This is a genomic window from Azospirillum sp. Marseille-Q6669 (assembly GCF_965111635.1).
This window is the reverse complement of record NZ_CBCOOP010000005.1, coordinates 1-110,231: the sequence shown is the minus strand read 5'-3', so window position 1 is coordinate 110,231 and position 110,231 is coordinate 1. Positions and strand designations below refer to the sequence as shown.

The following is a 110,231-nucleotide window of genomic DNA, read 5'->3' as shown; positions in this document are numbered from 1 at the left end:
ATGGCCCAACCCTGCGGGTCGTCGGGGGTCTCGGCGAGCTGGGCCTTCAGCTTGTCCATCGCCGCCAGCACGTTCTTCGGCGGCCCGCCGCGCTCATGATCCAGATTGCGCGAGGCCAGCGGCTGGGCCGGCAACTCGGGACGGCCGAGCTTGCCGTAGACGGCCAGCGTGCCGAGCGGCAGCAGGACGGCCAGCAGGGCGGCCAGCGCCATCGCGCTGCGCGGGGCGCGGGCGGCGGGCACCTTGCTCTTCTTCGCGTCTTTCGCGGAGCCCTTGCCGTGGTCGGCGATGGCCAGCATGCGGCGGCCGATCTCGGCGCGGGCGGCAGCGGCCTGCGCCTCGCTGATCAGGCCGCGGCCCTGGTCGCGCTCCAGCTCGCCCAGCTGGTCGCGGTAGACCTCCAGGTCGTAGGCGGCCCGCTCCTCGGCGGCTCCCTCGGGCTTCCTCAGCAGCGGCGGCACGATCAGCAGCACCACGGCCGCCGTCAGGGCGGCGGCGACGATCCAGAACAGCATCAGGCTTTGTCCTTGCGGAGCAGGGCGTCCAGGCGCCGTCGCTCGTCCTCGGTCAGCGGGGCGGTGTCGCCGCCCGCGGTCATCGGGCCATCGGCGGCAGCCCCCTTCCGCCCGCGCAGGTACAGGGCCGTCACGACGCCGCCGATGGCCAGGATCACGAAGGGGCCGATCCACAGGAACAGCGTCGTCGCCTTGAAGGGCGGGCGCAGCAGCACATAGTCGCCGTAGCGGTCGGTGACGAAGCTCAGCACCTGCTGGTTGCTGTCGCCGGCGGTCAGCCGCTCACGGACCAGAACGCGCAGGTCGCGGGCGAGCGGCGCGTTGGAATCGTCGATCGACTGGTTCTGGCAGACGAGGCAGCGCAGATCCTTGCTGATCTCCCGGGCGCGGCCCTCCAGCGCCGGGTCCTTCAGCACCTCGTCGGGCTGGACGGCGGAGGCGGCGACCGGGGTCAACGCCAGCAGGACGGCCATCAAGGTCGTGGAAAGAAGGGCTCTCACGACGCGCTCCGCAGATGCTTGACCATGGGCAGGATCTGCTCCTCGACCACCTGCGGGGTCAGGGGGCCGACATGCTTGAAGCGGATGCGGCCCTGGCGGTCGAGCAGGAAGGTCTCCGGCACGCCGTAGACCCCCCAGTCGATGGACACGCGGCCGTCCAGGTCGACGCCGATGCTGGCGTAGGGGTCGCCGTTGCGGTTCAGCCAGGCGATGGCGTCCTCCGCCTTGTCCTTGTGGTTGATGCCGCGCACCGTCACGCCCTGCTCGCGGGCCAGCCGGGTGATGATCGGGTGCTCGGCCTTGCAGGGGATGCACCAGGAGGCGAAGACGTTCACCAGCGTGACGTCGCCCTTCAGCGTCGCGTTGGACAGCCCTTCCTTGTGGCCCGGCAGCGGCGGCAGGGCGAACTCCGGCGCCGGCTTGTCGATCAGGGCGGAGGGGATGTCGCGCGGGTCGCGGTCGAACCCGCGCAGGAAGGCCACGCCGACACCGACGAACAGCAGCAGCGGCAACAGATAGATCAGGCGGCGCATCGGAAGCGTGTCCTTACTCGGCGGGCTGAAGATTGCCCTTGGCGGCGCGGCGGCGCTCCGGGGCACCGACGCGGAAGCGGCGGTCGGACAGGCTGACCAGCCCGCCCAGCATCATCCCCAGCGAGCCGATCCAGATCCACGGCACCAGCGGGTGATGGTACAGCCGCACGGTCCAGGCCGTGCCGTTCTGCGTCGGGTCGCCCAGCGCCACGTAGACGTCGGACAGCCAGGTGGTGTGGATCGCCGCCTCGGTCGTCGTCATGCGGGTGACCGGGTAGCTGCGGCGCTGCGGCGTCAGGGTGGCGATGGTCTTGCCGTCGCGGGTGACGGTGAAGACGCCCTGCTCAGCGCTGTAGTTCGGCCCCTGCATCGTGCCGACGCGGTCGAAATGCACGGCGTAGGCGCCGACCGTGGCGTTGTCGCCCGGCTTCATCGCCTGGATGGTCTCGCTCTGCCAGGCCGAGGTGCCGGTCATGCCGGCGATGGCGATGCCCATGGAGGCGTGGGCGATGGTCATGCCCCAGGCGCTGCGCGGCAGGTTGACCGCGCGGTTCCAGCTGTCCTTCACCGGGATGCGGAACAGGCGGATGCGCTCCGCGAACTCGGCCAGCGAGCCGAAGAAGGCCCAGGCGGCGAGCGCGACCCCGACCAGCGCCAGCAGCGGCCCGCCGCCGTTGGTGACGTAGGCGGCGATGGCGACGCAGGTCACGGTCGCCACGCCGGCCGTCCACAGCCGGGTCAGGGCGCCCAGCAGGTCGGCGCGCTTCCAGGCCAGGAAGGGGCCGACCACCATGGCGATCACCATCGGGATGGCGACGGGGATGAAGGTGGCGTTGAAGAAGGGCGGGCCGACCGACACCTTGCCGAGGTCGAGCACGTCGAGGAACAGCGGGTAGAGCGTGCCGATGAAGACCGTCGCCGTCGCGGTGGACAGCAGCAGGTTGTTCAGCACCAGCGAGCCCTCGCGGCTGACCGGGGCGAACAGGCCGCCGGTCTTCAGGCTGGGCGCCCGCACGGAGTAGAGCAGCAGCGAGCCGCCGGTGGCGATGGCCAGCAGGACCAGGATGAAGACGCCGCGCGCCGGGTCCACCGCGAAGGCGTGGACCGAGGTCAGGATGCCCGACCGCACCAGGAAGGTGCCCATCAGCGACAGCGAGAAGGTGATGATCGCCAGCAGGATGGTCCAGGTCTTCAGCGCGTCGCGCTTCTCCACCACGATGGCGGAGTGCAGCAGCGCGGTGCCGGCCAGCCAAGGCATGAAGGAGGCGTTCTCGACCGGGTCCCAGTACCACCAGCCGCCCCAGCCCAGCTCGTAATAGGCCCACCAGGAGCCGAGCGCGATGCCGGCCGTCAGCGTCGACCATGCGGCCAGCGTCCAGGGCCGCACCCAGCGCGCCCAGGCCGGGTCGACGCGCCCTTCGATCAGCGCGGCGACCGCGAAGGAGAAGGCGATGGAGAAGCCGACATAGCCCGCGTAGAGGAAGGGCGGGTGGAAGGCGAGGCCGGGGTCCTGCAGCAGCGGGTTCAGGTCGTTGCCGTCGAGCGGCGCCGGAACCACGCGGATGAAGGGGTTGGAGGTGATCAGGATGAACAGCAGGAAGCCGACGCCGATCATGCCCTGGACGGAGATGACGCGGGCCTTCAGCGAGGGCGGCAGGTTGCGCCCGAAGATGCCGACGGCCGCGCCGAACGCGGTCAGCATGACGACCCACAGCATCATCGAGCCTTCGTGGTTCCCCCACACGCCCGACACCTTGTAGAGCATCGGCTTCATCGAGTGGCTGTTCTGGACCACGTTCGACACGCTGAAGTCCGACACCACATGCGCCCAGGTCAGGGCGCCGTAGGCGACCAGCACCAGCAGCAACTGCGCGATGGCGGCGGGGCGGGCGACGCCCATCCAGGCGGCGTTGCCGGTGGCGGCGCCGACCAGGGGGACGCCGGACTGCACCAGCGCCACGAACAGCGCCAGCACCAGCGCGTAATGGCCGAGTTCGGGAATCACGGGCCCGATGCTCCCTAAAAGAACGGAATGAGGAGGAGTGGAGAAGCCGCCAGCGTCACGAGCTGGGCTTCTGCTCCTTCGAGTTCGCCTTGAAGTGCTCCGCCTCCTTCAGCGCGGCGGCGACCTCCGGCGGCATGTAGTTCTCGTCGTGCTTGGCCAGCACCTCGCGCGCCTGGAAGACGCCGTTGATCATGCGGCCTTCCGTGATGACGCCCTGCCCCTCGCGGAACAGGTCGGGAAGCTGACCGCGGTAGCTGACGGCGACGGTGTGCACCGTGTCGGTGACGCGGAACTGCGTCGTCACCCCGTCGGGCATCTTGCTCACGCTGCCTTCTTCGACCAGACCGCCCAGGCGGAAGTTGCGGTCGCCGATGTCCTGGGTCTGCAACTGCGTGGGGCTGAAGAAGAAGACGATGTTGTCCTCGAACGCCGTCAGCGTCAGGGCGGTGGCCGCGCCAAGGCCCAGCAGGGCGAGGCCCAGCATGTAGAGGCGCCGTTTCTTGCGGGTCATCCTTCACCAACCTCCGCCGCGGGCGACGCCGCAGCTCCGTTGCGCGCCCGGCGCCGCCGCGGCGGGCGGCTGCCTTCCAGCGCCTTCAGGGTCGTCTCGGCACCGCGCAACGCCTTCAGCGTGGCGGCCAGAAGGCCGACCATCACCAGCGCCGCCAGCGCATAGGACGACCAGACATACGCGGCATAGCCGCCCATCGCGAAAAACTCTGTCATCCTTGCCTCCGGCCCAGTCTGCGCCCGCGCCTCAGCCCTGCGCCTCGGTCAGGCGCATGGTCTGGATCTTGCGCTGCACGATCTCCGCCCGCAGGCGCAGCAGGACCACGGTGATGAAGTAAGCGGTGAAGCCCAGCGCCATGACCAGCAGCGGGACCAGCATGGACCCGTCGATGGTCGGTCCGCCCATGCGGATGACGCTGGCCGGCTGGTGCAGGGTGTTCCACCAGTCCACCGAGAATTTGATGATCGGCACGTTCACGATGCCGACGAGAAGCAGCACGTTGCCCGCCCGCGTCCCGCGCTGCGGGTCGTCGAAGGCGTTCACCAGCGCCATGTAGCCGAGATAGAGGAAGAACAGGATCAGCACGCTGGTCAGCCGCGCGTCCCACACCCACCACGTTCCCCACATCGGCGCGCCCCACAGCGAGCCGGTGACGAGGCAGATGAAGGTGAAGCCGGCGCCGACCGGGGCGGCCGCCTTGGCGAACAGGTCGGCCAGCGGATGCTTCCACACCAGCCCGCAGGCGGCCGCGATGGCCATGTTGACGTAGACGAACAGGCTCATCCAGGCGGCGGGGACATGGATGTACATGATCCGCACGGTGTCGCCCTGCTGATAGTCGCGGGGCGACCCGATCAGCGCGATGTAGAGCCCGACGATCAGCAGGATCACGGTCGCCCCCGCCGTCCAGGGCAGGATCGCCGCCGACAGGCGCTGGAAGCGGGCAGGATTTGCAAATCGATGCATAGGACCTATGGGCCTCTGGTCGTGCTGCGGACGATATAAGCTCAGTGATGCCCCAGCGCGAGGGGTTTCGCCTTGATCTTGGTCAGGAAACATGGCCGCACACCGTGGTGTTTTCAGGACGGTGCGGCGGCCTGTCGCACTGACGGTACGACGGGTTGACGCGGCCTTTCCATGCTACGTTGGTGTGGGATGGGCAAAAAAGTCCGAGGGGCTGCCATGGGCATGATCACCGTGCGCGACATCGACGATTCGGTTCTGAAGGCTCTGACCGACCGCGCCAGTGCCGCCGGCCGGTCGCTGGAAGAGCAGGTGCGCGAAACGCTGGCCCAATCCGTCCGCCGGAGCCATGAGGATTTCTGGGAGCGCGCGGACCGGCTTCGGGCCGGTTTCGGGGGCGTGTCATTTCCGACAGCGGTGTGATTTCCGCTGAGATGCGGGAGGAGCGGTCGCAGCGGATCGGCAAGCCATGAAGCTCGGGCAGCGTTCTCGTCCTGAACGCTCTTGAGTGAGCCTACTCCACCGCCTGACGCAGGGCGGCGGCGCTGGCCCAGGGGGCGAGCGGCAGGGCGCCGGCCAGAAGGCCGCCCAGAAGCAGCAGATGCGGACGTGGGGTCAGGCCGTTCAGCGCGGCGTCGATGGCCCCAGCCCCGAAGATCAGCACGGGGATGTAGAGCGGCAGGATCAGCAGCGACAGCAGCACGCCGCCGCGCCGGGCGCCCAGCGTCAGCGCGGCGCCGATGCTGCCGATCAGGCTGAGGATCGGCGTGCCGACCAGCAGGGTCAGCACCAGCACCCCGAAGCCCTCCGCGTCCATGTTCAGCAGCAGCGCCAGCAGCGGGGCGGCGGCGATCAGGGGAAGGCCGGTCACCAGCCAGTGGGCCAGCGTCTTGGCCAGCACCACCGCCTCCATCGGCAGGGTGGACAGCGACAGCAGCTCCAGCGAGCCGTCCTCGTAGTCGTTCTGGAACAGCCGCTCCAGCGACAGCAGCGAGGCGAGCAGGGCGGCCACCCAGATCACCCCGGCGGCGATGCGGGCAAGGATGTTCGGCTCCGGCCCGACGCCGAAGGGGAACAGCACCACGCACAGCACGAAGAACATCACGGCGATGCTGGCGTCCGACCCCTGGCGCAGCGCCAGCCGCAGGTCCCGTCCGATCAGGCGCAGGAAGCGGGTCACGCCGCGTCCTCCTCTTCTAAAACGTCGTCCTCGCCCCCGTCGTCCCCGTCGTGGGGGACGGGGGTGAACTCGTCGAGGTGCAGCTCGCCAGCGCCGGGCATGGCGATGTCCACATGGGTGGAGACGGCGACCATGCCACCGGCGGCCCGATGCTCCGCGATGATCTCCTCGAACAAGGTGATCGCCGCGCGGTCGAGCGCCACGGTCGGCTCGTCGAGCAGCCACAGGGCGGCGGGGGCGGCGATGATGCGGGCGAGGTTCAGGCGCCGCTTCTGCCCCGCCGACAGGTAGCGCCCCGGCACGTTGGCGATGTGCGGCACGCCCAGCCGGTCCAGCGCCTTCAGCGCGTTGCCCCGCGGGTCGGCGGCGCCGCCCAGCGTGGCCCAGAAGGACAGGTTCTCCACCGCGCTCAGTACCGGCTTCACCGCGTCGAGATGGCCGACATAGTGGATGCGGCCGCGGTGGCCGTCGGGATCGTCGGAGACCGCCACATCGTCCCAGGAGAGCCGGCCGCGAATCGGCTTGAGCAGCCCGGCCATGACGCGCAGCAGGCTGGACTTGCCGCTGCCGTTGGGACCGAGCAGGAACAGCGCCTCCCCAGGCGCGATCCGGAAGTCCAACCCGGTGAAGACCAGCCGGTCACCACGGAGGCAGGTCAGCGCGGAACCGGCGAAAACGGGCATGGCGACGGGCAGGGCTCTTGCGGTGGACGGGGCGGGGGGAGCTATAGCACAGCCCGTCCGGGTGCCAAAAAGAAACGGCCCCAAAAAAGAAACGGCCATCGCAAGGGGGTTCTTGCGATGGCCGTCGATCCAGCCGGGGCCTGGCTGGGGACGCCGGAAAACCGGAGCCCTGATCGTCGCTTAGGGGCCGGGCCGCAGGGGTTCACGGGTCCGGCCAGCCACTTGATGCCGTAAGGCTCCGTCCGGTTTAGGACCAGAAAGTGGCGAAATTTTGATCCGATGAATGTCCCTTTCCATTCCGGGGCATTGCCCGGGCGAAGCGGAGCGGGCATTCATAGGCGCCTTCGCCCCCTCAATGCTCAACCGGACCGGGTGCCTGCCATGACCGTGCTGATCGACCTGTTCAACGGCCTTCCCGACATCGCCCGCATCATGCTGATGCTCAGCGTGGTGGCGGCGTCGGGGCTGGCGCTGGGGCAGATCAAGGTGCGCGGCGTGGGGCTGGGCATCGGCGGGGTGCTGTTCGCCGGCATCGCCGCGGGGCACGTCGCCAAGGCGCTGGGCCTGACCTTCGACCATCACGTCCTGCATTTCATGCGGGAGTTCGGGCTGATCCTGTTCGTCTACACGATCGGCGTGCAGGTCGGCCCCGGCTTCTTCGCCGCCCTGAAGAAGTCGGGCCTGACGCTGAACCTGCTGGCCGCCTCGCTGGTCGGGCTGGGGGTGCTGGTGGCGGTGGCGATCCACGAGATCGGCGGGGTGCCGCTGCCGGCGGTGCTCGGCATCTTCTCCGGCGCCGTCACCAACACGCCGTCGCTGGGTGCCGCACAAGAGATGCTGCGCGAGGTCGGGGCCTCGGCGGCGGAGATCAACACGCCCAGCCTCGGCTACGCCGTCGCCTATCCCTTCGGCATCGTCGGTATCCTGATCACCATGGGGATGATCCGCGTCGTCTTCCGCATCGACCCGGCGGCGGAGGCCGAGACCTTCGAACGCAAGCGCCGCGCCCAGGTGGAAACCTTGGAGACGCTGGACGTCGCCGTGCGCAACCGGTCGGCCATGGGGCTGCCGCTGCGCGACATGGAGCTGTTCGGCGACCAGGGTGTGATGATCTCCCGCCTGCTGCGCGAGGGGCGGCTGCAGGTGCCGCACCCGGACACCTGCCTGCGCGCCGGCGACGTCGTGCATCTGGTCGGGCCGCGGGTCAAGCTGGAGGCGACGAAGCGCCTGCTCGGCGAGGCGGCGGAGGTCACCCTGACCACCAAGGGCACCGACATGCGCTGGGACCGGCTGGTCGTCACCAACGAGCATGTGCTGGGCAAGGCCATCGGCCAGCTCGACCTCGCCGACGCCTACGACGTGGTGGTCAGCCGGGTCAACCGGGCGGGCGTGGAGCTGGTGCCGAGCCCCGCCCTGCACCTCCAGTTCGGCGACATCCTGACCGCCATCGGCAAGCCGTCGGACCTCCAGCGGGTGGCGGCGCTGATGGGCAACTCGGCGCGGCGGCTCCAGCAGGTGGAGTTCGTGCCGGTCTTCATCGGCATCCTGCTGGGCGTGCTGCTCGGCTCCATACCCTTCTACATTCCGGGGATGCCGGCGCCGCTGAAGCTGGGTCTGGCCGGCGGGCCGCTGGTGGCGGCGATCCTGCTGGCGCGCATCGGCCACATCGGGCCGCTGGTCTGGTTCATGCCGCCCGCCGCCAACATGGCGCTGCGCGAGATCGGCATCGTCCTGTTCCTGGCGGTGGTCGGGCTGATGTCCGGCGACCGCTTCGTCGAGACGCTGGTGCACGGCGACGGGCTGCTGTGGATCGGCTGCGGCGTGCTGGTGACGCTGATCCCGCTGCTCGTCGTCGGCTTTATCGCGCGGGCCTTCGCCCGGCAGAACTACCTGACGATCTGCGGGCTGCTGTCCGGCAGCATGACGGACCCGCCCGCGCTCGCATTTGCAAACGCAATGAGCGCATCGGAGGCTCCCGCCCTCGCCTATGCCACTGTTTACCCTATGGTTATGTTTCTGCGTATCCTTGCGCCGCAGTTGATCGTCCTGTTCCTCTGGTAAGGGGCCGGCCCGGAAAGGGCGCCTCCCACGGGATCGGCGGGCGGTCTGTCCTCGCATGAGGAGACGCGGCCATGCACGCGCTCATCGAACTCTTCCTGGCCATGCCGCCGATCGCGCGCGTGGTGTTCATGCTGGGCATCACCTCGGCCCTCGGGCTGGCGCTCGGCCACATACGGCTGCGCGGCGTGGGGCTGGGCATTGGCGGCGTGCTGTTCGCAGGCATCGCGGTCGGCCACTTCGCCAAGCAGGCCGGGGTGACGCTGAACGCCGAGATGATGGAGTTCATCCGCGACTTCGGCCTGATCCTGTTCGTCTACACCATCGGCATCCAGGTCGGCCCCGGCTTCTTCGCGGCGCTGAAGAAGTCCGGTCTGGCGCTGAACGGGCTGGCGCTGCTGATGGTCGGGTCGAGCATCCTGCTGACCGCGATCCTGGTGCTGTTCGATCTCGTGCCGCTGGGCTCCGGTCTCGGCGTCTTCGCGGGCGGGGTGACCAACGCCCCGGCGCTGGCCGCCTCGCAGCAGGTGCTGAAGGAGGTCGGGGCCGACGCCGCGGTGATGGCCCTGCCCGGCCTGGCCTTCGCCGTCACCTATCCCTTCGGCATCGCCGGCAACCTGCTGGCCATGGCGGTGGTGCGGATCGTCTTCCGCATCGACCCGCAGGAGGAGGCCAGAGCCTTCGAGGCCGCCCGGCGCGCCGAGGTCGCAGCGCTCGACACCATGGACATCGCCGTCACCAACCCGGCCCTGCGCGGGGTGCGGCTGGGCGACCTGACCCTGCTGCCGAGCCTGGGGGTCTGCGCGTCGCGCCTGCTGCGCGGCGGCCAGCTCCGCGTGCCCGGCGAGGACACCCGGCTGGAGGAAGGCGACGTGCTCCACGTGGTCGGCCCGCGCCCGAGGCTGGAGCAGGTCCGCCTGCTGATGGGGCGCGAGGCCGACGTCCGGCTGACCACCAAGGGCAGCGACCTGCGGTGGGAGCGCATCGTCGTCACCGCCAACCCGGTGCTGGGCAAGTCCATCGCCGCGCTGAACCTGAAGGGGGCGTGCGACGTGGTGGTCAGCCGGGTCAACCGCGCCGGGGTGGAGCTGGTGCCCAACGCCGCGCTGAAGCTGCAGTTCGGCGACATCCTGACGGTGATCGGCAAGCCCGACGACCTCAAGGCGGCCGCCTGCATCATCGGGAACTCCGAACGGCGGCTGCAGACGGTGGAGATGATCCCGGTCTTCGTCGGCATCACGCTGGGGGCGCTGCTGGGCGCCATCCCGCTGTTCCTGCCGGGCATGCCGGCGCCCTTGCGGCTGGGCATGGCCGGCGGGCCGCTGATTGCCGCCATCGTGCTGGCGCGCATCGGCCACATCGGGCCGCTGGTCTGGTTCATGCCGCCCGCCGCCAACCTCGCCCTGCGCGAGATCGGCATCGTCCTGTTCCTCGCCGTGCTGGGCATCGCGTCGGGCGACCGCTTCGTCGAGACGATGGCGAGCGGCGCCGGGCTGCCCTGGATGGCCTGGGGCGTCCTGGTCACGCTGGTGCCGCTGCTGCTGACCGGGCTGCTGGCGCGCGGGGTGATGAAGCTGAACTTCCTCAGCATCTGCGGCGTGCTGGCCGGGGCGCAGACCAACCCGCCGGGCCTCGCCTACGCCAACGCGGTGGTCGCGTCGGAGGCGCCGGCGCTGGCCTACGCCACCGTCTACCCGCTGGCCATGTGCCTGCGCATCCTGGCGCCGCAGCTTCTGGTGCTGATGCTGTGGTGAAAAACCCGCCGGCTTCCCCCGTCGCGCGGTTGCCCCGGGGCCCGCAAAATCCGCGTTGCGGGAGTTTGTCCGGCGGTCTAGCCTAGCGGCACCGTCCAGGGTTGGGCGGTCCAGACCGTTCCCCGCCCCGCTCCCCGCCGACAAGCCCCGCATGCACCGACACCCGCCCACGAATCCCAACGCCCCCGAAGCCGTCCTCGTCGAGAATGTCCACAAGCGCTTCGGTCCGCTGGAGGTGCTGAAGGGCGTCTCCCTGACCGCGCGCGAAGGCGACGTCATCACGCTGATCGGCTCCTCCGGCTCCGGCAAGAGCACGCTCCTGCGCTGCATCAACATGCTGGAGGTGCCGGACGAGGGGCGGATCGTCATCGGCGGCGAGGCCATCGGCCTGAAGAAGGCGCGCGGCGGCCAGACCGTCCCCGCCGATTCCCGGCAGGTGGACCGCATCCGCACCCGGCTGGGCATGGTGTTCCAGAGCTTCAACCTCTGGACCCACATGACCATCCTGGAGAACGTCATCGAGGCGCCGGTCCATGTGCTGGGCGTCCCGAAGGCGGAGGCGGTGGACCGCGCCCGCAAGCTGCTGGACAAGGTGGGCATCCTGGCCAAGGCCGAGTCCTACCCGGTGCAGCTCTCCGGCGGGCAGCAGCAGCGGGCCGCCATCGCCCGCGCGCTGGCCATGCAGCCCAAGGTGATGCTGTTCGACGAGCCGACCTCCGCGCTCGACCCCGAGCTGGTGGGCGAGGTGCTGCTGGTCATCCGCCAGCTCGCCGAGGAGGGCAACACCATGATTCTCGTGACGCACGAGATGGGTTTCGCCCGCGAGGTCGCGTCGGAGGTGGTGTTCCTGCACCAAGGACGGATCGAGGAGCGGGGGCCGCCCGACCGGGTTCTGGTCAATCCGGAATCGGACCGCGTGCGACAGTTCCTGTCGCGCCACCTGTCCGGCGGCGGCTGAATCGATCGCGCGAGGACGGCCCGCTCAATTCCCTTGACTGACGCTGTAAAACCGTAAACCTCAGAGCCTGCCCGAGCATAAGAGCCATCCATAAGGGCATCAGAACAGAGGAGGTTTTCCCGTGAAGAAGATCGTTGCGGCCCTGGCGCTCGGCGCCATCGTGGCGGTTGCCGGCACCGCCGCCGAAGCCAAGGACTGGAAGAAGATCCGCATCGCCACCGAGGGCGCCTACGCCCCGTGGAACGCGACGGACCCGTCGGGCAAGCTGGTCGGCTTCGAGCCGGACCTCGCCATGGAACTCTGCAAGAAGATGAAGGCCGAGTGCGAGATCGTCGCCCAGGATTGGGACGGCATGATCCCGGCCATCCAGCAGGGCAAGTACGACGCCATCATGGCGGCGATGTCGATCACCGACGAGCGTGAGAAGGTCATCGCCTTCGCTGGCCCCTACGGCACCGAACCGTCGATGTTCGGCACCATGAAGACTTCGCCGCTCGCCAAGGCGACCTTCCCCGGCGAGCGCTACGACCTGTCCAAGGACGACCCGAAGGCCGCCATCGCCGCCCTGGCCGACGCGCTGAAGGGCAAGACGGTCGGCGTGCAGACCTCGACCATCCAGGCGAACTTCATGGAGAAGCTTCTGCCGCAGGTGGCGGTCCGCACCTACGACAAGCTGGACAACGCCGGCATCGACATGGCCGCCGGCCGCGTCGACGCCATCTTCGGCGACCGTTCGGCGGTGGACGCCATCCTCAAGGCCGACGCCGGCAACGGCATGACCCTGTTCGGCCCGGCCTTCGCGCGCGGCGTGCTGGGCAAGGGCGTGGGCGTGGGCCTGCGCAAGGCCGACGGCGACCTGAAGGAGCTGTTCAACAAGGCCATCGCCGAGGCCAACCAGGACGGCACCATCACGAAGCTGAGCACCCAGCACTTCGGCTACGACATCTCGATCAAGTAACCGGTCGATCAAGCAACCGGCCATCATGTGAAGGGATGTCCCCTCTCCCCGTCGCGGGGGAGGGGAACCCGGTTCGGAGCCCTTTCGGAGCCCATTTCGGAGCGCATGTTCGAACTTCTCTCCTTCGGCCCGAACGGGTGGGGCGGCCAGCTTCTCGGCGGGGCCGCGATGACGGTCGCCGTGTCGGTGTCGGCCTTCGTCCTCGGCCTCGTCTTCGGCTCGCTCGGCGCTTCGGCGAAGCTCAGCCGCAATCTCGCCCTCACCGGCGTGGCGGAGGTCTACACCACCGTCGTCCGCGGCGTTCCCGAACTGCTGGTCATCTACCTGCTGTTCTTCGGCGGCAGCGGCGCGGTCATGGCCGTCGGCCGGGTGTTCGGCTACGAGGGCTACATCGAGCTGAACGCCTTCTCCATCGGCGTGCTGGCGGTCGGTCTGATCTCCGGCGCCTATTCGACGGAGGTGATCCGCGGCGCGGTCCAGGCGGTGCCCCACGGCCAGATCGAGGCGGCGCGCGCCTGCGGCATGTCGCGCTGGCTGATCCTGCGCCGCATCCTGGTGCCGCAGACCCTGCGCTACGCCCTGCCGGGGCTTGGCAACGTCTGGCAGCTCACCCTGAAGGACACGGCGCTGATCTCCGTGACGGCGCTGGCCGAGATCATGCGCGTGTCGCATGTGGCGGCGGGGTCAACCCGCCAGCCGTTCCTGTTCTACACCACCGCGGCGGTGCTCTACCTCCTGCTCACCACCGTCTCCACGGTGGCGTTCGAGCGGGCGGAGCGCTACGCCAATCGCGGCGTGCGGAGGGCCTGACCCATGAACTGGGAACTGATGTGGGACAGCGTGCCCACCCTCCTGCGCGGCGTTCCGGTGACCCTGCAACTGGTCGGGCTGGCGCTGCTGTTCGGCGCGGGCGTGGCCTTCGCGGTGGCGTTGCTGCGGTTGTACGGCAACCGCGTCACCGAGCGGCTGATGGCCGCCTACGTCTTCGTGTTCCGCGGCACGCCGCTGCTCGTGCAGATCTTCCTGATCTATTACGGCATGGGCCAGTTCGAGCTGGTGCGCAGCAGCTTCCTCTGGGTCTATCTGCGCGAGCCCTTCTGGTGCGCGATCCTGGCGCTGACGCTGAACACCGGCGCCTACACCAGCGAGATCCTGCGCGGCGCCATCCTGTCGGTGCCGCAGGGCCAGATCGAGGCGGCGCGGGCCTGCGGCATGTCGCGCACGCTGCTGTTCCGCCGGATCGTGATGCCGGTGGCGATCCGCCAGATGCTGCCGGCCTACGGCAACGAGGTGATACTGATGGTGAAGGCCAGCTCGCTCGCCAGCACCATCACGCTTCTGGAGATCACCGGCATCGCCCGCAAGATCATCGCGCAGAGCTTCGCGGTGTTCGAGGTGTTCATCGTGGCGGGCAGCATCTATCTGCTGCTGAACTTCCTCGCCTCGCGCCTGATCCGCTACGCGGAGTGGCGCATGACCCCCTACCTGCGGGCGCGGGGGTAGCCTTCATCCCCTCCCCTGCGTCAGCGGGGGAGGGTTAGGGTGGGGGCAACGGTTCCCCCACTCAACAGGCGTGCGAGGCATCATGCCCCGAACCGGCGCGACGACCGCCATCCTGGCCGCGGTTCTCTTCGGCATCAGCACGCCGCTGGCGAAGCTGCTGGTCCACGACCTGTCGCCCTGGATGCTGGCGGGCCTGCTCTATCTCGGCTCCGGCATCGGGCTGGGGCTGGTCCGGCTGGTCCGTGGTCTGACGGTCCCGCAGAAGCGGAGCGAACGCGGCATCCGCGGCGCCGAATGGCTCTGGCTGCTGGCCGCCATCGGTGCCGGAGGTATCGCCGGACCGGTGCTGCTGATGGCCGGCCTGACGGCGACGCCGGCATCGACCGCCTCGCTGCTGCTCAATCTGGAAGGGGTGTTCACCGCCCTGCTGGCGTGGTTCGTCTTCCGGGAGGGCGTCGACCGGCGCCTCGTCGCCGGGATGGTCGCCATCGTGGCGGGAGCGGTGGTGCTGTCCTGGGGCGGAACAGTGGACATCGCCGGTGGTTGGGGGCCGGCCGCGGTCGCCGCCGCCTGTCTGATGTGGGCGGTGGACAACAACCTGACCCGCAAGGTGTCGCTGGCCGACCCGGCGGACATCGCCACGATCAAGGGGCTGGTGGCCGGCACCGTCAATGTCGGGATCGCCCTGGCGCTCGGCGACGCCCTGCCCGCCACGCCGACCGCGGCGGCGATGCTGGTCGGGCTGCTCGGCTACGGCGTCAGCCTCGTGCTGTTCGTGGTCGCCCTGCGCCACATCGGCGCCGCCCGCACCGGGGCCTATTTCTCGACGGCCCCCTTCGTCGGCGGCATCGCCTCCCTGGCGATCTTCGGGGAGCCGCTGACGGTCGGGCTGGCCGCCGCGGCGGCGCTGATGGGGGTGGGCGTCTGGCTGCACCTGACCGAGGACCACGACCATGAGCATGACCACGAGGAGATGGAGCACGACCACCCGCATGTGCATGACGAGCACCACCGGCACCATCACGATGGCCCGGTGACCGAGCCGCACACCCACCGTCACCGTCACGGGCGCCTGCGGCACCGGCACGCCCACTTTCCGGATGCCCACCACGCGCACAGGCACTGAGGCTTGGGCCGGATCGGCGAACGTTTTAAAAAGAATGGGGAGATTTGGCCGACGCCGCGTGCGACAGGGCGGTGTCACACCGCGGGGAATTCCGCCGCTTCCGGGCGAATTCCAGTGTCGCATCACTGTCTTGGGGGGATTGGTGGAGCCGAGGAGGATCGAACTCCCGACCTACGCATTGCGAACGCGTCGCTCTCCCAGCTGAGCTACGGCCCCACACACCGTTACCGGCGTGCGGCGGATAATGGTGATGCGGAGGGGGCCTGTCAAGCCCTCTGAACGCGCCTGATTGCGGGCATCGGCGGTTCACGGAAGGGGATGGCGAAGGGGATGATGGCGGCCCGCCGCGCGGCACTGGACAGCACTCGCCGCTTGTGCTTAGGGTGCCCCGCAAAATCGGACAATAAAGGGACGGGCCGGGCATGATTGCGCTCTACCTGCTGATCGACACCGTTCTCAGCCTCTATGTGTGGCTGCTCATCGCTTCGGCGGTGCTGAGCTGGCTGGTGGCCTTCAACGTCGTCAACACCCGCAACCGCGCGGTCTATGTCATCGGCGACTTCCTCTACCGCGTCACCGAACCGGTCCTGCGCCCGATCCGCCGCGTCCTGCCGAACATGGGTGGCCTGGACCTGTCGCCGATCGCGCTGATCCTGCTGATCTTCTTCATCCGCAACCTGATGGCGGAATACTGGCCGCGCTTCTGATGGCGGTACCTTCGGAAGCTGCGCCGTTCGAGGCCGTGGCGGACGGCGTCCGGCTGGCGTTGCGGGTGACGCCCAAGGCGTCGCGCAACGCCATCGCCGGGCTGGCCGCCACAGCGTCCGGAGGAACGGCCCTGAAGGTGACCGTCACCGCCGTGCCGGAGAACGGCAAGGCGAACGAGGCGGTGGTGAAACTGCTGGCCAAGGCGTGGAAACTGCCCAAGACCAGCCTGACGGTGGTGGCCGGCGCCACCGACCGGAACAAGATTGTCCATGTGGCCGGCGATCCGGCCGACCTGATGCGCCGGCTGACGGCGCTGGTGGAAACCGCGACCGGCGACCCGGTGAGCAGCAACGGTGGGAAGAGCGATGGCTGAGGCGAAGATCATCGACGGCAAGGCGTTCGCCGCGGGGCTGCGCGCCCGCGTGGCGGAGGGTGTGGCCGCGCTCAAGGCCAGCCACGGCGTCACCCCCGGCCTCGCCGTCGTGCTGGTGGGCGAGGACCCGGCGAGCCAGGTCTATGTCCGGTCCAAGGAAAAGGCCCTGGCCGACCTCGGCATGAACAGCTTCGACCACCACATGCCGGCCGACCTCGGCGAGGCGGAGCTGCTGGCCCTGATCGATCGGCTAAACGCCGACCCGGCGGTGCACGGCATCCTGGTCCAGCTTCCCCTGCCGAGGCACATCGACACCCAAAAGGTTCTGGCCCGCATCGTCCCGGAAAAGGATGCGGACGGCTTCCACGTCGTCAACGCGGGCCTGTTGGCGACCGGCAGCCCCGGCGCCATCGTGCCCTGCACGCCGCTGGGCAGCCTGCTGCTGCTCCGCGACACGCTGGGCGCCGACCTGAAGGGCAAGCGGGCGCTGGTGCTGGGCCGCTCCAACATCGTCGGCAAGCCGATGGCGCAGCTTCTGCTCCAGCAGGACTGCACGGTCACCGTCGCCCATTCCCGCACCCAGGACCTGCCCGGCGAATGCCGGCGCGCCGACATCCTGGTCGCCGCGGTGGGCCGTCCGGAGATGGTGCGCGGCGACTGGATCAAGCCGGGCGCCGTGGTCATCGACGTCGGCATCAACCGCGTGCCGCACCCGACCGAGCCGGGCAAGACCAAGCTGGTCGGCGACGTCGCCTACGACGAGGCGGTCAAGGTCGCCGGCGCCATCACCCCGGTGCCGGGCGGCGTCGGGCCGATGACCATCGCCTGCCTGATGCTCAACACGCTGGCCGCCGCCTGCCGCGCCGCCGGCGCGCCGGTCCCGGCCGAGGCTCTTGCATGATCACGGTCCACGCCCGGGTGGGCGGCCGCGTGGTCGAGCAGCCGCTCGCCCTTGGCGAGCCGCTGCCGCCCAACACGGTGTGGATCGATCTTCTCCGCCCCGATGAGGCGGAGCGCGCGCATGTCGGCGCCGTCACCGGCTGCGACCTGCCGACGCGCGAGGAAATGAAGGAAATCGAAGCGTCGAGCCAGCTCTACACCGAGGGGGAGGCCGTCTACCTCACCTCCTCGGTGATCGCGCGGGCCGATTCGCCGATGCCGGAGCAGGGCGAGGTCACCTTCGTCCTGACCCCCCGGCATATGATCACGGTGCGCTTCACCGAGCCGCGCTCCGTCGCCACCTTCGCCGCGCGGACCAGCCGCCAGCCGGAGCTTCTGGCCAGCGCGGAGGACGCGCTTCTGGGCATCCTCGACGCGGTGATCGACCGGGTGGCCGACGTGCTGGAGCTGATCGGCGCCCGCATCGACGGGCTCTCCGCGCGCATCTTCACCGACTCGCTGAACAGCAAGGGGGTCGGAAGCTCCAAGAAGCCGGACGAGCTGCAGGATGTGCTGCGCGGCATCGGACGGGCCGGCGACCTGACGCACAAGGTGCGCGACAGCCTCGCCGGGCTGGACCGGCTGGTCGCCTTCCTCTCCTCCGTCGCCGCCGGGCGGCTGACCAAGGAGCAGAAAGCCGCGCTGAAGACCCTGACGCGCGACCTGCGGTCCCTGAACGAGCACGCCGGCTTCCTGGCGCATGAGGCGAACTTCCTGCTCGACGCCACGCTCGGCCTGATCAACATCGAGCAGAACGCGATCATCAAGATCTTCTCGGTCGTCTCCGTGGCGCTGATGCCGCCGACCCTGATCGCGTCGGCCTACGGCATGAACTTCCACCACATGCCCGAGCTGGACTGGGACTTCGGCTATCCCATGGCCATCGTGATGATGGTGCTGTCCGCCGTCGTGCCGCTCTGGTACTTCCGCCGCCGCGGGTGGCTTTAACAAGAAAAGGGAACCGCCGATGATCGTCCTGTCCGATGCCGCGCTCGACGCGCTCCTCGTCCAGGACGTTCCCTACGGCGATCTGACCACCGACTCGCTGGGCATCGCCGCCGCCCCGGCGCGCATCCGGTTCACGGCGCGCGGCGCCATGGTGCTGGCCGGGACGGAGGAAGCCGCCCGCCTGATCGGGAAGGCCGGCGGCACGGTGACCTCTTTCCGGCCCAGCGGCACGGCGGTGGAGGCCGGAGCGCCCTTCCTGGAGGGGCATGGCCCGGCGGGCGCCCTGCACCGCGGCTGGAAGGTGGCGCAGACGCTGGTCGAATACGCCTCCGGAATCGCCTCCCGGGCCCGCCGCATCGTCGAGGCCGCCCCCGGGGTGACGGTCGCCTGCACCCGCAAGAATTTTCCCGGTGCCAAGGACCTGTCGGTCAAGGCGGTGCTGGCCGGCGGGGCGGTGATGCATCGGCTGGGCCTGTCGGAAACGATCCTGGTCTTCGCCGAACACCGCGCCTTTCTGTCCGGCCCGCCCGAGGCGTGGATCGCCGATCTGCGCCGCCGGGCGCCGGAAAAGAAGATTGTGGTGGAGGTCGACACGGTGGCGGACGCCATCGCCTTCGCCCGGGCCGGGGCCGACGTGCTGCAACTGGAGAAACGCCCGCCCGAGGAGGCCCGCGCCGTGGTCGAGGCGACGCGCGGCCTGCCGCGCCCGCCGGTCGTCGCCGCGGCGGGCGGCGTGACGGAGGACAATGCGGCGGCCTACGCCGCCGCCGGTTGCCCGCTGCTGGTCACCACCGCCCCCTTCTTCGGGCGCCCGGCGGATGTGAAGGTGGTTCTGGAACCGGCCTGACGCGCTCCGTGCGCGCTTAGATCAGCGGTCGCGGTTCGGGGCGATCTGGTCCACGCGGTGGGCGAAATCGACGTCGGCTTGGGTCAGGCCGTCGGCGCTGCGGGTGCACAGGATGATCTCCACCCGGCCCATGTCGTTGAACCATTCCGGATGATGGTTCACCCGCTCCGCCAGCAGGGCGACCTGGCTCATGAAGCCCCAGGCGGCGGGGAAGTCGGGGAAATGGTAGGTTTTGCGGATCGCGTCGCGCTCCAGCACCTCCGCCCAGCCATGCAGTTCCTTCAGCGCGGTCTGCCGCTTGGCACCCACCAGCTTGTCCGACATTCCTTCCCCCGTTGTTGGTTGGCCTGTGCTCGGTTGGCCTGTGCAAGGCGTAACGGACACGGATCGATTGTGGATCAAATCGCTGTTCCGGTCCGTCTTCCGGTTTAGCGCCGCTTGGCCTGGGCGGCAAGCAACGCTACCTTCCCCCCTATGATGCGCAAACCGGCACACACCCACAGCGTTCCCCCCTCCACCCCCGACCTCGAGCGGATGGCCGAGGACGCGCTGGAGACGATTCCGCGGGAACTCCTGGCCCCGATCGCCAATCTGTCGATCCATGTCGAGGATTTCCCCGACGAGGAGACCGAGCGCGAGATGGAGCTGGAGAGCCCCTTCGACCTGCTCGGCCTCTATCGGGGCGTCGATATGACGCGGCAGAGCGTCGCGGACCTGCGCAGCGGGCCGGACATGATCTTCCTCTACCGCCGCCCGATCCTGGACTACTGGTGCGAGACGGGCGAGGACCTGTTCGCCATCGTCCGCCACGTCCTGATCCACGAGATCGGCCACCATTTCGGCCTGTCGGACGAGGACATGGAGCGCATCGAGGCCATGGAGGGGTGAGTCACCCGTCCAGAGCCTCGTCCACGCGGCGGCGCAGGGCGGGCACCAGTTCCGCGTCGAACCAGGGGTTCTTCTTCAGCCAAGCGGTGTTGCGCCAGCTCGGGTGGGGCAGGGGCAGGAACTCCGGCAGGTAATCCCGCCACGCCGCCACCGTGTCGGTCATCGTCCGCCGGCGGCGGTTTCCCAGATAGTGGGCCTGGGCGTAGCTGCCGACCAGCAGGGTCAGCCGAACCCCGGTCAGGGCGGCGCGCAGCGGCGGGTGCCAGAGCGGCGCGCATTCCGGGCGCGGCGGGTAGTCGCCGCCCTTCGGCGCCGTGCCGGGGTAGCAGAGCCCCATGGGGACGATGGCGATCCGGCTCTCGTCGTAGAAGGCCGCGCGGTCCATGGCCAGCCACTGGCGCAGCCGGTCGCCGGACGGATCGTTCCAGGGGATGCCGCTGGCGTGCACCCGCGCGCCCGGCGCCTGCCCGACGATCAGCAGGCGGGCGGACGGGCTGCCGCGCAGCACCGGGCGGCAGCCGTGCGGCAACACCCCCGCGCACAGCCGGCAGGCGCGGGCCTGTTCGAACAGTTTCTCAAGATCGCCGCTCAAAGGCTCAGCAGCTCGCTCACGAAGGCCGGGACCAGCTCGGTCGCCGGGCCGTTGACGGAGTCCGCGAACAGGCTGGCGCCCGCCGACGGCTCCAGGTTCAGCTCCAGCGTCAGGGCGCCGGCGTTGCACGCCTCGGCCACGAAGCCGGCGGCGGGATAGACGTTGCCGGAGGTGCCGATGGAGACGAACAGGTCGCAGGCGCCCAGCGCGCGGTAGATCCGCTCCATCTGGTAGGGCATCTCGCCGAACCACACCACGTCGGGGCGCATGCCGCCCTTGCGGGCGCAGGACGGGCAGACGTCCTCCACCGACAGGTCGCCGGCCCAGTGTTCCACCTTGCTGCGGCAATGGCGGCAGAAGACCGCGTTCAGCTCCCCATGCATGTGGATCAGCGTGTGCGACCCGGCGCGCTCGTGCAGGTCGTCGATGTTCTGGGTGACCAGCAGCAGGTCGCCTTTCCAGCGCCGCTCCAACTCGGCCAGAGCGGCATGGGCGGCGTTCGGCTGCACCGCGGGGTCGCGCAGGCCGCGCCGCCGGTCGTTGTAGAAGCGGTGGACCAGCACCGGGTCGCGGGCGAAGCCCTCCGGCGTGGCGACGTCCTCCAGATCGACCTTTGCCCAGATGCCGTCGGCGCAGCGGAAGGTGTCCAGGCCGGATTCCTTGGAAATGCCGGCCCCGGTCAGGAGGACGATGGAGTCGGTCGGCTTCAGATGATTGGCGATGGTCGTGATGGCGGCGGTCATATTGGCGGCGGTCATATTGGCGGCGGTCATATTGGCGAGGGTCATGGCGCCCTGGCGGGTTCGGGGAACGGCTGCTAGATCTCGGGCCGGGAAAGGCACAGGCGGAAAGCAGAGAGGAGGAGGCCGGGATGGTCAAGGTCCTGTTCGTGTGTACGGGCAACATCTGCCGGTCGCCCACCGCGGAAGGTGTGTTCCGCGACCGGGTTCGGCAAGCCGGTTTGGAAAGCCAGATCGGCATCGATTCGGCGGGCACCCACAGCTATCATGTGGGGGAGGCGCCCGACCCGCGCAGCCAGCGCGCCGCCAAGGCCCGCGGGGTGGACCTGTCGGACCTGCGCGCTCGCAAGGTGACCGGGGCGGACTTCGCCGACTTCGATTACGTCCTGGCGATGGACGGCGGGCATCTGGCGCAGTTGCGGCGCATGGCCCCGCCGGACAGCAGGGCGACGGTCGCCCTGTTCCTCGATTACGCTCTTGACGCACCGAAGCGCGAGGTGCCCGACCCCTATTACGGCGAGGGGCTGCACTTCACCGAGGTGCTGGACCTCTGCGAGGCCGGGGCCGTGGGGCTGTTGGAGGCGATCCGGCGGGACCGGCTGTAAACCGCGACCTTCACCGCCAGAGAGACTTCCGCGCTTCGGTGACGGCATCGTAGCGGGTGATGCCGATGTCCCGCAGTTCGTAGTCGGAGAGGGAGAGCAGGGCATCGCGCTGGCGGCGCTCCTCCCGGAAGCGGGCGATCCAGGCCAGCAGCGCGCGAAGGCGGCGGGCCGGTGGCGGCGCGGTGCGGGGGAGGACGTGCAGCGTCATGATGGCCTCCGGCGGGTGCGATGGAAGCACCAGCATCCGGCCGTCCCCGCCGCTCCGGCAAACGGGACCTTTTCATCGTCGGGTGAGCGAATTTCACCCGAAGCGGGTCACCCTCCCTGGGCGAACTCCGCCCGCATCCAGGCACGGAAGGCTGCGACCTCCGGGCGGCGCAGGCTGTCCTGGGCGGTGACCAGCCAATAGGCGCTTTTCGCGCGCAGGCGCGGCCCCATCACCTCGACCAGCTGGCCGGACGCCAGCTCCGGGTCGACGGTCGGACGCCGCCCGATGATGACGCCCAGCCCGCGCACCGCGGCGTCCACCGCCATGTGGATCGCGTCCAGCCGCAACCCGCGCTTCAGCCCGTCGTCCAGCGCCGACGGCGGCAGGCCCGCGGCCTCGGCCCAGGCGGTCCAGTCCTCCGACACGTCGGCGACGTGGAGCAGTGGGACGGAGGCGAGATCGGCAGGGCAGGCGATGCGCGCCGCCAGGGTGGGGGCGGCCACCGGGACGAGGTCCTCCTCCATCAGCTTCAGCGCGGCCAGACCGGGCCAGTCGCCGCGTCCCAGCCGGATGCCGGCGTCGATGCCGTCGCGGGGGAACTCGACCACCCGGTGGGCGGTGTCCAGCGCCACCGTGATCGCCGGGTGGCGCTCCTGGAAGGCGGGAAGGCGGGGGATCAGCCAGCGCAGGGCGAAGGTCGGGGCGGCGCTGACCGACAGCCGCCCGCTGGGCTTGCGGCCCGGCACGCTCTCCGTCGCCAGCGCCAGCGACTGCAGCGCGTCGCGCACGCGGGGCAGATAGGCGTGGCCGGCGGGGGTCAGCGACAGGCTGCGGTTGCCGCGCAGGAACAGTTCCACCCCAAGCCAGTCCTCCAGCGTCTGGATGCCGTGGCTGACCGCGCTGGGGGTCAGGTGCAGCTCTTCCGCCGCCGCCTTGAAGCTCTGGTGGCGGCCGGCGGCCTCGAACAGGCGCAGGGTGTTGAGGGGGGGCAGTCGGTAGGCCATCGTTTGCCAAATCTGCGACGGAGGTGGATTGGCCGCAAGGGGAAGCTGGTGCCGTGTACCACCCCTCTCCCGCCCCGGGAGAGGGAAGGGGCCCACGCGAAGCGTGGGAAGGGTGAGGGTGCGGCAAAGAACGAGCGCCTTGATCCTCGGAAGACCCTCACCCGGCCCTTCGGGCCACCCTCTCCCCGGAAAGGAGAGGGGATTGGTCTTGCAGTGCCCAAACAAAAAGCCCCGCCGGAGGGGCGGGGCCTTTCGATCGTCCGGGGACCGCTTGGCTCAGAGAGCCTCGTCGACCCACGTAAACAGCGCGGTCTTCGGCAGGGCGCCGATCTTGGTGGCGGCGACGTTGCCGTTCTTGAACAGCATCAGCGTCGGGATGCCGCGCACGCCGTACTTGGTCGGGGTGCCGGGGTTGTCGTCGATGTTCAGCTTGGCGACGGTGACCTTGCCGCCATACTCCTTGGCGAGGTCGTCGAGCGCGGGAGCAATCATCTTGCAGGGGCCGCACCACTCCGCCCAGAAATCGACCAGGACCGGACCGTCGGCCTTCAGCACGTCCTGCTCGAAGCTGTCGTCGGTGACCTTGATGGGATCGCTCATGTGACCTCTATGCCTGGGTTCAGGGGCACCGCCGCGCCGATTTTCCACCGGCGGCGGACCCATCCCTCATCGGTGGAATTTGCCAAAATGTATGACCGACCCCCCTCGCTGGTCAAGCCGGGGCGCGACTGCGGTCTCGTCAACCCAATCCGCCGTCCCGTGCAACGCGGCCGGGGGTGAAAAGTTCCCGAGGCGGACTATCGCGCGCGCCTCACTCCGGAAGCTCCATCAGCGCCGGGGTATCCGTCCACAGCAGGACGCAGCGCACCGCCTTGTCCGGGTAGATGGCGCGCAGCGCCGCGCGGTAGGCCTCCATCTGGCGGACATAGACGGGCGGCACGTCCTCCGCCCGGACGGGCGGCGGGCGGTTGGTCTTGTAGTCGACGATCCACACCGCGTCGTCCTCGATCACCAGCCGGTCGACCCGGCCCGACAGGGCGCGCCCGGTCACCAGACCGACCACCTCCACCTCGGCGCGGGAGTTGAGGCCGAACAGGCGGGCGAAGCGCGGGTCGGTCAGGACGCGCATCGTTTCGGATGCGATTTCATCCTGGCGTTCCGCCGTCAGCTCATGCCCGGGACGAGCAAGGTAGCGTCGGGCGGCGGCCTCCCGCGCGTCGGGCGGCAGGTCGGGCAGGGTCTGCATCAGCCGGTGGATCAGCAGGCCGCGCTTGAAGCGCGCCCCGTCGTCCTCGCCCAGCGGGGAGCGCATCGCCGGCTCGTCGCCGTCCGGGCGGGGGGGGTGGGGCGCGACGGCTCCGGCTCCTCCGGCGCGGCGGCGGTCAGCCAGGGCGGGGCGGCCTGCGTCGCCAGCACGCGGCCGGCCCCGGCGCCGTCCGGCTTGGGAACGGCGGTCTGCGGGTCGGCCAGCCGCCACCCCTCGCCGCTCCAGCCGTCCGGGCAGAGGGTGGAGAAGTCGAAGGGGTGCGGCACGCCGATCTCGCCCATCGCGGCCTCGACCAGCTTGTACCAGCAGGCGTCGGACGGCTCCTTCTTGCCCTGGTAGCCGCAGACGTACAGCCGGTCCTCCGCGCGGGTCAGCGCGACGTACAGCAGGCGCCTGTACTCCTGGTCGCGGCGGCGGTTGGCGCGGGTGCGCGCCTCGGCACACAGCGCATCCTCCTGCGAGCGGCGGGCGGCGAACAGCGGCACGGCGCAGCCCTCGTCGGGCCAGAGGATCGGCGGGCTCTGGGTCGGCGTGCCCAGCGTGTCGGGCAGGAAGACGATGGGCGCCTGGAGCCCCTTGGAGCCGTGCACCGTCATGATGCGTACGCGTCCGCCGCCCTGTTCCAGCTCGCGCTTGATCTCCGCCTCGCTGGCCGCCAGCCAGGCCAGGAAGTTCTGGAGGGAGGGCGGCTCGGTCTTCTCGAAAGCGAGGCTTACGGCCAGGAACTCGTCCAGCGGGTCCTGCGCGTCGGGGCCGAGCCGCTTCAGGAGGGCGCGGCGGCCCGACCCGTCCGGATCGGCGGGGCAGGGGGCGGCCAGCAGCCCGGCGAACAGCTCGTAGGGCGCCAGGAAGTCGGTGCGGGCGAGCTGGGCGCCCAGATAGCGGCGGGCCGGGCGGTAGGCCGGGTCGTCCTCCGCCTTCGCCACAAGCGCCCGCCACAGCGTGCCGCGCCGCCCGTGGGCGAGGTCGAAGAGCTGGTCCTCGCTCAGCCCGATCAGCGGTCCCTTGAGGACGGTGGCCAGCGTCAGGTCGTCTTCCGGCAGCAGCAGGAACTCGCACAGCGCCATCAGGTCCATGACCGCCAGCTGCTCGGTCAGCACCATGCGGTCGACGCCGGCCACCGGAACGGCGCGGTCCTTCAGGGCGCGCACCAGCTCCGTCACGAAGGCGGTGCGGCGGCGGACCAGCACCATGACGTCGCCGGGCTGGATCGGCCGGCCCCGCGACTCGAGCGACTCGCCGCGCTGGGTCCAGTCGCGGATGGTGTCGGCGATGACCGCGGCCAGCCGGGCCGACGGCGAATCGGCGGCCTCGCGCTCCACCGGGGGCGCCCAGGCGGGCGGGTCGGCGGCCTCCGCCGGCTTCACCGGGGGCCACAGCTCGACCAGACCGGCATGGCCGCGGCGGAAGGCGCGGTGGCGGATCACCGGGCTCGTTTCGGAAGCGACACCATCCTTGGCGCCGTCCAGCCGGAACACCGCGTCCACGGTCTGCAGCACGGTGGCGGTGGAGCGGAAGGAGATGTCCAGCGCCACCGCGTGCCAGTCGCGCTCGGCGGCCTTGGCGCGGGTCTGGAAATGGCGGCGCATCCGGGCGAATTCGGCGGGGTCGGCGCGCTGGAAGCTGAAGATCGACTGCTTCTCGTCGCCCACCGCGAAGACGGTGCGGGTCGTTTCGCCCCCGTCACGGGCGCTGAGCCCGGCGAAGAACTCCTCGGCGATGGAGCCGACGACCTGCCACTGCTCCGGGTTGGTGTCCTGCGCCTCGTCGATCAGGATGTGGTCGAGGCCGCCGTCGAGCTTGAACAGCACCCAGGGCACGGCGGGCACGCCATCCTTGCCGCGCAGCAGGGCGTTGGCCGACAGGATCAGGTCATCGTAGTCGAGCAGCGCCTTGGCCTTCTTCTTCGCCTCGTAGGCGCTCAGAAGCGACTCGGCCAGGGTCAGCAGGGCGGTGGTGGAGGCGGCGACTCCGGCCGAGCGAACCCGTTTCATCAGCGAAACGAGCCTCTCGGCCTCACGTTCCAGCGCCGCCAGAGCGGCGGGGAAGGATGTGGCCGGCTTCTTGGTGATCAGGGTCTTGCGCGCGCCGCCCTCCGCCGTCAGGAAATGGCGGGCGTAGATCTGGAAGGCGCGCATCCGGCTGTCCGCGGCGTCGAGCCAGCCCTGGATGCCGACTCCGCGCTCCTCGTCGGTCTTGCTGCCGGTGGACAGCGCGCGGCAGGCGTCGCGCAGCCCCGGAACGTCGAAGGCGTCGTCGGCGCAGGCCTCGCGCAGGATGGTGGCCTCGGTGATGCCGGGCGGCACGCCCAGCGCCTCGTGGACCGCGTCCACCACGCCGTCCAGCCCGTGGAAACTCTCGAGCAGGCGCTGGATTCGTCCGCGCTCGCTGGCCAGTTCGGCCAGGATGTCGGCGAACTCCTCGGCGTTCAGGTCGGCGGTCAGGCGGGCCATCGCCTTGCCGAGCGGGCTGTCCGGCGCGGCGCGCCCGGCGTGCAGCACCTCGTCCCGCGCCTCGGTCAGCAGGCCGGCGGCGGTGCGCTCGTCCATCACCTCGAAATGCGGGGCGAGCCCGGCCTCCAGCGGGAAGCGGCGCAGCAGCGACTGGCAGAAGGCGTGGATGGTCTGGATCTTCATGCCGCCCGGGCAATCCACCACCTGGGCGAACAGCCGCCGGGCGATGGTGCGGGTCTCCGCGCTCGGGCGCTCGCCGCAGAGGTCGGCGAGCCGGTCCTCCAGCCCTTCGTCGGGCAGGGTCGCCCAGATGCCCAGCGTGCGGTTGATGCGGATGGACATCTCCGCCGCCGCCGCCTTGGTGAAGGTCAGGCAGAGGATGCGCGCCGGCGCGGTGCCGGACAGCATCAGCCGCAGCACGCGGTCGGTCAGCACCTTCGTCTTGCCGGACCCGGCGGAGGCGCCCACCCACACCGACGACAGCGGATCGGAGGCGAGCCGCTGCGCGACGTTGGGGTCTAGCGGAAGCTCGCGGACGGGGAAGTCGAGGACGGTCATGGGCGGGTCGTCGTGTGAGGAGGTGCGGCCCCCACCCTCCCCATGCGGCGCATGGGTCCCCTCCCCCTCCCCGCTGGGCAGGGGAGGGCATTCGGGGCGTGCGGCGGCCGTTCCCTCCCCGCCCAGCGGGGAGGGTTAGGGTGGGGGTTATGACGTGGGCTCATCACCCTCACCCCCATCGCCGCCCGCCGACCATTCCTGCACTCGCGCGAGGTGGGCGTAGTCGGTGTAGCGCGGCGCCATGGCCGGGCGGGGGCAGGAGCGGTAGGGGGTGGCGGGGTCGTCGAAATGGCGGATCAGCTCCTCCAGCCCGGTGCGGGCCTCGGCGGCGAGCGTCGCCGGGTCGCCCTTCACCGCCTTCTCCTCGCCCGGCGGATCGCCGCCGGACAGGCGCCAGAAGGCCAACTCCGCGACCCGGTTCCGGGCCACCCCGGCGAAACCGCCGGCCTCGGCCATGGCGGCCTCCAGCGGCAGTTGCGGGGCGAAGCCCAGCTCGATCTCGCGGGTCGAGGGCGGGGTGCCGGTCTTGTAGTCGATCAGGACCAGCCCCTCGCCGCCCGAATCGATGCGGTCGGCCTTGGCGGTCAGCAGGAAGGGACCGGCGGGGCCGTGCAGCGCCAGTTCGCCCGACACCTCGGTGGCGAGCGGCTTCAGGGTGCGGCGGCGGTCGCGCTCCTGCCCGACGAACCACTCGGCGATGCGCTCGAAGCGCGGCCACCAGAAGGCCCAGACGTCGGGATGGCTGTGCAGCAGCGGGCCGAAGGACTCGCGCCCCATCGCCAGCAGCCGGTGCAGCGCGTCGTCGGGCAGGTGGCCAGGATAGGCCTTCACGAAGGCGTCCAGCGCCGCATGGATGAACTGGCCGCGGTCGGCGGCGCCGGGGTCGGCGGCGATGGGGTCGAGCTTGCGGAGATTCAGCACATGCTCGGCGTAGATGGCGTAGGGGTCGCGCATCCACTTCTCGATCTTGGTGACCGACAGCTTGCGCGGGCGGGCGGACACCGGCGGGCGCGGCTCCGGCGGGGCGACGGGGCGCACGGCGTCCGGCTCGTCCAGACCGCGCGCCCAGGCCAGCCAGGGCTCCCCGGCCAGCTCGATCCGCCCGTCCAGACCCAGCGCGCGCAGCACCGTCTCCAGCCGCAGCAGCCAGCGCGACGGGACGGTCGGCGTGCCGTCCACCCGCTCCGCGCGGGTCAGCACGACCTCCTCCGCGCCGCAGGCATGGGTGAAGTCGTGGGCGGACAGGCCGACCATGCGTTCCGGGCTGGGCAGGCCGAAATCCCGGCGCATCGGGCGCGACATCCAGGGATCGGCGCCGGGGTCGGGCGGCCAGGTCCCCTCGTTCAGCCCGCCGAGGACCAGCAGGTCGAAATGCTGAAGGCGCGCTTCCATGGGGCCGAGGATGTAGAGGCGCGGGTGCAGGCCGAAGCGCGGGCGCACCGGGCGCATCGCCATCAGCGCGTCGAGCAGCGCCGGATAGTCCTTGCCGGGAACGGCAGGGAAGCCGTCCGCCGCCTCCAGCAGCTCATGGACGAAGGTCGCGGCCTCCTCGCCGTCGTCCTGCCGCCACAGGAACTCCGACCCCGGCGCGTCGGTGCGCGAGGCCAGCGCCTCGGCGAAGGCGACGTGCGCGCGGACGAGGTCGCTGAGCGGGGCCTCGCTGAACAGCACCTCCATGAAGGGGGCGGCGAGCGTTTCCAGATTTTCCAGCCAGCTGAGCAGGGCGGCCTGCTGGTCCGGGTGGTCGAAGCGGGCGGCGGCCTTCAGGGCGGCGATCAGCCCGGCGAAGCCCTCCGCCGGGCGGGGGCCGCGCAGGACGGTGCGCTCCAGCGCGCGGGCGGAGCGGCGGAACTCCGCCGGGTCGTGTCCGCCGGCGGCCAGCGGGTGCTTGGCGAGCGCCAGCAGGGCCAGCGGGTGGGCGCGGCTGGCGGCCAGCTCGGCGGTCAGCCGCAGATAGGTGCCGACGGCGGTGTGGACGAGCGGCTGGCCCGCCGAGTCGTTAACCGCGATGCCCCAGCGGGTCAACGCCATGGCGACCCGGCGCGCGAGGTTGCGGTCGGGCGAGACCAGCGCCGCCGTCTTGCCCGGAGTCTCCAGCGCGTGACGGAGCAGGAGCGCGATGACCGACGCCTCCTCCTCCGCGGTCGGGGCGTCGATGCGGGTCAGCCCCTCCAGGGCCGCGGCGTCCAGCCCGTCCAGCTCCCGCCAGCTTTCCGTGGTGGCGGCGGGGCGCATGGCCTCGGCGAGCAGGCGGGCGCGGGCGGCCCGCGGCTCCTCCGCGTCGTTCCAGCGGCGCACGGCGGCGCGGCCGACCGACAGCCGGTCGAGCAGATGGGCGAGGCCGTGTTGCGGGTGCGCCTCGTCGGCGCGGATGGCGTCCCAACTCGCCTCGTCGGCCTCCAGGTCGAGGCCGGGCAGCACGACGGCGCCCTGCGGCAGGGCGGCGACCACCGCCAGCAGGTCGGCGGAGGCCGGGATGGAGCCGGTGGAGCCGGCGGCGATGACCAACCCCTGCGGCGGCTCCGCCCGCCAGAGCGCGGCTTGCGTCTGAAGCACGAGGTTGCGGCGCTGCGCCGGGTCGGTCAGCGCGCTGGCGCCGAGGATAGCCGGCCAGTGCTCCGTGACGATCTTCAGGAACTCCAGCGTCACCTGCCAGTGCTGAGCGTAATCCTCCGGCACCAGCGAGGCCAGCCGGTCGAAGGCGACATCCTCCGTCCATACCGCGTCGATCAGCCGTCCCAAATCGGCGCCCAGCCGCACCGCCTGCGCGGTGGTGGCCGACACGCCGGTCGCCTGGAGGATCAGCCGGGCCAGCATCATCTGGCGCTTCAGCCCGCTGATCGGGTCCGGCAGCTCCAGCGGCACGCCGGGCAGTTCCTCCGCCGAGGTCAGGCTGAGGGAGGCGGCGTCCAGCTCGCCCAGCGGGCTCATCCGCGGCAGCAGCATCGGCTGCCCGCCGGAGCGGCGCAGGAAGGCCTCGCGCAGCGAGCGGCAGGAGCGGCGCGTCGGCAGCAGGACGGTCACCCCGGCGAGCGCCAGCGGGTCGTTCCCCACGCGGTCCAAGATTCCCGCGGCGAGCTGGTCCACGAAGGACACGCCGGTGGGAATCGAATAGACCTTGGGCTCCGCCCTGCCGCTCATGCCTGCCCCGGAAGCTGTATCGTCAGACGCGCGAGGATACTAGATGTGGGGCAATGACACCACAAAGCGTCAAGGAATACAAAAATTCTCACAAAGGGTCGGTTGGGTGGCCGGTCAGGTGGTGACCACCGACACGTCGCTCATCGACAGCATCTCCTCGGTCTCGGCCAGTGCGTCGGGGGTGCCGATGTGGAACCACAACCCGTCGTGGGCGAGGCCGAAGAGGCGCCCGGCCTCCTGCGCGCGGTCCCAGATGCGGTTGGTGGAGAAGGCGCCGTCGGGCGTGTCCTGCCCGAACAGCCCCGGCTTCACGATCTGGACGCCGGCGTAGACGAAGGGGGCAATCTCCTGCTCGCCGCGCCGGGTCAGCCGGCCCAGCGGGTCCATGTGGTAATCGCCGCGCCCCTCGTAGCCCACCGCCTTGGTGGTCGCCATCAGCAGCAGGAGCGCGTCCATCTCCTCCGGGTTCCAGTGGCGGGCCAATCGCGCCAGCGTGGGGGAGGGGCCGTCGAGCCACAGGATGTCGGCGTTGACCACATAGACCGGGTCGGTTCCCAGCAACGGCAGCGCTTTCTTCACGCCGCCGCCGGTCTCCAGCAGCGTGGCCTCCGGCGATAGGGTGATGGCCGGGGCGGTGCGCCCCGCCAGATGGGCGGCGATCATCTCGCCCTTGTAATGGCTGTTGACCACGGCGGCGGTCACGCCGGCCTCCTCCAGCCGGTCGAGCGCGTGGTCGAGCATCGGCTTGCCCATTACCGGGATCAGGGGTTTCGGGCGCTCCAGGGTCAGCGGGCGCATCCGCAGGCCCAGCCCGGCGGCCATCACCATGGCTTTCGTGGGGGCGGTTGTCACAGGCGTGGTCTTGGTACGGGTCTTCTTCGAGACAGGCGACATAATCAATCCGGCTCCGGAACGACAAGCTCCGCGCGGGTTCCCGGCGGCAGATGACGGGTAAACCAGTCGGCGACCGGAGCCAGCTCGGGCTTGGCGAACTGGCCTTCCAGAAGCCGCCAGACGCGCGGCAGGTGAAGGAGATAGCCGCGTCGGCGCTGCAACGCCAGACGCACGAAGATGGCGAGGATGCGGGTGTGCCGGATCGCCCCCAGCACCGCGTAGGAGCGGCGGAAGGCCTCCCAGTCCCGATCCGGGAAGGCAGTGCGGTAGCGTTCCAGCAGCACGCCCTCCAGCCCGGCGGGCAGGTCGCGGCGGGCGTCCTCCAGCAGCGACACCAGATCGTAGGCGACGGGGCCGAGCCCGGCGCTCTGGTAATCGATCAGCCCCGCCGCCCGGAGGCCGGGCCGCGGCAGCCGCATCACGTTGTCCACATGGTAATCGCGCAGCAGCAGCGACTGCGGCCCGGCGCAGGCCCCCGGCACCACCGCGTTCCACGCCGCGTCGAAGTCGGACCGGGCCTCGTCCGACAGCGGTTTTCCCGTCGCCGCGGGCATGTAGACCTCGGCGAACAGCGCCACCTGCTGCGTGAACAGGCCCGCGTCGTAGAGCGGCAGGTTCAGGCAGGCCGCCTCCTCCACCGGGAAGCGGCGGTGCAACTCGATCAGAACGTCGGTCGCCAGCTCGTAGAGCGGGCGCGGCTCCTCCCCGGCGTTCAGCAGGCGGGTCAGGGTGCCGTCGCCGAAATCCTCCTGGATGGCGAGCCCCGCCTCCACCTCCGCCGCCAGGATGGCGGGGACCGAGAAGCCCAGCCGGTCCAGGGTGGCGCCGATGGCGATGAAGGGCGCCAGATCCTCCGCCGGGGCGGGGGTGTCGACCAGGATCAGCGTCCCGCCGTCCGGAGTCGTCAGGCGCTCGTAGCGGCGTGCCGAGGCGTCGCCGGCCAGCGGCTCGCGTTTGGCCCCCTCCAGCCCGTGGCGGGCGAGGAAGGCGGCGATCTGCGACGCGCGGTCGGTCACGGCCGCTCCAGTCCGGTGAGGTCGATTGTGGTGAGGCGCGATTCCCAGGCGCCGTGGCCGGTCAGGGTGGCGCGGCGCTCGGTCGGCCCGGCGAAGCTCATCACGATGTCGAGGCGGTCGGCGGGCAGCAGCGGCCCCAGCCGGTCCGGCCATTCCACCAGCAGGACGGCCTCGGCGCGGGCCTCGTCCCAGCCCAGTTCCGTCACCTCGTCGGGGCCGGACAGGCGGTAGAGGTCGAAATGCCAGACCGGGCCGATGTCGGTGTCGTAGGTCTGCACCAGCGTGAAGGTGGGGGACGGCACCTCCGCGTCCTCCTCCGTCACGGCGCGGATCAGGGCGCGGCACAGGGCGGACTTGCCGGCGCCCAGGTCGCCGCGCAGGGCCACGAGGTCGCCGGGCGCCAGCGCCGCGGCCAAACGGCGGGCCAGGGCTGCGGTCGCGTCCTCGCTCGGCAGCGCGACGGCGCGCGCGGTGGGGGGGGATTCGGTCTGGTTCATCGTGTCAAACAGGGTCGGATCAGCGGCGGGAGGCGGCCTTGCGCGGCACCGGGCCGGGGAGGGGGGGGTGCGGGGGCAGGCTCCGCCGCCTCGGCGCGGTCCTCCACCAGACGCGGCGGCTTCTTGAAGTTCATGGTGATCATCAGCGTCAGGGCGCCGTTGATCAGGTGGATCATCTTGTCGGACTCGACGGGCAGGGGGATCTTGCGCCCCATGCAGTAGGACACCAGCGCCGCCGCGACCTCGGACTCGTGCAGCGTCATGCTGCAGTCGTCGCCCTCGTCCCCGGTGACCTGGATCAGCGTCTCCACCCCGCCGCCGCCGGGCTGGCCGGGGCGGTAGGTGACCTTGCCGACCGTGCCGTTGGGCAGCGGTTCGCGCATCCGGCGGCGGCGGTCGAGCACGGCCTTCACGACCTCCTGGTCGGTGAACACGAGGCAGCGCAGCTCCTTCATCGCCAGTCCTTCATCGCGGCCGCTCCGGCACGGGGAAAACGCGCAAATCCTACCCCACCGCGACCGCGCGCCCAGAAGGAAATCGGCGGGACCGCACCCATTTTGCGCGCGCCGTCCGCTCTCCCCGTGCAGGGCGGGGTTGACCGGGGGCGCGAAACCGGACAATTGAAGGCGTCATCGTTCCCCCGTTTGCACAAGGCAGCGCGTCCCATGTCGCACACCGTCCATCGCACCGACGTCGTCATCGTCGGCGCCGGCCCCGTCGGTCTCTTCGCCGTGTTCGAATGCGGCATGCTGAAGATGCGATGCCATGTGGTGGACGCGCTGGACATGGTGGGCGGGCAGTGCACGGCGCTCTACCCGGAAAAGCCGATCTACGACATTCCGGCTCACCCGGCCATCGAGGCCGCCGACCTGATCGACCGGCTGGCGGAGCAGGCCGCCCCCTTCAGCCCGACCTATCATCTGGGTCAGCAGGTCGAGAAGCTGACCCGGACGGACGAAGGGCGCTGGCTGGTGGAGACCAGCATCGGCACCCGCATCGACACCCAGGCGGTGATCATCGCCGCCGGCTGCGGCGCCTTCGGCCCCAACCGCCCGCCGCTGGACGGGCTGGAGCAGTATGAGGGCACGTCGGTCTTCTACATGGTCCGCCGCAAGCAGGACTTCGCCGGCAAGCGCGTGGTGATCGCCGGCGGCGGCGACTCCGCCGTGGACTGGACGCTGTCGCTGGCCGACGTGGCGGAGAAGGTCTATGTCGTCCACCGCCGGCCCAAGTTCCGCGCCGCCCCGGAAAGCGTCGCCCGCATGGACGTCCTGGTCCGCGAGGGCAAGGTGGAGATGGTGGTGCCCTACCAGCTCTCCGGTCTGGTGGGCGGGAACGGCCAGCTCTCCGCCGTGCGCGTCGCCACGCTGGACGGCGAGGAGAAGGACCTGCCGGCCGACGCGCTGCTCGCCTTCTTCGGCCTGTCGATGAATCTGGGGCCGATCGCCGAGTGGGGCCTGAACCTGGAGCGCAGCCACATCGGCGTCAGCCTGCCCGGCTGCGCCACCAGCGCCCCCGGCGTCTACGCCATCGGCGACATCGCCACATATCCCGGCAAGCTGAAGCTGATCCTCTGCGGCTTCTCCGAGGCCGCGCAGGCGGCCCACGCCATCCACCCGCTGGTCCATCCGGGCGAGGCGCTGCACTTCGAATATTCGACCTCCAAGGGTGTTCCCGGCGCCGAGTAAGAACGGAAACGGGCCGCCGGGGGTACCGGCGGCCCGCTCCGTCAGCGGCTGACGGGAGGCAGGAGATCAGCCGCCGCGGGGGCCATTACCCGGACCCGGACCGCGGCCGGGGCCTTCGCCGTGCATCGGGCCGTGACCGTGGTGGCGCATGCCCGGACCACCCATGCCACCGCCCATCATGCCGTGCCCGGCGCGGTCGAGGAAGCGGTCGGCCTGCTTCTGCTGGTCCGGGGTGAGCTGGGCGTAGAGGTCGGTCAGCGCCGGGCGCACCTGCTGAAGCTGGGCGAGACGGGCCGACATCATGGCCTCCATGCGCTCAAGCCGGGCCGGGGCGGCGGCGGGCATCGGCTGGTCCTTGTACTTGGCGCAGAGGTCCTGGGTGGGCTTCTGGCTCGCGTTCGCGGCGTCGGCGAACTTGGTCCAGGCGGCGCGCTGCTGGTCGGTGATGTTCAGCTTCTTCTCGGCGTAGGCCAGCATGCCGGCCAGCCGGGCGTCCTGGTCCTCGCACATCCGGGAGAAATGCCGGCCGCCGTCCGGACCGGGGCCAGGGCCGGCGCCGGGACCCGGCTGCTGCTGGGCGAAGACCGGCACGGCGAGGCCGAGACCGAGAACCAGCGCGGCGGTGGTCATCATAGCGCGTTTCATGGGGATGCTCCTTGTTATCGACGGGGTCTTGCGTTCCCGATGACCCCGATGATGGGCCGGCAACGTATCCGGTTGATGTCCGGCCTTCCGTGAATTGGTAACGCTGTGTAACAGCCGGGCTCCCCGTAACGTGGCGTTACACATTTCTTCTTCACCCCGGCGCCCGCGCATCGGATCATGCGTTCCATGGACCGCACACCTCACCTGCTGGTGGTCGACGACGACCGCGAAATCCGCACCCTCCTGTCGCAGTTCCTGACGCGGCACGGTTTCCGCGTGACCGGAGCCAAGGACGGGGTGGAGATGATGCGCACGCTGGACAGCGCGCGCGTGGACCTGATCGTGCTCGACCTGATGATGCCGGGGGAGGACGGGCTGAGCCTGTGCCGCCGCCTGCGCGCCGCCCCCGAGACGGCGCAGACGCCGGTCATCATGCTGACCGCGATGGGCGAGGAGACGGACCGCATCGTCGGGCTGGAGATGGGGGCCGACGACTATCTGGCGAAGCCCTTCAGCCCGCGCGAGCTGCTGGCCCGCGTCAAGGCCGTGCTGCGCCGCGCCTCCGGCCCGCCGATGGCCGGCGGCGCCACGGGCAAGACGCTGGGCTTCGAGGGCTGGACGCTTGACCTCGCCAAGCGGGAGCTGCGCTCGCCCGACGGGGTGCTGGTGCAGCTCTCCGCCGGGGAATACGACCTGCTGGTCGCCTTCGTGGAGCATCCGCAGCGGGTGCTGACCCGCGACCAGCTGCTCGATCTGGCGCGCGGCCGCTCGGCGGTGCCCTTCGACCGCTCCATCGACGTGCAGGTCAGCCGCCTGCGCCGCAAGATCGAGCCCGACCCGGCCGACCCCACCATGATCAAGACGGTGCGCGGCGGCGGCTATCTGTTCACCCCGGCGGTGACGGGAGGCTGAGTTGGAGACTGCCCGCAAGAGCCGCCTGCTGGTGGCCCGGCGCTGGCTGCCGGACAGCATCGCCTCCCGGCTGGTGCTGACCGTGGTTTTGGCGCTGCTGCTGACCCAGGCGGTCAGTGCGCTGGTCTACCTCACCGACCGTCCTCCGGGACCGCCGGCCCACAGCCTGCGCGTCCTCGTCCAGCGCGTCACCGCCATCGTCCAGCTCGTGGAGAGCACCCCGCCGCCCGAGCGGCGGCGGCTGGTCAAGGCGATCGACGACCCCGTGCTGCGGGTGGACTGGAATCCCGAGACGCCGCGCTTCGCCAACCAGCGCGAGGGCTTTCCCTTCGACCGGCTGCGCCGCGCCATCCGCGGCGAACTGGACGATCCCGACCGCGCCGTGGTGGTCGAGGTCCGGCGGGAGCGCCCGATGCCCGGCCCCTTCCCGGTGGACGAGCACCGCTGGGGCGCCGACGTCCGGCTGTCGGTGGGGCTGAAGGACGGGTCCTGGCTGACCTTCGTCGGCGGCGACCCGCTGGAGGGGCCGTTCCGGCTGCTGCGCTTCGCGCTGTGGATGGCCGGCATCGTCGGGGCGGTGGCTCTGGTCTCGGTCTGGACGGCGCGCCGCATGACTGCCCCCATCGCGCGCTTCGCCGACGCGGCGGAGCGGCTGGGCGTGGACGGCGAGGCGCCGCCTCTGCCCGAAGCCGGTCCCCAGGAGCTGCGCGCCGCCACCCGCGCCTTCAACCGGATGCAGGCGCGTCTGGCCCGCTTCGTCGCCGACCGCACCCAGATGGTGGCGGCGATGAGCCACGATCTGCGCACGCCTCTGACCCGCCTGCGCCTGCGCGCCGAGCTAGTCGAGGACCCGGAGATGCAGCGCAAGATGCTCGCCGACCTCGACGAGATGGCGGCGATGATCAACGCCACGCTGGCCTTCGCCCGCGACGACGCCAAGCACGAGCCGCGCGGCCCGCTCGACCTCGCCGACCTGCTGCAGAGCCTGTGCGACGACCGCGTGGACGCCGGTCACGAGGCGGCCTACGAGGGGCCGGCGCACGCGACGGTGGACGGCCGCCCGGTGGCCCTGCGCCGCGCCTTCGCCAACCTGATGGACAACGCCATCGCCTACGGCGGCGGCTTCACCGTGCGCTTGCGGCCCGCGGACGGGGAATTGCGGGTGGAGATCGAGGACGGCGGTCCCGGCATCCCGGAGGCGGAGTTCGAGAAGGTCTTCGCCCCCTTCTACCGGCTGGAGCGCTCGCGCTCCCGCGACACTGGCGGGGTGGGGCTGGGGCTGGCCACCGCCCGCACGGTGGTGCGCGGCCACGGCGGCGACATCGCGCTGGCGAACCGCCTGGAGGGAGGACTGCGGGTAACGGTGACCCTGCCGCGGTGAGCTTTAGGGACTTCGCATAGGCATCAATTTCGGTAGTTTTGCCCCCACCCCGGCCCTCCCCGCTGCGCAGGGGGGGGAGATTGTTGCGAATGGGCGGCAGTTCCCTCCCCTGCAAAGCGGGGGAGGGTTAGGGTGGGGGCAACGGCTGGCATCCGTTAGACTCCAGAATGCACCGCAACATCGGCGGCGCAGCGGCGTTTAACGGTGCAGGATCAACGTCACCGGAGGTTGCCGCCGTGCCGCAGATCGACCGTACCCCCGCGCCCGTGGACCGTCGCCCCCATGTCGTGATCGTCGGGGCGGGGTTCGGCGGGCTGGCCTGCGCGGAGGCCCTGGGCGGGACGAACATCCGCGTCACCATCATCGACCGGAACAATTATCACCTGTTCGTGCCGCTGCTCTATCAGGTGGCGACCGCCGCCCTGTCGCCCGCCGACATCGCCGAGCCGATCCGCCGGATCGTCAGCCGGCACCCCAACATCGACGTGGTGATGGGTGAGGTGACCGGCGTCGACCGCGCGGCCAAGCGGGTGGAGCTGGCCGACGGCAGCTTCGTTCCCTACGACCGGCTGGTGCTGGCCACCGGCTCCTCCTACAGCTATTTCGGGCACGACGACTGGGCGGAGATTGCCCCCGGCCTGAAGACCATCGAGAACGCCCGGCGGATCCGCGCCCGGCTGCTGATGAATTTCGAGCAGGCCGAGATGTGCGAGGACCCGGCCCGTCAGAAGGCGCTGATGACCACCATCGTGGTCGGCGGTGGCCCCACCGGGGTGGAGATGGCCGGGGCGGTAGCCGAACTGGCCCGCTTCACGCTGGCCCGCGACTTCCGCCGCATCGACCCGCGCACCGCCCGCGTCCTGCTGGTCGAGGCCGGGCCGCGCATCCTGTCCACCTTCCCGGACGACCTCGGCCAGTACGCCCGCCGCAAGCTGGAGGAACTGGGTGTCGTCGTGTTGACCGGGCAGGCGGTGGAGAGCATCACGCCGGAGGGTGCCACGGTCGGCGGGCGCTTCATCCCGGCGGGCGCCATCGTGTGGGGTGCCGGGGTCAAGGCGTCGCCCGCCGGGTCCTGGCTGGGGGTGGAGACCGACCGCAGCGGGCGCATCCCGGTCGGTGCCGACATGGCGGTGCCGGGCGTGCCGGACGTCTACGCGCTGGGCGACACGGCGGCGCTGGCCGGCGACGACGGCAAGCCGCTGCCCGGTCTGGCCCAGGTCGCCAAGCAGCAGGGCGAGCATCTCGGCGGCGGGCTGGAGGCCAGCCTGCTGCGCGGCCAGCCTTTGGAACCCTTCCGCTTCCGCAACCGCGGCAACACCGCCATCGTCGGGCGCAGCGCCGCCGTCTTCGATTTCGGGACGCGCAAGCTGAAGGGCTGGTTCGCCTGGGTGCTGTGGGCGATCATCCATGTCTATCTGCTGGTGAATTTCCACAAGCGGATGCTGGTCACCATGCAGTGGCTGTGGCGCTGGGCCACCTACCAGCGCGGCGCGCGGCTGATCACCACCGACCGTCCGGTGGCGGTTGCGGAATCCGTCACGTCACCGCATGGGGAGAAGGCCGAACCCTTTCGGGGGGTGAGGCGTGGTCAGGGCTGACCGGGCACATCAGGAGGCAGGAGGAAGCGGCAGGACGCAGCGGAAGCGGGTGCCGTTGCCCGGCCACTCCTCGACCTCCAACCGCCCGCCGTGCAGTTCCATGACGTTGCGGACGAGCGAAAGGCCCAGCGCCGCCGCGCCGCGCGGGTCGTTGCGGTCGTAGCGCGAGGGCAGGGCGGCCTCGCCCGGCCCGGCGCCGCTGCCCACGGTCAGCACGAGGGCGCCGTCGGTCCGCTCCCCGGACAGCAGGATGCGGCGGTCCGTCGGCGGGTGGCGGATGGCGCCGACGACCAGGGTGAACAGCGCCTGCTTCAGCCGCCGCTCGTCGCCCTCCACCTCGCCCAGCGCCGACGGGGCGGTGAGGTCGAGGCGCAGCCCCTCGCGCCGCGCCCATTCGCGGGTCAGCTCGCCCACCGTCTCCAGCAGGTCGGGCACGTCCACGGTGCCGCGGTCCAGCGTGGTCACCCCGGCCCCCAGGCTGGTCATGTCGACCACGTCGTCGATCAGCTCCAGCAGCCGTTCGCCCGCGTTCAGGACGCCCTTCACATACTCGATCTGGCGCGGGTTCAGCTCCCCGAAATACTGGTTCGCCAGGACCTCGGCGAAGCCGATGATGCCGTTCAGCGGGTTGCGCAGATGGTGCGAGACGTTGGCGATGAACTCGCTCTTCAACTGGTCAGCGGCCTCCAGCGCGGCGTTGGAGGCGCGCAGCGCCTGCTCCAGCCGGGCGCTGTCGGTGACGTCCAGATAGCTGTTCAGCACCGCCCCGTCGGGCAGCGGCAGGGTGGAGAACTCCACCACCGACCCGTCCGCCCGCTCCAGACGGCCCGAGCGCACGGCGCGCTCCAGGGTCGCGCCGATCATCTCGTCCTTCAGGCTGTCCCAGTCGCCGCCGTTCTCCAGGAAGGGCCGCATCCGCTCGAACAGGCCGGAGATGTGCGGCTCGCCCAGCAGGTCCTCGTCGTCGAGGTCCCAGACGCGCGCGAAGGCCGGGTTGGACAGCTTCAGCCTCCCGTCGCCGCCGAACACCGCGATGCCCTCGGCCAGATTGTCCAAGGTCTCCTGCTGCACGGCGATCAGCGTGTTGTAGGAGGATTCCAGGGCCAGCGTGTTGGTCACGTCCTCCAGGATCTGCATCAGCCCGCCCAGCGGGTGGGGGGCGGCGAGGCTGCGCAGCGTCGTGCCGTCCGGCAGATGCATCAGCTCCTCGACCGGCTCCAGCAGGCGGGTGTAGCGGCTCAGCCGCTCGCGCTTGTAGCTCTGGTAGTCGGCGTATTCGGGCAGGCGGCGGCGGGTGCGCAGCTCCTCCAGGATCTCGCCGTGGGTGGGCTGGCTGCGCAGCCAGGACTCCTCCAGGTCCCACAGCCGGGCGTAGGCCTGGTTGAAGAAGGTCAGCCGCGTGTCGGCGCCGAAGATGGCGATGGCCGCACCCAGCCGCTCCAGCACCTCGCCATGGGCGGCGAGATGGCGGCTCAGTTCGCCGCGCATCTCCTCCACCGCCGTGACGTCCAGCGCGTAGCCGACGACCAGCGTGCCGCCGCCGTCGGGGGCGGGCAGGGGGGCCTCGGTGACCTCCAGCAGGCGACGCTCGGTGCCGATGACGGTGGAGACCCGCTCCGACTGGGCGACCCCGCTGCGAAGCGCGCGTTGCGCCAGGGAGCGCCCGGCGTCGCTCAGCTCCTTGCCGCTTTCCGGCACGGCGGCGGGGTCGGAATCCACGGCACGGGCGTAGGCACGGTTGCACCAGGACAGCGTCTGTCCGGCGCCGCGCAGCCACACCGGCAGCGGCAGGGCGTCCACCGCCGCGCGCAGCTCGGCCAGCGCCGATTCGGCGTCGCGCTGTTCGCGGGTGAGCGTCTCCCGCTCGGTGCAACGGTCGGTGATGTCCTCCAGCCAGACGACGTTCTGGTGTCCGGCGTCCCGGTGCCCGGCGCCTTCCGTTCCTTCGGACAGCCCGCCGGCCCGCCCCCCGCTCAGCAGCAGGCGCCGTCCGCCGCGGGTCGTCGCCTCGACTCGGAAGCCTTCGCCCGTGGCGCGCAGGCGGCGGACGGCCTCGGCGACCCGCGGGGCGTCGGTGTCGGTGAAGGCGCCCGCGATGTCCTGGCCGGGCACGACGCCGAGCAGCCCGGCGCAGCCCGGCGCCGCGCTGACGGCGCCATCGGCGCTCCAGGCGCACCAGGGGTGGGGGGAGGCGGCCAGCAAGGCCTCCAGGCGCGCCACGTCGGCCGCCAGCCGGTCGCTGCGGCGGCGCTCCCTGCCGGTCCAGAACAGTCCGCCGAACCCGGCGGCGCCGAGGACGCCGGCAAAGCCCAGCACGGCGGGCGAGCCGGAGGGCCCGGCCATCAGGCCGACTCCCACCGCCAGCCCCAGAGCGGCGAAGGCGTATGATCGGGTCAGGACACTCACGCGGGTGAGACTAGTCCACGCCTCCCGGCGGAGCAAGGCGGGCCGGCGGTGGTGCCACTTTCGGGGTGGTGCGGCCCTTTCTCCCGGCTAAACCGCTTCTCCGATCCGTAGGGCGCGGATCGCCGCTTCGACCGCCGGGTAGGCGGCGCGCACCGCCGCCAGGGCCTGCTCGGCTCCGTCCGGGTCGCCGCGATGAGCGGCGAGTTCCAGGGCGGACGCGGCGCGGCCCAGCCGGTTGGCCCCCGCCGTGCGCGCCGCCCCGGCCAGCGTGTGGGCGGTGCCGCGGACGGCCTCCAGGTCGCACCGTTGCAGGGCGACGGTGGCCTCGTCCAGCAGGGGGCGGGTGGTTTCGAGGAAGAAATCCAGCATGTCCAGCGACGCCGCGTCGAAACCGCCGAAGGTGGTGCGGACATGGTCGAGGTCCAGCGCCTGCTCCGCCGTCGCGGCGGGCTCCGCCGCGGGCGGCTCGTCGGGGGGCATGACGCTGCCTTCGCCCAGCGCCCGGTTCAGGGCGGCGGCGAGCTGCTTCAGGGTCACCGGCTTGGCGATGTAGTCGTCCATCCCCGCTGCGGTGCAGCGCTCCATCTCGCCGGCCAGGGCGTTGGCGGTCATGGCGATGATGGCGGTGCGCGGGCGGGGACCGGGAGCCGGTTCGGAAGCCGATTCGGCGCTGCGGATCTGGCGCGACAGCTCGTAGCCGTCCATGCGCGGCATGTGGCAATCGGTGATCAGCAGGCGGTAGGGCCGGGCCCTCCAGGCGGTCAGCGCCTCCAGCCCGTCGCCGCTCAGGTCGGCCTCGAAGCCGAGCTGGCGGAGCTGGCGCAGGATCACCTGCTGGTTCGTCGGGTGGTCCTCCGCCACCAGGATCGTCGGCGGGGGCGCCGCCGGGTTGATCGCCGGGTTGATGGCCGCCGGACCACCATCCGTCACGGCAAGCGGGGAATCGGCCTGGCGGTCCGGGGGAACGGCGCGCCCGGCCAGGGCGGCCAGACGGCGAAACAGGGCGTCGCGGCGGATCGGGCGGCCGAGATGGTCGTGGCGCGGCGGCTGTCCCGCGGACGGGGCGCCGTCCCCGCCGGCTTCCGGCGGGCAGTCGCCGGCCTGCTCCCGCCCGTCCACCAGATGCAGCGTGGGCGGCGGGCGGACTCCGGCGGCGGCGATACGGGCCAGCACCGCCGGCGCCGACAGCCGCGGGTTGGGCGCGCCGGGCGCGTCGTCCGGATGGTGTTCCAGCAGGCCGTCGGAGAGGACCAGCAGGTCGGCGTCGGCCATCGTCAGCAACTCCACCGCCTCGTCCGCCGTCGTGGCGTCGGCGACGGCGGCGCGCTTGTCCTCCAGCGCGCGGATCAGAACGGCGCGCTGCACCGGGTCCGGGTCCGCCACGATGATGGACAGGCCGGTCAGGTCGGTGTCGTCGCCGGGGACCGTGCGCGGGTCCCCCGGGGCCAGATCGACCGTGAACCAGAAGGTGGCGCCGCAGCCCGGCGCCGACTCCACACCGATGCGCCCGCCCATCATCTCCACCAGACGGGCGCAGATGGCCAGCCCCAGCCCGGTGCCGCCGAAGCGGCGGGTGGTCGAGCTGTCGGCCTGGCTGAAGGGCTGGAACAGTCGGGCCTGGCCGGCGCCGCTGATGCCGATGCCGGTGTCCTCCACCGAGAAGCGCAGGCGCAGCCGGTCCGACCCGGCGTCGGACGGCTCCAGCCGGGTGCGCAGGACGACCCGACCGGCGTCGGTGAACTTGATGGCGTTGCCCGTCAGGTTGAACAGGATCTGGCGCAGCCGCCCGGGGTCGCCGCGCACCGCCGCGGGCACCTTGCGGTCGAGGTCGCAGACGAGAAGCAGCGCCTTCTGGTGGGCTTGCGGGGCCAGCAGCTCCGCCACCCCCTCCACCAGCTCGCGCGGGTCGAGGTCCATCTCGTCGAGGTCGAGCTTGCCCGCCTCGATCTTGGACAGGTCCAGGATGTCGTCGATGATCCGCAGAAGCGCCGTCGCGCTGTCGCGCACGGTGGTGACGAGTTCGGTCTGCTCCGCGTCCAGCGGGGTCAGAGCGATCAGCTCCAGCATGCCCAGCACGCCGTTCATCGGGGTGCGGATCTCGTGGCTCATGGTCGCCAGGAATTCCGACTTGGAGCGGGCGGCGACCTCCGCCTGCTCCTTGGCGTGGCGCAGATCCTCCTCGGCGCGCTTGCGGCCGGTGATGTCGTAGCTCCAGGCGAGGATCGCCGGCTCCCCCTCGAACTCCGTGCGCTGCAGCGTCTGGACCGCCCAGACGCGGCTGCCGTCGGGCCGGTCCACCGCCACCTCGACGTCTCGGGCGACCAGCCCGGGGCCGTCCTGCGGCAGGGCGCGTCCCTGCAGGGTGGCGCCGGGAAGGGCCAGCGCGTGGCGGCGCCCGACGAAGGCGTCCGGCGGCAGCCCGGCCAGCTCCGCCGCGCGGGCGTTGGCGAAGGCCACCGAGCCGTCGGGCCGCCCGATCGACACGCCGACCGGGCTCTGCTCCAGGATCGCGCGCAGGCGGCGCTCGCTGTCCGACAGGGCGTGCTCGCGCGAGCGGATGGTGGCGACGAAGTAGTGCAGGGCGCGCGCCATGTCGGCGATCTCGTCCTGCCCGTGGGTGGGGATGGCGACGGACCGCCCGGCGGCGGACGCGGCCATGGCCGACTGCAGGCCGCGCAGCCGCCGCACCACGTTGCGGTGGATGTAGAGGAAGATGCCGAGCGCGCCGAGGATGGAGACCACGGCCATCGCCAGGATGGCGTTCTTGCCGTCGCGGATCACCCGCTCGAACTCGCCGGAGCGGGCGGCGATGTCCTGCTCAATGGTCAGGAAATGATCGGACACCGCGCCGACCAGCCGGTCGGAGACGTTCTGGTTGCGCGCGATGGAGCCCTTGATGGCGCGGGCCAGCCCGATTTCCGTCAGGCGGCTGTTGAACAGGTTGTGTTCCCCGAGCCCCAGCGTCTCCAGCTCCCGGTACAGCGGCTCCAGGTCGAAGGCGGCGCCGGGGGGCAGGGCGGCCACGACCTCCGCCGCGCGGTCCATCGCGGCGCGGTAGTCCTGCCGCAGCCGGTCCACCCGAGCCTCGTGGTCGGCGCGGGAGGCGGCGAGCATCAGCAGGACGGCGTGCTGCGCCTCCGCCGTCCACAGGTCGATCCGCCGTTCGACGCCCCGGGCCTCCTCCCACTCCTCCAGGGTCCGGGGGGCGGTGGCCTTGTCCCGCAGCGCTTCCTCGGCGTTGCGGATGCGTTCGGCCAGCTGCATCAGGCGGCCGACCAGCCCGCCCGTCTCCGCCGCGGCGGCGAGCTGGCGCTCCACCTGGGTGTTCAGGGTCATCAGGTTGGCGATCAGCTCGTTCTTGCGGCGCTGCAGCTCGGCCACGTCGGCTACGTCGGTGCCGCGGTCGCGCAGCCGGTTCATCAGGTCTTCCAGCAGGGCGATCTGGTCGCTCAGCCGGGCCATCACCGATTCGCGCACCGACTGGCTCTGCACCGCCACCAGGGCCGGGGCGTTGGCGGCCAGGGTGCCGCTCTGCTGGGCCAGCTGCGAGGCGTTGACAAGGCCCGGCACCTTGGCCGTGGCGATCTGCTCGAACCCCTCATGGAAGCGGCCGAAGAGGGAGACGGCCACCACGCCGGTGGCGGCGGTCAGGCCGGCGATCACGGTCAGACCCGCCAGGATGCGAAACGCCACGCCCAGCCGGGGAAGCCGCATGCCCGTCCCTCGATTCTTGTCGTCCGCTTGAGATAACACGGGCAATCGACCGGGCGCAATTCACACCCCCGCGTCGCAATCGCACGCTGCGCACTCGGGCACCGGGCAAGGGGGCACCGGGCAAGGGAGCGCCGGGCGGGCTTGACCCGCGCCGGTTGCCGGACCAAAGCTGATCCGTAGGCGGCAAAGAGGGATGGTCGATGGGCTTGGTCCGGTCTTTCGCGCGCGCCGCGATGGTCGTCGCGGTCCTGGCGGCGGCGGTGTCCGCGCCATCCGCCGGCCTGCGGGCCGAAACCATGGAGGACGTGCGGGAGCGCGGGCTGCTGCGCTGCGGCGTCTCGTCCAGCGGCGCCGGTCTGGCGGCGGTGGACGACAGCGGCAACTGGCGCGGCTTCTTCGTGGACATGTGCCGGGCGCTGGCCGCCGCCGTCGCCGGCAAGGCCGACCGGGTGGAATTCGTCGAGACCAACTCCGAGAACCGCTTCGCCATCCTGCGCAACGGCGAGGTGGACGTGGTGATGGAGGGGACGACCTGGACCCTGCAGCGCGACGCCACCTTCGGCATCGACTTCCCGGCGGTCTACCTGTTCGACGGCCAGGGATTCATCGCGCACCGCGCCCAAGGCGTGGCCCGACTGTCCGATCTGCCGCCCGGCGCTTCCGTCTGCGTGATCGAGCAGACCACCACCCTGCGCAACCTGGAGGACTGGATGGCCCGCACCGGCGTGCGCTTCCGCCTGAAGCCGGTGCGCTCGACCGAGGGGGCGCTTTCGGCCTTCTTCAACCATCACTGCGACCTCTACACCAGCGACCGCATCGGGCTGCACGCCCAGCGCCTGCTGAAGGCCCCCGAGCGCGACGACTACGTCATCCTGCCGGAGACGATCTCCAAGGAGCCGCTGGGTCCGATGGTCCGCCCGGACGAGCGGCGATGGTTCGACATCGTGCGCTGGGTGTTCCTGGCCACCGTCCTGGCCGAGGAGAAGGGGATCACCGCCGCCAACGCCCCGCGTCTGAAGGAGGAGGCCGAGGATCCGGAGGTGCGCCGCCTCCTCGGGGCCACCACCGGGGTCGGCTGGGGGCTGGGGCTGGACGACGACTGGGCCTTCCGCGTGGTCACGCAGGTCGGGAACTATGGCGAGATTTTCGACCGCCATCTGGGCGCCGCCTCGCCGCTGGGCATCGACCGCGGGATGAACGGGCTGTGGATGAACGGCGGCCTGCACTACGCCCCGCCGCTTGGGGGATGAGGGCGGTTGAGCGGTGAGCGGTGGGCGGGCAGCGGCGCTCCGCCATGCCGCTTGGCCGGCCATGCCGCATTGCCTCATTGCCTTCGCGCCGGCTTTTCCCATGTTGTGGGCATGTTCGGCGAAAGGTTCGGCGAACGCTTCAAATCCGGGCGATCCGCCGCTATGGTGGCGCCTTCCGGGCGCCGCGCGGCCCGCTTCAGGCAGTTTCCCAGGCCATGACCAGACCCAACACCTACCGTTCCGGTCCCGACGAGCGCGGGCATTTCGGCATCTATGGCGGACGCTTCGTCGCCGAGACGCTGATGCCCCTGATCCTTGAGGTTGAGAAAGCCTACCGCGAGGCCCGGGCCGATCCCGCCTTCGAGGGCGCGATCCGCGAGCAGCTCAAGCAGTATGTCGGCCGCCCGAACCCGCTCTACTACGCCGAACGCCTGACGGAGAAGCTCGGCGGCGCGAAGATCTACTTCAAGCGCGAGGAGCTGAACCACACCGGCGCGCACAAGATCAACAACTGCATCGGCCAGATCCTGCTCGCCCGCCGCATGGGCAAGAAGCGGATCATCGCCGAGACGGGCGCCGGCCAGCACGGTGTCGCGACCGCCACGGTCTGCGCGCTGTTCGACATGCCCTGCGTCATCTACATGGGCGAGACCGACATCGCCCGCCAGCAGCCCAACGTCTTCCGCATGAAGCTGCTGGGGGCCGAGGTGGTTCCGGTGACCTCCGGCGCGCGGACGCTGAAGGACGCGATGAACGAGGCGCTGCGCGACTGGGTCACCAACGTCGCCGACACCTACTACCTGATCGGCACCGCCGCCGGCCCGCACCCGTACCCCGCCATGGTCCGCGACTTCCAGTCGGTGATCGGCGACGAGGTGCGCGTGCAGATGCAGGAGTTGGAGGGCCGCCTTCCGGACAGCCTCGTCGCCTGCGTCGGTGGCGGCTCCAACGCCATCGGCCTGTTCCATCCCTTCCTTGACGACCCGTCGGTGCGGATGGTTGCGGTCGAGGCCGCCGGCCACGGCATCGACAAGGGACCGCTGGCCCACGCCGCTTCGATCACCGGCGGGCGCCCCGGCGTGCTGCACGGCAACCGCACCTACCTGCTGCAGGACGAGGACGGGCAGATCCTGGAAGGCCATTCCATCTCCGCCGGCCTGGATTATCCGGGCGTCGGGCCGGAGCACAGCTGGCTGCACGACATCGGGCGCGTTGAGTATGTCTCTGCCACCGACCAGGAGACGCTGGACGCCTTCCAGCTCTGCGCCCGCACCGAGGGCATCATCCCCGCGCTGGAATCGGCGCACGCGCTGGCGGAGATCGTGAAGCGCGCCCCGAAACTGCCCAAGGACCACCTGATGGTGCTCTGCCTGTCGGGCCGCGGCGACAAGGACATCTTCTCCGTCGCCCAGCATCTGGGAGTGAAGCTGTGAGCGCCCTCAACGACAAGGCCATCGACAATGGCCGCATCGCCCGGCGGTTCGCCGCGCTGAAGGCGGAGGGCCGCGCCGGCCTCGTCACCTTCATCACGGCGGGCGACCCGGACCTGGAGACCTGCCGTGCCGTCCTGCACGGCCTGCCCGCCGCGGGCGCCGACCTGATCGAGCTGGGGCTGCCCTTCTCCGACCCGATGGCCGACGGCCCGGCGATCCAGGCGGCCAGCCTGCGCGCGCTCCACGCCGGGACGACGGCGCGCAAGACGCTGGACCTCGTGCGCGGCTTCCGCGCGACGGACGCCGACACGCCGGTCATCCTGATGGGCTATTACAACCCGATCCACGCCTATGGGGTGGACCGCTTTCTGGCCGACGCCATCGAGGCCGGGGTGGACGGGCTGATCGTCGTCGACCTGCCGCCCGAAGAGGACGAGGAGCTGTGCATCCCGGCGTTGAAGGCCGGGGTGAACTTCATCCGTTTGGCGACGCCGACCACCGACGACAAGCGCCTGCCGACGGTTCTCCAGAACACCTCGGGCTTCGTCTATTACGTGTCGATCGCCGGCATCACCGGTGCGGCCAGCGCCGACAACGCCGCGGTGGGCGCCGCGGTGGAGCGTCTGAAGCGCCACACCGACCTGCCGGTGGCGGTCGGCTTCGGCATCAAGACGCCGGAGCAGGCGGCCGATGTCGCCCGCGTCGCCGACGCGGCGGTGGTCGGCTCGGCCATCGTCACGCGGCTGGCCGGCGGGCTGGCCGCGGACGGCAAGGCCCGTCCGGGTCTGGCCGAGGATGTGCTGGGCTTCGTCCGGGAACTGGCCGGCGGCGTGCGCGGCGCGCGCGGTTGAGTGCGCCGGCCTGCGAGCGCCGGCTGAGCGGGATATCAGGAAGAATTCAATGAACTGGCTTACCAACTACGTCCGCCCCAAGATCCGCGCCCTCTATGCCCGCAAGGAGGTTCCCGACAACCTCTGGCACAAGTGCCCGAGCTGCGAGGCGATGCTCTTCCACCGCGATCTGGAGGAGAACCTCAACGTCTGCCAGCATTGCGGCTTCCACATGCGGCTGGACCCGATCAAGCGGCTGGCCTCGATGTTCGACGAGGGCGATTACCAGTCGGTCGAGCTGCCGAAGTCGGTGGTCGATCCGCTGAAGTTCCGCGACCAGAAGCGCTACACCGACCGCCTGAAGGAAGCCCAGACCAAGACGGGCCGCCATGACGCCATCGTCGTCGGCTCCGGCCTGATCGGCGGGCAGCCGGCGGTCGTCGCGGCCTTCGACTTCGGCTTCATGGGCGGCTCGATGGGCATCGCGGTGGGCGAGGGCATCCTGGCCGCCGCCCGCACCGCCATCGCCCAGAAGGCGGCGCTGATCGTCGTCCCGGCCTCGGGCGGCGCCCGCATGCAGGAAGGCATCCTGTCGCTGATGCAGATGCCGCGCACCACCATCGCGGTGGAGATGGTCAAGGAAGCCGGCCTGCCCTACATCGTGGTGCTGACCGACCCGACGACCGGCGGCGTGACCGCCTCCTTCGCGATGATCGGCGACATCCACATCGCCGAAAAGGGCGCGCAGATCGGCTTCGCCGGCGCCCGCGTGATCGAGAGCACGATCCGCGAGACCCTGCCGGAGGGCTTCCAGCGCTCCGAATATCTCCAGGAGCACGGCATGGTGGACATGGTCGTCCATCGCCGCGACCTGCGCCCGACCCTGTCGCGCGTTCTGAATCTGCTGATGCAGCCGGTCCTGGCCGTGCCGTCGGAAGCGCTGCCGGCCGCGGCCGTCCAGGCGGAAGAGCCGCGCAGCCAGGCCGAGGCCGCCGACGAGACGCCGGCCCAAGCTGGCGCCGAAAGGGCCGGCGCCGAGAGGACCGGCTCCGAGCAGCCGGCCTGATCCCGCGATGTCGCTCGCCGATCCGGTTCTCGACCGGCTGAAGAGCCTGCATCCCAAGGTCATCGACCTGTCGCTGGACCGCGTGCACCGGCTGCTCGCCGCGCTGGACCATCCGGAGCGGCGCCTGCCGCCGGTGGTCCATGTGGCGGGCACCAACGGCAAGGGCTCCACGCTCGCCTTCCTGCGGGCGATGCTGGAGGCCGCGGGGCTGCGGGTGCATGTCTACACCTCGCCGCACCTTGTGCGCTTCCACGAACGCATCCGGCTGGCCGGTACGCTGATCGACGACGACCGGCTGGCCGCCCTGCTGGAGGAATGCGAGGCCGCCAACGGCGGCGGGCCGATCACCTTCTTCGAGGTGACGACGGTCGCCGCCCTGCTCGCCTTCGCGCGGGAGCCGGCGGACGTGGTCCTCCTGGAAACCGGGCTGGGCGGGCGGCTGGACGCCACCAACGTGGTGGACCGCCCGGCGGTCACCGCCATCACGCGCATCTCCTACGACCACCGCCAGTTCCTCGGCGACACGCTGGAAGCCATCGCGGGCGAGAAGGCCGGCATCTTCAAGCCGGGCGTCCCCGCCGTGATCTTCCCGCAGCCCGCGGAGGAGGCCGCCCGCACCCTGGCCATCCGGGCCGAGACGGTGGGTGCGCCGGTTTCCGGCTGGTCGGTCACCCCGACCGAGGGCGGTTTCCGCTTCGAGAGCGCCCGCCGCCGCATCGAGTTGCCGTTGCCGGGGCTGGCCGGAGCGCACCAGATCGTCAACGCCGGGGTGGCGCTGGCCTGCCTGGACCATTTGCCGGTGGCGGTGGACGACGCAGCGGTGCGCCGCGGCCTCGCCGCCGTGGAGTGGCCGGCCCGTCTGCAGCGGCTGACCCGCGGCCCGCTGGCCGACGCGCTTCCCGCAGGTTGGGAACTGTGGCTGGACGGCGGCCACAACGACTCGGCAGGTGAGGTTCTGGCGATCCAGGCCGCGCGCTGGGCGGAGGAGGAGCCGCAACGGCCGCTGCTGCTGGTCTACGGCATGCTGGCGAGCAAGGATCCGCAGGAATTCCTGGGTCCGCTGGCGCCCTTCGTCACCGCCGCCCGCACCGTCGCCATCCCCGGCGAGGAGGCGTCGCTGGCGGCGGAGGACACCGCCGCGGCCACCCGCGCCTGCGGCATCGCCGACAGCGCGGCGGCAGCGGACGTGAGCAGCGCCCTGGAGGATCTGACGGGGCGGGTCGAAGGGCCGGCCCGCGTGCTGATCTGCGGCTCGCTCTATCTGGCGGGCACGGTCCTGGCGGAAAACGGCTGATTCGAAGGGACGGGCAAGCGGGGGGCTCAGCGCCCCTGCTTGCCGTCCAGTTCCAGCATGTTGCGCAGCGCGGCGAGGGTCTTGCCGAGCGTGCCCGAATCGTCCTTGGCGGTTTTCTTGCCGGACTCGTTGCCTTCCGCCGGCCTGATGGCGTCGGGCTTGGGCTTTTGCGGCGCGTTCATGGGGACCGGCTCAACGAGGTCCAGAGGCTCGTCGGCATCGTCCGCCTCCGCTTCCGCCTCCGCCGCGCGGCGCGGCAGCGGCTTGAAGCCGGGCAAGGCGTCCGCATCGGGGCGGGTGGGCGCTTCGCTTTTCCAGGCCGGGTGGGGCGGGTCGTCCAGATCGCTTTCCGCCTCGACGAGCGCGCGCAGGGCGCGCAACGCCTCTTCCATCTCCTGTTCCTGGGCGGACTTGCGCAGCACGGGAGCGCCGTGGTCTTCCGGCTCGTCGTCCCTATCCGCTGTGTCCGCGCTCTTGCGGTTCCAAAAGGCATCGTCGGCGTCGGCTTTCTGGTCCTCCGCGTCGTCGTCCTCCGGACCGTCGTCATCACGATCAACATCGACATCGTCGGCCGGCTTGCTCGACCGGCCGAACAGCGGAGTCACCACGCCGCCGTCGCGGTCGTCCCCGCTCTCGTCCTCGTCGCGGTCGGCGGCGGCCTTCTGGACCATGCTGCGCAGGGCGGCGATGGTGCGGTCCAGCGGTTCGCTGCCGGTGGGCGCGGGGTCGCGCTCCCGGGGGCGCTCCCACGGCGGCGGGGCCTTGTCCGGATCACGGATGGCGAAGCCCAGGATGTCATCGTTGGACGGCTCCGCGTCGTCGTCGTCACCGTCCGGATCGGCCTCCCGGACATCGGTTCTGCCGGCGTCGTCCTCGATCGAAAAGGCTGGCGGTGGGGACGCAACCTCAACAGCCGGAGCACCGTCGCCGCGGCCATCCAGAATGCTGCGCAGCGCCGCGATGGTGCGGTCGAAGGAGCGGGAGGCCTCGCCGTCCGCATCGTCCTCGACCGCCGGGTGGTTCTGCCGGGCGGGCGGAGCCGGAGGCAGGCCCTCGACCCGATCCGCTTGGTCGTCTTCGCCCTCGCCCTCGCCGTCATCCTCGTCCGCATCTTGGTCCACGAGTGTCCAGCGGCGCGGGCTCCAGTCCTCGTCGTCGTCCCACTCCGTCCCGTCGGCGTCCCGCTCGGCGGTGTCCGCCGTGTCATCCACGTGGCCGGCGAGATCGGCGAGCGACACCGGTTCCCACAACGGGCGCCGGCCCGACTCGGGAGCGGCATCACCGTCCGCGGCCAACCGTTCCAGCTCCAGATCCGTTGCCAGAGTGTCGGGTTCGGGCTGAGCGGCGGGGAAGGGGATCGGCGCCCGCATGGCCGGGGCCGCGTCCTCCACGTCCGGCTCGTCCATCGCGTCGCCGCGGATCCGCACCGCGTCGAGCAGCCCTTGCAGGGCGGCCAGCGGCCCGGCGAAGGACGGGGCGTCCTCCTCCATGGTCATCGTCGTCGCCGGCGTTGCGAAGGGCGGAGGCGCCGGGCGGCTTTCGGTGTCGCGGGAATTGCAGCGCGAGCAGCGGTAGTGGGGGGCGATGGACAGGACCGGGTAGTTGGGTCCGAAGCGCCGGTTCATGTCCGCGCGCGGCAACACGCCCTCGTGGCCGCAGGCGCGGCAGCGGACGTGCACATCGACCTCGATGTCGCGCAGGTAAAGCATGCGTGCCATGGGCGCAGTATACGCAGCGGCGTGCCCAAGCCCAGCGGATTCGCCGCGCGCGCCGCGTGCCGCGCCGGTGCCGGCGGTGACCTTTTCGGTCGGCCGTGCCGACGAGTCATCCCGGCGGGCCGTCCCGAGACGGACGGTTGGCAAGTCGCGGCGGAGCCGCTATGTTCAGCGCCGTGGCCCCGTAGCTCATCTGGATAGAGCGACGGTTTCCTAAACCGTAGGCAGCTGGTTCGAGTCCAGCCGGGGTCACCACCTCCTTCCGCGACCGGTTCCGCAGTCTGCTGGCCCCGCAATCTGATGGAAGGCTTTCCCATGACCGCATCCCTGTTGCAGGACGCCGTTCTCGTCACCGGCGCGGGTCGCCGCGTCGGTCTGCATCTGGCCGAGCGGATGATGGCGCTGGGGCACCCCGTCGTCGCCCATTACCGCACGCCCACCGACGGTGTGGAGCGGCTGCGCGCCGCCGGGGCGATCTGTCTGCAAGGCGATCTGGCCGATCCGGACGGCGGGCCGCGGCTGGCCGAGGCGGTGCGGGGCGTGGCGGGAAGCCTGCGGGCGGTGATCCACAACGCCTCGGCCTTCGAGGTGACGGCGGCGGACACCGCGGACGCGCTGCGGCAGCTCGATGTCTTCCACGCCGTTCATGTCCGCGCGCCCTTCGCGCTGAACCGCGAACTGGCGCCGCTGCTGGACGCCGGTTCGGCGCGAAGGGCCGACATCGTCCACATCACCGACATCTATGCCGACAACCCCAACCCGGCCTTCGACGCCTATTGCGCCAGCAAGGCCGGGCTTCAGAACCTAGCGCTGTCCTTCGCCAAGCGGCTGGCGCCCAAGGTGAAGGTCAACGTCGTCCAGCCGGGGCCGATCCTGTTCAAGGAGTGGCACGGCCCCGAGGCGCGGGCGCGCGTGCTGTCAGAGACTCTGCTCGGCGAGGAGGGCGGGGTGGAGGCCATCGGCATGGCGGTGGAGGCCATTCTCCGGAACCACTATCAGACCGGCGCCGTCGTCGCGGTGGACGGTGGCCGGCGTCTCGCCTAACCGGGGGGAGCCGTCGCGGCAACCCGGCAGGGCGGCAGCGCACAGTTCGCCCTGCGCTGGCGGAACGGGGCGCCCGGCGAGCAGAGCGGCGATCTCCGCGAAGGGGGCGGCCAGATAGGCGTCCGGGCGCAGGGCCGCCAAGCTGTCCACCGGGAAGGAGCGGTTCACCCGCCCGATCAGGTCGATGTCGGCGGGGCGGTCGCGCGTTTTGCAGCAGGGGTGGGCGCGGTCGCGGCCCAGCGCCAGCTCGACCCCCACGCACAGCCCCTTGCAGCAGGAGGGGTCCAACGCGCTCGGCACATAGGCGCAGTAGTTGACGAAGGGGTGGTCGCTCGTCATGCCGACCGGAGCCGTGCGGTAGAAGCGGCTGACCAGGACGGAACCGAACAGGTCGGCCAGACGGGCCGCGATCCGTGCCGCGTTCCGATCGGGTTCCACGTTCGTTCCGATTCCCAGAATGTAGCCGTCCAGCGGCAGCGGGGCGGCCGAAACCGGAATCAATGCGTCCATAAGCGTTCCGTCGGGCGGGGTGTGCATGGAAAAGATGTGAAAATCCGGGCGGAAACAATGATGCCGGATCGTTGCGGGTTGATCATTTCACGGGACAAATATGAACGAATTTCGATACACCTTTCCGTATGTGAAAATTCGGCGGCTGATTTTTACAGAATTTTCGTTGGATCGTTCGTAGAATGCAATCATGATAAAGGTTGCATGGCCGAATAGCGGACGGTTAGCCGATATGGTGGATAGAGTTGTTTGCCGTCTTGTCGCCCTGACGTTGTTTGTATTTGCCGGTGCTGCCAGCGCCGGGACGCTGCCGGAACCGACGGAAAAGCCGATTCTGGTCGTGTCGGGGCAGATCGGGGCGACCAACCGCGACGGTGCGGCGGTCTTCGACCGTCCCATGCTGGAAGCGCTGGGCATGGTCTCCTTCACCACCGCCACCCCCTGGTACAAGGAGCCGGTGACCTTCGAAGGCGTGCCGCTCGCCCGCCTGATGGAGCGTGTGGAGGCGCGTGGCGAAACGCTGACCGCGACGGCGCTGAACGACTACACCGGCGAAATCCCCATGGACGACGTGCGGAACCGCAAGGTGATCCTGGCGCTGAAGCGCGATGGGGCCTACATGCCGGTCAGCGACAAGGGGCCGCTGTTCATCGTCTATGATTTCGACCATGATCCGGAAGCGAACCGGCAGAAATATTTCGCACGCTCGGTCTGGCAGGTCGCCCGGCTGACCGTGAAGTGAAGGCAGCCCTTGTGAGTCCGCCGACCGAGACCGCGCCGAAGGGAAGCTCGCGGCTGTCCCGCCTGCTGGGCTGGGCGTCGGAGGACCGTACGCGCCGCATTGGGCTCTGGCTGGCGATCCTGACCGGCGCGTTCGGCCTGGCGGCTGCCTATCTGTCGCTGCTGGTGGTGAACTACGGCGAAGCGCTGCGCGGGGCCGCGCCCTACAACTTCGCCTGGGCCGCCAGCCAGACGGTGGGGGAGGTGACGCGGCTGGAGCAGCGCATCCTGGCCAGTGCGCTTCCCGGGGCCAAGGTCGACGCGGACGAGGTGCAGCTCCGCCTGGACATCGTCCGCAACCGCATCGCTGTGCTGGGGCGGGGGCAGGCCTCCCTCTTCATGGACCGCTACCCGCAGCATCGCCGCACGGTGGCCCGGCTGGAGGAGGCGCTGAACAGCGTCGGCACGATCCTGGCCGGGCCGCTGCCGCCGGCGGACAAGGCGCTGGCCGCCCTGGCGGTTCTGGAGCCCGTCGACCGCGAACTGAACGCCTTCGCCTCCGTCGCCTCCCAGTTCGGTGGGGAGCTGGTGGACGAGGGGCACGACCATCTGCTCTATCTGCATGGACTGTTCTCCATGCTGTCGGCCGGTCTGGCGGTCTGCGGCGTTCTGTTCATCACGGTGCTGCTGATCCAGAACCGGGCCATCCGGAAGGCGCATGACCGGATGGAGGCGATGGCCGGCGCCCTGCGGACGGCCATCGCCCAGGCGGAGGAGGCCAGCCAAGCCAAGACCCGCTTCCTGGCGACCATGAGCCACGAGCTGCGCACCCCGCTGAACGCGATCATCGGCTTTTCGGAGCTGATCCGCGAAGACGGCGACATCGGCGGCGGCCGCTCCGCCGCCGTCCCGTCCGGCAGCACGAAGGAAACCACCCGCCGGGAGAACGCCCAGCGGGAGCACGCCCAGTATGCGGGCTACATCCTGACCAGCGCCCGGCACATGCTGGGTCTGGTCATCGACATCCTGACGGTCGCCCAGATGGAGGCGGGCCACGCCAACCTGACCTTCGATTCGGTGGACCCGCGCAAGGTGGTCGGCACCGCCATCGCCACGGTGCTGGGCACCCAGGCCGGGCGGGGCCGGACGATCCGGACGGCGGCGGGGGCGGTCTGGCCGGTGCTTCAGGCCGACGAGCGGGCGGTGCGGCAGATGATGCTGAACCTGCTGTCCAACGCGGTGAAGTTCAGCACCGCCCCGTCGGTGATCGAGGTGGAGGCGTGGCTGGACCCGCAGGGCGGTTTCGTCATCGCCGTGCAGGACCAGGGCATCGGCATGACGGCGGAGCAGATTGAAAAGGCCGCGCAGCCGTTCTATCAGGCGGAGGACGGCGCTACCCGCCGTTTCCAGGGATCGGGGCTGGGGCTCAGCATCGTGAAGAGCCTGATGGAGGCGCATGGCGGCCGGCTGCTGCTGGAAGGCGCGGCGGGGACCGGCCTGCGAGCCTCCCTCCATTTTCCGGTGGAACGGGTCGGCGGGTCGGCGCCGCGTCCGGACCCGGCAAGCCAGGTTTGAGCAAGGCAGGTTTGAGACCGAGCGGCGTCGGCCTTGCCGAAAATAAGCAAAGCAAAGAAGGGATCGGGTTTTATGACGGTGCAGGCAAATGTTCTCGCCCTCGTGCAGGAAGCGATGGAGGCGCGCCGCTCGAACGAGGCGCTCGACACGCCGCTGGACGCCGCGGGCGAGGCGGCCATGATCGACGCCGCGGCGCGGAAGGTCGAGGAACTGCTCGACGTGCTGCGGATCGACCATCGCAACGACCACAACACCCGCGACACGCCGCGCCGCGTCGCCAAGATGCTGGTGCGCGAGCTTCTCAAGGGCCGCTTCACGGCGGCGCCCGAGCTGACCGAGTTCCGGAACGCCGAGGAGTTCGACCATCTGATTGTTACCGGCCCGATCGCCGTGCGCTCCACCTGCGCGCACCATCTGATGCCGATCTACGGCACGGCCTTCATCGGCATCCTGCCGGCCAAGGGCGGCAACATCCTGGGCCTGTCCAAGTACGACCGGATCGTCGACCATTTCGCCGCCCGCTTCCAGATCCAGGAGGAGCTGGTCAAGCAGATCGGCAACTTCATCGTCGAGGCCACCCGGCCGCGCGGGCTGGCCGTGCGCATCAGCGCCGTTCACATGTGCAAGACCCACCGCGGCGTGCGTGCCGGCCATGACAGCCGCATGGTCAACAGCTCCTTCCATGGCGAGATGCTGGAATCGCGCGATCTGCGCGAGGAGTTCCTGAGGGAGTGCGCGACGCTTGAACATTCCGCCCGCTGAGCGGACCGTTCTGCCCGTCCCAACGGGCGCGAAGCGCCCGACTGTTTCTGAGGGCGCGAAGCGCCTGACTGTTTCCGAGGGCGCGGAAAGGCGGTCCGGCATCGCGGGGGCGGCGCTGTTGATGGCGGCGTCGCTCGCCCTGGTGCTGACCGCCGGGGCGCTGGCCCGCGAACTGGGAGCCCGCTACGGAGCGGCGGAGGTTCTCTTCCTGCGCTTCCTGCTGTCGCTGCCGGTGGTCGCCGCGGCGGCTTTTGCGATGGCCGGGCGGCGCGCCCTGTCCGTCACCCGGCCCGGCGGCCACGCGGTGCGGGCGCTGAGCGGCGTCGGGGCGGCGCTGATCTTCTACGCGGCGACCCAGCATCTGCCTTTCGCCGATCTGGTCGCCCTGTCCTACGCGGCGCCCCTGTTCGTGGTGCTTCTGTCCGGCCCGGCCATCGGGGAACGGGCGGGGGCGGCCTCCGCCGTCTGCGTCGCGCTGGGGATGGCCGGGGTCTTCCTGATCGCCCCGCCGACGCGGCTGGAGCCGTGGAGCCTCGCCATGCTCGCCATGCCCTTCCTCAACGCGGTCTGCATCCTGGCGACCCGGCGGACGGCCCAAGCCGACGGGCCGGCGGCCACCGGGCTGGTCTTCGTGCTGGCTGGGTGCCTGCTGACTGCTCCGGCGGCCCTGTTGACCGGCTTCCGGATGCCCGAGCCGGCGGATCTGCCGGTCTTCCTGCTGCTGGGTTTCGCCGCGGGGGCGGCCATTCTGCTGAACGCCGCCGCCTTCCGCCGAGCGCCGGCGGCGGTGCTGGCGCCCATCGACTATCTGGGGATTGCGGCCTCGGCGGCCATCGGCTTCCTATGGTGGGGCGAAAGCCCGTCGCCCGCGGTGCTGCTGGGCGGAGGGCTGATCGCCGCCGCCGGGCTGGGAACCCTGTGGGCCGGCGCGCGGCGCTGACGGCTTCCGCCCGTTTCGCCTACTGCACCACGATCCGACGCATCACGGCCTTGGTGGCGCGGACCAGATCCGCCGGGGCCAGGGCGATCTGCAGGCCGCGCCGCCCGCCGTTGACGACCATTTCCGGCAGGGTCTCGGCGCTGCAATCGATGAAGGTGGGAAGGGGCTTGCGCTGGCCCAGCGGGCTGATGCCACCGACCATGTAGCCGGTGGTGCGCTCCGCCAGGGTGGGGTCGGCGAGATCGGCCTTCTTGGCCCCGGCGGCGGCGGCCAGCGCCTTCAGGTCCAGCTTCGCCGCGACGGGGATGACGACGCAGGCCAGCGCCTTCGGCTCCAGCTGGACGATCAGCGTCTTGTAGACCACCGCCGGGTCCAGCCCCATCGCCGCCGCGGCGTGCAGGCCGATGGCGTCCGCCGAGGGGTCGTACTCATACTCCATCAGGCGGTGGGGCATCCCCGCCGCCTTCGCCGCGTTCACCGCCGGTGTGACCTTCGCCGCCATCTCGACCTTGCTCCCCAGGCGCGGATTCGCCCTTTCATGCCGGGAGCTTAGCAGACCGCCCCAGCGAGGGGGAGAGGGGGACGGAGGGGAGGGCGCAACGCCGCGGTGCACCCCTTTCGACGACGCAATTTTGCCCAAATTGCGCCGGTGTTCATGCCAACGCGCCTTGGACAGACGGGCCGCCTGCCGCGATTCTGACCGCCGGCCCGTTCCCCGGTCGGAGAGTTGGAGAATCATGGTCCCACGCACGCTGCTTGTCGTCGATGACGATCCCACCCTGGAAGGCCGGGTCCAGGACGCCCTGCCGGTGTGCCGGATCGTCGCCGCGGGCGGCGTGGCGGACGCGCTGGAGGCGGTGCGGGCGTACCGGCCGCCGGTGGTGGCCCTGTCGGTCGATCTGGCCCAACTGGCGGAATCGCCGAACGGCGGCGGCGACGGCCTGGACGCCCTGTCGCTGATCCTGGGCGAGGCGCCGTCGATCAAGGTCATCGCGCTCGCCCCGCACGACCAGCGGGTGCTGGCGGTGCGCGCGGTGGCCCGCGGCGCCCACGAGGTGTGCGGCAAGCCGATCGACGCGCAGGAGTTGGCCGGGGTGGTGCAGCGCGCTTTCCAGCGCGCCGACCTGGAACTGGAAGGGCGCCGGCTGGCCACCGGGGACGCCCCGCCGACCCTGCGTGTCCTGCGCGACGAGACGGAGCGGCGTGCCTTGCTCGACTCGCTGGCCCGCTCCGGCGGCAACCTGTCGGCGACGGCGCGCCTGCTCGGGGTCAGCCGCCCGACGCTCTACAGCCTGCTGCGCCAACACGGCATCCGCGCCGATTGACGCGGGATTGGCTCATTCGGCGCGCGAGCCGGGGTTGCCGATCATCGACAGGAATTCGCGCCGGGTGGACGGATCGCTGCGGAAGGCGCCCAGCATCCGGCTGGTCACCATGGTGACGCCGGTCTTGTGCACGCCGCGGGTGGTCATGCACTGGTGCTGCGCCTCGATCACCACGGCGACGCCTTCGGGCTGGAGCACCTGATCGATGGCGTTGGCGATCTGCGCCGTCATCTTCTCCTGGATTTGCAGGCGCTTGGCGTAGGCTTCGACGAGCCGTGCCAGCTTGGAGATGCCGACGACGCGCTGGCGGGGCAGGTAGGCGACGTGCGCCTTGCCGATGATCGGCACCATATGGTGCTCGCAGTAGGACTCCAGACGGATGTCGCGCAGGACGACCATCTCGTCGTAGCCGTCGGTCTCCTCGAAGGTGCGCGCGAGGATTTCCTCCGGTTCGATGGCGTAACCGGCGAAGAACTCCTCGTAGGAGCGGACCACCCGGTCCGGCGTACCCAACAGACCCTCACGCGCCGGATCGTCGCCGGCCCAGCGGATCAGTGTGCGGACGGCATCCTCGGCCTCGGCACGGGTGGGGCGCGCGATCTCGCCATGGCCAGTGCCGGCGGGGTGGCCGGGGCCGCGGAGGACATTGTCGGCGTGCGGAGTCTTGGAAGCCGTCACGGGGCGAAGCCTTTCGATTCCTGGTCAAACCGGTTCTGATCACATGCGGGCCGTCGCCGCGGCACACAATGCCGGAGCCGGCAAGTCAGGTATGAATACGGCCCACTGCTCGCCCGGATCACAGAGATTTTCGAGAAAGCCGGCAGGCCGCAGAACGGAGTATGGCGCAGGTGGGTTCGGACGCCGCACAGTCAAGACGTTGGAGGCAGCCTTTCAGCCCGCTCTGCGGCGATAGGCTGCACGCTCCGGATGATTCTTACCGGAAGCCGCTGCGCGACCGGCGTCAGTTCAACTGGCGGGGCTGGTGCGGGCTGTCCAGCGAGAAGGCGGGAACCGCCACGTCGAAGGTCTCGCCGCCGCCCGTTTCGAACCGGTAGGAGCCGACCATGATCCCGGATGGCGTGGGAAGTGGTGTCCCGCTGGTGTATTCGAAGCTGCCGCCGGGTTCCAGCACCGGCTGTTCGCCCACCACGCCCGGCCCGCGGACCTCCTGCACGCGCCCCAGCGCGTCGGTGATGTGCCAATAGCGTGTGCGCAGCCGGACGGTTTCCTGGCCTTCGTTCTCGATCCGGACGTGATAGGCCCAGACATAGCGGCTTTCGGCGGGCATGGACTGCTCGTCGAGAAAGACCGGCTGGACGGTGACGCGGATCGCGCGGGTGACTTTCGTGTACATGGCGGCACTCCCGGTCCAGAGAATAGGGGCGGGGGAAAGCGCCTGTCCAGTGGTGGAGCGGGGGACACCCCCTCCGGATGCCCCGAAGCGGCAAGGCGGGGGCCGCGGCGATGCATGCAGGACACACCGGGAAGCCATGCGCAACGGGCCGGTTCCGACCCTTTCACGATCGCTTGAACCCCCTGTCCGCTGGTGTTATATGCGAGGTCCCTGCAACGGCCGAAGAGCCTTGCCCATGTCTCGTCCGCACAGCATCAGCATCCGACGACGACGCCATGCCGCGCTGCGCGCGGTTGCGGCCGTCCTTGGGTCGCGTGCGGACGCTTCGGGTCTCCGCCGGCACTGATCCGGCGCTCCCCCGGCGCGGCGGCGCGATCCGCCTCCGACCACAGTCTTTCTGCCGGGAAGCCCCTTGACATGATGATCTCCCTGGAAGAGCCGCGGCACGACGCGGCGATCGAAGCCCTGCTCGACCGGTCCTTCGGCCCGGATCGTTTCAAGAAGACCGCCTACAAGCTGCGGGAGGGCGTCGCCCCGATCCCGGAGCTCGGCTTCGTCGCCATCGAGCATGACGAGCTGGGCAACGAGATTCTGGAGGGCACGATCCGCTACTGGCCGGTGACCATCGGCGGCACGGTGCCGGCGCTCCTGCTCGGCCCGATCGCGGTGTCGGACCGGCTGCAGGGCGGCGGGCTCGGCAGCAAGCTGATCCGGATGAGCCTGAACAAGGCGGCGGCGCTGGGCCACCGGGCGGTGATCCTGGTCGGCGACGCGCCCTATTACGCGCGGTTCGGCTTCACGCGGGAGCTGACTCTGGACATGGCGCTGCCGGGCCCGGTGGATCTCGACCGTTTCCTCGGCCTCGAATTGGTCCCCGGCGCCCTGGCCGGCGCCGCCGGCATGGTGACCGCCCCGGCGGTGGACGAGGCCTACGGGGTGCCCGCGAACGAGGACGTTCGGCAGGAGGCCGGCGGCACCGCCTTGTTTCCGCGACTGATCTCGCCGCTGGTGTCGGTTTTCGCCGCTTCCCCTCGGGAACTTGCCGAATCCCGCCTGTGGCATGCTCGAACCGCTTGAAAGCGGCGAAAGCGTCGCCTATAAACATGCGGCGCGCGGGTGTAGCTCAATGGTAGAGCAGAAGCTTCCCAAGCTTACGACGAGGGTTCGATTCCCTTCACCCGCTCCAACATCTCCTTGAAAATCAGAAGTCTGCTGAAGCCCTGACATTGAGGGCGCGCAGGCGCTTGGGGGGCCGCGGACACTGGTCCGGCGGCCTGATCCCCGTTGTGAAACCGGTGTTTACCGGTGCTTGCCGTTGTTGGAGGTTAGGGCGCCCACCGCCGCGCCAGCCGCGCCACCGATCACACCGCCCATTACGGCGCTGCCCCCCGTCAGGGCGCCGACCGCGGCGCCGCCCGCGGCGCCGATGGCGCCGCCCGACAGCGTGCGCTGTTCGCGGTGGCTGAGGTTCGAGCAGCCCGTCAGAACAAGGCCGCCAACCACGATCACTGCCAGTTTCTTCACCATGATCCTACCCGTTTTCTTCCCTGCATTCTTGGGTGCCGCCAGCCTTGGAAGCCAGCGGCCAAGCCTGCGCTTGCGTCGCATGCTTACGGAATGAACACGCTTTTGCGTGTGACTATTCCGGGGCAGAAAGCCATCCTTTCCATCCCTAAGAGAGAGGGTTCTGGCCCCTACCTTCCCTCAAAATAGGGAATCGGGAGCACTCTGCAAAGCCGGGAAGGCAGTGCTTGGCCAACGATCGATAACCATAGAAATAATCTTGTTATTACTTTTTTACCATTCTCCCACGTCGAAAGGCTGCACGGATTCGGGGGCATTTCCTCTTTACTTCATTCAGGGCGCGTGGAACGTTCAGTGTCCTAATGACCTGCGCGACATCGAGGAGGCAGGCTCATCGGAAACGTCCCAGGATACCCACCATGCTGCATCTTTCCAGACCGCAGGCGCTTGCCACTCTCCCGGCGAGCGGCCCGAGTGACCGCCGTGAACGGCACCCGTTGCAGCCGGTCAGCGCCCATCCTTGCGCGCCGGCTTACGAGCGCTCGGATGCGGCAATCCATCCAGCGGTTCCGGCTGCTGCCCAACCCACGTCTCCGGTTCATCCAGGCTTCAGCGGGGAGCCGCTGGCCCGTGTCATTCGCTTGGCGACCACCGGCGTGTGGGTGGTGAAGCGCCATGGCCGGATGCTTGAAATCGATGGGCGGCTGCACTGGAACTGCCCGCGCACGCTCGCGTCGGACGCCGAGCGCGCCGGTGTCGCCCTGTCCGATCTGGTCGTGAACACCGGCCATCAGCTTCGGGTCGGTGATTAAAAAAGAAAGGAGCGGCACCCGCCGGTGCCGCTCCTTCGTGTTTTCCGGTCCGGACGGGAGCGCCGGTCAGCGCTCCATCGTCACGGCCTTGATGGTCTCGACGCGGATCTCCTCGGTCAGCCGTTCCTTGTAGGCGGCGAACTCCGGGGTGGTCTTGACCTTGTAGGACCGGGGGTGCGGCAGCTCGATGGGGATGTCGCACTTGATGCGGCCGGGGCGGGCCGACATCACCACGACGCGGCTGGCCATGAAGATGGCCTCGTCGATGTCGTGGGTGACGAACATCACCGTCTTGCGGTCGGCCTCCCAGATGCCCAGCAGCAGCTCCTGCATCAGCTCGCGCGTTTGGTGGTCCAGCGCGCCGAAGGGCTCGTCGAGCAACAGCATCTTCGGGTCGTTGGCCAGCGCGCGGGCCAGCGCCGTGCGCTGCTGCATGCCGCCGGAGAGCTGGGCGGGGTGGTGGTTCTCGAAGCCCTTCAACCCGACCTGGGCCAGGAAGCGGTCGGCGATCGCCAACTGCTCCGCCCGCGGCAGGCCGCGCTCGCGCAGGCCGAAGCAGACATTGTCGCGCACGGTCAGCCAGGGGAACAGTGTGTAGGACTGGAAGACCATGCCGCGGTCGGGGCCGGGGCCGGACACCGCCTTGCCCTCCAGCAGCACCTCGCCGGCGCTCGGTGTCTCCAGCCCGGCGACGATGCGCAGCAGCGTGGACTTGCCGCAGCCCGACGGCCCCAGGATGGTGATGAAGTCGTTGTCGGCGACCTCCAGGCTCGTCGGCACCAGCGCGCGGGTCGGCGCCGTGCTGTTGCGGCCGGGGAAGGTCTTCTCGACGTTGCGGATGGACAGCTTGCTCATGGCCGGCGCTTATCGTCCTTTGGCCCACGGGAAGAGACGGGCGTTGAGCGCCCGGAACAGCAGGTCGGTGATCAGGCCGATCACGCCGATGATGAAGATGCCGAAGATCATCTGCCCGGTGTCAAGGAAGCGCTGGGCATCGATGATCATGTGGCCGATGCCGCGCGACGCGCCCACCAGCTCCGCCACGATCACGTAGGTCCAGGCCCAGCCGAGCACGAGGCGCAGCGCCTCGAAGATCTGCGGCGAGGCGGCGGGCAGCAGGACGCGCAGCACCACGCCGTCGCGCTTGGCGCCCAGCGTGTAGGCGGCCTCCACCAGATCGCTGCGGATGCCCGACACGATGACCGTCACCATGATGATGAGCTGGAAGACGGAGCCGATGAAGATGACCAGGATCTTCTGCAGCTCGCCCACGCCCGCCCACAGGATCAGCAGCGGGATGAAGGCCGAGGCCGGCAGATAGCGGGCGAAGGACACGAAGGCTTCGAAGAAGGCCTCCACCGGCTTGAAGGCCCCCATCAGGATGCCCAGCGGCACCGCCAGGGCGGCGGCCATGACGAAGCCGGCGAAGACGCGCCAGACCGTGACGGCGATGTCCTCGGCGAAGCCGAACTCCCGGAACAGCGCGATGCCCGCCGTCAGCGTGTCGCCGGGCGAGGCCAGGAACAGCGGCTTCACGAAGCCGCCGTAGGTGGCGATGCCCCAGCCCAGGAAGAACAGCACGAAGCAGGCGATGCCCAGCACCGTGCGCAGCGCCGGAGCGACCGGCTTCAGCGGAGTGAAGAGGGGGGACATGGGATTGGTGGACCGTTGTCGGTGTATTGGAGGCGCTTGCCCCCACCCCGGCCCCCGCGGCAGGCAGACCTTCGGTCCGCCGGGAGCGGGGGGAGGGGTTTAGGTGGGGGCAACGGCAGCAGAAACGTACCGTCTTACTTCACGAAGGACGTGTCAGTCATGCTGTCCAGGCTCGGCGGGGCCTTGCGGATCAGCTTGGCCTCCAGCATCACGTCCTGGACCTCCTTGATGAAGGTCGGCATGGTCTTGGTCAGATACTCGACGTTGCCGGCCTTGTCGTACCAGAGCACGGTCTTGGCGGAGCTGGCGAACTGTTCCGGCGTCTGGTTGACGTCGCGGGCCATGATCTCGAAGGCCTTCTTCTCGTCCTTCTTGATCTCGTCCAGCGCCTCGAACCAGCTGTCGACGAAGGCCTTCACGACCTTCGGGTTCTTCTGGATGTAGTCGGGCTGGAAGGCCAGCGTGTCGATGATGACGCCCGGCGTCTGGTCCGACGTGACGATGATCTTGCCGTTGGCCTCGCGGACCTTGGACAGGTACGGCTCGTAGGTCACGGCGGCGTCGAACTGGCCGGCGACGAAGGCGTTGGCGGCGTCGGACGGCTGGAGGTTGACGGTCTGCACCTCGCCGATCGACAGGCCGTTCTTCTTCAGCACATAGGCCAGCCAGAACTGCGGCACGCCGCCATACTGCACGGCCACCTGCTTGCCCTTCAGGTCGGCGAGGCTGTTGACCGCGTCGCGCACGACGATGCCGTCGCCGCCGTGCGAGCTGTCGAGCACCAGCACCTGGGTCACGTCCACGCCAGAGGAGGCGTAGAGCAGGTGCGTGTCCACCGTGGTGGTGATCGCCTGCACCTCGCCCGCCGCCATCGCTTGGTGGCGGTTGGAGGTCGGCATCTTCTTGATCTCGACCTCAATGCCGTTCTTCTTAAAGATGCCGGTTTCCTTGGCCAGCGTGATCGGCGCAAAGCCGGTCCAGCCGCTCATCGCCACGGTCACCTTGGTCTGCGCCGAGGCCGAAACCGCGCACAGCCCGGCGACGGCCGCCGCCAGGGCTCCGGCCATCCACGACGTCTTCCTCATGATCCCCCGCTCCCGGTTCTGAAGGTGTCTTTTGATCGCGCCGGGCGGCGGCCCGCCGCCCACGCATCCGTGTGCCGCATTGTGCACGCCCGCAGGGCGGGTGGGAAGGGACGGGCGGCCGCGGCCGCGCAAGCCTGACCTTCGTCGGAAGGGCCGGAGGGAAGCTCTTGCAACCAAAGGCTTATTGGGATGCTTGCGTGCCCAATCCATATACCAACTGAACAAACCGCGACGGGTGTATGCCGTTCTTTTGGGCACCACAGAGGGGAGGCCGGACAGGATGCGCTCCATGGACCCGATGAACCCGCCGATGAACGCGATGGACCGCCAGCGGACGCTGGACTATTTCGAACGACTCGGCCGGGACAAGGTACGGCTGTACAGCGCCATCGACTGCGACCGTTACCTGGGCGGCTGGCAGGTGCGCGAATTGGCCGACCAGTGGCTGGCGGAGAAGGCCGAGGAGGAGCGCCCGGTGCCGTTGTGGCGGCGGATTGTCCGGCGGCGCTGACGCCGCCGCACTGTCTTCCTCTGTTTACGCCGCCCCGGCGCTGGCCATCATCTTGCGCAGGTCGTTGGGGAAGACCGGCTTGTGCAGGATGCTGAAGCCGTTGCGGCGGGCCTCGTCCAGCCGTTCCGGGGCGGTGTCGCCGGTCAGGATGATGCCCGGCACGTCCTTGCCGACCAGACCCTGCACCGCGGCCAGCGCTTCCGGACCGGTCCGCCCCTGCTGGAGTTGATAGTCGGCCAGAACGATCTGCGGGCGGCGTCCGTCGGCGCGCAGCCGCTCCAGCGCCTGATCGCCCGACCGCGCGGTCAACACGCTGTAGCCCCAGCCCTCCAGCATCGCCTTCAGGCCGAGCAGGATGATCGCCTCGTCGTCGATGACCAGCACCATGCCCTTGGTCGCGCAGTCGTTGGCAGCCTGCCGGAAGAGGTCCATCGCGGGCGGCGGGACGGCGGCGCGGGGCCTCTCCACGACGACGCGCGGCATCTCCACCGAGAAGACGGAGCCGATCCCCTCCTTCGAGCGCACGCGGACGCGATGGTCGAGCAGCTTCGACAGGCGCTTGACGATGGCGAGGCCGAGGCCCAGCCCGCGGTCGCCGCTGCCCTGGATCTGGGTGAACTCCTCGAAGATGTCCTCCAGCCGGTCGGCGGGGATGCCGACGCCGCTGTCCCAAACCTCGACGCGCAGACGGTCGGGGCCGCTGCGGCGGCAGCCGATCAGGATGCGGCCCTGGCGGGTGTAGCGCAGCGCGTTCTCGATCAGGTTGCGCAGGATGCGCTCCAGATGCGACGGGTCGGTGCGCACCCAGGCCCGCGTCGGGACGGCGCGCAGCTCCAGCCCCTTCTGGGCGGCGCGCGGCGCGTATTCGGCGACCAGACGGCCCAGCACCTGGCCCAGGCGGACCTCCGCCGGGTTGGCGGCGATCTTGCCGGATTCCAGCCGCGACATGTCGAGCAGGCCGTCCAGCAGGCCCTTCAGCGTGTCCAGCGCCTGACGCATGTTGTCGAGCAGCGGCAGGCTGGGGTGGCCCTGCAGGCGGTCGCCCAGCGCGGCGGCGAAGAGGTAGAGCGACTGCACGGGCTGGCGCAGGTCGTGGCTGGCGACGGCCAGGAACTTCGACTTGCCGGCGGCGGCGTGCTCCGCCTCCTCCCGCGCGCGGCGCAGGTCGGCCTCGGCCTGCTTGCGGCCGGTCACGTCCACGGCGGCGCAGGTGATTCCGGCCAGCGCGCCGTCCGGACCGCGCAGCGGGTCGATGGTCATGTCGTAGAAATGGTCCTGCCCGGCGTGGCGGATGCGGACCTCCTCGCGCACGCCCTCGCCGGTCTCCAGCGCGCGGCGCTTGATGGCGGTCAGGGCTTCGGCGTCGACGGCGTCCTCGAACACCTCGAAATCCGTCTTCCCGACGACGCGCTCCGCCGTGTAGCCAAGGGCGGGGTTGTGCATCCAGGTGTAGCGCAGGGCGCAATCCTGGTTGAACACCACGACGCCGGAGTTGCGCAGCGCCGTGCGGAAGCGCTCGTTGGCGACGCGCAGCGCCTCCTCGGTGGACTTGCGCTCGGTGATGTCGATGCCCGAGACGATCAGGTGGGTGATCCGCCCGTCGGCTCCCCGCATCGGGGTGACCCGCATCTCCATGATCGCCGCGCGGTCTCCGGCGATGCGCACCGGCGCGTCGAAGCGCGCGGAGTCGCCATCGGCCGCGCGCTCCACCGCCGTGCGCAGGCGGTCGCCCGCGGCGCCGGCGAAGGCGCGCCGGCAGGCCTCGTGGAAGGGGTGACCGACGATCTGCTCGACCGGCAGGCCGGCGGCCTGGACGGCGGTCTGGTTGACCTGAAGCACGTCGCCCGCCGGGCTCAGCACGCCGATGAAGGTGGGCAGGGCGTCCAGGACGGCGCGCAGATGCTCCTCCGAGCCGCGCAGCGCGCGCTCGCGGGCCTCCAGCGTCTCGGCCATGGCGTCGAAGGCGCGGCCGAGCTGGCCGATCTCCGACTTGCGGTCCACCAGACCGGCCCGCGCGCTGGAATTGCCCGCGCTCCACCCCTGGGTGGCGCGGATCAGCGCCTCGACCGGGCGGCGGATGAACAGGGTGCCGCCGATCCAGGCGGCCAGGATGGCGACCACCAGACCGGTCAGCGTCATCAGCAGGCCCTGGCGGGTGGCGCGGTCGATGGTGCCGGCCACGGCGGTGTGGTCGAGTCCGACGCTGATGAACAGGTCACGCGTGCCCTGGCGGGACGGCGAATAGGCGAGAACCCGCGCCACCCCGTCCATTCCCGGCAGGGTGATGACGCCGCCGCGCGGTTCGCCCAGCAGGTTCATATAGGGCTGCGGCACGCGCTCGCCGCGCTGGGCGATGCCGTTGGGCAGCTTGACCAGGATGGTGCCGTTGCGGTCGGTGACCAGCAGGCTGGCGTTCTCGGGCAGGGGGCGCGCCGCGAAGTTGGTGGCCAGCCAGGGCAGGTCGAGGCCGAGCGTCACCACCCCGGCGACCATGCCGGCCTCGTCGCGGAAGGGAACGGCGAAGGGCAGCATGGCGGTGCCGGGCTCCGCCGCCGGGCCGGGAGTCGTCCATTCGCCGACGACGAAGCGGCCTTCCTTCAACGCGCGTCGGACGTAGGGAAGGTCGACGGCAGCGGGGGCGTTGCTGGGGATGGCGCTGCACAGAACGGCGCCGTCGCGGTCCAGGACGGTCAGGTTGCGGTATTCGGGGGCGCGTTGGGCCAACCGGATCAGATGGGCTTGGCACTGGGCATAGTCGCCGGACCGCAGAGCGGCCGATTCCGCGATGGAGGTGACCATCAGCCGCGCGCCGTCGACGATCCGCGCCTGCTCTCCCTCGACCAGATGCAACAGCCGTTGGGCCTGGGCCGCGACTTCCTCGGCGCGTTCCGCACGGAACTGGAACACGCTGTAGGCCTGGATGCCCAGGGCCGGCAGGACGGCCAGAAGCACCAGGAGGAAAAGGCGGGCCAGCAAGGTCATCGTGTCACAGGCTCCCATCGGGCGGGAAAGCAGTCGGAACCAAAAGTCCGCTATCGTTTCGCCTGTGTTCCGAATAACCTTTGCATGGTTAAATCGCAGTTAATGAGCGGGATTTATTTTCTTTCAGGCTGGCAACTTACAGGGTTTCCGTAGGCAATAAAGAGGTAGTTTGGATGGGGGCGTTGAAGATTTACTTCTGAAGTTCTCCTAAAATTTTTAGAATTCTGTTATCGAAGGGGGTAATCACCAATCCTTTCGATGGGGGAACCGACGCAGGTCGGCACCGGGTGCCTCCGGGACAAGGCACCCGGTGCGTCGTGGCGGGTCAGGCCAGCGTATCCACGCCCTGCGAACCGCGCGGCGCCAGGGATGAAAAAGCCTTCTGCGCCTCTGACAGATCACCCGACTGAAGCGCGCCGCTCATGCTTTGCAGGGCCGTCTTGAACAGGTCGGCCACCGACGACGAGGCGGAGGATGAGGAGGAGGAGGACGCGTCGTCGTCCGACGTCTCCTGCAGGAAGGAAAGCAGCGACGAGACGGACTCCTGCGCGCCCGACAGGTCGCCGGATTGCAGAGCCTGCGACAGACTGCCCATGGCGTCCTTCATCGCGTCCGGCGGCCCATCCGCGCCGCCCGGCGGCGGGCCGGAAGGCGGGCCGCCAGCACCGCCGGGGCCGCCCTGTCCCTTGGCACCCTTCGGACCGTTCGCCTCGAAGGCCTGCTGGACCTGCGAGACGTCTCCGGTCTGCAGCGCGTCGCCCACGGTGGTCAGCATCTTGTTGAGGGGGGAGTTGGCGTCGGACGCCGAACCGCTCTGGCTTTGCAGTTTGGACAGCGAATCATAGGCGCTCTGGATCGAATCGAGGTCACCGGATTTCACGGCGTCCTTCAACTGATGCATGCCGTCGCGGATGTCCTTGCCCGGTCCGGCGGCCCGCTGCTGGGCGATGTCGGACATGGCCGATGACGTCACGCTTGAGATGGACATGGCGTTCTCCTTCGTCCTGTGCCGGACTCCGCCGTGCGGACGGAGTTTGGTCTGGACGGGGCGGGTTGCGGATGCCGGATTGGACGCGCGTCCGCCGCGACTCCTGCGCGGCGTCCAGAAAATATTTATCTGCAACTCTTTGGCGAAGCGTTACCTTGGGTGGATGTGCGTGTCTGCCACAACCCACGGTGAATGCGGAAAGCACGCCGCCGCTGAACCGGATCACCCGCTTCCAGAGGAGCAGGGGCGTGCTACAGTGCACACCCCGCCGCTCCGGAAGACCCGCTTGCCCTTGAAGTCCCATCATCGTCCGCTGGTTCTTCTGGTGCTGGCCGCGCTGCTGCCGCTGGTTGTCCTGTCCGCGGTTCTCGGCGGCGCCTGGCTGCGCGGGCAGCAGAGCGCGATGGAAGCCAACGCCGTCGCCCTTGTGGACCGCCTGTCGGCCCTTGTGGACCGCGAGTTGTCCGCGCAGACGGACGCGCTGAAGGCGGTGGCGGCGTCGCCCCTGCTGGACAGTTTGGCCACGGGCCATGAGGTCGATGCCGTGACCTTCTTCGAATACGCCGAGCGGGTGCAGAGCGCGCTTCCCCTGTGGTCGACCATCGTCCTCAGCGATGTCGAGGGCAACCGGCTGGTCGACGCTCCCTTCCTGGTGGGCGGTGTCCGGGGCAGGGTGCTGGAGATGGACAGCCATCGGCGCGTGGTGGAGACGGGCAAGCCGGCGGTCGGCACGATTCTGCGCGGCCCGCGCGGCGGCTACGCCTTCCCCATCCGCGTTCCGGTGACGCGCAACGGCGCGCCGGTCGCCGTCCTCTCGGCGGTGGTGATGCCGGAGGCATTCCAGAGCCTTCTGTTCGGCAACCGCCTGCCGACGGGCTGGATCGCTGCGGTCATAGACGCCGAAGGGCGTCTGGTGGCACGGGCCGGCGGCGACGCGGACATGATCGGGCGCCACGCCAGCGAAAACGCGCTCCGCGCCCGCCGCGCCGCCGGCAGCGGCGTCTATGAGGGAATGAGCCTGGAGGGCGTGTCGACGGTGGTCGCCTTCCGCACGCTGCCCGACTACGGGTGGTCGGTTCACTTCGCCATCCCGCAGGACGCCTATCGGGCACCGGTCTCCAACGCGCTGTGGCTGGCCGGGGCGGGGGCGTTGGCCAGCCTGTTGATGGCCGGCGCCTTCCTGTTGCTCCTCGCCCGCGAGTTGCGGCTGCGCCGCCGCCAGGAGGCGGCGCGGGAGGAAAGCCTGCGGCTGGAGGCCCTGGGCCGCATGACCGGCGGCGTCGCCCACGACATCGCCAATCTGCTGACCGTGGTGATGAGCGGCATCGCCGCCATCCGCAGCCGTCCCGACGATCCGGAGCGCATCGCCCGCGTGCTGCCCGAGATCGAGGGTGCCGTGGCGCGCGGGCAGGCGCTGATGCGGCAGATGGCCGCCTTCGGCCGGCGCAGCGTCTATGAGCCGGTGCCCTTCCGCCTTCAGGGCCGCAAGGCGTCTTTGGAGGCCCTGCTGGCGCGCTCCGCCGGCAGCGCGGTGGACACCGTCCTGATCGTTCCGGACGACCTCTGGCCGATCATCGCCGATCCGGACGCCATGGAGGTGGCGCTGCTCAATCTGGCGGTGAACGCGCGCGACGCCATGCCGGAGGGTGGCGCGCTGACCGTCATGGCGGAAAACCGCGCCCTGCCGGGGCGGCGGAGCGACGACACCGGCCTGACCGGCGATTTCGTGGCGCTGGCCGTCCGCGACACCGGAACCGGCATCCCGCCGGAGCATCTGCGCCGCATCTTCGAACCCTTCTTCACCACCAAGCCAGATGGCAAGGGGACCGGGCTGGGGCTCAGCCAGGTCTTCGGCTTCGCCCGGCAGTCGGGCGGGACGGTCACGGTGACCAGCACGGTCGGGGCCGGCACCACCGTCACGCTCTATCTGCCGCGGGCGGCGACGGACGACGGTGCCGGCCGACCCGGGCCGCAGCCGGAATAGTGATGAGGGCGGCGGGGAACCGCCATGCCGCGCGCCGTGTTGAACGGGCGCCATGGACACCGCATTCCGCACGCCCCCCCATTCCACCACGACGGACGGCGCCCCGCGCACGGTCGGCGTGGAGGTCGAATTCGCCAACCTTGACGCCCCGTCCGCGGCGGCGGTGGTGCGTGGCCTTTACGGCGGCGCGCTGGAGCCGGAGAGTCCACACCGCTGCCGGGTGACCGGCACGCGGCTGGGCGATTTCGCGGTGGAGCTGGACATGCGCTCCGCGCATCCGGGCAAGCCGGAGGCCGGCAATGCGGAAGACGGCGACGCCGGTCCGCTGGGAAAAGCGGTGGGCAAGGCGGTGGATGGCGTGGTGGAGGCGCTGCGGCCCTGGTGGGGCAACATCGGCAGCCTCGTCATGCCCTTCGAGATCGCCGCCCCGCCCATTCCCATCGCCCGGCTGGCCGAACTGGAACCCCTGTTCATCGCCCTGAGCGCCCAGGGGGCCGCCGGCACGGACGCCAGCCCGCTGTTCGCCTTCGGCCTGCACCTGAACCCGCAGGTGGCGCGCACCGACGGCGCGTATGTGCTGGACCATCTGAAGGCCTTCCTGCTGCTGGCCCCCTGGCTGCGCCGCGAGATCCGCGTGGACCCGACCCGGCGCCTGACCGGGTTCATCGCCGCCTTCCCGACGGACTACGCGGTGAAGGTGGTCGATCCCGCCTACCGTCCCGACCTCGACGGGCTGATCGGCGACTATCTGGAGGCCAATCCAACCCGCAACCGCGAGTTGGACCTGTTTCCGCTGTTCGCCCATCTCGCCCCGGAGACGATGGCGGCCAAGCTGAACGACCCGCATGTGCGGCCCCGCCCGACCTTCCATTACCGTCTGCCGAACGCCCGGCTGGGCGACCCGGACTGGAGTCTGGCCCAGGACTGGAACCGCTGGGTCGCGGTGGAGGACTTGGCGGCTGACCGCGACCGGCTCGACGCGCTGGGGGCTGACTTCCGCGCCTTCGCCGCGCGCAAGGCGCTGGACGGCTGGGCCGCCGAGGCGGGCCGGCGGCTTGCCGTCTGACGGGGGCGACATGGCCGCCTTCATCGCAAGGGGACGCCCCCTGATCGGAGTCACCGCGTCGGTGCACGGCAGCCGCATCGCCTGGTGGGCGAACCGTCTGGCGCTGCGCCGCGCCGGGGCGCGGGCGGTGCGCATCACGGCGCGCGACCCCTTTCCCATCGAGCGGCTGGACGGCCTGGTGGTCGGCGGCGGCGACGACATCGATGCCGCCCTCTACGGCGAGACCGCCCTCCCGAAGATGCGCATCGACCCGGAGCGCGACCGGTTGGAGCTGTGCGCGCTGGACGGCGCGGCGGCGCGGCGGCTTCCCGTGCTGGGCATCTGCCGGGGCTCGCAGATGATCAACGTGCACCGCGGCGGCTCGCTGCTCACCGACATCCATGAAGTGTACGAGGAGGCGCCGCGCCTGCGCACCGTCCTGCCGCGCAAGCGCATCCGCATCGACCCGCGCAGCCATCTCTACCGCATCCTGGGCATCGCCGAATGCCGGGTCAACGCGCTGCACCATCAGGCGGTGGACCGGCTGGGCGACGGCCTGCGCGTGGTGGCGCGCGAGACGGTGGGGATCGTCCAGGGGATCGAGGCGATCCACCACCCCTTCCTGATCGGGGTGCAGTGGCATCCCGAATATCTGGTCGCCGACCAACGCCAGCAGGCGCTGTTCCGCACCCTGGCCGCCACCGCCGCCGGTGCGGCCAGCCTGGAGGACGCCGCGGCCTTGTGATCGCTCCTTCTGTGCAACCGCTCCCTAACTGTTCGTTGTGCCACCATTTCCCTCGCGCGCGGAAGCGGTTATCCTAACGATCGGGCCTAACGATCGGGCCGCCGCAACGGCGGAGGGGCAAGGGCGTGACGGAGAGACAGACGGGCCGGCGGCTTCGGCTGCACACGGTGACGATGATCACCGCGCTGGCCACGGCGTTTCTGATGGCCGGGCTGACGCTCGGGGTGGGCGGCGCCTTCGTCCGGGTGCTCGACCTCGCGGAGGAGGCGGACCGCGCCATCGTTCCCCAGATCGCCCGCCAGCACCAATACGCCGTCTTCGCCGCCCGCATGGGCCAGCTCGCCGAGGCCGTCCTGCGCTCCCGCTCGCCGGAGGAGCGGGCCGGCGCCCTGGCCGAGGTGGAGGGCGTGTCGCAACGCTTCGCGGCGGACGCGGCGGCCCCGGAACTGCTGCAACGGCTCGAGCAGGCCATCCAGGCGGTCCGCCGCACCGCGGAGCGGGCCGACGCCATCGACGCCCTGGCGGCCCGGGCCGTCGCCCTGCAGCGCAAGGGGGACGAGGCGTTCCTCAGCCTGCTGCGCTCCGGCGCGCCCCTGGCGGTGCAGGAGCCCTACCACCGCGCGCTGGAGGCGCTGGCCGCCGGCCTGGTCGCGACGGACACGGAACAGCTTGCCGGTGAGGTCGCCCGCTTCCACGAGCACGCCGCCGCGGTGGTGAACGCGCTGATCCCGCTGGAGCCGGGGGACCGGGCGCCGCTGGCCCGCACGGCGCGCGACCTCGACGGGCTGGGCGAGCTGTTCACCCTGCGCCGGACCATCCTGTCGGAGGCGGGGCTGATGGGGCTGGAGACGGAAATCGCCCACGGCGTGCTGAACGACCTCAGCGGCAGCCTGACCGACGCCGCCGCGACCAACACGCGGCGCATCGCCGACACCTTGACCGATCAGGCGCGCAGCGGCCTGTGGATCGTGCTGGTCGGGCTGGGCATCGCCTCGGCGGTGCAGACGGTGCTCTACGTGCTGCTGCGCGTTCATGTGGTTCGCCCGATCCGCCGCGCCTCGCAGGCGTTGGCCATGGTGCAGAAGGAGCGCCGGACCGTCCGCCTGCCGCCGGCCCTCTTCGCCGAGCTTCAGGCCATCTCCACCAGCGTGGAGCGGTTCGGCACGGCGCTGGTGGAAACCCACGCCTATGCCGAGGCGCTGAAGGCGGGGGAGGAGCGGATGCGTGCGATCCTGGCGGCCTCGCCCTTTCCCATCGTGATCGCGCGGCGGTCGGACGACGCCGTCCTGTTCGCCAACCCGCAGGCCGAGGCGCTGTTCGGGACCGGGGGGCCGCGGCTGGCGCTGACGCGCAACGCGCGCTTCTTCGTCCGCCCGTCCGACGCCGCCCGACTGTCCCGTCTGGTGGCCGAGCAGGGGGCGGCGAGCGATCTGGAGATGGAGATGCGCACCGCCGGGGGGCAGCCCTTCTGGGCGATGATCTCCGCGGTGGAGATCCGCGACGTGGACGAGCCGGCCATCCTCATCGCCGTCAACGACATCACCCTGCGCAAGCGGTCGGAGGAGGAGACGGAGGCCGCCAAGCAGCGCGCCGAGAGCGCCCTGGCCGACCTGCGCGACACCCAGGCCCACCTGATCCAGGCGGAGAAGATGGCCTCGCTCGGCGGGATGGTGGCGGGGGTGGCGCATGAAGTGAACACGCCGGTGGGCATCGCCCTGACCGGCATCACCCACTTGGCCGACCAGACCCGCAAGGTGGTCCGCGGGGTCGAGGCCAACACGCTGCGCCGCGCCGACTTCACCGGCTACCTGACCACCGCGGGGGAGGCCTGCCGGCTGATCGAGAGCAACCTGAACCGCGCCGCCGAGCTGATCCAGAGCTTCAAGCAAACCGCCGTGGACCAGACCAGCGAGGAGCGGCGCCGCGTCGATCTGGCCGCCTACCTGGACGACGTGCTGACCAGCCTACGCCCGCGGCTGAAGCAGACTCCCCACCGCGTGGTGATCGACTGTCCGGCGGGCCTGTGGGTGGACAGCTATCCCGGCGCTCTGTTCCAGGTCCTGACCAACCTGACCATGAACGCGGTGGTCCACGCCTATCCGGACGGGCGGGCCGGCACGCTGACCGTCGCCGTGACCCGCCCCACCCCGCAGGAGGTCGAGCTGCGCTTCTGCGACGACGGTTGCGGCATTCCCGCCGCGCATCTGGGGCGCGTCTTCGACCCCTTCTTCACGACGCGGCGTGGCGAGGGGGGAAGCGGGCTCGGCCTGCACATCGTCTACAACATCGTGACCACCCGCCTGCGTGGCAGCATCCGGGTGGAAAGCCGGGAGTGCGGCCAGGAGAGCGCCCAGAAGAGTGGAGGCACCTGCTTCGTCCTGCGCTTCCCCATCGAGGCCCCTCCCGTGGTTGATGCCGGCGAACCGGCTGCGATCAGGCCGGAGCCCGCAATCTGAAACGAAAAAAGGCGCGCCGGAGGTCCCGGCGCGCCCTTCGCTGCAAAGCTTGAAGGCCGTTATTTGCTGCCGTCCGGGCCGCAATTCGGGGTGCCCGGCGGGCAGTGGGTGCCGGTCGCGGTCTGGTTGTCGCGGGCCGGGTTGCTGCTGGTGGCGCTGCCCAGGCCCGACGGCGCGGTGGTCTGGCCCTGCCAGGTGCCGCCAGACGAGCCGCTGCCCATGGTGCCGTTGCCCATGGTGCTGCCCGACGAACCGGGCACGGTGGTCCCCGGGGTGTTCATGGTGCCGGTCGAGCCGGCGGTGCCCGGCGTGGTGACGCTGCCCGGGGTGGAGCCGGGGCCGGAGGTGCTCAGGCCGGTGGACGGCGATGTGGTGGTGCTGGGAACGGTCGGGCTCACGGCGGTGCCGCCCGACTGGGCGACGGCGGAGCCGGACATCAGGGCGAGGGCCGACGCGGCGGCGATCAACAGGGTACGCATCCTCATCTCTCCATCTGGTGGCGGCGCCCTTTGGCCGGGCGCCTTCCTGGCGGGGGTTTCAGTCCGGCGTCCTGCGGCGCGCCCGTCCCCCATTCGCCCATCCCCAACAGAAGGCCCGGCGCATCGTTGCGGAGAAACCGGACGGTCATCCAATCTTTTGGTCCGATCTTTTGGCGAGCCGCCCGCCGTCCGGGCGTTCCGTCCGCCCCCACCCAGATGCGGATGCCGGGCGATTCCGGAGCAGCCGGTCGCCTTGCGGAACAGGCCGCCCCCGTAAGAGTTGACGCAAGCACCGCTACGGCACGTCGAGGCAGGAATGAGCGAACATCGGGATGCGGCGGACCTTGCCGGGGCGCGGCCCATCCTGCGCCCCGGCGCCACCTGCTGGCGGACCGAGCGCGCGGACCGGGTGGCCGTGCTGGTCGACGGCGCCGCCTTCTTCGCGGCGGTGCGCGCCGCCTTGCTGCGGGCGCGGCGGTCGGTGATCCTGCTCGGCTGGGACATCGATCCGCGAATGCGCCTCGACCCCCACGACCCGGAAACGCTGGGCGATTTCCTCGCCCGCCTGATCCATCACCGCCCGTCGCTGCAGATCCACGCGCTGAAGTGGGACATGCCGTTCCCGATCTCGCTGGAGCACCCGCACGGACCGCTGGAGCGGCTGAATCGGCGCACCGGCCCGCGGCTGACGCTGGAGCTGGACGACGCCCTGCCGGTGGGCGCGGCGCAGCACCAGAAGCTGGTGGTGGTCGACGACGCGCTGGCCTTCTGCGGCGGCATCGATCTGGCCGGCGACCGCTGGGACACGCCCGAGCATCGCGACAACGACCCGCGCCGCCGCTGGCCGACCGGGGAGCTTCACGCCCCGCGCCACGACGTGATGATGGCGGTGGACGGCCCCGCCGCCCGCGCGCTGGGGCTGATGGCGCGCGAGCGCTGGAGCCACGCCACCGGGCAGGCGCTGCCGCCCCCGCCGCCGGACGTTGTTTCGGATGGGGGCGCCGATCCCTGGCCGGAGGGGCTGCACCCGCTGATCACCGACGCTGATGTGGGCATCGCCCGCACGCTTCCCGACTGTCTGGTCGGCCGTCCGGTCCGCGAGAACGAGGCGCTGACCTTCGCCGCCATCGCCGAGGCGCGCCACAGCATCTACTTGGAGAACCAATATTTCGCCTCCTTCCGCGTGGCCGAGGCGCTGGCCCGGCGGCTGCACGAGCCGGACGGGCCGGAGGTGGTCGTCGTCGTCCCCATGGAAAGCCCGAGCTGGTTCGACCGCATGGCCATGGACACGCCGCGCGGCGTGGTGCTTCAGGAACTGCGCGCCGCCGACCGTCATGGTCGGCTGCGCGCCATGACCCCGCTGACCGAGGGCGGCAACGGCATCGTCGTGCATTCCAAGCTGATGGTGGTGGACGACCGGCTGCTGCGCATCGGGTCGAGCAACCTGAACAACCGCTCCATGGGCTACGACACGGAATGCGATCTGGCGGTGGAGGCGCCGCCCGGCGACCGCAGCACCGCCAGCGCCATCGGCGCGGTGCGCAACCGCTTGCTGGCCGAACATATGGGCGTGGACCCGTCGGAGATGACCGCCGCCGTCCGCGCCACCGGCCGTCTGGTGGCCGCCATCGACCGGTTGAACAAACCGTCCGGACGCCGTCTGGCGCCGCTGCCCGACACCGACCCCGGCCTGACCGAGCAGGCCTTCGCCGCCCTGCGCATCGCCGATCCTGACCGTCCGGAGGAAGCCTGGGCCGTGTGGAAGCGCATGCCTCCGGCCCCGGCGCCGGCTCGCTCCCTGACCCGCGCGGTGGGAGCGGCCCTGTTCACCGCCGGGGCGATCGCCGGTGTCTACGCCGTCGCGCGGGCGATGGTCGAGACCGAGCGCGGCGACCGCTGAGCGGCGCGGCGCACAGGTCGGTCAGGCGGCGCGCTTCCGGATGGCGGACAGGCCGCGCAGATCCTCCTCCAGCCCGTTCAGCCGGGCCAGCCCGCCGCTGATCGCGTCCAGCTCCCGCCGCAGCCCCTCGGGAACGCGCAGGTCCCCGGCGAAACCGGCCAGCGTGTCGGCCAGGGAGTCGCCCAGCCGGTCCAGCTCGCCCATCAGCCGCCGCTCGTGCCCGGCGACGTCCTGCTGGCCGGCGCTGAGGCTTTGCAGGCGGTCGGCCAGATCGGACAGCAGCGCGTGCTCGGCGGCCACCTTCGCCTGGGCGTCCTGCCCGGCGATCTGTTGGGCGATCGCCTGCTGCATGCGGTCGATGCCCTTCTGGATCACCTGGATGGCCTCGTTCGACTGGCGGGCCAGATCGCGCACCTCGTTCGCCACCACGCGGAAACCGTGGCCGTACTCCCCGGCCCGCGTCGCCTCGATGGCGGCGTTCAACGCCAGCATGTTGGTGGCGGACATGATGCGGGTGATGGCGTTGACCGAATCCTCCAGCGCGCGGGACTCCGCGACGATCTGCTCGAACCGCGTCAGGTCGGAGGTCGCCTCCGCCCGGCGGCGGTCCAGATGCTCCTGGAGGTTGGCGAGAAGCGCGTGGTTTTCCGTCGCGGAACGCTGGGCGTCGTCGTGGCGGCCGGCGATCTGCACCCCGCTGTCGCGGATGAAGCCGACCAGGGCGGCCACCGCGTCCTGCGTGTCGGACAGGCGGGCGCGCAGGGCCTGCACCTCCCGCTCCGCCTGATCGAGCGCCCCGCCGACGCGGGCCTTGGCCAGTTCGACCGCCTGCGGCACCTCGGCGATGGCGCGCTCCGCCTCCGGCGGGATTCCCTGGGGGCGGCGCGCGAAGGCCAGCCGGGCGGCGCACAGGCTGCCGAACTCATCCAGAGGGCCGTCCATGCCGTTGTCGCGCAGCAGGCGGCGCCACTCCTCCGAATCCCGGTGCAGGGTGACGAAGAGGCGGTTGGCCTCGTCCGTCGTCAGCGTCTCGCCGTCGAAGGTCAGACGCTCGTGCGGGATGAAGTTGAACAGCGACGTGACCATGGTCCGCCGCGTTTCCAGCACCCAATATTGGACGACCATCACCACCATGATGGTGACGATCATGCCGAGCGCCGCCGCCGGCCCCTCCGGCACGCCGAAACGGTGCAGCGTGGCGTTCCACAGCGGGTTGAGGAGAACCACCACCACGATCACCGGAAGGCCGATGATGAGGAGAAGCAGAGCCTGCGCCTTCAAAAATCCCCTGCTGAGCATCGCTCCCTCGTCACCCTGTCCAGTGGTCATTCCGAATCCCCGCGCAATCAAAAGGACGCTGTGGCCCCTCATGTTCGCGCATCGTAAAACCACACACCGTAAAAGGTAAAGAAGCATTGATTTTGCTCTGCATTCGAGACAATTTTTCCGAATGACCGCGCTTCCGGCGCAATGGTGATGCGGGACGGGAAAGTCGGAACAGGAAAAACGACCGAAATCAGGCCGGAATAGAAGCGGGCGAGCCGTTTCCGGCCCGCCCGTTCTTGTTCAAGCGCAATGTGCGTCAAATGGCAGCATGGCCCGTCAGGAGCGCGTCTCCGCCACCGAGCCCGGCTCGGAGATCACGATGTCCACCCGCCGGTTCTGCTGGCGTCCCGACTCCGTGCTGTTGGATGCGACCGGCTGGGCCGACCCCAGGCCCTGGGCGGCGATGCGGCTGGGGTTGACGCCGCGCGCGGTGAGCGCGTCGCGCACCGCCATGGCCCGCTCCTCCGACAGGCGCAGGTTGGTGGCCGACGAGCCGGTGGTGTCGGTGTAGCCCTCGATCCGCACGGTCCGTTCCGGATTGCGCTGGAGGAAGTTGGCGAGTTCCCCCAGCCGCGCGTCGGCGCCGGAGGTCAGCCGCGCGCTGCCGGTGGCGAACAGCACGTCGCCCAGCGACATCACCAGCCCGCGCTCCGTCCGCTCCGCCTGAAGGGCACGGATCTGGTCCTGGAGGCGGTAGGTCTCGGCGTTGGCGACGACCTGCTGCGCGCCCTTCATCGCCGCCACGTCCTGGGCGATCTGGAGCTGCCGGTTGGCGAGATAGGCCTGATGGTCCATCTCCGCGGTGTTGCCGTCGCTGCGCGCCCGCTCGCCGCGCTGCAGCGCCTCTTCGGCGCGGCGCAGCTCCAGCGTGGCGTTGCTCGCCAGCTGCGGGTTGGCGGCGGCGCCGGAATAGGACTGGCGCGCCTGGGCCAGGGCCGGGGTGTCGTCCGGGGTGGCGCAGGCGCCGAGCGACAGGGCGACGACGCCGAGCGACGCCAGAGCCAAGCTTTTCCTCACCGTTTGGGACTTCCTTGTGGTGTGCATCACGGCGTGCCCTCCAGCGTGCGCGGGGAGTTCCAGGTCGAGGTTCCGCTCATGCCCGATGGGGCCAAGGGAGCGGTGGCGGACGCGGCGGGCGCCCGGCCCGGAACCGAAGCGCCCGGCATACCGGTGTTGGGCAGGCCGGCGTTGGGGTTGGCGAGTGTGCGCACCGCGCTGGCGGCCTGCTGCGCCGTCGCCCGCTGCGAACGCACGGTGGCGAGTTCGGCGTCGGCCTGCGCCTGCTCGGCGAGGCGGCGGGCCTGGGTCCGCTCGTCCTCGCGCATGGCGGCGTCGGCGGCGGCCAGCTTCTCGCGGGCGGACTGGAACTCCGCGGGGGCGTGCTGGAGGGCGCCGGCCCGTTCGGCCTGCTGGATGGCCTGCGCCGAGGCGCCGAGCTGGGCGGTCGGCGGTGGCACGCTGCCGGCGCAGGCGGCCAGACCGACCGACGCCGACAGGATGACGGCGGCCCTCCATCCCACCCTGGGCCATCCGAATGTCGAAGTGCTGTTGCGGTTCATGCTGCGGCTTCCCGAATGACCGCGGCGCACGGCCGCGGGAGAGTGAACGCCGCTCCAACGCGCCGCCGGGTGGAAGGTTCCTTGCCCGCACATCCGCGCCGGGAAACGCCCCGCTTGCGCACAAAAAAGACGGCCGGGGGAGTGCCCCGGCCGCAAGGTCTGCCTGGATGGGAGGGTGGATGGGGAGGGACTTACTTCTGGATGCCGGTAACCTGCTGCTGGGCCTTGTTGCCGATGCCGGCGGCGAGGTTGGAGACGGTGCCGAGGTTCTGGTTGAACAGGGCGCCCGGCGCGCCGAACTGCATGGCCTTGACCTGCTGCTGGGCGGTGTTGCCGATGCCGACCGCGCTGTTGCTGACGTTGCCGGCGTTGCTGTTGAAGCCGCCCAGAGCGAAGGGCGTCTTCACCCCGCCGCCCATCCCGCCGGCCTGCACGCCAACCACCTGCTGCTTGGCCTTGTTGCCGACGCCGGCGGCGAGGTTGGAGACGTTGCCCAGGTTGGAGGCGGTGCCGAAGGGACCGGCCAGCCCGCCACCGGCCTGCACGCCGAAGACCTGCTGCTGCGCCTTGTTCTGGATGCCCGCGGCGGTGTTGGAGATGACGCCCAGGTTGCTGGTGCTGCCCATCGGGATGCCGCCGGTCATCAGGTCGCCGGCGAAGGCCGGGGCGGAGCACAGGACGGCGACGGCGGCGGCGATCAGGGTGGTGCGGCGCATGGTGTGGTTTCCTTCCGGTGTCTGGGGGAGTTGGCTTCTGGGGGGTGGCTGCCGGTTCCGTCTGCGTCGGGGCCCGGCCTGTTCGATGACCAGACAGTACGCCCCGCCGCCCATCCCCGCTGTGGCCTGCGCCACATCCGGACGCGGTTTGCTTTCGGTGCCGCATGCTTGACGTTCATCAAGACTCCGTCCGGCAAAGCGGTGTTTCCTTGCGGCCCATGACCACCGACCTTCTCCTTGCCGCCCTGTTCCTGTTCGCCACCCACGCCGTGCCGTCCTGGCCGGGGGTGCGGCCGTGGCTGATCGCCCGGATGGGACGGGGCGGGTTCGTCGCCCTGCATTCGCTTGGCTCGCTGCTGGCGCTCGGCCTGTTCGTCTGGGCCTACCGCGAGGCCGGGGGCGGAGAGCCGCTGTTCGTTCCCGCCGGATGGGCGGCGCCGCTCGTCGTCGCGCTGATGCCGCTGTCCTTCCTGCTGATCGCCGCCCGCGTCACCAGCAAGGCCGGCGAGCCCGACGCCCCCAACCCGCCGCGCGGCATCTACCGGATCACCCGCTTTCCCGGCAGCATGGGGCTGCTGCTGTGGGCGCTGCTGCATCTGCAAGCCACCGGGGACGGGCGGCGGGTCGTGCTGTTCGTCGCGATGGCGGCCATCGCCCTGTTCGCCATGGTCAAGAACGACTGGCTGCTGCGCCGCAGTGCTGCCGGGCGGGCCTACCGGGCGGAGACCTCCGCGCTTCCCTTCGCCGCCCTCCTGGCCGGACGCCAGAGCTTCCGCCCAGGAGAGATCGGCTGGGGCCGTGTTCTGGGCGCGCTCGCCGCCTATGCCGCGATGATCGCCGTGCATCCCTGGCTGTTCGGAGTCAGCCCGCTCTATTGGCTGTAGCGGGAAGGTTTGCGGCACGCCGCGCCGCTCCGCCTGTTGACGGTCATGAATGCAGACCGCCGAGGAGGGACAGCGCCATGGAGCATCACACCGGCCCCGACGACCCCCGCGTCCGCGAGCGCGCCCACGCCATCTGGGAGCGGGAGGGCCGTCCCGAGGGGCGCCACATCGAGCATTGGCAGCAGGCCGCCCGCGAGATCGCCGAGGAGGACGCCGTCCCCGGTCCGGAGGCCGGGCTGCAAACCCCCGACAGCGCCAGCGAGCGCGCCCTGCACGAGGCCGCCGAGCATCTGCGCGGCGTGGACGCGCACAGCCACCACCGCCAGTCGTCGACGGCGGAAGGCTGATCGGGCGGAAGGCTGATCGTCAGTCCTCGTCGTCCAGGGACAGCTGACGGACTTCCAGTCGCGGATCGGGCTGAGGCAGCGGGCGCGGCTCCGCCGCCCGGCCCGCGGCGGGAGGCGCGGCGGCGCGCGGCGGGCGCAGCGGCTTGTTCACCGTGCCCCGCGGCCCTATGCTCGGCTCGTCGCCGAAGTCGGGCAGGGGCGGGCAGCGGTCCATCACCGCGCGCATCAGCACGGCGACGCGGTCCGTCTGCTTGCGCAGGCCTTGCCCACGCTCCCCGTCGTAGAGCGGGTCGTCGAGGAACTTGCGGATCTCCATCAGCGCGCGGAACTCCACCCCCACCGTCTCGTGGGTGCCGATGGGCAGCGCCTTGACCCGCGCGAAGGTGTTGAAGAAGCCCAGGCTCTCCTCCACGAACAGGATCACCATGCGGGCGTGCAGGCGTTCCAGCGCGGTGGTCATCGGGCCGATCAGCTCCTCCATCTCCGACGGGGCGGCGTCCAGCCGTTCCTGGGTCACCGCCGCCAGCGAGAAGAAGTCGCGCACCTTGCGGGAGAATTTGCGGTAGCGGCCCATCCCGCCGACCGACACACGCTCCCGCGCCGCCGCCGCCAGATCCGCGCACTTTTTCAGCATGTCGTCGAGCCGCATCAACATGCGGGCGACTTCACGCTGGCGCTGGGCCGCGCTGACCATGGGGGCGGGCAGGGCCTGCCGGCGGGGAGGGGAGGGGGCGGCCGATCATCAGACCATGGTTATCCCGATCCGGTTCGCCGGGTCTAGTTCCCCGTGCGGACGTTCAGCACCCGTTCGCTGCCGCCGCGCAGGACAGTCACCTGAAGGGGCGTGCCGACCCGCACCAGCCCCATGCGGTTGCGGAAGTCGGTGGCGCTGCGCACCGGGCGCCCGTTCACCGCGGTCACCACGTCGCCGCTGCGGAAGCCGGCGCGGTCGGCGGCGGACCCGCGCTCCACCTGGGCGATGACCGCCCCGGCGTCGCCGGTCAGATTCATGCTGTCCGCCAGATCGGGGGTCAGGTCCTGGATGGAGACCCCCAGCCGGCCGCGCCGCACCTCGCCGTACTCGACCAGCTGCTCCATCACCGAGCGGACGATGCTGACCGGGACGGCGAAGCCGATGCCGACCGACCCGCCCGCCGGGCCGATGATGGCGGTGTTGATGCCGACCAACTCCCCGTTGAAGTTCACCAGCGCGCCGCCGGAGTTGCCGGGATTGATGGAGGCGTCGGTCTGGATGAAGTCCTCGTACCCCTCGATCTTCAGCCCGCTGCGGCCGAGCGCCGAGACGATGCCGGAGGTCACCGTCTGGCCCAGCCCGAAGGGGTTGCCGATGGCGACCAGGAAATCGCCGACCTTGAGCTGGTCCGAATCGCCCCAGGGCAGGGCGGTCAGCTTCTCCGCCTCGATCTTCAGCAGCGCGATGTCGGTCGCCGCGTCCCGCCCGACCAACTTGGCGCGCAGGCGGCGGCGGTCCTTCAGGGTGACGGCGATCTCCTGCGCGTTCTCCACCACATGGGCGTTGGTGATGACGTAGCCCCGCCGCGCGTCCACGATCACGCCCGACCCGGCGCTGACCTGCGGGCGGGCCTGCTGCTCTGGAACGTTGAAGAAGCGGCGGAAGAAGGGGTCGCGGAGCAGCGGGTTCTCGGCCTGCGGCGCCCGCGACAGGACGGCGATGTTGACGACGGCGGGGGTCACCTGTTCCAGCATCGGCGCGATGGTCGTCACCCCGGTGACCCCGGCGGGCAGGGCAGCCGCGGCGGGGGCCAGACCCGCGCCCGGAACGCCGATCCCCAAAAGCCCGGCCATGCACGCCGCCCCCGCAAATCGAAGCGCCGCGAACCGAAGCGTCGTCGTCATCGGCATCTTGTCCCCGTTCCTGTTGTTCCGTGCTGCCTTGGCGCGGCTGATGTGGGCGAGCGGCGCCCGTGGGTCAAGCCTGCGCACCCTTTGCCCCGCCGCGCGGCGCGCCGGAGTATAGGGCAGCGCCAGCGACGGGAGGATCCTCCATACCGCAGCCCGCCGTCTTTCCGGGCTCCGCTCCGGCGATCGACTTCCATGCTTGGTTGCATGATGACGGGGTGCGGCATCGAGGCACCGCCCATGACTTCATTAAGACTTTGTTCAGCGGGATCTGCGAGGCAGAGATGTGCAGGATTTGTCTGAAATCCAGGCCATGTCTGGTGTAACCTCAGTTTTCCTAAGACGTGCTTTCCTCCATGGCGGATTCTCAACAGCGGCCCGCCGACGGTGACGACGATGAGCGATGTTCCTCTGATGGAACTGACCGAGCATGACTACCTCCAGATGGAGGAGGCGCTGTCGCAGACCGCGCGCGGCCGCGCGTTCCTGCGCATGCGCGACCGACGATCCCGCGTGGTCGCGGTGGACGAGTTCCACCGGCTGACCGGCGCGCTGGAGCAGCAGGTCAACCGGCTGCGCGGGGTGGACTCCGGCGCCTTGCCCCGTCCGGTGCCGGGTGGCGGGGTGGGGCAAGGCTTGGGGGATGGCCTGCAGCTTCAGCAGGAGTTGATGTCGATCACCCAGGTGGTGCGCGAGACGCGCAGCGACATCGCCGCACTGCGCCCCGCCGACACCGGGTCGAACCGCATCGAGGCGGCGACCGGCGAGCTGGACGAGATCGTCGCGGCGACGGAGCGGGCGACCACCGACATCCTGAACGCCACCGAGAAGATCCAGGAGATCACCCAGGGCATCCCGCGCACCGATCCCGACATCGCGGAAATGGTTGACGCCATCGACGCCTGGAGCATCGAGATCATGACCGCCTGCGCCTTCCAGGACATCACCGGTCAGCGCACCACCAAGGTGGTCAACACGCTGCGCTACATCGAGCAGCGCGTGAACACGATGATCGAGATCTGGGGCGTCGACCGCATCGCCACCGCCTCGGAAACCGCGTCCATGGGCGAGGGGGCGTCCCACCGCAAGCTGGGCGACACCCGGCCCGACGCGCATCTGCTGAACGGCCCGCAGCTCGGCGGGCCGGAGGTCAGCCAGGACGACATCGACGCCCTGTTCGACACGCTGGCCACCCAGATCCCCCAGGTGCTGGAACGGGCGGAACCGGCCGAGGCGCCAGCACCGCCCCCTCCGCCTTCGTCTCCGCCTCCCGCCGCTGCGAAGCCGGCCCCGCGACCCGCCGCCCCGGCGCCCGAACCGTCGGGCGGCGGCAGCGAGATTTCGCAGGCCGACATCGACGCGCTGTTCGCCTGAGGCGCCGATGGCGAACGACGGCTCCCACAAGTCCCGGATACGCTTGAGCCAGGAGCAGCTGGACCGGGTGTGCGAGCGCCATGTCCGCTTCACCGAGGGGCGGCCCAACGGCGCCCGCGCCAACCTGCCCTTCTTCGACCTGACCGGGCTCGACCTGTCGGGGCGCAACCTGACTGGCGCGCATCTGTCCGGCGCCATCCTGCGCGACGCCCGGATGCAGGGAACGATCCTGGACCACGCCGACCTCTACGGCGCGGACCTGCGCGGCGCCGACCTGACGGAGGCGCGGCTCTACCGCACCGACATGCGCGGCGCCAACGTGCGCGGCGCCATCCTGGACGGCGCGGTGATGGTGGAGGTCGACCTGCGCGACGGCAGCGTCGCCAACCGCAGCGCGTCCGGCGAGCTGAAGGTGGTCGGGTTCGAGCCGGGACCGGCGGACATGGCCTCGGCCAAGCTGACCAACGCCGACATGGCGCGGGCCAAGCTGTCGGGCAGCTTCGCGCGGGCGGCCGACTTCACCAACTCCCGCCTGTCGGGGGCGCGGCTCCAGCGCACCGACCTGCGCGACTGCAACTTCTCCGGCGCCGACCTCCAGGGGGCCGACCTGAACGGCGCCGACCTGCGCGGCGCCATTCTGGACGGTGCCAAGGTGTCGGAGCTGGACCTCGTCACCTCCATCCGCACCGACGAGGAAGCGGCGGTGGCGGCCCAGATGCCCCAGCCGATCCCGGAGACGGACGAGTACCCGGCGGCGGAGCCCGCCCATCCGGCGATCCCGGCGGCAGACATCGAGGTCCTGCTGCACCAGCACCTGTTGTGGCTCGGCACCAGCGGCCAGAAGGGGCGCCAGCTCGACCTGACCGGCCTGAACCTCGACGGGGCGGACCTGTCGGGCAAGGTGCTGACGCTCGCCAAGGGCTCCGGCGTGCGGCTGCGCCACGCCCGGCTGAACGGCGCGCAGCTCCAGGCGGCCCAGTTCGACGGCGCCGATCTGCGCTCCGCCGACCTGCGTGGCGCCGATCTGCGCGGCGCGAAGCTGGACCGCGCGATCCTCATCGACGGGTGTCTGGACGGGGCCAACCTGGGGATGCTGCTGATCAGCGCCGGGGCGAAGGTGATGCGCGCCTCGCTGGTGCGCGCCCGCATGGCCGGCGCCTCGCTCAGCGCGACGAACATGAAGGGGTGCGACCTGACGCTGGCCGACCTGACCGGCTGCGACCGCAGCAGCGCGATCTTCGACGAGGCCATCCTGGACGGCGCCCGGCTGGGCAACGCGTAGGGTTCGGGGCCGATTCACCGCAGAGGCGCGGAGCCCCCTTCCTGCGGTCCCTCGCGCCTTCGTGTCTTCGCGGTGAATAAGGACGACGCCCCTCAGCGCCCCTCCTCGCGGAACGGCCGCGACAGCAGCCCGTCGATCGTCGCATCCAGCCCGGCGCCGTGGTTCAGGATGGCGTCCACCGCACCGCAGATCGGCATGTCCACGCCCTTGCTCCCGGCCAGTCCGACCACCGCAGCGGCGGTGTAGACGCCCTCGGCGACGGAGCGGCGCTCGGCCAGGACCTCGGCCAGCGTCCGGCCGGCGCCCAGAGCGGCGCCCAGCGACATGTTGCGCGATTGCAGGCTGGAGCAGGTCAGCGTCAGGTCGCCCAGCCCCGACAGCCCCATCAGCGTCTCCGGCCGTCCGCCGAGCGCCAGGGCCAGCCGCGTGATCTCCGCCAGCCCGCGCGTGATCAGCGCCGCCCTTGCGTTGTCGCCCAGCTTGCGGCCCTCCACCACGCCGCAGGCGATGGCCAGCACGTTCTTCACCGCCCCGCCGATCTGCGAGCCCACCACGTCGTCGGACAGGTAGGGGCGGAAGGTGCGGCTGCCCAGCGCCTCGACCAGCCGGGCGCCCAGCGCGGCGTCGGCGCAGGCGAGCGTCACCGCGGTCGGCAGGCCACGGGCCACCTCCGCCGCGAAGGTCGGACCGGACAGCACGGCCAGCGGGGTCCCCGCCGGCAGGGCGGCGGCGGCCGCCTCGCTCATCAGGGCGTGGCTGTCCAGCTCGATCCCCTTGGCGCAGATGACCAGCGGGGTGCCCGTCCGCAGATGCGCGGCGAGGCCGGCGCAGGCGCTGCGCAGATGCTGGGCCGGGGTCACCAGAAGGATGGCGTCGCAGGCGGCGGCCTCGGCCAGATCGCCGGTCGCGCGCAATTCCGCGGGCAAGGTCACGCCCGGCAGATAGTCGCGGTTCTCCTGCGCGGTGTTGACCGACTCGACCACCGCCGGCTCGCGCGCCCACAGCAGGGCCTCCCGCCCGGCGCGCAGGGCGGCCAGAGCCAGCGCCGTGCCCCAGGCCCCGCCGCCGATCACGCCGATGCGCCGGAAGTCCGTTGCCGCCATGGATGCCCCCCGTTCCACTGTTCTCGCTTGAAGGATTTGGCCGACTGTTTAGGCGGAGCGTCCCCCGTCCGCAACCCGAACGGTCAAGTCTCCGGTGTCAGCAGAAGCTTCATCCCGACATGGCTCGCCCGGAAGCCCAGCCGTTCGTAGAAGCGGTGGGCGTCGGTGCGCCGGGTCTGGCTGGTCAGCTGCACCATCACGCAGCCCTCGGCGCGGGCCAGCGCGATGGCGTGCCGCATCATGGCGCTGCCGATCCCCTGGCCGCGCAGCGCGCTGTCCACCTTCACCGCCTCCACCGTCGCCCGCGCCGCGCCCCGGCGGGCCAGCCCGTGGGTGACGGTGAACTGGAAGCAGCCGACGATCCGCCCGTCCCGCTCCGCCAGCACGATGGAATTGCCCGGCTGGGTGGTCATGCGGTCGAAGGCGTCCCAATAAAGCGGGTCCAGCGGCTCAGCATAGACGTCGCCGGCCGTGGACAGGGCGTCGTCGGCGGTCAACCGGACGATCTCCGGCACGTCGTCGCGCCCGGCGGTGCGGAAGGTCAGAGCCATGCCGGAATCATCCTCACGCCTTCACGCCGGAGCCGACCCCGGCCTTGCCGATGGCCGGCTTTGCGGTCGGATCGAGCGGCCAGCGCGGGCGCGGCGCGAAGTCCAGCGGGTCGGTCTGGCCCAGCCGCAAGCGCTCGATCCCCGCCCAGGCGATCATCGCCGCGTTGTCGGTGCACAGCCGCAGCGGCGGCGCCACGAAGGGCATGCCCTCGCGGTCGGCCAGCTTTTGCAGGCGGGCGCGCAGCGTCTTGTTGGCCGCCACGCCGCCGGCCACCACCAGGGCGCCGCCCTGCGGGTGCATCTCCTTGAATTGGCGCATGGCGCGGGCGCAGCGGTCGGCCATCACCTCGGCCACCGTGGTCTGGAAGGCGGCGGCGAGGTCGGCCTGGTCCTCCGCCGACAGGGGCATCCCCAGCTCCTCGACGTGGCGCCGCACCGCGGTCTTCAGGCCGGAGAAGGAGAAGTCGCAGCCGGGACGCCCGACCATCGGGCGCGGCAGGTCGAAGCGGCCCGGATTCGTCGCCAGCGCCGCCGCCTTCTCCAGCAGAGGCCCGCCGGGATAGCCGAGGCCGAGCAGCTTGGCCGTCTTGTCGAACGCCTCCCCCACCGCGTCGTCGATGGTGGTGCCGAGCCGCCGGTACCGGCCCACCCCCTCGACCACCAGAAGCTGGCAGTGCCCGCCGGACACCAGCAGCAGCAGATAGGGGAAGGGCACGTCGTCGGTCAGCCGGGCGGTCAGCGCGTGGCCTTCCAGATGGTTCACCGCGACGAAGGGCAGCCCGCGCGCCGCGGCGATGGCCTTGGCGGTCATCACCCCGACGATCACCCCGCCGATCAGCCCCGGCCCGCCGGTCGCCGCCACGGCGTCGATGTCGGCGAAGCCCAGCCCGGACTCCGCCATGGCGCGGCGGATCAGCCCGTCCAGATGCTCCAGATGGGCGCGCGCGGCGATTTCCGGCACCACCCCGCCATAGGGCGTGTGGTCGTCCAGCTGCGACAGCACCACGTCGGCGCGGATCTCCCGCGCGTCGGTCACGATGGCCGCCGCCGTCTCGTCGCAGCTCGTTTCGATTCCAAGAACGATCATGATGGCCGTCAAACTAGCCGTCTCCACCGCTCTGGTATAGGGTCTTGACCCGGATTCTTCAGGGTTTCGCCCTCCATGAACAAAGACGTCCCCGACGACGACGCCAGCATCGTCTATTACGACGGCGACTATCCGTCGCTGGAGATCGGGGAGGCGCGGGCGGATCACGCCGCGACGCTTGCCCGCCTCGGCATGCTGGGCGACGTGCCCTTCTACAAGGAGCGCGCGGCGGAGACCGGCGGCCCGGTCCTTGAGATCGGCTGCGGCACCGGGCGCCTGACCATCCCGCTGGCCCGCGCCGGGCACGAGGTGTGGGCGGTGGACGTTTCCGCCGCCATGCTCGACCAGCTCCGCGCCAAGCTGGCGCGCGAGGCGCCGGAGGTCCAGGCCCGCGTCCATCCGGTGCGGCAGGATGCCACGGCGCTCGATCTGCCGGTGCGGGACTTCCGGCTCGCCGTCATTCCCTTCAACGTGCTGATGCTGATCCCGGAACTGGCGGCGGAGCGCCGCGCGCTGGCCGCCGCCGCCGCCCATCTGGCGCCGGGCGGCACGCTGGCGCTGGACGTTATGAATCCGCTGACGCTGCCGATGGACGCCGAGACGAAGCCCAGCCCGTCGGAGCCGCGGCGCAGCCCGCACAACGGCAACAGCTACATCCGCAACACGATGGCCTCCCGCCTCGACGAGGGGCAGTGCCAGCGCATCCACGGCTGGTACGACGAGCTGTTGCCGGACGGCAAGATCGTGGTAACCGAATACGGCTTCACCTGGCGGATGATCTTCCGCTACGAGCTGGAGCTGATGTTGGAAAGCGCCGGCTTCGCGATCGAACGGCTGGCCGGCGATTTCGAAGACGCCGCCTGGACGGTGGACAGCCGCCGCATGATCGTCACGGCGCGGCGCGTATCCTAAGACGCGCCGCAAAGTGTTTCACCAAAGAGTAGCACGCCCGTCACCAGGGCTTGCAAACCGCGGTGGATCGCCTAGAACACTGGCCTCATGACCCAACCGCTCCGCATCGGCACGCGCGGCAGCCCGCTGGCGCTGGCGCAGGCCCACGAGACCCGCGACCGGCTGATCGCGGCGCACCCGCATCTGGCCGCCCCCGGCGCCATCGAGATCGTCGTCTTCAAGACGACCGGCGACCGCATCCTGGACCGCACGCTGGCCGAGGCCGGCGGCAAAGGCTTGTTCACCAAGGAACTGGAGGACGCGCTGCTGGAAGGCAGCGCCGACCTCGCCGTCCATTCGATGAAGGACGTGCCGACCTGGATGCCGGAGGGGCTGGAGATCGCCACGCTCCTGCCGCGCGAGGACACGCGGGACGCCTTCTTCTCGCGCGGCGGACACACGGTGGACACGCTGCCCGCCGGCTCCGTCGTCGGAACCGCCGGGTTGCGCCGTCAGGCCCAGATCCTGGAGCGGCGGCCCGACCTCAAGGTCGTGCCCTTCCGCGGCAACGTGCAGACGCGCCTCGCCAAGCTGGAGGCCGGGGAGGTCGATGCCACCCTGCTGGCACTCGCCGGGCTGCGCCGTCTCGGCCTGACCGACCGCATCACCGCCGTGCTGGAGCATGACGAAATGCTTCCCGCCGTCGCCCAGGGCGCCATCGGCATCGAGATCCGCAGCGCCGACGACGCCACCCGCGCCTTGCTCGCCCCGCTGAACTGCGTCGCCACCGCGGCCCGCGTGACGGCGGAGCGCGCGTTGCTCGCCATGCTCGACGGCTCCTGCCGCACCCCCATCGCCGCTCTGTCGACGCTGGACGGCGACCGGCTGCACCTGAAGGCCAAGGTGCTGTCCAACGACGGGCGGCAGGTCTTCCGGGCGGAGCGCAGCGGCAACGCAAGCGATGCCGCCGTCATCGGCGCCGACGCCGGTGCGGAGATCAAGGCGGTCCTGCCGCCCGACTTCTTCAAGAGCTGACGGGCGGCCGGCGATGGCGGGCCCCCACCTCCTGGTCACCCGTCCGGCGGAGGATTCCGAGCCGCTGGCGGCCCGTCTGCGCGCGCTGGGATTCGTCGTGTCGGTGGAGCCGATGCTGGACATCCGCTGGCTGGACGGGCCGGAGCCGGACGTGGGGAACGTACAGGCCCTCCTCTTCACCAGCGCAAACGGCGTACGGGGCTACACCAGACGTACGAGCCGGCTTGACCGTCCGGTCTATGCGGTCGGCGACGCCACCGCGACCGCCGCCCGCGCGGCCGGTTTCACGCGGGTGGAAAGCGCGTCCGGCGACGTGTACGCGCTGGCCGATCTGGTGCGCCGACGCTGCAGCGCAGCGGCGGGACCGCTACTTCATGTCGCAGGAACCAAGCTGGCCGGCGACCTGTCGGCGCTGCTGGGCGAGGCCGGATTTTCCATCCTGCGGGAAACGCTGTACGACGCCGTTCCGAGCGTGCGGCTGTCGGACGGCACGGCGGCGCTGTTGCGTACGGGAACACTGGACGCCGTGTTGTTTTTCTCTCCCCGTACCGCCCGTTCGTTTGTTAGGCTTGTCGCCGAGGCCGGGCTCATCGACCGCTGTCGTACAGTGGACGCGCTCTGCCTCAGCCCCGCGGTCGCGGAGGCTGCCCGCGCGTACGGTGAGCTGGGAGTGACACCGTGGCAGAACGTACGGGTGGCGCCACGGCCGGAGCAGGACTCTCTGCTCGGCCTGCTGCCGGAAGCATCCGGCGGCACGGGCCGGGCTTGAGCGCATCCGCTTGGGGGCTTGTGTGGCGTTCGTTGAGAACAACTGCGACCAGAAGGCACCCAATGACCTCTCGCCCAGGCTCCGAACACGAGGCTGACCCGAACGGCCACACGCCGTCCGACCAGAACCAGACGCCCGACCAAAACCAGCTTTCCGGCGGCCCCGCCGTCGAACGCATCATCGAACGCTTCGGCGGCATCCGCCCCATGGCCCACAAGCTGGACATCCCGGTCACCACGGTGCAGGGCTGGAAGAAGCGCGGCGCCATTCCGCTGGCCCGCCACGCCGACCTCCGCACCTCCGCCGCCAAGCACCGGATCAAGCTGAGCGAAGCCGACCTGGAAGCCGCCACGCCGAGCGAGGACCGCAACGCTCCCGACGCCGCCGGCTCGGTGATGCCGCTGCCGCCGGACGCCGCCGTCATCGCGCCGGCAGTCTCTCTCCCCGGGAGCGCCGAGCCGTTCAAGACCGAGCCCGCCCAAACCGAGTCCCACAAGACTGAGGACACCCTGCCGGGGGCCGACACCCTGCCGGGCGGTGGCCCGGTCCCGGCCACGGACCTGCCACCCTCCACCCTGCCGCCCGTCGCGGATACCATTCCGGGTGCCGCCGACACGCTGCTCGGCGGCGATGTGAAGGCCGAGACGATCAAGGGCGAGGAGATCCGCTCCGAAGAGGTCAAGGTCGAGGAGGCCCGGATCGAGGAGGCCAAGACCGACTCGGTCGCTGCCGATTCCTTCAAGGCCGATCCCTTCAAGTCCGACGCGATCAAGGGCGAGACGCCGCCCCCGGTGGAGTCCCCCGCCTACACCGCCTCCTCCTATGAGCCGCCGCGCTACGAGGCGCCGCGCGAGGAGCGCAAGTCCGGCGCCGGTTTCGCCACCGCCGTCTCGCTGATCGCCCTGCTGGTCGGCGCGGCCGCCCTGTCGCAGCCCTGGTGGGGCCCGCGCGTTCCTGGCTGGCCCACCGCCGGCGGTCCCGCGACCGGTCCGGCCGCCACGGCGCCCGCGCCGCAGCCCGACCCGGCCCTGCGCAACCAGATCCAGCAGTTGTCCGAGCGCCTCGCCAAGCTGGAGCAGCGCCCCGCCGCCCCGGCCGAGGGCAACGCCGCCGCCGCCGGCATCGACCAGCAGACGCTGGACAACGCCGTCGGCCAGCTCACCGCCCGCATCCAGCAGCTTGAGGAGCGTCCGCAGGCCGCCGCCTCCGCCGCCCCGGCCGAGCCCGACCCGCGCATCGCCCAGCTGACCGAGCAGCTCGGCCAGGTCCAGCAGCGCGTCGACGCGGTGGGCAGCGAGGCCCAGGCCGCCGGGCAGATCCGCCAGGATGTGGACGCGCTGAAGCAGGAGCTGGCCGCCGTCAACCAGGCGGTGGAAACCCGCCGCGACGCCGCCGCCGCCGCCCAGACGCTGGTGCTCGCCGCCGGGCAGCTCCGCTCCGCCCTGGCCGCCGGGCAGCCGTTCCAGCAGGAACTCCAGGCCGTCCGCGCCGTGGCGTCGGGCGACGCCCAGGTGACGCAGCCGCTGGACGCGGTGGCCGGCTACGCCGCCAAGGGCGTCCCGACCCAGCCGCAGCTCACCGACCGCTTCACGGCCATGGCCTCCGACATCGTGCGCGCCGACAACCAGGGCGAGGGCAACGACTGGGTGGAGCAGGTCACCGGCAAGATCGCCACGCTGGTCACCGTCCGCCGCCAGGGCGGCGACGCGGTCGGCGACGGCGCCTCGGCGGTGGTCGCCCGCGCCGAGGCCGCCCTTCAGGCCGGCAACCTCGGCGGCGCGGTCAATGAGCTGGCGGCCCTGAAGGGTCCGGCGGCGCAGGTCGCCGCCCCGTGGATCGCCGACGCCAAGGCCCGTCTGGCCGCCAACGAGGCCGGCCAGCAGCTCACCAACCGCGCCATCGGCCTGCTGTCGCAGTCCGCCGGGGTCAAGGGAGCGGCCCAATGACCCGCGCCATCTGGTTCATCATCAAGGTCGCCATCGTCGTCGCGATCGCGGTCTGGCTGGCCAACCATCCCGGCACGGTCGCCATCAACTGGCAGGGCTACGTCGTCGAGACCGGATTCGGCATCGCCGTGCTGATCGGCGTCGCCGCCCTGGTGGCGGTCATCGTGCTGTACCGGCTGGCCCGCGCCATCATCGGGGCGCCGCGCAGCTTCGGCCGCTACCGCCGGTCCCGCCGGCGCGAGCGCGGCTATCAGGCGCTGACCCGCGGCATGGTCGCCGTCGCCGCCGGCGACGCCACGACCGCCCGCAAGATGGCGCGCAAGGCCGACGGCCTGCTGAACGAGCCGCCCCTGACCATGCTGCTGTCGGCCCAGGCCGCCCAGCTCCAGGGCGACGACCGCGCGGCGAAGGAATACTTCACCGCCATGCTCGACCGGCCGGAGACCGCCTTCCTCGGCCTGCGCGGCCTGCTGACGCAGTCGCTGAAGGCCGGTGACCGGGTGGAGGCGCTGCACCTCGCCCGCCGCGCCCAGTCGCTCCAGCCCAACACGCCCTGGCTGCTCGGCACGCTGTATGACCTGGAAGCCCGCTCGGGCGAATGGGCGGCGGCGGAAGGCACGCTGCAGCAGGCTGTCCAAGCCGGCGCCATCAACCCCGACGATGGCCGCCGCCACCGCGCCACCTTGCTTCTGGAGCGCAGCTTCGAGGCGGAGCGCCGCGGCCGGTCCGACTCGGCCCTCTCGCACGCCCAGGCGGCGCACGACCTGCTGTCCGGCTTCGTCCCGGCGGCGGCCCGCGCGGCCCGGCTGCAGATGGCCATCGGCAAGCACAAGAACGCCGCCAAGACCCTCGAGCGCTGCTGGCGCGTCAACCCGCACCCGGACCTGACCTCGGCCTACCGGGAGGTGGTTTCCAGCTACGACCCGATGACCCGGGTGAAGATGTTTGAGAAGCTGCGCAACCACGCCCCCAACGACGTCGAGTCGCTGCTCGCCGTGGCCCGCGCCGCCCTCGACGCCCAGCTGTGGGGCGAGGCCCGCGCCCATCTGACCAAGGCGCTGGAGATGCGGCCCTCCCGCCGCGTCTTCCAGCTCCTGGCCGAGCTGGAGCGGGCGGAGCGGCAGGACGAGGAGGCGGCCCGCGCCTGGCTGGCTCAGGCGGCGAACGCCCCGGCGGACGCGGCCTGGACCTGCACCGCCTGCAACGCGGTCAGCCCGAGCTGGGGCGGCCTGTGCGGCCATTGCGGCGCCTTCGACAGCCTGGAATGGAAGACCCCGACCGTCAGCATGTCGCTGATGAGCCCGGAGTCCGCTCCGACGGCCATCGCCCATCATGCGACGGAGCCGGTCACCGGCCAGCCGGGCGTCGCGCCCGGAGGCCAGATCGCCCCCCAGGGAGCGACCTGAAGCGGGTCGTGCTTCGCTTCGGACCGCGCCGGCGGTCCCGGTCGCATCAGCAGAAAGCCCCTTCCCGGTCCGCCGGGAAGGGGCTTTTTCTTTGCCGGGACGGTGAGCCAAGGAGACGGACGCACGGGGAAGCCGTCCGCTGCCGCTGCGCGCCCCTTTCCTCTGGCTGCATCGCTGACACCACCGCCAGCGGAAAGGCCGCGCGTCGCGGCACCTTCCGCGGCGGTCGCGGCTGCGCTAGGCTCCCGCCCAACCGAACGGGAGACCCAAGCCATGCTCTACATGTTCCATTGCACCGACAAGGCCGGCGCCGCCCAGGTGCGGACCGACAACCGCCCCGCCCATCTGGCCTATCTGGAAGCGCACGCCGACCGCCTGTTCGCCGCCGGCCCGCTGCTGTCCGACGATGGCCAGGGCATGGCCGGCAGCCTGCTGATCGTGGAGTGCGCCGACGAGGCCGCCGCGAAGGACTTCGCCGCCAACGACCCCTACGCCCAGGCCGGGCTGTTCGAGAGCGTGGAGATCCGGGCGTGGCGCCGGGTCTACCCGAAGTCCTGATCGGGGGGCGGACGGCGATGGCCCGCTGGCTTCTGAAGTCGGAGCCCTTCAAATATTCGTGGGAGCGCATGGTCGCCGACGGCACCACCCATTGGGACGGCGTGCGCAACCATCAGGCGTCGAACAACCTGAAGGCCATGAAGGTCGGCGACCGGGCCTTCTTCTACCACTCGAACGAGGGGCTGGAGGTGGTCGGCGTCGTCGAGATCGCGCGGGAGTACTACCCGGACCCGAGCGACGAGGCGGGCCGCTTCGGCATGGTCGACGTGCGGGCGCTGCTGCCCGTGAAGACGCCGGTCACGCTGAAGACGATGAAGGCCGACCCGCTGCTTCAGGGCATGGCCCTGGTCAAGCAGTCGCGCCTGTCGGTCTGCCCGGTGTCGGATGCCGAATGGGCGCATGTCTGCGCGCTGGCCGGGATCGAGGCCTGACGGTTCCTTGGATCTGTCGAGAACGCGGCCGTCTGCGGCGGCGGATCAGTCCGCCGGTTCGCAGATGGCCGCCTGGAAATCCTGCGTGGCCTGAAGCATCCGGCGGGCCAGCGCCTGCATCTCCGCCGCGGCTCCGGCGAAGCCCGCGTCTTCGCCGAACGGGGCCAGGGCGGCCGAACCGGACGCCTCCAACTCGGCCAGCGACGCCGTGCGCAGGGCCGCGTCGATCACCATCAGGCTGGTGCGGCTGCCCATCTCCGACAGGCGCCCGGCCAGTTCCATGCCCGGTTCCATGCCTTGTCCGCCGCCGCCGCCAGTCGTGCCGTTTCCGGTGGTGCCGTCCGCGTTGGTCGTGCTGGCCATTCCGGTGCCCTGCTGTTGGGTGAACAGCATGCACGCTAACGATGAGGCGGTTAAGACCGGGTTAAGCGCCCCTCCGCGGGGCGTTCTCATGCTTTCGTGCTATGCGCGACAAATAGTCGCGCTGTCGTGTCGCCGCGGAAGCCGGTGAATTCAAAAGAACGGGCGGTGCGCTGCAACAAAGTGGAACGGAAAGCCCCGATGGAGGGGGCGGACAATCAGCCGTTCTGCTTGTGGTGACGGGAACTTGTGTGGATAATGTCCCGCAACAGGGGCGGCCGGAAACCGCTCCCCAACAGCCCTTCAGGGCGTAACCAGAAGCACTACGGGGGAATCGCGAGCCAATGTCCGACAATTCGTTTTTTCCTGTTAAGCAGGAAATCGCCAAGACCGCTTACGTGGACGAAGCCGCCTACGCCCGCCTGTACGAGCAATCGATCAACGATCCGGAAGCCTTTTGGGGCGAGCAGGGCAAGCGCATCGACTGGATCAAGCCCTACAGCAAGGTGAAGGACGTCAGCTATACCGGCGATGTCCACATCAAATGGTTCTACGACGGCACGCTGAACGTGTCCGCCAACTGCGTCGACCGCCACCTCGCGACGCGCGGCGACCAGACCGCCATCATCTTCGAAGGCGACGATCCGGGCGTTTCCAAGCACATCACCTACAAGGAACTGCACGAGCAGGTTTGCCGCCTCGCCAACGTCCTGAAGAAGAACGGCGTCAAGAAGGGCGACCGCGTCACCATCTACCTGCCGATGATCCCCGAGGCCGCCTACGCCATGCTGGCCTGCGCGCGCGTCGGCGCCATCCACTCCATCGTGTTCGGCGGCTTCTCGCCGGACAGCCTGAAGGACCGCATCGTCGACTGCGACAGCCACTTCGTCATCACCTCCGACGAGGGTCTGCGCGGCGGCCGCAAGGTTCCGCTGAAGGCGAACGCCGACAAGGCCGTCGCCGCGGCGCCGGGCGTCAAGCATGTACTGGTCGTCAAGCACACCGGCGGCAACGTCGCCTGGACCGAGGGTCGCGACCTCTGGTACCACGAGGAGATCGCCTCGGTCTCCGCCGACTGCCCGCCGGAGGAGATGAGCGCGGAGGACCCGCTGTTCATCCTCTACACCTCGGGCTCGACCGGCAAGCCGAAGGGCGTGCTGCACACCACCGGCGGCTATCTCGTCTACGCGTCGATGACCCACCAGTACGTCTTCGACTACAAGGACGGCGAGGTCTACTGGTGCACCGCCGACGTGGGCTGGGTCACCGGCCACAGCTACATCGTCTACGGCCCGCTGGCCAACGGCGCCACCACGCTGATGTTCGAAGGCGTGCCGACCTATCCGGACATCTCCCGCTTCTGGCAGGTGGTGGACAAGCACAAGGTCAACATCTTCTACACCGCCCCGACCGCCATCCGCTCGCTGATGCGCGAGGGTGAGGGGCCGGTGAAGAAGACGTCCCGTTCCTCGCTGCGCATCCTTGGTTCGGTGGGCGAGCCGATCAACCCGGAAGCCTGGCTGTGGTACTACAACGTCGTCGGCGATGGCCGTTGCCCGATCGTCGACACGTGGTGGCAGACGGAGACCGGCGGCATCCTGATCACCCCGCTGCCGGGCGCCATCGGCCAGAAGCCGGGTTCGGCGACCAAGCCCTTCTTCGGCGTCAAGCCGGTCGTCGTGGACAACGACGGCAAGGAACTGGAGGGCGAGACGGAAGGCAACCTGTGCATCGCCGACAGCTGGCCGGGCCAGATGCGCACGGTGTTCGGCGACCACGAGCGCTTCGTCCAGACCTACTTCTCGACCTTCGCGGGCTACTACTTCACCGGTGACGGCTGCCGCCGCGACGCGGACGGCTATTACTGGATCACCGGCCGCGTGGACGACGTGATCAACGTGTCGGGCCATCGCATGGGCACGGCGGAAGTGGAAAGCGCGCTGGTCGCCCACCCGAAGGTGGCCGAGGCCGCCGTCGTCGGCTACCCGCACGACCTCAAGGGCCAGGGCATCTACGCCTACGTCACGCTCAACGCCGGGGAAAGTCCGACGGAGGAGCTGCGCAAGGAACTGGTGGCCTGGGTGCGCAAGGAGATCGGCCCGATCGCCTCGCCGGACCTGATCCAGTGGTCGCCGGGCCTGCCGAAGACCCGTTCGGGCAAGATCATGCGCCGCATCCTGCGCAAGATCGCCGCGAACGAGCACGACAGCCTGGGCGACACCTCGACGCTGGCCGATCCGACCGTCGTGACCGACCTGATCGAGAACCGCATGAACAACGCCTGATCGCGGCGTTCATCGGGGTTTGTCTGCGGACCGGGGGCCTTCGCGGCCCCCGGTTTCGTTTTGGGGCCGTTATCTGGGAGCGGTGTCCGATCCGCCGGACGCGCCGCTGCCAGATTGGGTCTTCATGGCTTCGGCGGTGCCGGGCTTCAGGCCGGACTCGCCGCTCGCCGCGTCGGGGACGGAGCCGATGCGGCCCTGCGCGCGGGTCTCCGCCGCGTTCTTCTGCTTCTCGGTGCGGCGCTCGCCCAAAGTCGGGTCCTGGGCGCCGGTCGATTCCATCCAGGCTTCGCCCTGGGACGGCGGTGCGGCACCGAGACCGCCCTCCATCGTCTTGGCGTCCTGCGCCACGGCGGCTCCGGACAGGGCGAGGCTGGCGGCCAGCAAGGCGATGGCGCCGGGGACGTAAGACGAGGCCTGGGTCGTCATGGTTCGCTCTCCTCCTTGGTGGGAGGGGCAACAGCGGAGCGAGACGGCGGGTTCCCGAATCATCCTTTGGTGGAGTCGGGTTAGCCCATGCCCGTCCCGTCGCACCAGGGTTGGCGCCGTTCGCCGTGATAGCGACGGGCGAGCCCCGCTTCGATCAGCGCGGCCGACAGGTCGGTGCCTCCGCCGGTCAGCACGCAGGCGCGCACCCGCCCGCCATATTTGTCGGGCTGGACGTCGAGCAGCCGCACCGGGGCGGCCCCGATCAGACGGCGCGCGTGGTCGCGGGCGGTTTCCGCCAGTTCCCGCTCGCGGGGGCAGCGGGTGCGCATCTCCGGCGCGTCCAGGCCGTCCACCCGGACATGGGTTTCCACCACCTGCCCCAGCCAGATGGTGGCGCGCACCAGCAGCGTGTCGCCTTCCAGAACTTCCAGCACCTCCGCCGGGATCGGGCCGGGCATGGGGTGATGAACTTGGGCGATCCCACGGCGCGACCTCCCCGGACACCGGTTCGCGAAGGGGCGAACCGGTCACAGAGTAGCGCGCGAACAGGAGCGCATCAAGCACAACCTAGGTATTCAATCCTGGTTTCCTATGCATCCAATTTCGGAGCGGTGGTGTTCAGGTGATTGGTCCTAGCAGCGCCGGCTTAGAAGTCCGAGCAGCGGCCCTTGAACTCCCAATCGCCGAAGCGGGTCGGCTCCGGTCCCTGCGGACCGCCGATCTCGCCGGGCATCTGCTCGGGTCCTTTGGCGCCGGTTTCGGGGGTCGCTTCGGCGTCGGGCTTCGTGGCGTTTTCCGGTGCCGGGCCGGTGGTCTTCGTCTCGGTCATGGCCGTCCTCTGGGGTCGGGTGCGGTGCTTGGCCATCTTGAACGATGCCTTCCGCCAAGCCCATATCACCAGACAAGCCCCGCGGAAAGCCCCGCCGGGGCCGTCTCGTTCAACCAACAGTGAAACCGTCCAGAAGATCGCCCGGAACACCGCCATGACCAGCTATGTGAAGACCACCATCCTCCTCGCCGGCCTGACCGCCCTGTTCATGGGCATCGGCTATCTGATCGGCGGCAAGGGCGGCATGATGATCGCCTTCGTCATGGCGCTGGGCATGAACCTGTTCAGCTACTGGAACTCCGGCGACATGGTGCTGTCCATGTACGGCGCGCGGGAGGTCGACGCCTACACCGCCCCCGAATATTACGGCATCGTCCAGCAGCTGGCCGAGCGCGCCGGCCTGCCGATGCCGCGCGTCTACATCATGGAGAACGACCAGCCCAACGCCTTCGCCACCGGGCGCAACCCGGAGAACGCGGCGGTCGCCGCCACCACCGGCCTGCTGCGCCTGCTGAGCCCGGAGGAGATCGCCGGCGTCATGGCGCATGAGCTGGCCCATGTGAAGAACCGCGACACGCTGATCATGACGATCACCGCGACCATCGCGGGCGCCATCTCCATGCTCGCCAACTTCGGCATGTTCTTCGGCGCGTCGCAGAGCAACAGCCAGAACGGGCAGGGCGGCAACCCGCTGGGGCTGATCGGCGGCATCCTGATCGCCGTCCTGGCCCCCTTCGCCGCGATGATCGTCCAGATGGCGATCAGCCGCACCCGCGAGTACGAGGCCGACCGCATCGGCGCGGAGATCTGCGGGCGCCCGCTGTGGCTGGCCGACGCGCTGACCCGCATCCACACCTACGCCCACCAGATCCCGAACCACGCGGCGGAATCCAACCCGGCCACGGCGCACCTGTTCATCGCCAACCCGCTGCACGGGCGCAGCCTCGACAGCCTGTTCTCCACCCATCCGAACATGGAGGAGCGGGTGCGCCGTCTGCGCGGCATGGCCGGCCCCTCCTTCATGCCGCGCAGCCCCTGGGGGTGAGCGGAGACGGCTCGGTTCGCGGTTGCGTGACGAAAGGCGTAAGACTACTTTCCCCCTGCTTGCCGATTGTGGGGCGATCAGGGGGAACCGCATGTCCGACGTCACGAAATACCGCCTCGTCACCCGGTCCGACTTCGACGGGCTGGTCTGCGCCGTGCTCCTGAAGGAGCTTGGCATCCTCGACGAGATCAAGTTCGTGCATCCCAAGGACATGCAGGACGGCAAGGTCGAGATTTCCGACCGCGACATCACCACCAACCTGCCCTATGTGCCCGGCGTCCATCTCGCCTTCGACCACCATCTGTCGGAGACGATCCGCGTCGGCAAGCGCGACAACCATATCATCGAGGCCGACGCCCCCTCCGCCGCCCGCGTCGTCTACAATTACTACGGCGGCAAGGAGCGCTTCCCGACCATCTCCGACGCGATGATGGCCGCGGTCGATCAGGCCGATTCCGCCCAGTACGGCATCGAGGACATCCTGAAGCCGCAGGGCTGGGCCCTGCTGAACTTCATCATGGACGCGCGCACGGGCCTCGGCCGCTTCCGCGACTTCCGGATCTCCAACTACCAGCTGATGATGGAGTTGATCGACTACTGCCGCAGCCACGGCATCGACGAGATCCTCGCCCTGCCCGACGTGAAGGAGCGGGTGGACCTCTACACCGAGCATGAGGCGAAGTTCTCCGACCAGCTCGCCCGCTGCAGCACGATCCGCGGCAACGTCGTGATCATCGACCTGCGGCGGGAGGAAACCATCTTCGCCGGCAACCGCTTCATGATCTACGCCATGTATCCGGAAGCGAACGTGTCGATCCACGTGCTGTGGGGGCTGAAGCAGCAGAACACGGTGCTGGCCTGCGGCAAGTCGATCATCAACCGCAGCTCCAAGACCAACATCGGTCCGCTGATGCTGGAATATGGCGGCGGCGGGCACGAGGCGGCGGGCACCTGCCAGGTGGACAACGACAAGGCCGAAACGGTGCTGGAGGAGATCGTCGGGCGCATGCGCGCCGACGGCTGACGGGAATCGTGCCGGATCTGTTTCTCGACAAGACCCCGCTGTTCGAGGCGGGGTGGCTGAGCGTTTCCACCGCCACCAGCCGGGATGACGTGCTCCTCCGCATCGCCGAGGCCGAACGCCGTGCCGAGGCGGCGCTGGATCAACTCGGGCGGACGCTGACGCAGGGCATCGCGGCGGCGGAGCGTGACCGGCGCATCGACGCCCTGCTGGCGCTGGAGACGCGCGGCATTCCCGCCTCCAGCACTGCGGCGGACGGGGCGGTGGAGCGCGTCATGATGGAGGTCGGCTTCCGCAAGCGCGACCTGATGCCCTGCTTCCACGAGCTGGCCGAGCAGTGCCGCGCCGTCCACCGCCGTGCCCTGGCGATGGCACGGGACGCCCGCTGGGCGCTGATGCTGGAGCGCGCCGCCGCCGACCCCGGCGCACCGTCCAGTCCCATCCAGGGCACGGGGACCCGCTACGTCAAGAGCGACCGCTACGACGCCCGCGCCGCGCGCAGCCTGCCGCCGGACGACCGCGTCCGCGCCGACCGTTTCCTCAAGCGGCTGGGCGAGGACCCGGTGCCGCCGGAGCTGGAGCTGAGCCCGCTGGAAGGGACGGCGCTGTGGGGGATGAAGGCCGGCAACGGCAACCGTTTCATCCTGCGCCGGGGCGAGCTGCGGGGTGTCGCCTGCTTCTTCGTCGAGGATGTCGGCCCCTATCCCGACCACGAAGGCGGACGGCGGGGCGCCCTGGCCCGCTGAGGCCCCTGCCGAGAAGAGTCCGATTCCGTTCGGCCCCGCGCTGCGGCTACTCGACACCCGCCGTCCGGCGCGCTACATCCAGCGGCATGTCCGACGCCTCCCTTGCCGCGCGCTCCGCCGCACTCGATCTTCTGCGCGATGTGCTGCGCAAATCCATTCCCTTCGATGATGCGTTTGACGCGCATCCGGAGTTGCGCGGGCTCGACCCGCGCGACCGCGGCTTCGTGCGGCTTCTGACCGCCACCGTGCTGCGCCGGCTCGGCCAGATCGACGCGCTGATCCAGAGCAGCCTCGCAAAGCCGGGTCTGCCCAAGGCCACCGTGCACGACATCCTGCGGCTGGGCGCGGCCCAACTCGTCTTCCTCGGCACGCCCGCCCACGCCGCCGTCGACACGGCGGTGGAATTGGCCGCAGCCCGGGGAGCCGAACCCTACAAGGGCCTGATCAACGCCGTCCTGCGCCGCATCGGGCGTGAGGGGACGGAGTTGGCCGCCCAGCAGGACGCCGGGCGCCTGAACACGCCGGACTGGCTGTGGCTGGCCTGGCGGCAGGCCTACGGCATCGGCCGCACCCGCGGCATCGTCGAGGCGCACCTGCACGAGGCGCCGCTGGACATCACCGTCAAGGCCGATCCCGCAGTGTGGGCGGAGCGGCTGGAGGCCAGGCTGCTGCCCACCGGCACGCTGCGCCGCGCCGCCGGCGGCAACCTGACGGAGCTGCCGGGCTTCGCCGAGGGTGCGTGGTGGGTGCAGGACCTCGCCGCCTCGCTGCCGGCCAAGCTGTTCGGCGATCTGGCGGGCAAGCGCGTCTACGACCTGTGCGCGGCACCCGGCGGCAAGACCGCCCAGCTCGTCGCGCAGGGCGCGCTGGTGACGGCGGTCGACCGCTCCGCCAAGCGGCTGGAGCGGGTGCGGGAGAATCTGGCCCGCCTCAACCTGTCGGCGGAGGTGCTGGCGACCGACGCCGCCACCTGGACCCCCGACCAGCCCGCCGACGCGGTGCTGCTCGACGCTCCCTGCTCGGCCACCGGGGCGATCCGCCGCCATCCCGACATCCTCCGGGTCAAGTCGCCGGAGGACATCGCCAAGCTGGCCAAGGCGCAGAGCCGCCTGCTGGCCCACGCCGTCGATCTGGTGAAGCCGGGAGGAACGCTGGTCTACTGCACCTGTTCCATCCAGCCGGAGGAGGGCGAGGGGCAGATCGACCGCATCCTGGCCCGCGACAAGCGGGTCGAGCGCCTGCCCATCACACCGGTTGATCTGGGTGGCGGCCATGCGGGGGATGGCAATTTGGCCGAGTTGATCAACGAGCGCGGTGAGGTACGATCCCTGCCGGGCATGCTCGGGGATCTCGGCGGCATCGACGGGTTCTTCGTGGCAAGGCTGCGACGGTTGCACGATTAGGGCACCACCGGCTTGCGGGGGTCGAGGCGAATTTGATACGACAACAGGATGCATCCCCCCGATCGCCCGAATGCCTTCAGCGAAGCGCCGGCCATCGCCTCCCCCTGCCGTGTGACGGGGTGAGCCGATGAGCGCCGGGCGTGGGAAAATGGGCCGCTTGCGGGACGGCGTCGCGCAGATCGCCTTCGGCAACCCGATCTACAAGCTGACCTTGGGCGGCCGTGCGCCGACCGCCCTGTCCGCCGTGCCGCCGGACCCCTGGCCGGGCGACGCCGGGGACGGCTCGGCGATCCTGGCCGGCGTCTTCCGCTTCGGCGGGCAAGCCGCGGCGGCGGATGCCCACGGCGCGCCGAACTGGCGGGCCGGCAGCGCCGTCTGGCAGGACGCCCTGCACGGCTTCGAATGGCTGCGCGATCTGCGCGCGGTCGGCGGCGACACGGCGCGGCGGCGCGCCCGCGCGCTGGTGCTGTCCTGGCTGGACCACAACGGAAGCTGGAACGCCCAGACCTGGGCGCCGGAGGTGCTGGGCGCCCGCATCGCCGCCTGGATCGGCCTGCACGACTTCTATTGCGCCTCCGCCGACGACGAGTTCCGCGCCGCGGTCTTCGACAGCCTCGCCCGGCAGGTCAAGCATCTGACCCGCGTGGTGCCCGGCGCGCTGGACGGCAAGGCGCTGGTCACCGCGGCCAAGGGCCTCGTCTATGGCGGCTTCTGCCTGCCGGAGCATGAGCGGATCGGCCAGGACGCGCTGAAGCTGCTGGAGCGGGAGCTGCCGCGCCAGATCCTGCCGGACGGCGGCCATGTCGAGCGCTGTCCCTCGGTGCAGCTGCGCATCCTCCGCGACCTAATCGACATGCGGTCGGTCCTGCGCACCGCCCGCGCCGACGTGCCGGAGGCGCTGCAGCACGCCATCGACCGCATGACCCCGGCCCTGCGCTTCTTCCGCCACGGCGACGGCGGGCTTGCCCTGTTCAACGGCGGGCGGGAGGAGGACGCGGCGCTGGTCGACACGGTGCTGGCCCAGGCCGACGCCCGCGGGCGCCCGCTGAAGAGCGCGCCGCACACCGGCTTCGAGCGGCTGATCGCCGGGCGGACCATGGTGCTGATGGACACCGGCGTGCCGCCGGTCACCGGGTTGGACGCCACCGCCCACGCCGGCACCCTGTCGCTGGAGATGTCGGTCGGCAAGGAGCGGTTGATCGTCAACTGCGGCGCCCATCCGGTGAAGACCGGTCCCTGGCGCGCCGCGCTGGCCGGCACCGCCGCCCATTCCACCGTCGTGCTGGCCGAGACCAATTCGTCGGAGGTGATCGAGGCGGGCGGGCTGGGCCGCCGCCCCTCCCATGTCGGCTGCGAGCGGCAGGAGAACGACGGGGCCGTGCTGGTCGTCGCCACCCACAACGGCTACAGCCGCAACTTCGGCTATCTGCACCGCCGCCGCGTCTATCTGGCGGAGAACGGCGAGGATCTGCGCGGCGAGGACATGTTGGAGCCGGTGATCGGCGCCACGCCGGAGCCGCGGCCCTTCACCATCCGCTTCCACCTGCACCCCGCGGTCCAGGCGACCCTCGTCCAGGGCGGGCAGGTGCAGCTGAAGCTGCCGAGCGGGGCCGCCTGGCGGCTGCGCGCCTCGGGCGGCACGCTGGAGCTGGAGGAGAGCATTTATCTGGGCAGCGGCGACGAGCCGCGGCGGACCACCCAGATCGCCGTCTCCGGACATACCGGCTCCGCCATCAAGACGGTGAAATGGGCCTTGCGCCGCGAGCGCAAGGGGGGGTAAACCGCGCGCATCCGCGGCGGACAGGCCGTGGGAATACGGATCGGTGCCTGTTTCGAGAGTCTGTGGAGTGTTCGCCCTGCGACCGTGATCCCCGCCCGGGCGGGGGTGACGAAGCGGGGTGTTTCGCTTTTCCGGCTTTCCGGGTCCCGTCTTCCCATGCCCCGTCTTCTCAGGCCCTGTCCGCCGCAGCCGGTTCCATGACAGCCAGGATGCCCCGATGAGCCCGCCGAACGTCGCCCACTCGCCCGCCCCCGATCTCGTCCGCATCACGCGCGCGCTGATCTCCGTGTCCGACAAGACGGGCCTCGTCGCGCTCGGTCAGGCACTGGCAGCCAAGGGCGTGGAGATCCTGTCCACCGGCGGCTCCGCCCAGCGGCTGGCCGAGGCCGGGATCCCGGTGAAGGAGGTCTCCGACCACACTGGCTTCCCGGAGATCATGGACGGGCGCGTCAAGACGCTGCACCCGCGCGTGCACGGCGGCATCCTGGCCCGCCGCGACATCCACGCCGAGGCGATGACCACCCACGACATTCCGCCGATCGACCTCGTGGTGGTGAACCTCTACCCGTTCGAGGCGACGGTGTCGAAGGGCGCCGACTACGCCAACTGCGTGGAGAACATCGACATCGGCGGCCCGGCGATGATCCGCGCCGCGGCCAAGAACCACGACTTCGTCACCGTCGTCACCGACCCTGAGGATTACGAGGCGGTGCTGGACGAGCTGGCGACCCATGACGGCGCGGTCACGCTGAAGCTCCGCCGCACGCTGGCCCAGCGCGCCTACGCCCGCACGGCGTCCTACGACGCGGCCATCTCCTCTTGGCTGGCCGGCCAGCTCGGCGAGACCTTCCCGCCGCGCACCACCCTCTCGGGCAAGCTCAGCCAGACCCTGCGCTACGGCGAGAACCCGCACCAGCAGGCGGCCTTCTACGTCACCGGCGAGCAGCGTCCGGGCGTGGCGACGGCGATCCAGCTCCAGGGCAAGGAGCTGTCCTACAACAACCTGAACGACACCGACGCCGCCTTCGAGCTGGTCGCCGAGTTCGAGCGTCCGGCCGTCGCCATCATCAAGCACGCCAACCCCTGCGGCGTGGCCGAGGGGGCGAACCTGCTCGACGCCTACAAGCAGGCCTTGCTGTGCGACCCGGTCAGCGCCTTCGGCGGCATCATCGCCGTCAACCGCCCGCTGGACGCCGCCACCGCGGAGGAGATTGCCAAGCTGTTCGCCGAGGTGGTGATCGCCCCGGATGCCGACGACGCGGCCCGCGCCCTGCTCGCCACCAAGAAGAACCTGCGCGTCCTGCTGACCAAGGACGTGCCGAACCCGGCCGAGCCGGGGATGATGGTGAAGCAGCTTTCGGGTGGCTTCCTGCTGCAGAACCGCGACAACGGCCGCATCACGCTTGACGACCTGAAGGTGGTGACCAAGCGCGCCCCGACGGAGCAGGAGCTGGCCGACCTGCTCTTCGCCTTCCGCGTCGCCAAGCATGTGAAGTCGAACGCCATCGTCTACGCCAAGAACGGCGCCACGGTGGGCGTCGGCGCCGGCCAGATGAGCCGTGTCGACTCGGCGCGCATCGCCGCCATCAAGTCGGCGGAGGCCGCCAAGGCCGCCGGCCTGTCGGAGCCGCTGACCAAGGGTTCGGTGGTCGCGTCGGACGCCTTCTTCCCCTTCGCGGACGGCCTGCTGGCCGCGGCGGAAGCCGGCGTGACGGCGGTGATCCAGCCCGGCGGCTCGATCCGCGACAACGACGTCATCGCCGCCGCCGACGAGAAGGGTCTGGCGATGGTGCTGACCGGGATGCGCCACTTCCGGCACTGAGCATCCGCGTTCGCGAGCTTTTGCCCCCTCCCTAACCCTCCCCCGCTAACGCAGGGGAGGGGACCATTCTCCCTCCCCTGCGTTAGCTCTCGCGCAAACCAAAGGTTTGCGCTGACG

At 70.5% G+C, this 110,231-nt stretch carries 105 protein-coding genes, 3 tRNA genes and 1 pseudogene (1 of these 109 running past the window's edge); 58 read left to right on the top strand and 51 right to left on the bottom strand.

What is annotated here, in order from left to right; genetic code table 11:
* The 7 genes in view from ccmI to ACWPXE_RS25785 are tightly spaced (at most 55 nt apart) and all read right to left on the bottom strand, a layout consistent with a single transcriptional unit that may run on beyond the window.
* Positions 1–515: the 5' portion of a c-type cytochrome biogenesis protein CcmI gene (gene ccmI, locus ACWPXE_RS25815; protein WP_454020139.1), read on the bottom strand. Its footprint begins 925 nt before the window's first position; 515 of the gene's 1,440 nt are visible here — the first part of the coding sequence; its start codon is at positions 513–515; its stop codon lies off the left edge, out of view.
* Positions 515–988: a cytochrome c-type biogenesis protein gene (locus ACWPXE_RS25810; RefSeq protein WP_454020533.1), complete on the bottom strand. Its 474-nt coding sequence runs from the start codon at positions 986–988 to the stop codon at positions 515–517. Before ACWPXE_RS25810 ends, ccmI begins: the two co-directional genes overlap by 1 nt.
* Before the next feature lie 23 nt (positions 989–1,011).
* Positions 1,012–1,548 carry a DsbE family thiol:disulfide interchange protein gene (locus ACWPXE_RS25805; protein WP_149164527.1) on the bottom strand — a complete coding sequence of 179 codons (537 nt, stop codon included), beginning with the start codon at positions 1,546–1,548 and terminating at the stop codon, positions 1,012–1,014.
* A gap of 13 nt (positions 1,549–1,561) precedes the next feature.
* The gene (locus ACWPXE_RS25800; protein WP_454020138.1) at positions 1,562–3,553 is read right to left on the bottom strand and encodes a heme lyase CcmF/NrfE family subunit; all 1,992 of its coding nucleotides are present in this window, start codon (positions 3,551–3,553) and stop codon (positions 1,562–1,564) included.
* Positions 3,554–3,608: 55 nt separating this feature from the next.
* Positions 3,609–4,064 carry a cytochrome c maturation protein CcmE gene (ccmE, locus tag ACWPXE_RS25795; RefSeq protein WP_038525715.1) on the bottom strand — a complete coding sequence of 152 codons (456 nt, stop codon included), beginning with the start codon at positions 4,062–4,064 and terminating at the stop codon, positions 3,609–3,611.
* Complete coding sequence (gene ccmD / locus ACWPXE_RS25790; RefSeq protein ID WP_454020137.1) at positions 4,061–4,279, bottom strand: heme exporter protein CcmD; 219 nt, start codon at positions 4,277–4,279, stop codon at positions 4,061–4,063. The genes ccmE and ccmD overlap by 4 nt, the downstream gene beginning before the upstream one ends.
* A gap of 31 nt (positions 4,280–4,310) precedes the next feature.
* Positions 4,311–5,030, bottom strand: a complete 720-nt coding sequence (locus ACWPXE_RS25785) for a heme ABC transporter permease (RefSeq protein WP_137103663.1) — start codon at positions 5,028–5,030, stop codon at positions 4,311–4,313.
* A 216-nt stretch (positions 5,031–5,246) separates the two neighbouring features.
* Between ACWPXE_RS25785 and ACWPXE_RS25780 the strand changes: the two genes are divergently transcribed.
* Entirely contained in the window at positions 5,247–5,450 is a 204-nt protein-coding gene (locus ACWPXE_RS25780) for a FitA-like ribbon-helix-helix domain-containing protein (RefSeq protein ID WP_454020136.1), read from the top strand.
* 91 nt (positions 5,451–5,541) lie between these two features.
* On the opposite strand, the gene ccmB is transcribed toward ACWPXE_RS25780, so the two are convergent.
* Together ccmB and ccmA are read right to left on the bottom strand one after the other, a co-directional pair.
* On the bottom strand, positions 5,542–6,207 hold the full coding sequence (gene ccmB, locus ACWPXE_RS25775; protein WP_014238686.1) for a heme exporter protein CcmB: 666 nt from the start codon (positions 6,205–6,207) through the stop codon (positions 5,542–5,544).
* Positions 6,204–6,890, bottom strand: coding sequence for a heme ABC exporter ATP-binding protein CcmA (gene ccmA, locus ACWPXE_RS25770; protein ID WP_454020135.1), 687 nt, complete (start codon positions 6,888–6,890; stop codon positions 6,204–6,206). Before ccmA ends, ccmB begins: the two co-directional genes overlap by 4 nt.
* Positions 6,891–7,271: 381 nt before the next feature.
* Between ccmA and ACWPXE_RS25765 the strand changes: the two genes are divergently transcribed.
* The 7 genes from ACWPXE_RS25765 (at position 7,272) to ACWPXE_RS25735 (ending at position 15,247) form a co-directional block, all read left to right on the top strand.
* Complete coding sequence (locus tag ACWPXE_RS25765) at positions 7,272–8,951, top strand: putative transporter (protein ID WP_454020134.1); 1,680 nt, start codon at positions 7,272–7,274, stop codon at positions 8,949–8,951.
* Between the two features lie 71 nt (positions 8,952–9,022).
* Positions 9,023–10,702: a putative transporter gene (locus ACWPXE_RS25760; RefSeq protein ID WP_454020133.1), complete on the top strand. Its 1,680-nt coding sequence runs from the start codon at positions 9,023–9,025 to the stop codon at positions 10,700–10,702.
* A gap of 151 nt (positions 10,703–10,853) precedes the next feature.
* Entirely contained in the window at positions 10,854–11,660 is an 807-nt protein-coding gene (locus ACWPXE_RS25755) for an ABC transporter ATP-binding protein (RefSeq protein ID WP_014238681.1), read from the top strand.
* Positions 11,661–11,781: 121 nt separating this feature from the next.
* Positions 11,782–12,618 (top strand): transporter substrate-binding domain-containing protein, encoded by an 837-nt coding sequence (locus tag ACWPXE_RS25750; RefSeq protein WP_114857878.1) that lies wholly within the window; start codon positions 11,782–11,784, stop codon positions 12,616–12,618.
* A gap of 105 nt (positions 12,619–12,723) precedes the next feature.
* A complete protein-coding gene (locus ACWPXE_RS25745) occupies positions 12,724–13,428 on the top strand; it encodes an ABC transporter permease (RefSeq protein WP_014238679.1) in 705 nt (234 codons plus the stop codon).
* A gap of 3 nt (positions 13,429–13,431) precedes the next feature.
* Positions 13,432–14,121: an ABC transporter permease gene (locus ACWPXE_RS25740; RefSeq protein WP_137139460.1), complete on the top strand. Its 690-nt coding sequence runs from the start codon at positions 13,432–13,434 to the stop codon at positions 14,119–14,121.
* Positions 14,122–14,203: 82 nt separating this feature from the next.
* Positions 14,204–15,247 carry a DMT family transporter gene (locus ACWPXE_RS25735; protein WP_454020132.1) on the top strand — a complete coding sequence of 348 codons (1,044 nt, stop codon included), beginning with the start codon at positions 14,204–14,206 and terminating at the stop codon, positions 15,245–15,247.
* A 140-nt stretch (positions 15,248–15,387) separates the two neighbouring features.
* On the opposite strand, the gene ACWPXE_RS25730 is transcribed toward ACWPXE_RS25735, so the two are convergent.
* Positions 15,388–15,463, bottom strand: a tRNA-Ala gene (locus ACWPXE_RS25730).
* 206 nt (positions 15,464–15,669) lie between these two features.
* Here ACWPXE_RS25730 and ACWPXE_RS25725 point away from each other — a divergent pair.
* The 5 genes from ACWPXE_RS25725 to modD are packed head-to-tail and all read left to right on the top strand — an operon-like array spanning position 15,670 to position 19,062.
* Entirely contained in the window at positions 15,670–15,954 is a 285-nt protein-coding gene (locus ACWPXE_RS25725) for a YggT family protein (protein WP_237904729.1), read from the top strand.
* A complete protein-coding gene (locus tag ACWPXE_RS25720) occupies positions 15,954–16,328 on the top strand; it encodes a DUF167 domain-containing protein (protein WP_454020131.1) in 375 nt (124 codons plus the stop codon). The genes ACWPXE_RS25725 and ACWPXE_RS25720 overlap by 1 nt, the downstream gene beginning before the upstream one ends.
* Entirely contained in the window at positions 16,321–17,229 is a 909-nt protein-coding gene (folD, locus tag ACWPXE_RS25715; protein WP_454020130.1) for a bifunctional methylenetetrahydrofolate dehydrogenase/methenyltetrahydrofolate cyclohydrolase FolD, read from the top strand. The genes ACWPXE_RS25720 and folD overlap by 8 nt, the downstream gene beginning before the upstream one ends.
* On the top strand, positions 17,226–18,215 hold the full coding sequence (locus tag ACWPXE_RS25710) for a magnesium transporter CorA family protein (RefSeq protein WP_035669719.1): 990 nt from the start codon (positions 17,226–17,228) through the stop codon (positions 18,213–18,215). Before folD ends, ACWPXE_RS25710 begins: the two co-directional genes overlap by 4 nt.
* Positions 18,216–18,234: 19 nt before the next feature.
* Entirely contained in the window at positions 18,235–19,062 is an 828-nt protein-coding gene (modD, locus tag ACWPXE_RS25705; protein ID WP_454020129.1) for a ModD protein, read from the top strand.
* 21 nt (positions 19,063–19,083) lie between these two features.
* Here the strand turns inward: modD and ACWPXE_RS25700 are convergent, their stop codons facing one another.
* The gene (locus tag ACWPXE_RS25700; protein WP_137139450.1) at positions 19,084–19,386 is read right to left on the bottom strand and encodes a 4a-hydroxytetrahydrobiopterin dehydratase; all 303 of its coding nucleotides are present in this window, start codon (positions 19,384–19,386) and stop codon (positions 19,084–19,086) included.
* Between the two features lie 150 nt (positions 19,387–19,536).
* Here ACWPXE_RS25700 and ACWPXE_RS25695 point away from each other — a divergent pair, with 150 nt between their 5' ends.
* Entirely contained in the window at positions 19,537–19,950 is a 414-nt protein-coding gene (locus tag ACWPXE_RS25695; protein ID WP_041810830.1) for a metallopeptidase family protein, read from the top strand.
* A gap of 1 nt (position 19,951) precedes the next feature.
* On the opposite strand, the gene ACWPXE_RS25690 is transcribed toward ACWPXE_RS25695, so the two are convergent.
* Both ACWPXE_RS25690 and ACWPXE_RS25685 read right to left on the bottom strand, forming a co-directional pair.
* Positions 19,952–20,542, bottom strand: coding sequence for a uracil-DNA glycosylase family protein (locus ACWPXE_RS25690; protein ID WP_454020128.1), 591 nt, complete (start codon positions 20,540–20,542; stop codon positions 19,952–19,954).
* Positions 20,539–21,285, bottom strand: a complete 747-nt coding sequence (locus ACWPXE_RS25685) for an NAD-dependent deacylase (RefSeq protein WP_454020532.1) — start codon at positions 21,283–21,285, stop codon at positions 20,539–20,541. The genes ACWPXE_RS25690 and ACWPXE_RS25685 overlap by 4 nt, the downstream gene beginning before the upstream one ends.
* Positions 21,286–21,413: 128 nt before the next feature.
* Between ACWPXE_RS25685 and ACWPXE_RS25680 the strand changes: the two genes are divergently transcribed.
* Positions 21,414–21,887, top strand: a complete 474-nt coding sequence (locus ACWPXE_RS25680; protein WP_454020127.1) for a low molecular weight protein-tyrosine-phosphatase — start codon at positions 21,414–21,416, stop codon at positions 21,885–21,887.
* Positions 21,888–21,897: 10 nt separating this feature from the next.
* Here ACWPXE_RS25680 and ACWPXE_RS25675 read toward each other — a convergent pair whose 3' ends face one another.
* The 10 genes from ACWPXE_RS25675 to ACWPXE_RS25630 form a co-directional block, all read right to left on the bottom strand.
* Positions 21,898–22,131, bottom strand: coding sequence for a DUF1127 domain-containing protein (locus tag ACWPXE_RS25675; protein WP_454020126.1), 234 nt, complete (start codon positions 22,129–22,131; stop codon positions 21,898–21,900).
* 71 nt (positions 22,132–22,202) lie between these two features.
* Positions 22,203–23,099: a transcriptional regulator GcvA gene (gene gcvA / locus ACWPXE_RS25670; RefSeq protein WP_454020125.1), complete on the bottom strand. Its 897-nt coding sequence runs from the start codon at positions 23,097–23,099 to the stop codon at positions 22,203–22,205.
* Positions 23,100–23,375: 276 nt separating this feature from the next.
* Positions 23,376–23,699, bottom strand: a complete 324-nt coding sequence (gene trxA, locus ACWPXE_RS25665; protein WP_014238663.1) for a thioredoxin TrxA — start codon at positions 23,697–23,699, stop codon at positions 23,376–23,378.
* 211 nt (positions 23,700–23,910) lie between these two features.
* The gene (locus ACWPXE_RS25660; RefSeq protein ID WP_454020124.1) at positions 23,911–24,411 is read right to left on the bottom strand and encodes a PD-(D/E)XK nuclease family protein; all 501 of its coding nucleotides are present in this window, start codon (positions 24,409–24,411) and stop codon (positions 23,911–23,913) included.
* Complete coding sequence (gene addA / locus ACWPXE_RS25655) at positions 24,357–27,377, bottom strand: double-strand break repair helicase AddA (protein WP_454020123.1); 3,021 nt, start codon at positions 27,375–27,377, stop codon at positions 24,357–24,359. Before addA ends, ACWPXE_RS25660 begins: the two co-directional genes overlap by 55 nt.
* Before the next feature lie 147 nt (positions 27,378–27,524).
* Entirely contained in the window at positions 27,525–30,518 is a 2,994-nt protein-coding gene (gene addB / locus ACWPXE_RS25650) for a double-strand break repair protein AddB (RefSeq protein ID WP_454020122.1), read from the bottom strand.
* Positions 30,519–30,632: 114 nt separating this feature from the next.
* Complete coding sequence (locus ACWPXE_RS25645) at positions 30,633–31,412, bottom strand: nucleotidyltransferase family protein (protein WP_454020121.1); 780 nt, start codon at positions 31,410–31,412, stop codon at positions 30,633–30,635.
* 2 nt (positions 31,413–31,414) lie between these two features.
* On the bottom strand, positions 31,415–32,428 hold the full coding sequence (locus ACWPXE_RS25640) for an aminoglycoside phosphotransferase family protein (protein WP_454020120.1): 1,014 nt from the start codon (positions 32,426–32,428) through the stop codon (positions 31,415–31,417).
* Positions 32,425–32,925: a tRNA (adenosine(37)-N6)-threonylcarbamoyltransferase complex ATPase subunit type 1 TsaE gene (gene tsaE, locus ACWPXE_RS25635; RefSeq protein ID WP_454020119.1), complete on the bottom strand. Its 501-nt coding sequence runs from the start codon at positions 32,923–32,925 to the stop codon at positions 32,425–32,427. Before tsaE ends, ACWPXE_RS25640 begins: the two co-directional genes overlap by 4 nt.
* Positions 32,922–33,380, bottom strand: coding sequence for a hypothetical protein (locus tag ACWPXE_RS25630; protein WP_454020118.1), 459 nt, complete (start codon positions 33,378–33,380; stop codon positions 32,922–32,924). Before ACWPXE_RS25630 ends, tsaE begins: the two co-directional genes overlap by 4 nt.
* Before the next feature lie 210 nt (positions 33,381–33,590).
* On the opposite strand from ACWPXE_RS25630, the gene ACWPXE_RS25625 reads away from it, so the two are divergent.
* A complete protein-coding gene (locus ACWPXE_RS25625; RefSeq protein WP_174438822.1) occupies positions 33,591–34,613 on the top strand; it encodes an NAD(P)/FAD-dependent oxidoreductase in 1,023 nt (340 codons plus the stop codon).
* Positions 34,614–34,679: 66 nt separating this feature from the next.
* On the opposite strand, the gene ACWPXE_RS25620 is transcribed toward ACWPXE_RS25625, so the two are convergent.
* Entirely contained in the window at positions 34,680–35,258 is a 579-nt protein-coding gene (locus ACWPXE_RS25620) for a Spy/CpxP family protein refolding chaperone (protein WP_200484766.1), read from the bottom strand.
* Positions 35,259–35,444: 186 nt separating this feature from the next.
* On the opposite strand from ACWPXE_RS25620, the gene ACWPXE_RS25615 reads away from it, so the two are divergent.
* The 3 genes from ACWPXE_RS25615 to ACWPXE_RS25605 all read left to right on the top strand — a co-directional run bounded on the left by ACWPXE_RS25615 (position 35,445) and on the right by ACWPXE_RS25605 (position 39,149).
* Complete coding sequence (locus tag ACWPXE_RS25615) at positions 35,445–36,170, top strand: response regulator (protein ID WP_454020117.1); 726 nt, start codon at positions 35,445–35,447, stop codon at positions 36,168–36,170.
* A 1-nt stretch (position 36,171) separates the two neighbouring features.
* Positions 36,172–37,551 (top strand): ATP-binding protein, encoded by a 1,380-nt coding sequence (locus ACWPXE_RS25610; RefSeq protein ID WP_454020116.1) that lies wholly within the window; start codon positions 36,172–36,174, stop codon positions 37,549–37,551.
* Between the two features lie 236 nt (positions 37,552–37,787).
* Positions 37,788–39,149 (top strand): NAD(P)/FAD-dependent oxidoreductase, encoded by a 1,362-nt coding sequence (locus ACWPXE_RS25605; RefSeq protein WP_454020115.1) that lies wholly within the window; start codon positions 37,788–37,790, stop codon positions 39,147–39,149.
* A gap of 9 nt (positions 39,150–39,158) precedes the next feature.
* Here the strand turns inward: ACWPXE_RS25605 and ACWPXE_RS25600 are convergent, their stop codons facing one another.
* Together ACWPXE_RS25600 and ACWPXE_RS25595 are read right to left on the bottom strand one after the other, a co-directional pair.
* Positions 39,159–41,555, bottom strand: coding sequence for a PAS-domain containing protein (locus ACWPXE_RS25600; RefSeq protein ID WP_454020114.1), 2,397 nt, complete (start codon positions 41,553–41,555; stop codon positions 39,159–39,161).
* A gap of 87 nt (positions 41,556–41,642) precedes the next feature.
* Positions 41,643–45,269 (bottom strand): ATP-binding protein, encoded by a 3,627-nt coding sequence (locus ACWPXE_RS25595; protein WP_454020113.1) that lies wholly within the window; start codon positions 45,267–45,269, stop codon positions 41,643–41,645.
* Between the two features lie 206 nt (positions 45,270–45,475).
* Here ACWPXE_RS25595 and ACWPXE_RS25590 point away from each other — a divergent pair, with 206 nt between their 5' ends.
* The 5 genes from ACWPXE_RS25590 to ACWPXE_RS25570 all read left to right on the top strand — a co-directional run bounded on the left by ACWPXE_RS25590 (position 45,476) and on the right by ACWPXE_RS25570 (position 51,142).
* Complete coding sequence (locus ACWPXE_RS25590) at positions 45,476–46,519, top strand: amino acid ABC transporter substrate-binding protein (RefSeq protein ID WP_454020112.1); 1,044 nt, start codon at positions 45,476–45,478, stop codon at positions 46,517–46,519.
* A 215-nt stretch (positions 46,520–46,734) separates the two neighbouring features.
* A complete protein-coding gene (gene trpB, locus ACWPXE_RS25585) occupies positions 46,735–47,952 on the top strand; it encodes a tryptophan synthase subunit beta (RefSeq protein WP_454020111.1) in 1,218 nt (405 codons plus the stop codon).
* Positions 47,949–48,803 (top strand): tryptophan synthase subunit alpha, encoded by an 855-nt coding sequence (gene trpA / locus ACWPXE_RS25580; protein ID WP_454020110.1) that lies wholly within the window; start codon positions 47,949–47,951, stop codon positions 48,801–48,803. Before trpB ends, trpA begins: the two co-directional genes overlap by 4 nt.
* Positions 48,804–48,852: 49 nt before the next feature.
* Positions 48,853–49,848 (top strand): acetyl-CoA carboxylase, carboxyltransferase subunit beta, encoded by a 996-nt coding sequence (gene accD, locus ACWPXE_RS25575; protein WP_454020109.1) that lies wholly within the window; start codon positions 48,853–48,855, stop codon positions 49,846–49,848.
* A 7-nt stretch (positions 49,849–49,855) separates the two neighbouring features.
* A complete protein-coding gene (locus ACWPXE_RS25570; protein ID WP_454020108.1) occupies positions 49,856–51,142 on the top strand; it encodes a bifunctional folylpolyglutamate synthase/dihydrofolate synthase in 1,287 nt (428 codons plus the stop codon).
* 26 nt (positions 51,143–51,168) lie between these two features.
* Here ACWPXE_RS25570 and ACWPXE_RS25565 read toward each other — a convergent pair whose 3' ends face one another.
* Positions 51,169–52,860 (bottom strand): hypothetical protein, encoded by a 1,692-nt coding sequence (locus ACWPXE_RS25565; protein ID WP_454020107.1) that lies wholly within the window; start codon positions 52,858–52,860, stop codon positions 51,169–51,171.
* Between the two features lie 175 nt (positions 52,861–53,035).
* On the opposite strand from ACWPXE_RS25565, the gene ACWPXE_RS25560 reads away from it, so the two are divergent.
* Positions 53,036–53,112 (top strand) — tRNA-Arg (locus tag ACWPXE_RS25560).
* Between the two features lie 60 nt (positions 53,113–53,172).
* Entirely contained in the window at positions 53,173–53,901 is a 729-nt protein-coding gene (locus ACWPXE_RS25555; protein ID WP_454020106.1) for an SDR family NAD(P)-dependent oxidoreductase, read from the top strand.
* 183 nt (positions 53,902–54,084) lie between these two features.
* On the opposite strand, the pseudogene ACWPXE_RS25550 reads toward ACWPXE_RS25555, so the two are convergent.
* Positions 54,085–54,411, bottom strand: a pseudogene (locus tag ACWPXE_RS25550) (2-amino-4-hydroxy-6-hydroxymethyldihydropteridine diphosphokinase); the annotation flags it as partial.
* Positions 54,412–54,643: 232 nt separating this feature from the next.
* On the opposite strand from ACWPXE_RS25550, the gene ACWPXE_RS25545 reads away from it, so the two are divergent.
* The 4 genes from ACWPXE_RS25545 to ACWPXE_RS25530 all read left to right on the top strand — a co-directional run bounded on the left by ACWPXE_RS25545 (position 54,644) and on the right by ACWPXE_RS25530 (position 58,408).
* Entirely contained in the window at positions 54,644–55,153 is a 510-nt protein-coding gene (locus ACWPXE_RS25545; protein ID WP_145703991.1) for a molybdopterin-dependent oxidoreductase, read from the top strand.
* Positions 55,154–55,164: 11 nt separating this feature from the next.
* Positions 55,165–56,706 (top strand): sensor histidine kinase, encoded by a 1,542-nt coding sequence (locus tag ACWPXE_RS25540; protein WP_454020105.1) that lies wholly within the window; start codon positions 55,165–55,167, stop codon positions 56,704–56,706.
* A gap of 72 nt (positions 56,707–56,778) precedes the next feature.
* Positions 56,779–57,468: a GTP cyclohydrolase I gene (gene folE, locus ACWPXE_RS25535; RefSeq protein ID WP_454020104.1), complete on the top strand. Its 690-nt coding sequence runs from the start codon at positions 56,779–56,781 to the stop codon at positions 57,466–57,468.
* Between the two features lie 121 nt (positions 57,469–57,589).
* Positions 57,590–58,408, top strand: coding sequence for a DMT family transporter (locus ACWPXE_RS25530; RefSeq protein WP_454020103.1), 819 nt, complete (start codon positions 57,590–57,592; stop codon positions 58,406–58,408).
* A gap of 19 nt (positions 58,409–58,427) precedes the next feature.
* Here ACWPXE_RS25530 and ybaK read toward each other — a convergent pair whose 3' ends face one another.
* On the bottom strand, positions 58,428–58,910 hold the full coding sequence (gene ybaK / locus ACWPXE_RS25525; protein WP_454020102.1) for a Cys-tRNA(Pro) deacylase: 483 nt from the start codon (positions 58,908–58,910) through the stop codon (positions 58,428–58,430).
* A gap of 235 nt (positions 58,911–59,145) precedes the next feature.
* Here ybaK and ACWPXE_RS25520 point away from each other — a divergent pair, with 235 nt between their 5' ends.
* The gene (locus ACWPXE_RS25520; protein ID WP_454020101.1) at positions 59,146–59,733 is read left to right on the top strand and encodes a response regulator; all 588 of its coding nucleotides are present in this window, start codon (positions 59,146–59,148) and stop codon (positions 59,731–59,733) included.
* A gap of 12 nt (positions 59,734–59,745) precedes the next feature.
* Here the strand turns inward: ACWPXE_RS25520 and folE (ACWPXE_RS25515) are convergent, their stop codons facing one another.
* Entirely contained in the window at positions 59,746–60,411 is a 666-nt protein-coding gene (gene folE, locus ACWPXE_RS25515; protein ID WP_454020100.1) for a GTP cyclohydrolase I FolE, read from the bottom strand.
* A gap of 283 nt (positions 60,412–60,694) precedes the next feature.
* Positions 60,695–61,087, bottom strand: a complete 393-nt coding sequence (apaG, locus tag ACWPXE_RS25510; protein ID WP_454020099.1) for a Co2+/Mg2+ efflux protein ApaG — start codon at positions 61,085–61,087, stop codon at positions 60,695–60,697.
* A gap of 417 nt (positions 61,088–61,504) precedes the next feature.
* Here apaG and ACWPXE_RS25505 point away from each other — a divergent pair, with 417 nt between their 5' ends.
* Together ACWPXE_RS25505 and ACWPXE_RS25500 are read left to right on the top strand one after the other, a co-directional pair.
* On the top strand, positions 61,505–62,164 hold the full coding sequence (locus tag ACWPXE_RS25505) for a GNAT family N-acetyltransferase (protein WP_454020098.1): 660 nt from the start codon (positions 61,505–61,507) through the stop codon (positions 62,162–62,164).
* A 35-nt stretch (positions 62,165–62,199) separates the two neighbouring features.
* Positions 62,200–62,273: transfer RNA gene (locus ACWPXE_RS25500), tRNA-Gly, on the top strand.
* Positions 62,274–62,386: 113 nt separating this feature from the next.
* Here the strand turns inward: ACWPXE_RS25500 and ACWPXE_RS25495 are convergent.
* Positions 62,387–62,614, bottom strand: coding sequence for a YMGG-like glycine zipper-containing protein (locus ACWPXE_RS25495; protein WP_014238634.1), 228 nt, complete (start codon positions 62,612–62,614; stop codon positions 62,387–62,389).
* A 416-nt stretch (positions 62,615–63,030) separates the two neighbouring features.
* On the opposite strand from ACWPXE_RS25495, the gene ACWPXE_RS25490 reads away from it, so the two are divergent.
* Positions 63,031–63,423: a hypothetical protein gene (locus ACWPXE_RS25490; RefSeq protein WP_454020097.1), complete on the top strand. Its 393-nt coding sequence runs from the start codon at positions 63,031–63,033 to the stop codon at positions 63,421–63,423.
* 66 nt (positions 63,424–63,489) lie between these two features.
* On the opposite strand, the gene ACWPXE_RS25485 is transcribed toward ACWPXE_RS25490, so the two are convergent.
* From ACWPXE_RS25485 to ACWPXE_RS25475, 3 genes are all read right to left on the bottom strand, one after another.
* On the bottom strand, positions 63,490–64,278 hold the full coding sequence (locus ACWPXE_RS25485) for an ABC transporter ATP-binding protein (RefSeq protein WP_376995206.1): 789 nt from the start codon (positions 64,276–64,278) through the stop codon (positions 63,490–63,492).
* Between the two features lie 9 nt (positions 64,279–64,287).
* A complete protein-coding gene (locus tag ACWPXE_RS25480) occupies positions 64,288–65,076 on the bottom strand; it encodes an ABC transporter permease (RefSeq protein WP_038529855.1) in 789 nt (262 codons plus the stop codon).
* A gap of 134 nt (positions 65,077–65,210) precedes the next feature.
* The gene (locus ACWPXE_RS25475) at positions 65,211–66,161 is read right to left on the bottom strand and encodes an ABC transporter substrate-binding protein (RefSeq protein WP_038529852.1); all 951 of its coding nucleotides are present in this window, start codon (positions 66,159–66,161) and stop codon (positions 65,211–65,213) included.
* A 289-nt stretch (positions 66,162–66,450) separates the two neighbouring features.
* Here ACWPXE_RS25475 and ACWPXE_RS25470 point away from each other — a divergent pair, with 289 nt between their 5' ends.
* On the top strand, positions 66,451–66,672 hold the full coding sequence (locus ACWPXE_RS25470; RefSeq protein ID WP_237904767.1) for a hypothetical protein: 222 nt from the start codon (positions 66,451–66,453) through the stop codon (positions 66,670–66,672).
* A gap of 24 nt (positions 66,673–66,696) precedes the next feature.
* Here the strand turns inward: ACWPXE_RS25470 and ACWPXE_RS25465 are convergent, their stop codons facing one another.
* Both ACWPXE_RS25465 and ACWPXE_RS25460 read right to left on the bottom strand, forming a co-directional pair.
* Positions 66,697–69,654 (bottom strand): PAS domain-containing protein, encoded by a 2,958-nt coding sequence (locus ACWPXE_RS25465; protein WP_454020096.1) that lies wholly within the window; start codon positions 69,652–69,654, stop codon positions 66,697–66,699.
* A 325-nt stretch (positions 69,655–69,979) separates the two neighbouring features.
* A complete protein-coding gene (locus ACWPXE_RS25460) occupies positions 69,980–70,642 on the bottom strand; it encodes a hypothetical protein (protein WP_454020095.1) in 663 nt (220 codons plus the stop codon).
* A 286-nt stretch (positions 70,643–70,928) separates the two neighbouring features.
* Here ACWPXE_RS25460 and ACWPXE_RS25455 point away from each other — a divergent pair, with 286 nt between their 5' ends.
* The 4 genes from ACWPXE_RS25455 to ACWPXE_RS25440 all read left to right on the top strand — a co-directional run bounded on the left by ACWPXE_RS25455 (position 70,929) and on the right by ACWPXE_RS25440 (position 76,872).
* Entirely contained in the window at positions 70,929–72,626 is a 1,698-nt protein-coding gene (locus tag ACWPXE_RS25455; RefSeq protein WP_454020094.1) for an ATP-binding protein, read from the top strand.
* 52 nt (positions 72,627–72,678) lie between these two features.
* Positions 72,679–73,692: an amidoligase family protein gene (locus ACWPXE_RS25450; RefSeq protein WP_454020093.1), complete on the top strand. Its 1,014-nt coding sequence runs from the start codon at positions 72,679–72,681 to the stop codon at positions 73,690–73,692.
* Positions 73,693–73,702: 10 nt separating this feature from the next.
* Positions 73,703–74,416: a gamma-glutamyl-gamma-aminobutyrate hydrolase family protein gene (locus ACWPXE_RS25445; RefSeq protein ID WP_237904772.1), complete on the top strand. Its 714-nt coding sequence runs from the start codon at positions 73,703–73,705 to the stop codon at positions 74,414–74,416.
* Positions 74,417–74,541: 125 nt separating this feature from the next.
* Positions 74,542–76,872, top strand: a complete 2,331-nt coding sequence (locus tag ACWPXE_RS25440) for an ATP-binding protein (protein WP_454020092.1) — start codon at positions 74,542–74,544, stop codon at positions 76,870–76,872.
* Positions 76,873–76,931: 59 nt separating this feature from the next.
* Here ACWPXE_RS25440 and ACWPXE_RS25435 read toward each other — a convergent pair whose 3' ends face one another.
* A complete protein-coding gene (locus ACWPXE_RS25435) occupies positions 76,932–77,351 on the bottom strand; it encodes a hypothetical protein (RefSeq protein WP_454020091.1) in 420 nt (139 codons plus the stop codon).
* Between the two features lie 316 nt (positions 77,352–77,667).
* Here ACWPXE_RS25435 and ACWPXE_RS25430 point away from each other — a divergent pair, with 316 nt between their 5' ends.
* On the top strand, positions 77,668–79,251 hold the full coding sequence (locus ACWPXE_RS25430; protein WP_454020090.1) for a phospholipase D-like domain-containing protein: 1,584 nt from the start codon (positions 77,668–77,670) through the stop codon (positions 79,249–79,251).
* A gap of 21 nt (positions 79,252–79,272) precedes the next feature.
* On the opposite strand, the gene ACWPXE_RS25425 is transcribed toward ACWPXE_RS25430, so the two are convergent.
* The 4 genes from ACWPXE_RS25425 to ACWPXE_RS25410 all read right to left on the bottom strand — a co-directional run bounded on the left by ACWPXE_RS25425 (position 79,273) and on the right by ACWPXE_RS25410 (position 82,852).
* Complete coding sequence (locus tag ACWPXE_RS25425) at positions 79,273–80,580, bottom strand: methyl-accepting chemotaxis protein (protein WP_454020089.1); 1,308 nt, start codon at positions 80,578–80,580, stop codon at positions 79,273–79,275.
* Between the two features lie 273 nt (positions 80,581–80,853).
* Positions 80,854–81,594, bottom strand: coding sequence for an OmpA family protein (locus tag ACWPXE_RS25420; protein WP_454020088.1), 741 nt, complete (start codon positions 81,592–81,594; stop codon positions 80,854–80,856).
* Between the two features lie 26 nt (positions 81,595–81,620).
* Positions 81,621–82,097: a DUF4398 domain-containing protein gene (locus ACWPXE_RS25415; RefSeq protein ID WP_454020087.1), complete on the bottom strand. Its 477-nt coding sequence runs from the start codon at positions 82,095–82,097 to the stop codon at positions 81,621–81,623.
* Between the two features lie 230 nt (positions 82,098–82,327).
* Complete coding sequence (locus ACWPXE_RS25410) at positions 82,328–82,852, bottom strand: hypothetical protein (RefSeq protein WP_454020086.1); 525 nt, start codon at positions 82,850–82,852, stop codon at positions 82,328–82,330.
* A 218-nt stretch (positions 82,853–83,070) separates the two neighbouring features.
* Between ACWPXE_RS25410 and ACWPXE_RS25405 the strand changes: the two genes are divergently transcribed.
* Together ACWPXE_RS25405 and ACWPXE_RS25400 are read left to right on the top strand one after the other, a co-directional pair.
* The gene (locus ACWPXE_RS25405) at positions 83,071–83,736 is read left to right on the top strand and encodes an NnrU family protein (RefSeq protein WP_454020085.1); all 666 of its coding nucleotides are present in this window, start codon (positions 83,071–83,073) and stop codon (positions 83,734–83,736) included.
* Positions 83,737–83,813: 77 nt separating this feature from the next.
* Positions 83,814–84,083, top strand: coding sequence for a DUF2934 domain-containing protein (locus ACWPXE_RS25400; RefSeq protein WP_237904781.1), 270 nt, complete (start codon positions 83,814–83,816; stop codon positions 84,081–84,083).
* Positions 84,084–84,102: 19 nt separating this feature from the next.
* Here ACWPXE_RS25400 and ACWPXE_RS25395 read toward each other — a convergent pair whose 3' ends face one another.
* Together ACWPXE_RS25395 and ACWPXE_RS25390 are read right to left on the bottom strand one after the other, a co-directional pair.
* The gene (locus ACWPXE_RS25395) at positions 84,103–84,777 is read right to left on the bottom strand and encodes a hypothetical protein (protein WP_454020084.1); all 675 of its coding nucleotides are present in this window, start codon (positions 84,775–84,777) and stop codon (positions 84,103–84,105) included.
* 83 nt (positions 84,778–84,860) lie between these two features.
* Positions 84,861–85,961: a Do family serine endopeptidase gene (locus ACWPXE_RS25390; RefSeq protein WP_454020083.1), complete on the bottom strand. Its 1,101-nt coding sequence runs from the start codon at positions 85,959–85,961 to the stop codon at positions 84,861–84,863.
* A gap of 399 nt (positions 85,962–86,360) precedes the next feature.
* On the opposite strand from ACWPXE_RS25390, the gene ACWPXE_RS25385 reads away from it, so the two are divergent.
* Positions 86,361–87,338 carry a hypothetical protein gene (locus tag ACWPXE_RS25385; protein ID WP_454020082.1) on the top strand — a complete coding sequence of 326 codons (978 nt, stop codon included), beginning with the start codon at positions 86,361–86,363 and terminating at the stop codon, positions 87,336–87,338.
* Between the two features lie 7 nt (positions 87,339–87,345).
* Positions 87,346–88,620, top strand: a complete 1,275-nt coding sequence (locus ACWPXE_RS25380) for a pentapeptide repeat-containing protein (protein ID WP_454020081.1) — start codon at positions 87,346–87,348, stop codon at positions 88,618–88,620.
* Positions 88,621–88,712: 92 nt separating this feature from the next.
* Here ACWPXE_RS25380 and ACWPXE_RS25375 read toward each other — a convergent pair whose 3' ends face one another.
* The 3 genes from ACWPXE_RS25375 to tsaD form a co-directional block, all read right to left on the bottom strand.
* Positions 88,713–89,723: an NAD(P)H-dependent glycerol-3-phosphate dehydrogenase gene (locus ACWPXE_RS25375; protein ID WP_454020080.1), complete on the bottom strand. Its 1,011-nt coding sequence runs from the start codon at positions 89,721–89,723 to the stop codon at positions 88,713–88,715.
* 83 nt (positions 89,724–89,806) lie between these two features.
* Positions 89,807–90,274 (bottom strand): N-acetyltransferase family protein, encoded by a 468-nt coding sequence (locus tag ACWPXE_RS25370; protein ID WP_454020079.1) that lies wholly within the window; start codon positions 90,272–90,274, stop codon positions 89,807–89,809.
* Positions 90,275–90,287: 13 nt separating this feature from the next.
* Positions 90,288–91,361: a tRNA (adenosine(37)-N6)-threonylcarbamoyltransferase complex transferase subunit TsaD gene (gene tsaD / locus ACWPXE_RS25365; RefSeq protein ID WP_454020078.1), complete on the bottom strand. Its 1,074-nt coding sequence runs from the start codon at positions 91,359–91,361 to the stop codon at positions 90,288–90,290.
* A 75-nt stretch (positions 91,362–91,436) separates the two neighbouring features.
* Between tsaD and ACWPXE_RS25360 the strand changes: the two genes are divergently transcribed.
* The 7 genes from ACWPXE_RS25360 to ACWPXE_RS25330 all read left to right on the top strand — a co-directional run bounded on the left by ACWPXE_RS25360 (position 91,437) and on the right by ACWPXE_RS25330 (position 98,397).
* On the top strand, positions 91,437–92,273 hold the full coding sequence (locus ACWPXE_RS25360; RefSeq protein WP_454020077.1) for a class I SAM-dependent methyltransferase: 837 nt from the start codon (positions 91,437–91,439) through the stop codon (positions 92,271–92,273).
* An 87-nt stretch (positions 92,274–92,360) separates the two neighbouring features.
* Positions 92,361–93,287, top strand: a complete 927-nt coding sequence (gene hemC, locus ACWPXE_RS25355) for a hydroxymethylbilane synthase (RefSeq protein ID WP_454020076.1) — start codon at positions 92,361–92,363, stop codon at positions 93,285–93,287.
* Positions 93,288–93,300: 13 nt separating this feature from the next.
* Complete coding sequence (locus ACWPXE_RS25350) at positions 93,301–94,056, top strand: uroporphyrinogen-III synthase (RefSeq protein ID WP_454020075.1); 756 nt, start codon at positions 93,301–93,303, stop codon at positions 94,054–94,056.
* A gap of 62 nt (positions 94,057–94,118) precedes the next feature.
* Positions 94,119–96,002 (top strand): mitofilin family membrane protein, encoded by a 1,884-nt coding sequence (locus ACWPXE_RS25345; protein WP_454020074.1) that lies wholly within the window; start codon positions 94,119–94,121, stop codon positions 96,000–96,002.
* Positions 95,999–97,408, top strand: a complete 1,410-nt coding sequence (locus tag ACWPXE_RS25340) for a heme biosynthesis HemY N-terminal domain-containing protein (RefSeq protein WP_454020073.1) — start codon at positions 95,999–96,001, stop codon at positions 97,406–97,408. The genes ACWPXE_RS25345 and ACWPXE_RS25340 overlap by 4 nt, the downstream gene beginning before the upstream one ends.
* A 273-nt stretch (positions 97,409–97,681) precedes the next feature.
* Positions 97,682–97,966 carry a YciI family protein gene (locus ACWPXE_RS25335; protein ID WP_014238599.1) on the top strand — a complete coding sequence of 95 codons (285 nt, stop codon included), beginning with the start codon at positions 97,682–97,684 and terminating at the stop codon, positions 97,964–97,966.
* A 17-nt stretch (positions 97,967–97,983) separates the two neighbouring features.
* Positions 97,984–98,397, top strand: coding sequence for an EVE domain-containing protein (locus ACWPXE_RS25330; RefSeq protein ID WP_035669391.1), 414 nt, complete (start codon positions 97,984–97,986; stop codon positions 98,395–98,397).
* 45 nt (positions 98,398–98,442) lie between these two features.
* On the opposite strand, the gene ACWPXE_RS25325 is transcribed toward ACWPXE_RS25330, so the two are convergent.
* A complete protein-coding gene (locus ACWPXE_RS25325) occupies positions 98,443–98,760 on the bottom strand; it encodes a hypothetical protein (RefSeq protein WP_454020072.1) in 318 nt (105 codons plus the stop codon).
* A 341-nt stretch (positions 98,761–99,101) separates the two neighbouring features.
* Here ACWPXE_RS25325 and acs point away from each other — a divergent pair, with 341 nt between their 5' ends.
* Positions 99,102–101,042, top strand: a complete 1,941-nt coding sequence (gene acs, locus ACWPXE_RS25320; RefSeq protein WP_014238596.1) for an acetate--CoA ligase — start codon at positions 99,102–99,104, stop codon at positions 101,040–101,042.
* Positions 101,043–101,111: 69 nt separating this feature from the next.
* On the opposite strand, the gene ACWPXE_RS25315 is transcribed toward acs, so the two are convergent.
* From ACWPXE_RS25315 to ACWPXE_RS25305, 3 genes are all read right to left on the bottom strand, one after another.
* Positions 101,112–101,468, bottom strand: coding sequence for a hypothetical protein (locus ACWPXE_RS25315; protein WP_454020071.1), 357 nt, complete (start codon positions 101,466–101,468; stop codon positions 101,112–101,114).
* Between the two features lie 80 nt (positions 101,469–101,548).
* Positions 101,549–101,926 carry a thermonuclease family protein gene (locus tag ACWPXE_RS25310; protein WP_454020070.1) on the bottom strand — a complete coding sequence of 126 codons (378 nt, stop codon included), beginning with the start codon at positions 101,924–101,926 and terminating at the stop codon, positions 101,549–101,551.
* 188 nt (positions 101,927–102,114) lie between these two features.
* The gene (locus ACWPXE_RS25305; RefSeq protein WP_454020069.1) at positions 102,115–102,297 is read right to left on the bottom strand and encodes a DUF1674 domain-containing protein; all 183 of its coding nucleotides are present in this window, start codon (positions 102,295–102,297) and stop codon (positions 102,115–102,117) included.
* Between the two features lie 154 nt (positions 102,298–102,451).
* Here ACWPXE_RS25305 and htpX point away from each other — a divergent pair, with 154 nt between their 5' ends.
* The 6 genes from htpX (at position 102,452) to purH (ending at position 110,114) form a co-directional block, all read left to right on the top strand.
* A complete protein-coding gene (gene htpX, locus ACWPXE_RS25300) occupies positions 102,452–103,342 on the top strand; it encodes a zinc metalloprotease HtpX (RefSeq protein ID WP_454020068.1) in 891 nt (296 codons plus the stop codon).
* Between the two features lie 91 nt (positions 103,343–103,433).
* Positions 103,434–104,366: an exopolyphosphatase gene (locus ACWPXE_RS25295; RefSeq protein WP_454020067.1), complete on the top strand. Its 933-nt coding sequence runs from the start codon at positions 103,434–103,436 to the stop codon at positions 104,364–104,366.
* Positions 104,367–104,374: 8 nt separating this feature from the next.
* A complete protein-coding gene (locus tag ACWPXE_RS25290; protein WP_454020066.1) occupies positions 104,375–105,109 on the top strand; it encodes a hypothetical protein in 735 nt (244 codons plus the stop codon).
* A gap of 86 nt (positions 105,110–105,195) precedes the next feature.
* Entirely contained in the window at positions 105,196–106,512 is a 1,317-nt protein-coding gene (locus ACWPXE_RS25285; protein ID WP_454020065.1) for an RsmB/NOP family class I SAM-dependent RNA methyltransferase, read from the top strand.
* A gap of 148 nt (positions 106,513–106,660) precedes the next feature.
* Entirely contained in the window at positions 106,661–108,292 is a 1,632-nt protein-coding gene (locus tag ACWPXE_RS25280; protein WP_454020064.1) for a heparinase II/III family protein, read from the top strand.
* 217 nt (positions 108,293–108,509) lie between these two features.
* A complete protein-coding gene (gene purH / locus ACWPXE_RS25275; RefSeq protein WP_137103971.1) occupies positions 108,510–110,114 on the top strand; it encodes a bifunctional phosphoribosylaminoimidazolecarboxamide formyltransferase/IMP cyclohydrolase in 1,605 nt (534 codons plus the stop codon).
* Positions 110,115–110,231: the final 117 nt, after the last annotated feature.

What these genes read in the sequence shown, in the direction of transcription:
- apaG (WP_454020099.1), bottom strand. Translation starts at nt 61,087, where the DNA reads ATGTACACGAAAGTCACCCGCGCGATCCGCGTCACCGTCCAGCCGGTC.
- folD (WP_454020130.1), top strand. Translation starts at nt 16,321, where the DNA reads ATGGCTGAGGCGAAGATCATCGACGGCAAGGCGTTCGCCGCGGGGCTG.
- ACWPXE_RS25325 (WP_454020072.1), bottom strand. Translation starts at nt 98,760, where the DNA reads ATGGCCAGCACGACCAACGCGGACGGCACCACCGGAAACGGCACGACT.
- ACWPXE_RS25630 (WP_454020118.1), bottom strand. Translation starts at nt 33,380, where the DNA reads ATGAAGGAGCTGCGCTGCCTCGTGTTCACCGACCAGGAGGTCGTGAAG.
- ACWPXE_RS25660 (WP_454020124.1), bottom strand. Translation starts at nt 24,411, where the DNA reads ATGCGCTCCCCGCTGGGCGAGGACGACGGGGCGCGCTTCAAGCGCGGC.
- ACWPXE_RS25810 (WP_454020533.1), bottom strand. Translation starts at nt 988, where the DNA reads ATGGCCGTCCTGCTGGCGTTGACCCCGGTCGCCGCCTCCGCCGTCCAG.
- ACWPXE_RS25645 (WP_454020121.1), bottom strand. Translation starts at nt 31,412, where the DNA reads ATGTCGCCTGTCTCGAAGAAGACCCGTACCAAGACCACGCCTGTGACA.
- htpX (WP_454020068.1), top strand. Translation starts at nt 102,452, where the DNA reads ATGACCAGCTATGTGAAGACCACCATCCTCCTCGCCGGCCTGACCGCC.
- ACWPXE_RS25495 (WP_014238634.1), bottom strand. Translation starts at nt 62,614, where the DNA reads ATGGTGAAGAAACTGGCAGTGATCGTGGTTGGCGGCCTTGTTCTGACG.
- ACWPXE_RS25755 (WP_014238681.1), top strand. Translation starts at nt 10,854, where the DNA reads ATGCACCGACACCCGCCCACGAATCCCAACGCCCCCGAAGCCGTCCTC.
- ACWPXE_RS25725 (WP_237904729.1), top strand. Translation starts at nt 15,670, where the DNA reads ATGATTGCGCTCTACCTGCTGATCGACACCGTTCTCAGCCTCTATGTG.
- tsaE (WP_454020119.1), bottom strand. Translation starts at nt 32,925, where the DNA reads ATGAACCAGACCGAATCCCCCCCCACCGCGCGCGCCGTCGCGCTGCCG.
- ACWPXE_RS25315 (WP_454020071.1), bottom strand. Translation starts at nt 101,468, where the DNA reads ATGACGACCCAGGCCTCGTCTTACGTCCCCGGCGCCATCGCCTTGCTG.
- ACWPXE_RS25765 (WP_454020134.1), top strand. Translation starts at nt 7,272, where the DNA reads ATGACCGTGCTGATCGACCTGTTCAACGGCCTTCCCGACATCGCCCGC.
- ACWPXE_RS25555 (WP_454020106.1), top strand. Translation starts at nt 53,173, where the DNA reads ATGACCGCATCCCTGTTGCAGGACGCCGTTCTCGTCACCGGCGCGGGT.
- ACWPXE_RS25370 (WP_454020079.1), bottom strand. Translation starts at nt 90,274, where the DNA reads ATGGCTCTGACCTTCCGCACCGCCGGGCGCGACGACGTGCCGGAGATC.
- ACWPXE_RS25505 (WP_454020098.1), top strand. Translation starts at nt 61,505, where the DNA reads ATGATGATCTCCCTGGAAGAGCCGCGGCACGACGCGGCGATCGAAGCC.
- ACWPXE_RS25395 (WP_454020084.1), bottom strand. Translation starts at nt 84,777, where the DNA reads ATGGTCAGCGCGGCCCAGCGCCAGCGTGAAGTCGCCCGCATGTTGATG.
- ACWPXE_RS25615 (WP_454020117.1), top strand. Translation starts at nt 35,445, where the DNA reads ATGGACCGCACACCTCACCTGCTGGTGGTCGACGACGACCGCGAAATC.
- ACWPXE_RS25735 (WP_454020132.1), top strand. Translation starts at nt 14,204, where the DNA reads ATGCCCCGAACCGGCGCGACGACCGCCATCCTGGCCGCGGTTCTCTTC.
- ACWPXE_RS25785 (WP_137103663.1), bottom strand. Translation starts at nt 5,030, where the DNA reads ATGCATCGATTTGCAAATCCTGCCCGCTTCCAGCGCCTGTCGGCGGCG.
- acs (WP_014238596.1), top strand. Translation starts at nt 99,102, where the DNA reads ATGTCCGACAATTCGTTTTTTCCTGTTAAGCAGGAAATCGCCAAGACC.
- ccmD (WP_454020137.1), bottom strand. Translation starts at nt 4,279, where the DNA reads ATGACAGAGTTTTTCGCGATGGGCGGCTATGCCGCGTATGTCTGGTCG.
- ACWPXE_RS25410 (WP_454020086.1), bottom strand. Translation starts at nt 82,852, where the DNA reads ATGCGCCGCACCACCCTGATCGCCGCCGCCGTCGCCGTCCTGTGCTCC.
- ACWPXE_RS25680 (WP_454020127.1), top strand. Translation starts at nt 21,414, where the DNA reads ATGGTCAAGGTCCTGTTCGTGTGTACGGGCAACATCTGCCGGTCGCCC.
- ACWPXE_RS25620 (WP_200484766.1), bottom strand. Translation starts at nt 35,258, where the DNA reads ATGAAACGCGCTATGATGACCACCGCCGCGCTGGTTCTCGGTCTCGGC.
- ACWPXE_RS25565 (WP_454020107.1), bottom strand. Translation starts at nt 52,860, where the DNA reads ATGGCACGCATGCTTTACCTGCGCGACATCGAGGTCGATGTGCACGTC.
- ccmE (WP_038525715.1), bottom strand. Translation starts at nt 4,064, where the DNA reads ATGACCCGCAAGAAACGGCGCCTCTACATGCTGGGCCTCGCCCTGCTG.
- ybaK (WP_454020102.1), bottom strand. Translation starts at nt 58,910, where the DNA reads ATGGCGGCGAAGGTCACACCGGCGGTGAACGCGGCGAAGGCGGCGGGG.
- ACWPXE_RS25570 (WP_454020108.1), top strand. Translation starts at nt 49,856, where the DNA reads ATGTCGCTCGCCGATCCGGTTCTCGACCGGCTGAAGAGCCTGCATCCC.
- ACWPXE_RS25710 (WP_035669719.1), top strand. Translation starts at nt 17,226, where the DNA reads ATGATCACGGTCCACGCCCGGGTGGGCGGCCGCGTGGTCGAGCAGCCG.
- ACWPXE_RS25295 (WP_454020067.1), top strand. Translation starts at nt 103,434, where the DNA reads ATGTCCGACGTCACGAAATACCGCCTCGTCACCCGGTCCGACTTCGAC.
- addB (WP_454020122.1), bottom strand. Translation starts at nt 30,518, where the DNA reads ATGAGCGGCAGGGCGGAGCCCAAGGTCTATTCGATTCCCACCGGCGTG.
- ACWPXE_RS25530 (WP_454020103.1), top strand. Translation starts at nt 57,590, where the DNA reads ATGGCGGCGTCGCTCGCCCTGGTGCTGACCGCCGGGGCGCTGGCCCGC.
- ACWPXE_RS25460 (WP_454020095.1), bottom strand. Translation starts at nt 70,642, where the DNA reads ATGTCCATCTCAAGCGTGACGTCATCGGCCATGTCCGACATCGCCCAG.
- ACWPXE_RS25280 (WP_454020064.1), top strand. Translation starts at nt 106,661, where the DNA reads ATGGGCCGCTTGCGGGACGGCGTCGCGCAGATCGCCTTCGGCAACCCG.
- ACWPXE_RS25480 (WP_038529855.1), bottom strand. Translation starts at nt 65,076, where the DNA reads ATGTCCCCCCTCTTCACTCCGCTGAAGCCGGTCGCTCCGGCGCTGCGC.
- ACWPXE_RS25375 (WP_454020080.1), bottom strand. Translation starts at nt 89,723, where the DNA reads ATGGCGGCAACGGACTTCCGGCGCATCGGCGTGATCGGCGGCGGGGCC.
- ACWPXE_RS25485 (WP_376995206.1), bottom strand. Translation starts at nt 64,278, where the DNA reads ATGAGCAAGCTGTCCATCCGCAACGTCGAGAAGACCTTCCCCGGCCGC.
- trxA (WP_014238663.1), bottom strand. Translation starts at nt 23,699, where the DNA reads ATGAGCGATCCCATCAAGGTCACCGACGACAGCTTCGAGCAGGACGTG.
- tsaD (WP_454020078.1), bottom strand. Translation starts at nt 91,361, where the DNA reads ATGATCGTTCTTGGAATCGAAACGAGCTGCGACGAGACGGCGGCGGCC.
- ACWPXE_RS25435 (WP_454020091.1), bottom strand. Translation starts at nt 77,351, where the DNA reads ATGCGTACCCTGTTGATCGCCGCCGCGTCGGCCCTCGCCCTGATGTCC.
- ACWPXE_RS25465 (WP_454020096.1), bottom strand. Translation starts at nt 69,654, where the DNA reads ATGACCTTGCTGGCCCGCCTTTTCCTCCTGGTGCTTCTGGCCGTCCTG.
- ACWPXE_RS25720 (WP_454020131.1), top strand. Translation starts at nt 15,954, where the DNA reads ATGGCGGTACCTTCGGAAGCTGCGCCGTTCGAGGCCGTGGCGGACGGC.
- ACWPXE_RS25305 (WP_454020069.1), bottom strand. Translation starts at nt 102,297, where the DNA reads ATGACCGAGACGAAGACCACCGGCCCGGCACCGGAAAACGCCACGAAG.
- modD (WP_454020129.1), top strand. Translation starts at nt 18,235, where the DNA reads ATGATCGTCCTGTCCGATGCCGCGCTCGACGCGCTCCTCGTCCAGGAC.
- ACWPXE_RS25490 (WP_454020097.1), top strand. Translation starts at nt 63,031, where the DNA reads ATGCTGCATCTTTCCAGACCGCAGGCGCTTGCCACTCTCCCGGCGAGC.
- ACWPXE_RS25385 (WP_454020082.1), top strand. Translation starts at nt 86,361, where the DNA reads ATGAGCGATGTTCCTCTGATGGAACTGACCGAGCATGACTACCTCCAG.
- ACWPXE_RS25350 (WP_454020075.1), top strand. Translation starts at nt 93,301, where the DNA reads ATGGCGGGCCCCCACCTCCTGGTCACCCGTCCGGCGGAGGATTCCGAG.
- ACWPXE_RS25430 (WP_454020090.1), top strand. Translation starts at nt 77,668, where the DNA reads ATGAGCGAACATCGGGATGCGGCGGACCTTGCCGGGGCGCGGCCCATC.
- ACWPXE_RS25345 (WP_454020074.1), top strand. Translation starts at nt 94,119, where the DNA reads ATGACCTCTCGCCCAGGCTCCGAACACGAGGCTGACCCGAACGGCCAC.
- ACWPXE_RS25675 (WP_454020126.1), bottom strand. Translation starts at nt 22,131, where the DNA reads ATGCTGGTGCTTCCATCGCACCCGCCGGAGGCCATCATGACGCTGCAC.
- ACWPXE_RS25360 (WP_454020077.1), top strand. Translation starts at nt 91,437, where the DNA reads ATGAACAAAGACGTCCCCGACGACGACGCCAGCATCGTCTATTACGAC.
- ACWPXE_RS25405 (WP_454020085.1), top strand. Translation starts at nt 83,071, where the DNA reads ATGACCACCGACCTTCTCCTTGCCGCCCTGTTCCTGTTCGCCACCCAC.
- ACWPXE_RS25340 (WP_454020073.1), top strand. Translation starts at nt 95,999, where the DNA reads ATGACCCGCGCCATCTGGTTCATCATCAAGGTCGCCATCGTCGTCGCG.
- ACWPXE_RS25400 (WP_237904781.1), top strand. Translation starts at nt 83,814, where the DNA reads ATGGAGCATCACACCGGCCCCGACGACCCCCGCGTCCGCGAGCGCGCC.
- hemC (WP_454020076.1), top strand. Translation starts at nt 92,361, where the DNA reads ATGACCCAACCGCTCCGCATCGGCACGCGCGGCAGCCCGCTGGCGCTG.
- ACWPXE_RS25745 (WP_014238679.1), top strand. Translation starts at nt 12,724, where the DNA reads ATGTTCGAACTTCTCTCCTTCGGCCCGAACGGGTGGGGCGGCCAGCTT.
- ACWPXE_RS25685 (WP_454020532.1), bottom strand. Translation starts at nt 21,285, where the DNA reads ATGACCGCCGCCATCACGACCATCGCCAATCATCTGAAGCCGACCGAC.
- ACWPXE_RS25310 (WP_454020070.1), bottom strand. Translation starts at nt 101,926, where the DNA reads ATGCCCGGCCCGATCCCGGCGGAGGTGCTGGAAGTTCTGGAAGGCGAC.
- ACWPXE_RS25470 (WP_237904767.1), top strand. Translation starts at nt 66,451, where the DNA reads ATGGACCCGATGAACCCGCCGATGAACGCGATGGACCGCCAGCGGACG.
- ACWPXE_RS25625 (WP_174438822.1), top strand. Translation starts at nt 33,591, where the DNA reads ATGTCGCACACCGTCCATCGCACCGACGTCGTCATCGTCGGCGCCGGC.
- ACWPXE_RS25475 (WP_038529852.1), bottom strand. Translation starts at nt 66,161, where the DNA reads ATGAGGAAGACGTCGTGGATGGCCGGAGCCCTGGCGGCGGCCGTCGCC.
- ACWPXE_RS25545 (WP_145703991.1), top strand. Translation starts at nt 54,644, where the DNA reads ATGGTGGATAGAGTTGTTTGCCGTCTTGTCGCCCTGACGTTGTTTGTA.
- trpB (WP_454020111.1), top strand. Translation starts at nt 46,735, where the DNA reads ATGACCAGACCCAACACCTACCGTTCCGGTCCCGACGAGCGCGGGCAT.
- ACWPXE_RS25695 (WP_041810830.1), top strand. Translation starts at nt 19,537, where the DNA reads ATGATGCGCAAACCGGCACACACCCACAGCGTTCCCCCCTCCACCCCC.
- ACWPXE_RS25380 (WP_454020081.1), top strand. Translation starts at nt 87,346, where the DNA reads ATGGCGAACGACGGCTCCCACAAGTCCCGGATACGCTTGAGCCAGGAG.
- ACWPXE_RS25285 (WP_454020065.1), top strand. Translation starts at nt 105,196, where the DNA reads ATGTCCGACGCCTCCCTTGCCGCGCGCTCCGCCGCACTCGATCTTCTG.
- ACWPXE_RS25445 (WP_237904772.1), top strand. Translation starts at nt 73,703, where the DNA reads ATGGCCGCCTTCATCGCAAGGGGACGCCCCCTGATCGGAGTCACCGCG.
- ACWPXE_RS25740 (WP_137139460.1), top strand. Translation starts at nt 13,432, where the DNA reads ATGAACTGGGAACTGATGTGGGACAGCGTGCCCACCCTCCTGCGCGGC.
- accD (WP_454020109.1), top strand. Translation starts at nt 48,853, where the DNA reads ATGAACTGGCTTACCAACTACGTCCGCCCCAAGATCCGCGCCCTCTAT.
- ACWPXE_RS25700 (WP_137139450.1), bottom strand. Translation starts at nt 19,386, where the DNA reads ATGTCGGACAAGCTGGTGGGTGCCAAGCGGCAGACCGCGCTGAAGGAA.
- ACWPXE_RS25450 (WP_454020093.1), top strand. Translation starts at nt 72,679, where the DNA reads ATGGACACCGCATTCCGCACGCCCCCCCATTCCACCACGACGGACGGC.
- ACWPXE_RS25335 (WP_014238599.1), top strand. Translation starts at nt 97,682, where the DNA reads ATGCTCTACATGTTCCATTGCACCGACAAGGCCGGCGCCGCCCAGGTG.
- gcvA (WP_454020125.1), bottom strand. Translation starts at nt 23,099, where the DNA reads ATGGCCTACCGACTGCCCCCCCTCAACACCCTGCGCCTGTTCGAGGCC.
- ACWPXE_RS25390 (WP_454020083.1), bottom strand. Translation starts at nt 85,961, where the DNA reads ATGACGACGACGCTTCGGTTCGCGGCGCTTCGATTTGCGGGGGCGGCG.
- ccmA (WP_454020135.1), bottom strand. Translation starts at nt 6,890, where the DNA reads ATGCCCGTTTTCGCCGGTTCCGCGCTGACCTGCCTCCGTGGTGACCGG.
- ACWPXE_RS25780 (WP_454020136.1), top strand. Translation starts at nt 5,247, where the DNA reads ATGGGCATGATCACCGTGCGCGACATCGACGATTCGGTTCTGAAGGCT.
- purH (WP_137103971.1), top strand. Translation starts at nt 108,510, where the DNA reads ATGAGCCCGCCGAACGTCGCCCACTCGCCCGCCCCCGATCTCGTCCGC.
- ACWPXE_RS25520 (WP_454020101.1), top strand. Translation starts at nt 59,146, where the DNA reads ATGGTCCCACGCACGCTGCTTGTCGTCGATGACGATCCCACCCTGGAA.
- ACWPXE_RS25425 (WP_454020089.1), bottom strand. Translation starts at nt 80,580, where the DNA reads ATGACCACTGGACAGGGTGACGAGGGAGCGATGCTCAGCAGGGGATTT.
- ACWPXE_RS25760 (WP_454020133.1), top strand. Translation starts at nt 9,023, where the DNA reads ATGCACGCGCTCATCGAACTCTTCCTGGCCATGCCGCCGATCGCGCGC.
- ACWPXE_RS25595 (WP_454020113.1), bottom strand. Translation starts at nt 45,269, where the DNA reads ATGCGGCTTCCCCGGCTGGGCGTGGCGTTTCGCATCCTGGCGGGTCTG.
- ACWPXE_RS25805 (WP_149164527.1), bottom strand. Translation starts at nt 1,548, where the DNA reads ATGCGCCGCCTGATCTATCTGTTGCCGCTGCTGCTGTTCGTCGGTGTC.
- ACWPXE_RS25330 (WP_035669391.1), top strand. Translation starts at nt 97,984, where the DNA reads ATGGCCCGCTGGCTTCTGAAGTCGGAGCCCTTCAAATATTCGTGGGAG.
- folE (WP_454020104.1), top strand. Translation starts at nt 56,779, where the DNA reads ATGACGGTGCAGGCAAATGTTCTCGCCCTCGTGCAGGAAGCGATGGAG.
- addA (WP_454020123.1), bottom strand. Translation starts at nt 27,377, where the DNA reads ATGACCGTCCTCGACTTCCCCGTCCGCGAGCTTCCGCTAGACCCCAAC.